Source organism: Thioalkalivibrio sp. ALJ16, assembly GCF_000377345.1.
Lineage (GTDB): Bacteria > Pseudomonadota > Gammaproteobacteria > Ectothiorhodospirales > Ectothiorhodospiraceae > Thioalkalivibrio.
Genome location: NZ_KB898037.1, coordinates 167,421 through 279,307, shown reverse-complemented (window position 1 = coordinate 279,307; position 111,887 = coordinate 167,421). Strand labels below are relative to the sequence as shown.

The window sequence follows — 111,887 nt, the reverse complement described above, 5'->3', positions numbered from 1 at the left end:
GCTCCGCGAGGAGCTGGCGGATCATGCGCTCGGCCTGAGCACCGTAGCCGCCGCCGAACAGGTGGTCGTGATTGAGGATGTGATAGAGGTTGTAGAGCGTGCGCCGTACCCCGAAGCCGGGGTCGATCGGGAGGATCGCATCGTAGGCCGCGACGAAGTCCTGCCCCGGGTGTCCGAACAGCTCCATCATCGCAAGATCGGCCTCGCGGTCCCCGTAGTACACGGCGGGGTCGAAGATGGTGGCACGCCCGTCCGCCAGGAATCCCCAGTTGCCGCTCCAAAGGTCGCCATGCAGCAGCGACGGCTGTGGCCGGTAGTCGCTGAAGAATCCGCCCAGCGCGGACTCCAGCTCCTCCAGCGCCCCCAGCAGGGACGCGGCCGCCCCGCGCTCGCGCGCCAGTCGGCGCTGGAAGCCCAGGCGCTCGTCCCGATAGAACGACACCCAGTCATCGTGCTCGGTATTCGACTGCGGCGTGGTGCCGATGTAGTTGTCGTGGTCCAGCCCGAAGCGGGGTCGGGTCTTCCGGTGCATGTCGGCGATACCCCGCGCCAGGGCCTCGCCGTCCCGCGGCCCGCCCAGGGCCAGATACTCCAGCACCAGGAAGTGGGTGCCCCCCGCCGCGCCGGTACCGATCACCGCCGGGATCGTGAGCCGCTCGCAGCGCGCCAGTTCCTCCAGCCCGCGCGCCTCGGCCGCAAACATCGCGGCGCCGCCCGCGCCACTCAGCTTCACGAAGAATTCGCGGCCGTCGGTCCCGGTCAGGCGCTGCGCCTGGTTGATGGAGCCCCCGGAACAGGCCTGGCTTCCTGTCGGCTCGAACGGCGTTCCGGTATGGTCGGCAATGCACTGGGCCACCGCCGCCGCCACGGCATCGGGGCCCGCTGAATCGAATCGGTTCATCCTCGGTATCCGGTTGCGCTCCTGGGTGCAGGGTAGCGGCTGCCGCAGGATTCGTCAGGAGACCCTCATGGCCTTTCGCAAGCTGGAACCCCTTTGCGACAAGATCGGCGCCGAGCGCATCCGCACGGTGATCGACGACTTCTACCGCCGCCTCTCGGACGACCCCGAGATCGGTCATCACTTCGAGCGCATCCAGGACTTCCCGGATCACGTGCGGCGCATCACCGACTTCTGGTGCATGAACCTGGGGGGCCGCCTGGAGCAGCCACCGACCATCGACATGGTGGGCAAGCACGCGCCCCTGCAGCTGACCGAGGCCGACCTGGCGGTCTGGATGCGCCACTTCAAGGCCACCACCGAGGAACACCTGGAAGCCCCCCTGGCGGCCGAGTGGCAGCAACTGGCCAACGGCATCGCCAGCCGCATGCGCGAGGACATCATCCGCGGCTGACCGGCCCTTGTGTGCGCCACGAAGCGCACGCAGAAGGGCCGGGGCAAAAGCGATTCACAGGAAGGCGGGAAGAGAAGAAGGATTCCTCTGGTGATGCGGCGCCCAGGGGGAGCGCTCACGGAGACCGCCTGGCCCTGAGCGTCGTACCCCGCCCCCGAGCCATGCGTCTGCTTTCCTTCTGATCTTCGAACCTTCCTGTAAACCGCCCTTGACCTTCTTCGTGCATCCGTGATGCTGCGCGATAAAAATCCGGCGCACACGCGCGGGGCGGTTAGCAGGGGGTGTCGGTGTAGCCCGGGGCATCGCAGAAGGCGCGGCTGAGGACAATGCCCTGCGGCCCCTGCAGGCTGGCCAGGTGTTGTTCGCGGCTCGAGGCCAGGCGGTCCTGCGGCGTCACCGGGTACATCAGGGTCGACAGCGACGGCGGCTCCTGCCCCAGGCGCACCGCATACAGGATGCGGTAGGCAAACACCCGACGCACGTAGTCACGGGTCTCGGAGAAGGGGATCAGCTCCGCCCAGATGTCCGGGTCCAACGCCCGATCCTCGGGCAGCCAGGAACGTACCCGGTGGGCCCCGGCATTGTAGGCGGCCGTGGACAGCATGCTGTGCCCGCCAAACCGGTCCAGGTTGCGTCGCAGGTAGTAGGTCCCGAGGCGGGCATTGGTCGCCGGGTCGAGGATGTCCCAGTCGGAGGCCACCCGCACCCCGGCCGCCGAGGCGATGGAACGCCCGGTCGCCGGCATGACCTGCATGACCCCCAGGGCACCGGCGCCGGAACGCACGTCATGGAGGAAGGCACTCTCCTGACGCGCGATCGCCATCGCCCAGGCCGGGTCGATGGCCTGTTCGCGGGCCCCGCCGACGATCAGGTCCTGGAAGGCCAGCGGAAAACGCAGCTCGATGTCGTCCCAGGCGCGCGCCCGCGCGGCCGTGAAGATCGCGCGGTCATGCCAGCCCCAGTCGGCAAAGCTGCGCGCGGCCGCCGCGAGCTCGTCCGCATCCATGCGGCCCACCGCATGGGTCCACTCGCGGCGCGCCTCGGCGTAGCGATCCAGACGCACCAGCTCGTGCATGCGCTGCATGCCGGCATGCTGCCGGGTCGCCGTGCGCCGCTCGTCGTCGATCGCCAGCGCCTCATGACCGATCCGGTAGGGCTGATCCAGGCGGTCGGCGGCGAGGAAGCCGTAAAAATTGCGTTCACGCGCGGCGCGTTCGTAGAAGCCGCGCGCCGCCTCCAGGGATTCGGTCTGCTCCAGGGCGCGGGCAAACCAGTACTGCCAGGCCGCCTCGCTGCGCACCTCGCGATCCATCGCGCGGATCGCATCCATCACCGTCTCCCAGTCGCCCTCGTAGAGTGCGGAGCGCACCTGCCACTGACGCAGCTGGGTGTCGAAGACGTCCGCATCCAGCTGCGCCATGAAGCCCAGCGCCTCCGGGCGGTAGCGCAGCGCCAGCCGCAGGGCCAGCGCATGCTGCACGCGGCCGGCCGCTTCGGACCCGAGTCCCAGCGCCTCGCCAACCTGCTCCCAGGCCTCCAGCGCGGCATCCAGATCCTGGCGAACCCAGCGGGTAAAGGCCTGCTCCAGCATCGCCTCGGCGGCACGGTGGTCCTCGCCACCGAAATCGACCTCCGCCACCCGCGCCGGCTGACTGGCCAGCCGCAGCCAGTGCTCCGCCCAGGGGCGGTCGTCCGCCGCCAGGTAGCGACGCAGGTAGCTCGCCAGACCGTTCTGCCCGGCCTCCATCGCCAGGGCGAAGCGATCCCACGCCAGGGCGTCGGTCAGGCGGTCGGCATCACGCCAGGCCTTGAGCGCGGCGTCGCAGGCAGACGGCCGGGACTGCCCGTGCAGCCAGATCGACTCCATATCCTCGAGGGCGGCGTCGCGCTCGCCGGTCTCCAGCAGGGCCTGGCGCCGGTGACAGTCCTGGGTTACCGAGAGGGAGCGATCATCGTCGATGAAATCGAGATACCGCGACCACTGCTTCTCGTCTGCGAGGTAGTTCAGGTAGCTGCTGTACAGGCGCCCGGACAGCGGGGTATCCGGGTGCTCGCGCACGAACTCGCGCACCGCACCGGGATCGGCGCGCCCGAGGTTGCGCGCCAGCTCGCGGTAGTCCAGGTAGGGGGTCAGCGGGTAGCCGATCAGCGTACTGCGGGCGGCGCGGTAGGCCGTCATGTCACCGCGGTTGAGCGCGCGCTCGGCAAGCAGGAACAGGCTGCGCTCGAACACGTAGCGGTCGTCCTCGGCGGCGACCACCGGCGGTGCCAGCCACACGGCCAGCAGCAGGGCCGCCAGCGCGAAGAATCGATTCCCGGAAAGGCGCATGCCCAACCCTCGCATCAATGGTTCTCCATCATCGGCCAGGTGCCTGCACTGCGCAACGGAAACCCGCCGGTTTCGCCCGCCTGCCGCGGCAATTCTCGTGTCCCTCAGGCGGTTTCGAGCACGCGCACCTCGCCGCGCGGCAGCCCGTCCAGGGTCCAGGAGCCGACGCGGTAGCGCACCAGGCGCAGGGTCGGGTGGCCGACCGCCGCGGTCATGCGGCGGACCTGCCGGTTGCGTCCCTCGCGCAGGGTGATCGCCAGCCAGCAGGTCGGGATATGGCGGCGGAAGCGCACCGGCGGGTCCCGCTCCGGGAGATCCGGCGGTGCCATGCGCTCCACCCGGGCCGGCCGCGTCAGGCCGTCCTTCAGCTCCACGCCACGGCGCAGGGCCTCCAGCGCGGCGGCATCCGGCTCGCCCTCGACCTGGACCCAGTAGGTCTTGCTGGTCTTGTGCCGCGGCTGGGTCAGACGCGCATTCAGACGCCCGTCGTCGGTCAGCACCATCAGGCCCTCGCTGTCGCGGTCGAGACGCCCAGCCGGATAGACGCCCGGGATCGCGATGTAGTCCGCCAGGGTCGGACGTCCCTCCGGATCGGTGAACTGCGGCAATACGCCCCAGGGCTTGTGAAACAGGACAATGCGCGCCATGGGCCTTACTCGCAGCGCACGGTCACACGTTCAGCGAAATGCTGACCGAGGTCGTAGTCCACGCTGGCGCCATAATCGAGGGCCAGCGCCCGCGCCACCAGCGCCGGGTCCGGGCGCGGCCGCACGAGCTCCGCGCGGCAGGTGGCATCCGCCAGGCCGGAGGCCGACAGGATCCGCGTGCCGTGCGGCTCCTGATGCAGGATCTCGATGAAGTAGGTCGGATCGTAGATCCGGTATTCCAGCGGAGTCGCGGCCGGGTCCACCGGCCGCTCCAGCTCCAGGCGGAAGCGAAAGTGCAGCAGCCCGGCGTCCATCTCCATGGACGGGTCCGACGCGGCCGCGATCGCCAAAGACTCGTCCGCCACGCGCAGATGGGTATACCAGGCGTACTCGTCCAGGTTATCGAGGATCTCGTCCGCCAGCCCCTGCAGGCGTGCCTCCGGGGTGTCACCGGACTGGTGCTGCTGGGCGTCGTCGTAGAGGTACTGCCCGTACGTCGGGTCGAAGCGCCAATGGTGAAGCATGTGGGTGATCTGGCCATCGGCATCGCGCTGAAAGTCGATGCGCAGATCGATCCAGGCGTGCGGGTGGGCCTGAGTGATCGCCGGCAGCAGCAGTGCCGTCAGGGTCAGGATCGCAAAAACGGTCCGGTTTCGGATCATGCGGACTGTCTCGTTTCGGCGCGCGGCCAGACACTGGCGGCGGCCAGCAGCGGCGCATGGTAATCGGGGGCGACGCCCAGCTCCCGCAGCCAGATGGACGCATCCGGTTCCGGGCCCCGGGGGCGCAACTGTCCGACCGTCGGCAGGCCCGGGATACGGTCGGCAAGACCGGTCAGCCGGCGCGACATCCGCAGGCGATCGGCCGCCCCGGCAATGGCCGTGGCCACCGCCGGGGCGCGGCGGATATTGCAGCGGGCGACCGCCGCCGGGTCCGCCAGCACGGTGTCGAGGTCGCGCAGCCGGCACAGGATGCGCGAGGCGGTTTTCGGGCCGACCCCATCGATCCCCGGAATGTTGTCGCTGGCGTCCCCGGCCAGCGCCAGCATGTCCGCGACCTGTTCCGGCCGAATGCGGAAGCGCTTCTCGATCGCGCGGCGATCCAGGTCGGTGCCGCGTTCCGGGTCATGCAGCCGGTCCACCTCACCCAGAATGACCTGGGTCAGATCCTTGTCGGCACTCTTCACATCGATGCGATAACCGGCCGCGCGGCCGGAGCGGGCCAGACTGGCGATCAGGTCGTCGGCCTCGTATTCCGGGTCCGCCAGGGTCGCGAAGCCGAGCCGGTCGAGAAGCTCGCGGATGCGCAGAAACTGCGCGCGCAGCGCCGGCGGGGCGGGCGGCCGGTGGGCCTTGTAGGCAGGGTCGATCCGGTGGCGAAACCCCTGGCGCAGGCCGGTATCGAGACAGAAGGCAATCGGCCCAGGCGCGCAGGTCGGCAGCCACTGGCACAGCGAGTGCACCAGGCCGTGCAGGGCACCGCCGGGACGCCCCTGCGGGTCGGGATCCAGGCCGCGGGCGAACCAGGCGCGGAACACGAAGATGCTGCTGTCGACCAGGGTCAGGGTCGGCAGGCGGGATTCAGGCGAGGCGTTCAAGGTCCTTCCGCACGCCGGCGATGGACTGGTCAAAGGCAGCACGCTCGGCAGCATTCAGGTCGAGTTCGATGGCGCGCTCCATGCCACCCTTGCCGAGGATGCAGGGCACCCCCATGGCCACGTCGCGCTCGCCGTACTCGCCCTCCAGCAGGGCGACCGTGGGCAGTACCCGGCGCCGGTCCAGGGCAATCGCCTCGACCATCTCGGCGATGGCCGCGGCCGGCGCACCGTAGGCGCTGGAGGTCTGCTTGAGCGCGAGGATCTCGGCCCCGCCGTGGCGGGTTCGCTCGACAATATGGTCCAGCGTCTCCTGATCCATGAAGTGCTCCAGCGGCACGCCGTTGACCGACGAATAGCGCAGCATCGGGACCATCGCATCGCCATGCCCGCCCAGGACCAGCGCCTGGATGTCATGGGTGGACAACCCGGTCTCCAGCGCGATGAAGGCGGCCATGCGCGAGGTATCCAGTACCCCGGCCTGACCGAAGATGCGATCCCGGCTCCAGCCGGTCTTCTTCCAGGCGCGGTAGGTCAGCACGTCCACCGGGTTGGACACCACCAGGATGCGGCTTTGCGGGGCATGCACCAGGATGTCGCTGAGGATGTTGTCGAGGATCTCGACGTTCTTGTCCAGCACGTCGGAACGGGACATGCCGGGCTTGCGCGGCAGCCCCGCGGTGACGATCACGAGGTCGGCGCCGGCAATGACTGCAGGTTCGTGACTGCCGGTCAGGCGGGTATCGAAACGCAGCAGCGGTGCAGTCTCCTGGATATCGAGCGCAGCACCGGCCGCCGCCCCCTCGCGCACGTCCAGCAACGCGATCTCGCGGGCCACGTCACGACGGGCCAGGAACTGGGCGGTGGATTCGCCGACGCGCCCGGCGCCGATGATAGCGATCTTCTGCATGGATGCTCCCGATCAGGCGTGTAGTGGATTACAGGCGTGCGACCCCGCTGTCGCGCGCGGCCTGGCTGATGGCCGGCGGGACGGTGTCGATCAAGCGCGGATCGAACGGGGTCGGCAGGATGTAGTTGGGCCCGAACTCGAGCGTCTCCAGGCCGTAGGCGTCCAGTACGACCTGCGGCACCGGCTCGCGGGCCAGACCGGCGAGCGCATGCACCGCGGCGACCAGCATCTCGTCATTGATGCGCCGCGCACGCACATCCAGCGCACCGCGGAAGATGAACGGGAAGCCGAGCACGTTGTTCACCTGATTCGGGTAGTCCGAACGCCCGGTGGCCATGATCAGGTCATCGCGGGTCTCGAGGGCGAGCTCCGGACGGATCTCCGGGTCCGGGTTCGACAGCGCGAACACGACCGGTTTCGGCGCCATGCTGCGCAGCATCTCGGGCGTCAGCAGGTCCGGCCCGGACAGGCCAATAAAGACATCAGCCCCGGCACAGGCATCGGCGAGGGTGCGCGCGTCGGTGTCCACCGCGAAGATCTGCTTGTATTCGTTGAGGTCGTCACGCTGGCTGTGGATCAGGCCTTTGCGGTCCACCATGAACAGGTTCTTCTTGGCCGCCCCCAGGCGCACCAGCAATTGCATGGACGCGATGCCCGCCGCACCGGCGCCAACGCAGACGATCTTCGCCTCGCTGAGCTTCTTGCCCTGGATCTCCAGCGCATTCACCAGCCCGGCGGCCGTGATGATCGCGGTCCCGTGCTGGTCGTCATGGAACACCGGGATGTCCAGGCGTTCCGACAGACGGCGCTCGATCTCGAAGCAGTGCGGGGCCGCGATATCCTCGAGGTTAATGCCGCCGAAGCCCCCGGCAATACGCGCGACCGTGTTGATGAAATCCTCCGGCTGTGGGGCATCCACCTCGATATCGAAGACATCGATGTTGGCAAAGGCCTTGAACAGCACGCCCTTGCCCTCCATCACCGGCTTGGACGCCAGCGCACCCACGTTGCCCAGGCCCAGCACCGCGGTACCGTCGGTAATCACCGCCACCAAGTTGCCCTTGCCGGTATAGCGATAGGCCAGCTCCGGGTCGCTGGCGATGGCACGGACCGGGGCCGCCACCCCTGGCGAATAGGCCAGGGAGAGGTCTTCCTGGGTGGCGGTGGGCTTGGTCACGTGAATCGCCAGCTTTCCGGCCGGCTGCTGCTCGTGGTACTCCAGCGCGCGCTGGTTGAAATCCTTGGACATGGTGTAGCGGGGCCTTTTGTCGGACGGTTGCGTTGTGTTCGGTGCGAGCGCCGACGCATGGGCGCGCCGGCCGGAATTCAGTTGACCGGGTGCGTGGGCACGGAGCCGCGCCGCGCCTCGTCGTAGAGCGGGCGGAATCGGTCGGCCATACGGGTCAGATCTCGCTGACGTGATTCAGGCGCCGGGTGCGTGCTCAGAAAGACGGGATGTCGCCCGTTGGCCTGTGCGGCCATCTTGCGCCAAAGGCTGGCCGCAGCATCCGGGTTGTAGCCCGCGCGTGCCGCCAGCTCCATACCAATCTCGTCGGCCTCAGCCTCCATCGCTCGACTATGCGGCAGCTGGACGGCCAGTGCCGCGCCCAGCGCGGCCCCGGTCAGGGCAATCTGCGAACGCTCCCCGGTCATGGCATACCCGACGACCGCCATGTTACTGGCCAGTGCCACCGACATCTTCTCGGCGGTATGGGCCGACAGCGCATGCGCGATTTCGTGCCCGATGATCTGCGCGAGCTCGTCGTCGGTCAGCTCGAGCTGTTCGATGATGCCGGAGTAGATGGCCATCTTGCCGCCCGCCATCGCAAACGCGTTGACGGTGTCGGGCGCTTCGATCACGGCAATCTCCCAGTCCCAGTCAGCGGTCTCCGGTCGATAGCGCACGGCCTGGGCGACCAGCTTTTCGGCAATGCCCTGCACCCGGGCGGTCATCTCGGGATCGGCATTGATGCGGCCCTCGTCGCGCGCCGGCGCAAGCATCTCGACGTAGGCTGTGCGCGAGGCGTTGATCGCCTGATTCTCGGACACCAGCATCAGCTGCGAACGCCCCGTCACCGGATTGGTCGTGCAGCCGGGAATGGCCACAGTCAGACCGGCCGCAAGCAGGAGCACCAGCAGCAGGGACAGCGGACGCCCGCCCGTCCGCCAGGGCTTGGAAAACAGACGCATTATTCAACTACCTCGAGATCAAGTGGATGCCGGACGCGCATCCGGAGCCGGTCCCTCCAAGGATACACCTGACCACGCAGAATGACCGCCTCGCCGACCAGCCCCACGGGCTCGAGATCAGGCCAGGGCGCGGGCCAGTGTTCGCGGTCGACCGCCTGGATGAGAACGTCCAGCGGCCCGTCCAGTTCCAGCACCCAGTGCCGCGACGTGGTGCGCACCGACACGACCTCGCCCTGCAGGCGCAACCGACCCGCCGGCCGGGTACGCTCGCGCAGCTCCAGGGCCGCCACCGGCAGGGCCGCCGGGCGCTCCAGCCAGAGCCCCCGGGGGGCGCTGCGCGCCGCGGCCTCGGCGGCATCGAAACAGTCGTCCAGCGGGCCAAGCTCCGGGCCGGGACGGGCCATCGCCGCGCCGGCGGCTATCAGGTCGGCCGCCAGCAGCGGGCCGTCAGGCAGCCACGCATGCATGCGCAGGCGACCCGCCGCATCCCGGGCCGGCTGCCCCGGGCGCAGCATCAGGCGCCGGTCGGCCGCATCCAGCCGCTGCTCCAGCGCGGCCCGCAGGCCCTCGTGCAACCGCAGCGGGCGCACCACGGTCGCCGTCTCCGGGAGCGGCGCGGCCGCGGCCAGCCCCAGCAGACGGATGTGCCGCCCGTCGTGCAGCTGCAGGAGGTCCACGCCGCGAACGGCTTCGACCCGCACCTCCTGCAGGTCGCGCGCATCCTGGTCCTCCAGCGCGCACTCGCCATGCGCGGCCGTGGCCACCAACGCCAGACACACCCCCAGAACGCAGACGAGGGCGCCCCGCAGGGCGCCCTCGTCGGGTCGGACACCGCCCGCCGCAGCGGTCACGCGTCCGGTCGCATCGCGCGCCGTGCGGCGCGCCGCGGCTTCAGAATGCGAAGCGGCGGTTGAACTTGTCGACCTGGCCAGCGGTGTCAACGATCTTCTGCTTGCCGGTGTAGAACGGGTGGCACTGCGAGCATACGTCCAGGTGCATCTCCTCGCCGGAGAGCGTGGAACGGGTCTGGAACTGCGTACCACAGCTGCAGATGACCTTGACTTCGTGATAGTTCGGATGGATGTCGGCTTTCATGATCGGCTCACGCAGGTTCTGGCGAAAAGTTCGCTAGCATAGCCCCAGCACACCATTCGGCGCAAGGACCTGTTAGCGGCCATTGTGCACAAGCCCTTTCAGGACTGCGCGGCAACTGCCTGAATACGAGAGGGGTTTTGCCCGCCCCGAAAACCTGTGGATAACTTTGTGGACGAATTGTCCACTGCCGTTCAAACCAGGGCGCCGGGGTCAAGGGCCTGCCGCCCGAAACCGAGGGCACACCTGCGCAATCCTTTGTTTTTATTGCGCAAATATTTTTTACACAGGCCGCCTTCGGACACCACAGCGACCCCGACCACGACGCCCCTGCGGCCACCGGCGCTGTGCATAAAGGGCTCGCACCAACGCATACATGAATCAACGCTTCCCCGGGGGCTCCGGGGCAATCGCGGTATACAAGGCCGAGTAGTCCGCATCGGCCAGCCCCGCTTCAGCGGCCTGCTCCAACAATCCCGCCACTAGCGGCAGCCAGGGCGCCGTCAGGCCAGCATCCTCGACCGCGCGCTCGGTCAGACGCACATCCTTGAGCAGGTGCTTGACCGGAAAGTTGGCCGTACCGAAGTCGCCGGAGACCATCTTGCCCAGCTTCTTGTCGAAGGTCGGGGCGTACAGGGCGCTGTCGCGCAGGATGTCCATGAAGGTATCCACCTCCACGCCCTCGCGCCGCACCAGCCCCAGGCTGAGGGAAAATGCGGCGGTCAGGCTCGCGATCAGCTGGTTGAAGGCGAGCTTAAGGGCCGCCCCTTGCCCGACGGCTCCGACATGCCGGGGCGTCTCGCCCAGGGCCGCCAGCACCGGCCGCGCCCGGACAAAGTCCGCCTCGCGGTCGGCACCCGCCATGATCAGCAGCCGCCCATCGCGCGCCTCCGGGATAGAGCCCAGCACCGGGGCCTCCAGGTAGCAGGCCCCGGCGGCGCGGACCCGCTGTGCCAGGGCTCGGCTTTCAGCCGGCAGGATGGTCGCCATCTGGATCACGCAGCGCCCGTCCAGCGCCCCGTCCGGCAGCTCGTCGAGCACCGCTTCGATGGCGCCGGCATCGCTGAGCATCAGCACCAGCACGTCGGCCTCCGCAACGGCCGCGGCGGGGGCGTTGTGGACGGTGACCCCCTCGGCCGCCAAATCGCTCGCGCGGGCGACCGTGCGGTTGTAGGCCACCACAGAAAACCCGGCCTGCAAAAGACGCAGGCCCATGGGTTGCCCCATGAGCCCGCATCCCAGCAGCGCCACTCGGGACGCAGCCATGCTTACCCCCTACTTGATCTTGTCGTCCAGATCGTCCGTATACCCGTACAGGGTATGTGGCGGCGCGGCCTCCTTCTGGTACTTGGTCGGCGTGATCGCCTCGGTCTGGTGCAGGCTTCGCCACAGGCCGACCACCATGATCAGCATGATGACCGAGAACGGCAGCCCGACACTGATCGCGGCCGCCTGCAGCGCGGCCAGGCCGCCCGCCAGCAGCAGGATGGAGGCGACCACCCCTTCGAGGATGGCCCAGTACACGCGCTGGGTGACGGTCGGGTTGCGCACGTCGCCGGAGGCCAGGGTGTCGATGACCAGCGAACCGGAATCCGAGGAGGTCACGAAGAAGGTGACGATCAGCAAGGTCGCCGCTGCCATCACCACAAGCGCCAGCCAATCCCATAGCGGCAGGGCCTGGAGGGTCACGAACAACGCGGTGGACACGTTTTCCGAAACGGCGCCGGCCAGGTCCGCAACGCCGTCGAGCTCGTAGCTCATCGCGGTACCCCCGAACACGGCCAGCCAGACGAAGGCCGCGGCGGTCGGGGCCAGCAGTACCCCGGCAACAAACTCGCGAATCGTGCGCCCGCGCGAGACCCGCGCGATGAACATGCCGACGTACGGGGCCCAGGAGATCCACCAGCCCCAGTAGAAGATGGTCCAGGAGGTGGCCCAGCCGGAGTCCTCGATGGTGTCGGCCCACAGGCTCATCGCGGGCAGTGACTGCACATAGACACCGGTGCTTTCCACCAGCAGACGCAGGATGAACAGGGTCGGCCCCATCACCAGCAGCAAGGCGATCAGGATCGCCGCCAGTCCAATATTGAAGTTGGACAGACGCTTGATGCCCTTGTCGACGCCCAGCGCCACCGAGACGACGGCGATCAGGGTGATGATCGCGACCAGGACGATCTGCATGTAGGTGGATTCCTCGATCCCGAACACGAAGTTCAGGCCCGCGTTGATCTGCATGACCCCAAGGCCCAGCGAGGTGGCCACCCCGAACATGGTGCCGAACAGCGCCACCACGTCGACGAGGTGCCCCCACGGGCCATAGATCCGATCACCGATGAACGGGTACAGCGACGAGCGGATCAGCAGCGGGAGGTTGTGGCGGTAGGCGTAGTACGCCAGCGACAGGCCGACGACGATGTAGATCGCCCAGGCATGCAGCCCCCAGTGGAAGAAGGTGTAGCGCATGGCCTCGGTGGCCGCCTCGGCGCTCTCGCCCTCCGCATGCGGCGGACTGAGGTAGTGGAACATCGGCTCGGCGATACTCCAGAACAGCAGCCCGATCCCCATGCCCGCGGAGAACAGCATCGCGAACCACGCGGTGTAGCTGAAACGCGGAGCCTCGAACTGGTCGCCCAGGCGCACGTCGCCGTAGCGGCTGAACATCAGGTACAGGGAGAAGACCAGGAAGATCGTCACGACCAGCATGTAATACCAGCCGAGATACTCCCCGATCCCGCTTTGCAGCTGGTTAAAGACCACCTCGGCGCGATCCGGAAAAACCGCCCCGAACAGCACGAAGGCCGCGATTACGAGGCTGGAGGTATAGAACACCGGGCTGCAGATCACGCCGAACCCGCCGAGGCGGGTTTGCGTCAGACCAGGAGTGGACGGCTCTTCCATTCGTTTCCCCTTATATTTTTGTGGCAAGCGCAAGACCGAGCGATCTGACTCCGGAGTGATCCGAAAGCCGCGCGGGGGGGCGCCCGTCGGGCGATTTCGCACTGGGCAGGACGCTGATACCGTAACCAATGACGCCCGCCGCTGCAAAGGAACGGTCGCGCGCAGCGTGCCCTGTGGCGTCAGTCGGTGGCGTCGGGTTCGGCCTGCGCCAGCAACAGGGCGCGGGCCTGCCCGCCCTGGCGTTCGCGCTCGACCCGCCAACCGTCCGCGGCCAGGAAGCCGAGATCAGCCTCGGCCTCGATCTCTACGTACACGCAACTGTCGGGATGCAGCCAGCCCGACGCACGCAGGGCCGCCAGCACCGGCGCCACCAGCCCCTTGTGAAACGGCGGGTCCACCAGCACCAGGTCGTACGGCCGACCCTCCGGCGGCGGGTCCGCCAGCACGCGCAGGGCATCGTCCCGGCGCACGCGGACCTGGCCGGCGCCAAGGGTGTCGCAGTTGGCCTCGAGCTGCGCCGCCGCCCGGGCGTCGCGCTCGACCAGCAGCACCGTATCCGCCCCGCGCGAGGCCGCCTCCAGGCCCAGCGCCCCGGTACCGGCGAACAGATCAAGGACCCGGGCACCCGGCAGCCGTGGCTGCAGCCAGTTGAAAAGCGTCTCGCGCAGGGCATCGGCCGTGGGCCGCAGCCCGCCAACCGCCGGCACCGGCAGCCAGCGCCGGCGCCAGGCCCCGCCGATGATGCGAATGCGGGACGGCCGACCGGCGGGGGCGCGCCTACTCCTGCCCACCCACGATCACCGTAACCATCGCATCCGGATGGATGCGCGCGCGCAGGCGCTCGTTCAGGTCCTCCAGCTCCACCGCCTGTATGCGTTCGATGTAGCGTTCCAGATAGTCCAGCGGCAGGTCGTAGAAGGCCATCATGCCCAGCAGGCCGACGATATCGCTGTTCGAGGCCAGCGACAGCGGGAAGCTGTTGACCACGTTCTCGCGCGAGGCATCGAGCTCGTCGGCATCCACCCCGTCGGCATGCCAGCGCACGAGCTGCTCGCGCAGCGCCGCCACGGCGTCGTCGGCCTGATCCACGCCGGTCTGCATCCCGATGCGGAACGGGCCCTCCACCGCCATCGGCTGCAGGCGGCTGCTGACCGAGTAGGCCAGACCGCGCTGACTGCGGATCTCCTGGAACAACCGCGAGGTAAACCCGCCACCGCCGAACACATGATTGGCCAACGTCAGCGCGTAGTGGTCCTCGTCCCCGCGTCGCAGGGTCGGGGTACCGATCAGGATATGCGCCTGCTCGGAGGGGAACGCGATACGCTCCTCCACCGGCTCGTCGCGCACCGGCACCGGCGGCAGCGGATCGACCGCCGAACCCTGCGGCAGGGCCGCGGAGATGCGCGCGGCAATGGTCTCGGCGGTGGCCCGGTCAACGCCCCCGGTAATCGCCAGCGCCCCGTTGCCGGAGGTGTAGTGGCGCCGATAGAAGTCGTGCGCATCCCCGGGCTGCAGGGCCTCCAGGGTCTCGCGCTCGCCGCGGGGCCAGTTGGCGTAGGGGTGATCGCCGTACATCAGCTCGTAGAACCGCCGGCTGGCGACACTGCCCGGATCCTGGCGCTCGCGCTGCAGGCCCTGCAGGGCCTGGCGCCGCGCGCGCTCGAAATCCGACTCCGGAAAGGCCGGTTCGGCCAGCACCGAGGCCAGGGTGTCCAGTGCGGTCTCCATCCAGTCCGGCTCGGTCAGACTGCGCAGACTGACGATCGCCATGTCGCGCAGCGAGCTGGTGCCGAATTCCGCCCCGACGGACTCGAAACGCTCGGCCAGGGCGTCGGCGTCGAGATCCGCAGTCCCGTGCCGCAGCGCCGCGCTGGTCAGGGAGGCCAGCCCGCTCTGGTCGCCATCACGGGAGGCCCCGCCGTCAAAGGTCAGACGCAGGTCCACCATTGGCAGGTCGGGGGCCGCAACATAGAGGACACGCAGGCCTTCGTCGGTCTCCCACTCCTCGATTTCCACCGCCTGGGCGGGGATCGCCAGCATCAGCAGCAGTCCCAGGACCGCGAGCAGTCCGCCACGCATCATGTTTCCTCCGGTCATTACAGAGCCCCCCATTACAGATCCCCCATGCCGTCGCCATAGGGCTGAGCCGCCGGGTCCGGTGCATCCGCACCGTCCAGGGGCTGCGGGTCGAGGACCCCCACGGTGCGCCGCTCGGACACCAGGTATTCGCGGGCCACGCGCTGCACGTCCTCGGGGGTCACCGCGCGCACACGCTCGACAAAGCGGTCACCCTCCTGCCAGCCGACGCCAACCGTCTCCAGCATGCCCAGCTGAAAGGCCTGGGAGCGCACCGAGTCGCGCTGATAGATCTCGGACGCGATCACCCGGGCCTGCACCCGCTCCAGCTCGCCGGCGCCGACCGGCTCGTCCTTGAGGCGTTCGACCTGGTCCAGCAGCGCCGCCTCCAGCGTCTCCACATCGGTGGCGGCGGTCGGTACCGCGGCGATCAGGAACAGATCGTCCAGACGGCTGAACGGGCTGTAACGCGCCGAGGTCGCACCGGCCAGTTCCTCGCCGCGCACGATCTCGCGGGCGAAGCGAGAGGCCTCGCCCGAGTCCAGCACCCCGGCCGCCACCAGCAGGGCATAGGCGTCCGCAGGGTCGTCCAGGGTGTTCAGGACCGGCGCCTTCCAGCCCATCATCAGGTAGGGCAGTTCCGCGGGGGCCTCCACGGTAATCCGGCGCTCACCCCTCTGCGGAGTCTCGGTACGCGGCTTGAGTTCAGGCAGGTCCCCGGCCGGTATCTCGCCAAAGTGTTCCCGCGCCGCGGCGATCACCCGCTCGGCATCCACGTCGCCCACGACCACGACCACCGCATTGTTTGGGTGGTAGAAGCGGTCATACCACACCTGGTTGTCCTCCACGGTGTAGGCCTGGATGTCGGTCATCCAGCCCACCACCGGCTGGCCATAGGGGTGATTGAGGAAAGCGGTCGCCATGAACTGTTCGCGCAGCAGCGAGTTGGGCTGGTCCTCGACCCGCAGACGGCGCTCCTCGGCCACCACGTCGCGCTCCGGCTGGAACTCGTCCTCCTGCAGGCGCAGATGCCGCATGCGTTCGGCCTCCATCGCCATCACCGTCTCCCAGTGGTCGCGCCCGATGACCTGGAAATAACCGGTGTAGTCGCGCCCGGTAAAGGCGTTCTCGCGCCCGCCCAGGCGCGACACGATGCGCGAGAACTCGCCCGGCTCGTATTGCTCGGAGCCGCGGAACATCATGTGCTCCAGCATGTGCGAAATGCCGGTGATGCCGCTGTGCTCGTCAGCGGACCCGACGCGGTACCAGACCATATTGGCCACGACAGGCGCGCGCCGGTCCTCCAGCACCAGGACCGTCAGGCCGTTGTCGAGCGTGGCCTCGACCACGTCCGATTCGATCTCCGCCATCGTCGCCGACGCCGCCAGGGGCCAGGCGAACGCGAGCGCCGCGAACAGTGCTGGAATCAGATTTCTACCGCGCATGATTCATGAATCCTCGTGCTAGCATTGGCGAACTCTCTACTTGACCACATCGAGCATGTTCGGTTTCCGCAAGAAGAACTCCGAAGAACCCGCCCAGCCCGCCGCGGAGACCTCCGGCCCCGAGCGGGAGAAGCCCGCCCGCGGGGGCTGGTTCCAGCGCCTGCGCCAGGGGCTGGCCAAGACCGGGCAAGCCCTGGGTGGTGACCTGGGGTCTCTGTTCCGGCGCAAGATCGACGACGAACTGTTCGAGGAGCTCGAAGAGCGCCTGCTTCTCGCGGACGTGGGCCTGGATGCGACCCAGCAGATCATGGATCGTATCACCCGCGAGGTGAAACGCGGTCAGCTGAACGACGCCGACGCCCTGATGGACGCCCTCGAGGCGGCCATGGTGGAGATCCTGGAGCCGGTCTCGCGCCCGCTCGAGATCCCGGCGGCCGAGCGCCCGTTCTCGATCCTGGTCGTGGGCATCAACGGGGCCGGCAAGACCACCACCATCGGCAAGCTGGCGCATCACCTGAAGCTCGACGGGCGCTCGGTCCTGCTGGCCGCCGGCGATACCTTCCGGGCCGCGGCGGTGGAACAGCTGCAGACCTGGGGCGAGCGCAACCAGGTCCCGGTGATCGCCCAGGGCACCGGGGCGGATTCCGCATCCGTTGTCTATGACGGCCTGCAGGCCGCCCAGGCGCGGGAGATCGACGTGATGATTGCCGACACCGCCGGGCGCCTGCACACCCAGACCAACCTGATGGAAGAGGTGCGCAAAGTGAAGCGGGTCATGGGCCGGCTGGACGAACACGCACCGGACGAGGTCCTGCTGGTGGTGGATGGCGGCACCGGCCAGAACGCGCTGAACCAGGCCCGCCAGTTCCACGAAGCGCTGGGCCTGACCGGGATCGTGGTCACCAAGCTCGACGGCACGGCCAAGGGCGGTGTGCTGTTCGCGCTGGCCGAGCAACTCGGTGTGCCGGTGCGGTTCATCGGGGTCGGGGAGAGCGCCGAGGACCTGCAGGTATTCGACGCCCGTGCCTTCGTGCGCGCCCTCCTCGGCCGCGACAGCGACTGACGAGCTGGCCGCATGATCCGTCTGCAACGCGTCACCAAGCGGTTCGGCAGCGCGGCGGAGGCGCTCAGCAATGTCAGCCTGCGCGTGGACCCAGGGGCGATGGCCTTTATCACCGGGCCGTCCGGCGCCGGCAAGAGCACCCTGCTGCGCCTGATTGCCGGACTGGAGCGGCCGACGCGCGGGCGCATCCAGGTCAACGGACACGACCTCGACCGACTCTCGCCGCGCGCGATCCCGGGGTTTCGCCGCAGCATCGGCCTGGTGTTCCAGGATCACCGCCTGCTGTTTGACCGTCCGGTGTTCGATAACGTTGCCCTGCCGCTGGAGATCCTGGCCTACCGCCGCCCGGAGATGCGCAAGCGGGTGCGGGCGGCACTCGACAAGGTCGGCCTGCTGCACAAGGAGGCCGCCAACCCCCGCACCCTGTCGGCGGGGGAACAGCAGCGCGTGGGCATTGCGCGCGCGATCGTGCACCGCCCGGTCCTGCTGCTGGCGGACGAACCGACCGGCAACCTCGACCCGGCCCTGTCGCGCGAGATCCTGCGGCTGTTCGATGACTTCAACGGGGTGGGCATGACCGCGCTGATCGCCAGCCACGACGTCGGCCTGGTGGAAAGCATGGGCAAGCCAATCCTGCACCTCGAGGACGGCCGCATCGAGGCCCGCGCCACGACGGGGCAACCCGCATGAGACCCGGCCGGCGCCTGCTGGATACGGTCCCGGCCTGGATGGAGGCGCACCGTGATGCGGCCCGGCGGAGCCTCCAGCGCCGGCTGCAGGCACCGATTCTGAGCCTGATCAGCATTGCCGTACTCGGCTTCATCCTGGCGCTTCCTGCCTACCTCTGGGTCCTGCTGGACAACGCCCGGGCCCTGTCCGCGCACATCGACCACGACCCGCGAATCGCGCTTTACCTGGACGCGGTGGAACCCGACACCGTCGCCGAGCTGGAGCACCACCTGGAGTCCGATGCCCGTGTGGAACGCTGGGACTGGATCGACGCCGACGAGGCCCTGGCACAGTACCGCGAGAGGCTGGCGGATCCAGGCCTGCTGGACTGGCTGGACGAGAACCCGCTGCCGGATGTGATCGATGTCGTGCCCGCCACCACCGACCCCGCCGCGCTCGGCGCGCTGCGCGACGCGCTCGCGGCCATCGCGCCGGGGGCCGGCGTGGTCAGCGACGATGACTGGGTCCGCCAGCTAAACAGCCTGCACCAGCTGGGGCTGCGCATCCTCGCCGTGGTGGGCGCCCTGCTGGGGCTGGGTGCAGTGCTGATTCTGGCCCTGGCGACCGCCTCGGAACTGCGCGAGCGCCAGGAGGAGATCGCAATCTCGCGGATCAGCGGGGCCACCCACTGCTTCCTGCGGCGGCCATCGCTGTACGGCGGACTGATCACCGGCCTTGGGGGCGGGGTCTTCGCCGGCATGCTGCTGCTGACCGGGATCGCCCTCAGCCGGGCACCACTGGAACAGGCGGCCGCGGCATTCGACCTCCCGTTCCGGCTCGCACTCCCGGGGGCCAGCCATCTGCTCACCCTGCTGCTGGCCGGGCTGCTCCTGGGCTGGCTGGGGGCCCGACTTGGCAGCGGCCACGCGTTGCGGGACGCGCCGTAACGCGGTCGGCTACCCCGGGAAACGTCCGGAACTTTTTCAGGGTTTAGCACTCTTATCCGCAGACTGCTAATCTAGATTCATGAAGCAGGAGGAATCCGAACGCATGACTCACGCCCTGAGCACCCCGCGCATCGACATCCCCGCCCCGGTGGGCGATCTCGGCCATTACATGCAGGCTGTCGGCCGCATCGAGGTCCTGGATACCGAACAGGAGCGCGAACTGGCGGTGGCACTGCACGAGCGCCAGGACCTGGATGCTGCGCGGCAGCTGATCCTGCACAACCTGCGCTTCGTGGTCCATGTCGCCCGCGGGTATCAGGGCTACGGACTGCCGCTGGGCGATCTGATCCAGGAAGGCAACGTCGGTCTGATGAAGGCGGTACGCCGCTTCGACCCGAACCAGGGTGTGCGCCTGGTCTCCTTCGCGGTGCACTGGATCCGCGCGGAGATCCACGAGTTCATCCTGCGCAACTGGCGCATCGTCAAGGTGGCCACGACCAAGGCGCAGCGCAAGCTGTTCTTCAACCTGCGCAGCGCAAAGCAGCGGCTGGGCTGGCTGTCCAACGACGAGGTCGCGGCCGTCGCACGCGATCTCGGGGTCTCCGAGAAGGACGTCTGGGAGATGGAGCGACGCCTGTCGAGCCAGGATGCGAGCTTCGACCCCGGCCCCGAGGCGGATGACGACCATGCCTTCCAGGCGCCGGCCGAGCGCCTGAGCCTGGAAGACCTGAGCGACGATCCGGCCAGCGTCACCGAGGAGGAGGACTGGGACCGCCACTATCAGGAACGTCTTGGCCAGACCCTGGCGGAGCTCGACGAGCGCGCGCGAACCATCCTGATGCGGCGCTACATGAGCGAACAGAAGGCCACCCTGCACGAGCTGGCCGCGGAATACGGCGTGTCGGCGGAGCGCATCCGCCAGATCGAGAACAACGCGATCAAGCGGATCCGGGCGGCCTTCGACGAGTAGCCGTAGCGCCCTTCGCGGTCGACGACAAGCCCCACGAAAAAGGCCCCGGCGACTGCCGGGGCCTTTTTGCTGCCAGGCGCAGATGAACCGCGCAAGGCCGGGTTTCGCGCGATCAGCCGCCGAACAGGATCACGGAGAAGAAGCTGATCCAGGACCAGATGATCAGACCCGCCGTGAAGGTCAGCGGGAAGTTTTCAAAGGTGAACCAGTCACGCATCTCGTAATCCTCGAAATTTTCCGTCCAGATTGGCGCAAGAGTAAGCCGGCGCGAGGGCTGACGCAAGTTCGGCCGGGCCCAGCCCGAGGGAGCACGGGCCGAAGCGGGCGCTTCAGTCGGCGTCTCGCCGCTGCCTTTCCGGCTCGTGGCCGGCATCGTCACGCTCGTGGGCATCCTGCCCGCTGCCCGTGGGGATGCGCGGATCATCGTCATCCATCAGGATCCGGTGGGCCGGCCCCTGGAGGTCTTCGTACTGGCCGGATCGGATCGCCCAGAACAGCACGAGCCCCACCACGAGGGCAAACAGCATGGCCAGCGGGATCAGCAGATACAGGATCGACATACGGTCAGTGTAACGACCGCCCGCCTGCGATCAAGCCGGGGGCGAATCGGAACGGGCGGCGCCCAGCGCGGGTGGCGCGTCGGGCACGGCCGGGAGCTCCCGCCCCGGCCGCAGGCGAAGCGCATTGCCGACCACCAGCAGGGAGCTGAGGGACATGCCGAGCGCGGCCAGCCACGGGGTCAGCAGCCCGGACGCCGCCACCGGCAGCGCCACGACGTTGTATCCGATCGCCCAGGCGATGTTCTGGCGGATGACGCGACGGGTGTGGCGCGCCTGCTCCAGGGCCTGGGGCAGGTGCTCGAGACGGTCCGACAGCAGGACCAGGTCGGCCTGGGTCTGGGCCAGATGGGTGCCGCCACCCATCGCCAGAGACACATCGGCGCCGGCCAGCACCGGGGCATCATTGATGCCCTCGCCCACCATCAGCACCACACGGCCCTCGGCCTGGCGGGCACGCACGTAGCCGAGCTTGTCCTCCGGGGTCAGGCCACCGGCGGCGGTCGCGATGCCCATCTGGGCCGCGAACGCGCGCGCGGCCTCGGGCCGGTCGCCGGTGAGCAGGGCCACCTGCAACCCGCGCCCCTGCAGGTCCGCGATCACGTCCCGGGCGTCGGGACGCGGCGCATCCGCCAGCCAGAACAGGGCAACCGGGCGGTCATCGACCACCAGCCAGACCGGGGTAGCCAGCGGAAACTCGGGTGGCGGCGCCGGGGTGGCCGCCGCGTCATCGGGCAGCATGGAGGCACCGCCAATGGCCACGCGCTGGCCGCGGATAGTGCCCGAGACTCCGCGCCCCGGGAGATTGCGGACATCGGTTGCGACAACCGGCCCGCTGTCGGATGGGGCAGCCAGCGCCCGCGCCAGGGGGTGCTCGGAATGCGCCTCGAGCGCCGCGGCCCAGGCGTGCCAGGACGTATCCGCCGGGGGCGGCTGAAGGTCCGTAGCCGCCATCAGCCGGGGCATGCCGACCGTGAGGGTCCCGGTTTTGTCGAAGCAGATCGTATCGACCCGCGGCAGGGTCTCCAGGGCGCTACCCCGGGTGACCAGCACGCCGAGCCGGGACAGCGCGCCCGTCGTCGCCGTCAGGGCCACCGGCGTGGCCAGGGCAAGCGCACACGGGCAGGTGGCCACCAGCATCGCGACCATCACCCAGAGTGCGCGCTCGGGGTCGATCCAGGCGTACCAGACCAGGCCAGCCACGGCGGTGAGCACCAGAACCGCGCCCACGAACCAGCCGGTACCGGCCTCTGCAATGCGCGCCATACGCGGTTTTTCGGTTTGCGCCCGATCCAGCAGACGCTGGATCGCCGCAAGGGTGGTCTCGGCGCCGACTCGCTGGACCTCGATGGTGAGCGGGCCATCGACGTTGACGGTACCGCCGGTCACGTGATCACCCGGCCGGGCCGGATGCGGTTCGGGTTCACCGGTCAGCAGGGAGCGGTTGACCGTGGATTCGCCGGCCCGCACCACCCCGTCGGTCGGGATGGTCTCGCCGGGGCGAACGCGGACGCGGTCCCCGGGCACCAGCTCGCCCACCGGTACGACAGCGATCTGACCGTCGGGAGCCTCGCGGTTGGCGATGGCCGGCACCAGGCGGTCGAGGCGGTCGATGGCGTGGCTGGCGCGCTGGCGCGCGATTAGTTCGAGATAGCGGCTGGTCAGGAGGAAAAACACGAACATGACCACCGACTCGAAATAGACATGCTCGCCGCTACCCAGCACCACGGCATACAGACTGGCGACATAGGTGGCAATGATCGCGAGGCTGACCGGGACATCCATGCCCAGCTGGCGGTGACGCAGGTCGCGCCAGGCACTCTGGTAGAACGGGATGGCCGAGTACAGTACCACCGGGGTGGTCAGCACGGCGGCCACCCAGCGCATGAACTGGAGCAGGTCTTCGTGCTCGGTGTCCTCCGCGCCGAGCCACAGGGCGACAGCCAGCATCATCACCTGCATCATCCCCAGCGCGGCGACCGCGATCCGACGCAGTGCCAGGCTGCGTTCGCGTGCGATGGCCTGCTCGCGGGTACCCGGGTCGTAGGGGTGCGCGTGGTAGCCGATATCGCGGATCGCCTTGAGGATGTCCGACAGGGCGATGCGCTCGGGATCCCACTCGACCTGGGCGCGATGAGTGGAGTAATTGACCCGGAAGCGCACGACACCGGGCAGCGCCTGCACGTGGCGCTCATTGAGCCAGACACAGGCGGCGCAGGTGATGCCCTCGAGCATCAGGGCGGCCTCGCGGCGCGCCCCGCCGGCGCCGGCGGGAGTCACGAACTGCTGCTGGACCCCAGGATGGTCGAACAGCTCGAGCTCGCGCAGCTCGTCCGGGACCAGCGGGCTCCCGGTCTCGGCAGGGGGTGCGTCGCGGTGGTGATAGTAGGCGCCGAGGCCACGCTCGATGATGGCCCCGGCGACCGCCTGGCAGCCGGGGCAGCAGGTGGGGTGTGCGATGCCCTCGAACTCCACCGGGTACAGGGCACCGGCGGGCACGGGCAGACCACAATGAAAGCAGCGCTCATCCGCCTCCGCCGAGGGCGGGGCGTGCGAGCCGGAGACGGACGCCACGGAGGTCGCGGTGGCGGTCAGCCGGACTGGGCGCTACGCACCCGGGTCCGCGCCTGCTGCTCCAGTAACTGGCCGTCGTGGCTCACCTGAAAGCGCAGATCCCAGCGGCCCGGTGCCGGCAGGGCGATCTCGACCTGGTACAGGCCCTCGCCCATCGGCTGCATCTCGAAACCCTGGTCCCGGCGCTCATCGGCCAGCCACATGAACAGGCCGGCGATACGCGCATCGTTAATCGGCTCGCCGGCGGCATCGCGGACCTCGATCTGCAGAGTTGCGGCCTCGCCCTCGGTGGGACGCTCGACCCAGCCCTGGCGGACCTGCCAGCCAATCTGGCGCTGCGCCTGCAGCTCCGAGACCCGATGTACCGCAAGGGCCTGATCGCGACTCTCCATACCCGCGACGGTGCCGGGGAACCCGGAGGTCACCCGCTCGGCACGATTCTCCGGCTCCGGCAGGATGGAACCGATGAACTGCTGCGGCATACCGTTATGCGCCAGCGTGATCAGGACTGCCTGGACCGAAGCCACGATGGTGAAGAAGCCCACCAGCACCAGCGGCGCCCAGTGCAGTCGACCCATCTTGGCCTTCGCGCCGCTCTCCGCTTCGGCCTCTTTCTGGGTGAAGACGATTCCCAGGCCGTAGGGCACGATGATGTACAGCGCGAGGTGGATCGCAAAGACATCCGCACCCTGCCAGGTCAGGATCGAGTACGGGATAAAGACAAACAGCATCAGGGCGACCACAACCGCCGCAGTGCTATAGGCCTTCAGGCGAGTAAAGCGATAGATCAGCATGAACAGCATGGCCAGAAGAGCCGTGCCGACGCCGAGGGATATAACCAGATTGCTCATGTTGGTGTCTTCGATTCTGCGTGTTGGCAAGCTAAGCACAAGCCGTGCGAAGCGCGATTTCCGTTAGCCGCATTGATGTTTCTCCGGCCACCGGGGCAATGGATCTCTAGCGGTGGCTGAACTGGCTTGAAACCTCAAGCGGTTCGATATGACCATCGCGGTCGGTGATCACGAAGCGGAACGGCGTCGGTGACGAGGTGCCGGCCGGCACCTCGTGACGCACGCGCGCGACGACGGTCAGCCGCTCGCCGGGCTCGAGACGGATTCGGTCCAGCTGCCCTAGATCCAGCTCGGCGCCCTCCAGTCCTGCGAGACCGATCTCGAAGTCGAGCTCGCGATCGGCCGTATTGTTCAGACGAATCTCGTAGCCATTCTGGATGCGCCCGTCGGACATCTGCACGTACAGCGGCTGGCGAACCTGGTTCACGCTGGCGTCGACGGGTGGGCGCCCGAGGATGCTGCCCACCAGCGCCACGATCACGATCAGGACTGCGGCGCCGTAGCCGATGCTCTTGCCCTTCAGGAAATGTGTCTTGCCGCCCTCCTGCTCGCGCTCGGAGGTGTAGGCGATCAGGCCGCGCGGCCAGCCCTGCTTGTCCATGATCGTGTCGCAGGCATCGATGCACAGCGCACAGTGGATGCACTGGAACTGGAGTCCGTCCCGGATATCGATCCCGGTAGGGCAGACCTGGACACAGTAACCGCAGTCGATGCAGTCGCCGACACCTGCGGCCTGGCGTTCTTCCCGGGTCTTCAGACCCGCCTTGACCTTGGCCCGGCCGGCCGATCCCTCGCCGCGCGTCTCATCGTAGGAGACGATCATGGTGTCGCGGTCGAACATCACGCTCTGGAAGCGCGCGTAGGGACACATGAAGGTGCACACCTGCTCGCGCGCAAGCCCGGCGAAGGTGTACGTCGTCGCAGTGAGGATCCCCGTGGTGATGTACGCCGCCTGGACCGCCTGGCCGGTAAAAAACGCCGCCACGATATCCGGCGCGTTGCCCCAGTAGAGTACGAAGCCCAGACCGGTGGAGAAGGCCACCAGTAGCCAAGACAGATGGGTGGCCCCGTACTTCAGGGCCTTCTCCGCATTCCAGGGCTGGCGCGCGAGCCGCAGGCGCGCCGGGCGCTCGCCCTGAATCTTCCGCTCCAGCCACATGAAGACATCGGTCCACAACGTCTGGAAGCAGAAATACCCGCAAAACACGCGTCCGGCGACGCCGGTCACGAAGAACAGCAGTAATGCCGCCAGCACCAGGAAGCCCGCAAGCCAGAAGATGTCCTGCGGATAGACCACCAGATCGAAGATGTGGAACTGGCGCCCCGGAATGTCGAACAGCACCGCTTGGTTGGGTCCGTATTCCCGTTCCCAGCGAATCCAGGGCAACCCGAAAAACACCCCGTAGGCCAGCAGCAGGATGCCGGTCTTCAGGTTGCGGAAGCGCCCCTTGACCGATCGCGGATGGATCGGGATGCGCGCCTCGTACAGGGGCTGGGACTGGGACATAAAACCTCCCGGGGGTCGCCCGGCAGCAGGGCTGTCGGCGCCTGCGCGCCAGCCCGGCACAATGTGCCGTTTACATAAAAAAACAGGGGCGCCGACGGGCGTCAAAAAACCCGGCGGGCACCCCTGTAGCGAAGCGTGCCTGGCAGACTGCCCGCCCGGGCAGTCGCCAGCGCCTCCATCCCTGGTCTACTGCCCCCCGCCGAGCGAGTGCACGTAGGCGGTCAGCATCTTGATCTCCGCATCCGACAGGCGATCGCCAAAGGCCGGCATCTCGCGCTGGACGCCGTCACGCACGAAATTTGCGACGAGACGCTGGCGCTCGGAGTCGCTGTCGGCGCCTCGCACATCGATCAGACCCCAAAGGTCGTTGGTCAGATTCGGCGCGCCCTGCGAGGTCAGGCCCTGCGCGTCCATGCCGTGGCACTGGAAGCAGCCGCCGTCGGTACCGGTAAAGATCCGCGCGCCGGCGTCAGCGGCGTCCGTGTCCACCTCGTAGCCGTTCAGCGAGAGGACATAGGCGGCCACCTGGTTCAACTGATCGCCATCGAGGGTATCGCGGTAACCCGGCATGTAGCCCAGGCGCCCCTTGTGCAGGGTTTCCTCGATCTGTTCGACGGTACCACCCCACTTCCAATGGTCATTGCGCAGGTTCGGGTACTGACCGACGACGCCGGCGCCACCGACCTGGTGGCATGCCGCACACCAGGTCCCGAAGGAGCCCTGCGCATAGGCGTTCACGAAGCTCATGCTTTCGGCATCCTGCAGGATGGTTTCGTAGTCCTGCGCCGCGACCTGCTCGAGCATTTCACGCTGACGCACCGCGTAGGTGCCGGTCTGCATGTCCCGCGCCAGCAGCGCACGGGTGTTCCAGTGCATGGTCCGCTCTTCACCGTTCTGTTCGAAGGTGATGGTATTGAAGCCCTTGGTGAAACTGTCACCAATCGGCCAGGCCGGGTAGAGCAGCCAGTAGACCAGGGCAAACACGATCGTGGCGTAGAAGCCCCACAGCCACCAGCGCGGCAGCGGATTGTTGTATTCCTGAAGGTTATCGTCCCAGACGTGCCCAGTGGTCTCGACCTGGTTCGGGTCCTTTTCACGGTTGTCCTGTGTGCTCATTGCTCGTCACTCTTGGTTTTGTCGCGCCGGGCCACGGGCTCCCGATGCGAATCATCATCGTCCAGAGGAATGTAGCGATACGTCTCGAACTTCTGGGCGCGTCGACGATTGGAAAACAGGAAGATCACGACCCCGATAAAGGTGCTCATGAAGAGGATCAAGGCCAACATCTTGCTGTTGCCCAGGTCCGTGATCCATTCCCACAGTCCCGTCATTTTGGCACCCGCGCTCCCTTACCGGAATTCGGCAAAGTGGCCGTCGTCGTATTCGCTGAAGTCGACCATGGTCCCGAGTACCTGCAGATAGGCCACGAGGGCATCCATCTCGGTAATCACGTCGGGATTGCCGTCGAAGTTCTCGGCCTGCGCCTGAGCGACCAGGTTGTCCTCGGCGTCGCGGATGTCGAACATCCGCGCGTGCTGCTCGCCGAACCTCTCGACGTTGGCCTGGTATTCCTCGTCGGTGAGCGAGTACGGCACGCCCACACGCTTCAGCGCCATCATGCGACGATCGATATCGGAGTAGTCCAGCGGGGTCGTCGCCAGCCAGGGGTAACCCGGCATGATCGATTCCGGCACCAGCGACTGCGGGTCGATCATGTGCTGAACCTGCCACTCGTTAGAGTACTTGCCCCCCACACGCGCCAGGTCCGGGCCGGTACGCTTCGAGCCCCACTGGAACGGATGGTCGTACTGCGACTCCGCCGCCAGCGAGTAGTGACCATAACGCAGCATCTCGTCGCGGAAGGGGCGCACCATCTGCGAATGGCAGGCGTAGCAGCCCTCACGAATGTAGATGTCGCGCCCACGCTGTTCCAGCGGGGTATACGGGCGAACGCCGTCCACTTCCTCGATCGTGTCGTCGATGTAGAACAGCGGCACGATCTCGACCAGGCCACCGACGCTGATCACCGCGAGGGTAAGGATGATCAGCAGGCCGGCATTAGTTTCAACGCTTTCATGCTTCATGGATCTAGTCTCTCCCTAATCAGGCCGTGCGGGCTTCGGCGGACGCGGCCTGGGCCTCGCGGGCCTCGGCCTTGATGCCCGAGCGAACGGTCATCGCGATGTTGAACGCCATGATCAGCATGCCGACCAGGAAGAACCCGCCACCAATGGCACGTACCACGTACGGCTTGTGCAGGAACACCACCGACTCGGTGAAGGTGTAGGCCAGGTTCCCGTACTGGTCAAAGGCGCGCAGCATCAGGCCCTGACCGATACCGGCCACCCACATCGCGGTGATGTACAGCACGATCCCGATGGTCGCCAGGAAGAAGTGCACGTACACCAGCTTCAGGCTGTACAGATTCACGTTCCACAGCCGCGGGATCAGGTGATACAGCGAGCCGAAGGAGATCATCGCCACCCAGCCGAGGGCACCGGAGTGCACGTGACCCACGGTCCAGTCGGTGTAGTGCGACAGCGCGTTTACGCTCTTCAGGGACATCATCGGGCCCTCGAAGGTCGACATGCCGTAGAACGCCAGCGCGGTGATCAGGAACAGCATGATCGGGTCGGTACGCAGCTTATCCCAGGCGCCCGACAGGGTCATGATGCCGTTGATCATGCCGCCCCAGGAGGGCAGCAGCAGCAGGATGGAGAAGGTCGCCGCCAGGGTGGAGACCCAGTCCGGCAGGGCGGTCCAGTGCAGGTGGTGCGCACCCACCCACATGTACAGGAACACCAGCGCCCAGAAGTGGATGATCGACAGCTTGTACGAGTAGATCGGTCGACCGGCCTGCTTGGGCACGAAGTAGTACATCATCCCGAGGAACGCGGCCGTCAGGAAGAAGCCCACCGCGTTATGGCCGTACCACCACTGGCGCATCGCATCCTGCACCCCGGAGAACAGAGGGTAGGAGTGCGGGTGGAAGAGGCCGACCGGGACTTCAAGGTTGTTGAAGATGTGCAGCAGGGCGGTCGCCAGGATGAAGGCCATGAAGAACCAGTTCGCCACATAGATGTGCGGCTGGGTCCGGCGCAGCAGGGTCATCAGGTAGACCACGAAGTAGGCCACCCAGACGACCAGGATGATGATGTCGATCTGCCAGTTGAACTCCGCGTACTCGCGGCCCTGGGTGATACCCATGGTGTAGCTGAGCACCCCGAGGATCAGTGCCAGGTTCCACCCGTAGAAGGTGAAGCTGGCCAGAGAGTCGCTGAACAGGCGCGCCTGACAGGTGCGCTGCACGACGTAATAGGACGTCGCAAACAGGGCGTTACCACCAAAACCGAAGATCACCGCCGTCGTGTGCACCGGCCGGAAGCGGCCAAAGGTGATCTGGGCGATGTCGAAATTCAGGAACGGAAATGCCAGCTGCGAGGCAATCCAGACCCCCGCGGCCATGCCAAACACGCCCCAGAGGACGGCGGCAATCGCGAAACGCTTGATGATCGCGTAGTTGTACTGCTCGGTTGAAGCGACTGACGCTGCGGGTGCGGCGCCCGCCGTAGTGGCTGCTTGTGACATGACTTTTCCACCTTGCTGCGGGGAACACGGATGTCCCGATGGTTCGGGGGCGTGAACTCTACCCCATTCTGGGCCCACAAAAAACCAATACCGCCTGTGTCACTCGGATATTGAGCGTCGCCGGCGGAACTTTTCCTGAGCCGGAGGATACATCTTTTACCCGGGTCCGAGCGAGGGCTTTACGGCCGGAATCGTTGATCTGGATCAACGAACCGGCTGCACCGGGATCACCCGGCCCTCCGGCCGCGACGGCGGCGGCGCGTCCGGCACCCAGGCATGGCCGTACACCACCTCCCAGCTCGCCGGCAGGCGCCCGTTGTGCCCGAATTCGCGAGCGTAGGCCTCGGCCACCGCGATCAGGCGTCGCGGCCCGAACAGGCCCGACGGGCGCCCCACGAGGGCGTTGCGCACGCCGATGCCGCGCAGATCCCGGATCAGCCCGGTCAGATCCGCATAGGTCAGGGTCACGGTTTCCTGATCCATCACCGGGTCGGCGAAGCCGGCGCGGACCAGGGCATCACCAATGTCGTGCATGTCGATGAAGGCGTTCACGTGCACACCGCCACCGTCCACCGCGGCGAAGGCCGCGCGCAACTCGCGCAGGGTATCCGGGCCGAAGGTGGTGAACATCCACAAGGCGCCAGGCCGCAGGATGCGACGGACCTCGGAAAAGGCCTGGTCCAGGTCGCTGCACCACTGCAGGGCGGAGCTGGAGACGGCCAGGTCGAACACGGCGTCCGCCAGCGGCAAAGCCTCCAGATCGCCACAGACTGCCAGCGGGCGGCGTAACCAGCGGCCCCGGCGACGCGCCCGCGCGACCATCTCCGGAGCAAAGTCCACGCCGGCCAGGCGCGCGCCGCGATAGCGCCGGCCCAGGTGATCCAGGGCCTCGCCGGTGCCGCAGCCAAGATCGACGATGCGCTCTGGCTGCAGGCGGATCCAGTCGAGCCGGCCCAGCATGCGCTCCTGCACCTCGCGCTGGAGGACGGCGTGTTCCTCGTAGGTGGCGGCCGCCCGCGCGAAGGCCTCGCGGACCCGCGCCTTGTCGAGATCGAAGCTGTCGGGTCGGCTCATGCCTGTTCCCCTGCGCTGCACTGGTTAAGGAATGCACCGGCAAAGTCGGCCAGCGCCTGCGGGTGGGCGATCCAGTCGGCGTGGCCACCCGGCCCGCCGCCGATGTAGCTGTCGGGTCGCAACGCCCGCAGGTGCGTCGCGACCGCCGCCGGCACCAGCGCGTCATCGGCCGCCAGCCAGGCCGCCACCGGGGCCGGCACCCGCTCCCAGGCGGGGCGCAGATCGGCCGTCGCCAAAAGGTCCAGTCCGGCCCGCAGCCCCTCCGGCGTGGCGGGCGCCGTATGCAACCGGCTGCCCAGATCGCGGGCGAGCGTGGCGGCATCGGCGCTGCCACGCGCGCAGAGCATGGCCAGTCGCCGCTCCAGACGCCGGCGATCACCGCCCAGGGCCAGACGGAAGTCGTCCAGCTCGGCCACGGGTAGCGCGGCCGGCCAGTCGTCCGCCTGCACGAAGCGCGGGCTGGCACCGATCAGCATCAGCCCCTGCGGGCCCGCCCACTGGCGCGCGGCCGCCAGGGCCACCAGCCCGCCGAGGGACCAGCCGGCCCAGACCGGACACTCCACCCCCTGCGGCAGTCCGGCGATCACCGCCGCGGCCGCCGCTTCCGGGTCCGCGAGGCACGCCCCGCCCCGCCTGGCGCCGTGCCCGGGCAGATCCGGAGCGAGCACCCGGACCGACGGCGGCAGGGCTGCCCGCAGTGGCGCCCACACGGCGCCGGAGAACCCCCAGCCATGCAGCAGCACCAGCGTCGGGGCCGGCTCCGGTGAGCCTGCGCGAGTCACGTCAGCACCCTGACCGGCCGGCGGCAGCTTGCGTATCATGTGCGACCGAATCCTCTCGCCAACACGCGCAGGCAGGCTGACCGTCCATGGGCATTACAATCGGCATCATCATCGCGTATCTGCTGGGATCGCTCTCCACCGCCATTCTGGTCAGCAAGCTGCTGCGCCTGCCGGACCCGCGCACGACCGGCTCGGGCAATCCCGGCGCCACCAACGTGCTGCGCTCGGGGGGCAAGAAGGCGGCCATCATCACGCTGATCGGGGATGTCGGCAAGGGCTGGCTGCCCGTGTTCATCGCCCTGCAACTGGACCTGTTTCCCGACTGGGCCATCGGCCTGATCGGACTTGCCGCCTTCCTCGGCCATGTCTTCCCGGTGTACTACCGCCTGCGCGGCGGCAAGGGCGTGGCCACCGCCCTCGGGGTCATCCTCGCCATCAGCCCGCTGGTGGGCGGGCTGGTCCTGCTCACCTGGCTGCTGGTGGCCGCCATCTGGCGGTACTCGTCACTGGCGGCACTGGTCGCCGCCGGCATGGCCCCGGTGTACATGGTGCTGCTGGGCATGGATCACTGGATCAGCGCCATCGTGGCCCTGATGAGCGTGGTCCTGTTCATTCGCCACGATGGCAACATCCGCCGTCTGATGCGCGGCGAGGAGTCACGCATCGGTCAGAAGAGCAAGCCTTCCGGAGACGCCTCCCCCACCGATCAGGGGCCTGCCAGACGCAGGTGACGGTCGCACACCCCGACAGCCCGCCCCGGGTCGGACAGGCTATCCGGCAGACAGGTGTGCAAATGTGTGCCCCTGCCTGCCGAAACGCTCAGGCCGGCACGGGCGCATCCAGCTCCGCCAGCGGCCAGCGCGCACGCGCCGCCACCACCGGCGCCCCGCGGTCCACGGGGGCGCCGGCCTGCAGCCGCCGCAGCCCGGCCAGCGCGATCATCGCGCCGTTGTCGGTACAGAACTCCGGGCGCGGGAAGTAGACCGGGACCCCCTGGCGCCGGCCCATGGCCTGCAGCCCGGCGCGCAGGGTCACATTGGCCGCGACGCCTCCGGCCACCACCAGCGTGGGCGCACCGGTGTGCTCCAGCCCGCGCCGGGTCTTTTCCACCAGGGTATCGGTCACCGCCTCCTCGAAGGCGCGGGCGACATCCTGTGGCCGATAGGCCTGCTTCTTCAGCGCGGTGAGCACCGCCGTCTTGAGACCGGAAAAACTCATGTCCAGCCCGGGGCGGTCCAGCATCGGACGCGGCAGGCGCAGCACGCCGGACTCGCCCTGCTCGGCCAGACGGGCCAGCGCGGGCCCGCCCGGATACCCGAGCCCCAGCAGCTTGGCGGTCTTGTCGAAGGCCTCGCCCGCGGCATCGTCGATACTCTCGCCGACCAGTTCGTAGTCCCCCAGCGCCCGCGCGTGGATCAACTGGGTATGCCCACCGGAGACCTGCAGCACCAGAAAGGGAAACTCCAACCCTGCGTCGTCCAGAAACGGCGCCAGCAGGTGCCCCTCCAGATGATGGACCGCCAGTGCCGGGACGCCCCAGCCCCAGGCAAGCGCGCGCGCGACGGAGGCACCGGTCAGCAGCGCCCCCAGCAGGCCCGGGCCGCCGGTGTAGGCCACCGCATCCAGCTCGCGCCCGTCCACACCGGCGGCATCAAGCACCGCGCGCACCAGCGGCAACAGGCGGCGGATGTGGTCACGCGAGGCCAGCTCCGGCACCACGCCGCCGTAGATCGCATGCAGATCGGTCTGGCTGTACAGGCGATGCGCCAGCAGGCCCTGCTCGGAATCAATCAGGGCCACGCCCGTCTCGTCGCAGGAGGTCTCGATACCCAGTACTTTCATGGCGTCAGCATGCCCCCGGAACCGATTACGGGGAAGGATCCCGCGACGGGGCGCGGGGTATGCAGCGCCCTCACAGACGCCCCCGGCGGTCGGGAATGCCATCCAGCGGCAAATGGCTGCAGCCGCGCCCCAGGGCCATCACCTGGAAGCGCTCCCCCATCTCGCCCGGCAGGGTCAGCATGCGCACGGCCTGCGCCGCCTGCAGCGTCTGCCGCGCGTCCTCGCCACTGCCCACCCGTGCCTCGAAACGCTGCGGCAGCCCGGCCCCAAGCAGGAACTCGCCCTGGCCAGCATAGGCCAGCACCTCAAGCCCGACCGCGGTCGCGGCCTCGGCCACGCCGGTAAAGTCCACGCTCGCGGTCAGGTCCATCAGGCCGGGGCGGGCCAGCGGATCCAGGATCATCTGCTGACGGTAGTAGCCCACCAGGGTGCCCTCGCGGCGTTCCGGCGCGTAATAGGCGCTACGCGGGAACCCGTAGTCGACGATCACGGCCACACCCTGACGGAGGCAATCGGAGACGCCCTTGACCCAGGCCGCCTGGGCCGGGCGCCATTCGGACAGATACCCCTCGGGCCAGGGGCCATGGGCATCCTGCAGCCGGGCCACCGGCTCCGCCAGGGTCGGCGGGGCCGGACGCTCGGCCAGTGTCAGCGTCCCGTCCGCCCCGACGCCGACCCCGACCTGCCAGACCCGCCCCTCGCGCCAGCGAAACAGCTCTACCGGCAGCGCATCGAGCACCTCGTTGGCCAGGACCACAGCGCGCAGCGGCGCCCGCGGCAGGTGATCCAGCCACGCCACGCGCGCGTACTCGTCGGCGGCAAGGGTAGCCTCGAGGTGCGCCTGCTGCCGCGCGCGCAGATCCGGGCTGACCTCGACAATCCAGTAGCGCTGCCAGGGCACGCGCAGTTCGCGCAGCGTGGCGATCACGTCGCCGGCCAGGCGCCCGCTGCCCGCACCGAATTCCAGCAGCGTCGCACCCCCGCCCAGATCATCGCGCAGCACCGGTGCGAGCCAGGTCGCAAGGGTCTCGCCGAACAACGGGCTCAGCTCCGGCGCGGTGACGAAATCGCCACCGTGACCCAGCTTGTGCGCGCCATTTACGTAGTAGCCGAGGCCCGGGGCATACAGCGCCGCCTGCATGTAGTCGACAAACGGGAGGAACCCGCCTGCGGCGGCGACACTCTGTACAAGGGAGGCATGCAGACGCTCGGCCACCGCGGCGGCGACCGGATCGTCGGGGACGTTTGTGCTAGGTTTCGGCGGCATCATGGCGCTGCAATGGTATCAACCCGGAGGCAAAGGTGGCGCAGGCACAGCCCGACCAGGCAAACGACAACGTGGACCACGACGATACGGCAGGGCCGGTGGCGCTGCTCACCGGTGCGGCGCGGCGCGTCGGCGCCGCGATTGCGCGCGACCTGCACGCCGCGGGGCTGCGGGTGCTGATCCACTACCGTGGCTCGCGGGCCGACGCGGATGCGCTGGTGGACGAACTCGAACGCCAGCGCCCCGACAGCGCGCGCGCACTCCAGGCGGACCTGCTGGACCCGGAGGCTATCAATCGCCTGGCGCGGGAAGCGGAGGCAGCCTGGGGGCGGCTGGACTTTCTGGTGAACAATGCCTCCACCTTCTACGCCACGCCGGTCGGCGCAATCGACGCCGCCGCCTGGGATGATCTGCTGGGCTCCAACCTGAAGGCCCCGACGTTTCTCACCCAGGCCTGCGCCCCGGCCCTGCAGCGGGCGCACGGCGCAGTCGTCAACATTGTCGATATCCACGCCCTCAGGCCGCTGAAGGGCTATCCGGTCTATTCCGCAGCCAAGGCCGGACTCTGGGCGCTGACTCAGGCCTACGCACGCGAACTGGGACCCGGGGTACGGGTCAACGGCGTGGCGCCCGGGGCGATCCTGTCTCCGGAAGACCCGGCGAACGCCGGGACGCACGAGGCCATGGTCGAACGCACCGCCCTCAAGCGCGAGGGCAGCCCGCAGGACATCGCCCGCACCGTGCGCTTTCTGCTGCTGGATGCCCCCTACATCACGGGTCAGGTCATCCCGGTGGATGGCGGTCGCTCGGCCTCGCAGTAGAACACGCTAAACTGACTGGACAACGCACGCGCCAGGAGACTGCAGCATGATCGATTCCAAACACCTCGACGACATTGCCCGCCGGATCAGCGACAGCCTCCCGGAGTCGGTCCGGCACATGCAGGAGGACATCCAGCGCCAGGTGCGGTCATCGCTCCAGAGCGGATTCGAACGCATGGATCTGGTGACCCGTGAGGATTTCGATGTCCAGGTGGCGCTGCTGGAACGTACCCGGGAACGTCTCGCCGAACTCGAGGCACGCATTGCCGTGCTGGAAGGCCAGGCCGCCGCGACCGGCGAACGCTAACACCACTGCAATTACCCGCCAGGCACGGACGCCCGGCGCTCGAACGGAGGGGCACGGATGCCCGTCACCATTGCCTACGCGCGCGCCATTGATGGCATCCAGGCCCCGCTGGTCACCATCGAGACCCACCTCGCCAACGGCTTGCCGGCCTTCCAGATCGTCGGGCTGCCCGAGGCCGCGGTACGCGAAAGTCGTGACCGTGTGCGCGCCGCGATCCAGACCAGCGGGTTCGAGTTTCCGCGCCGTCGCATCACGGTCAACCTGGCCCCCGCCGATCTGCCCAAGGACGGGGGCCGCTTCGACCTCGGCATCGCACTGGGCATCCTCGCGGCCAGCCAGCAGATCCCCGCCGCCGCACTGGCGCAGCACGAATTCCTCGGCGAGCTGGGGCTGGACGGACAGTTGCGGCCGGTGGGCGGAACCCTGACCGCCGGGCTCGCGGCGGCGGACGCCGAGCGCAGCCTGGTAGTGAATCCGGAGGACGGCGCCGAGGCCGCGCTCGCCGGGCGCGCGCGCATCCGTGTGGCCGCCCACCTCGCGACGGTATGTGCCGCCCTGGCCGGACGGGAGCCCCTGTCCGCGGCCACGCCGCCGGCGCCAGCGCCGCCGACGCACCCGGACCTCGCGGACGTACGCGGCCAACACCAGGCGCGGCGGGCCCTGGAGATCGCAGCAGCCGGGGGTCACCACCTGCTGATGGTGGGGCCGCCGGGCAGCGGGAAATCCATGCTGGCCGCCCGCATCCCCGGCATCCTGCCGCCGATGGACGAGGACGAGGCCCTGGCGACAGCCGCCATCCACAGCCTCCGCGGCTGTCAGCATCTGCGTGGCGACTGGCGCGCGCGGCCGTTCCGTTCGCCCCACCACACCGCATCGGGCGTCGCCCTGGTCGGCGGTGGCAGCACGCCTCGACCGGGCGAGGTCTCGCTGGCCCATCAGGGTGTGCTGTTTCTCGACGAACTCACGGAATTCGACCGCTCCGTACTGGATGTACTGCGCGAGCCGCTGGAAACCGGGGTGATCCACATTTCACGGGCCGCGCGCCAGGCAGAATTTCCGGCACACTTCCAGCTCGTCGGGGCGATGAACCCCTGCCCCCAGGGGTTCGACTGCAACCTGGCGGAGCGCTGCGAATGCACCCCGGAACAACGCGCCCGGCACCGCAGACGCCTGTCGGCGCCCCTGCTCGACCGGATCGACCTGGCCATCGAGGTGCCGCGCATCCCGCCGGCGGACCTCGCCGCGGATGCAGCGCCCGCGGAGGACTCGGCCACCGTGGCGGCCCGCGTTGCGCGGGCCCGTGACGTGCAGAAGGAGCGCCAGGGGGCCCTGAACCGCGCGCTTCAGGGCAAGGACCTGGAACAGCACGCGGCACTGGGCCCACGCGACCGCGAGTTGCTTGATCGCGCGGCCGAACGGTTCCGGCTCTCGGCCCGGTCCTACCACCGCGTGTTGCGAGTGGCGCGCTCCATCGCGGACCTCGGAGGCGCGCAGACGATCACGACCGCGCACCTCACCGAGGCACTGAGCTATCGCGCTCTGGATCACTGGCGCACCCAGTAACGCACCGGGGCATGCCGGACACACAAAAAACCCCGCCCGGGCGAGCCGGGCGGGGTTCTGGAGGGCGGCCGGTTTAGCGGTGCCCTAGTCTTCGAAGCTCGCCACGTAGACGGCCAGGTCGGCGATGTCCTGATCCGACAGATTGGCGGCATTCGGCGCCATCAGGGCCGTCTGGTCACCCACCGTCTCGCCGGCACGGTAGCGCACCAGCTTGTCGGCGATGTATTCGGCATCACGGCCGGCCAGCGCCGGGAACACCGGGGTGCCCTGCCCCTGGGCACCATGGCAGGCTACGCAAGTGTTGTAGCGGGACTGACCGCGCTCCGCATCCCCTTCGTCAACCGCGATCGCAGCCACGGCCTCGGCCTCCTCTTCGGCAGCCGCCTCGCCGGTCTCGGTGGTCGCAACCGGCTCTTCGCCCTCGGCGGCCTCGTCGTTGCCGTTGCTGTCGCCGCTACCTTCGTAGTCGTGGTCGACGCCCGCCTGGTCGAGCATGTAAGCAACAACTTCCTGCACCTGCTCGTCGGTCAGGCTCGAATCGCCACCGCGGGCCGGCATGGCGCCGATCCCGCTGATGGAGTTCTCGAACAGGCCCTCGAGGCCCTTGTCATTCAGGCGGTTGCTCCACTCGTCGGTGTCGTCCGTGATCGGGGCACCGGAGGCACCGCTGTCATGGCACGCCGCGCACACGTTGGAGTAGATGTCCCCGGGACTCAGATCCGCAGCTTCTTCCACAGCATCCACCTGGCCCGACACGACCTGGCCGATTGGCGCGATGCGCTGAGCAATGCGCTCTTCGCTGACGGTATCGGGCTGGGAGACCTGCATGCCGGCCAGCCAGGTGGCCAGCTGCGACACCAGGAAAAGGACCGTGGCCAGCAGGGCCAGGGACGCGATAAACAGCAACACCTTGTTCCCGGTGTCTATCTTGATCGGTTGATTTCCCACTTCTCTCCCTCCGAGATCCTGGCCTTGCATGGCCATGGGGTGTGCCTAGCCAAACGCGCTCGCGCAGCAAACGCAAATCGGGCGCAGAGTATAGGGCATCATGCTGGGCACGACCACAAACCAAGCGCCGCGGTCAAATATGGCTGGACGCGCCGCCGCGCGCGCCCGTATCATTGCAGCGCTTGCGCCCGTAGCTCAGCTGGATAGAGCGCTGCCCTCCGGAGGCAGAGGTCAGAGGTTCGAATCCTCTCGGGCGCGCCATAACGCAGAAAGGGGCCCTCGTGGCCCCTTTCTGCGTTATGGGCTGCCTGAGAGCCCGATTCGAACCTCCGTTCAAGCCGAGGCCCGCAAAGCACGGCGGACGCGCGCACCGACGCGCTCCTTGCTGCACCACGCACTCCGGCAGGGCTGAGCCAGCGCGCAGTTCCCCCGAAAGCCGCGGATCAGACGGCAAAGCCCTCAGTCCTGGTCGCAACCAGCGCGAATCGGCGCGGACCGCTCGCGGAATTGACGCAGATCAACTATTTAGGAGAGGCAGGGCGCTAGCTTTGTAGATGACACTCAGGCAAGGGAGGAGCTGTCATGCTGACCGAGATCATGTTCCAGAGCCCCATCGGCATCCTGACCATTGTGACCCTGCTGGGGATCGTGGCCTTCTTCGGATACATGGGCTATTTCATCCTGCACGGCATGCGCGAGCAGGACGAGCACAAGCACTAAAAAAACGCCCGCGCAATGCGGGCGTTTCTTCACGGCATAGCGGAAAGGCCTGCCGGGGCTCAGGTGTGCTGGGCCCCGTGGTACAGGCGCACGACGTGCTTCGCCTCGGCGAAGAACAGCCAGCGCTCCATCACCACCCCCGTGAGGGCCGCGACCAGCCCCAGCCAGGCGACGATGGCCGGCACGCCGGACAGGATCGCGGCGAACACCAGGATCGGAGTCCCAAACGCGAGCAGGAACACGCCCATCTTCAGGGTGTCGGTGGTATTCTTGCTCGGGTCGTAGCCGAACTCGTCGGTGAGGAAGGTACCGGCGGTATGGCCCGTATCCAGCAGCCGTACGGTCGCGCGGTTGAAGGTGGTGGCAGTGTTGATGGTGGGGCCGGTCACGCGCGAGATCCAGAAGTAGTAGATCCCCTTCAGGATCCCGGCGATCAGCAGCAGCGCAATGGCCACGCCCGCGTGCATCGGGGTGGCGTTACCGAACAGGCTGGCGATGGCGGCGAAGGCAACCGACCCGGTGGCCACACCCAGCAGGATGTAGTTGGCCGGGGTCAGGGCCGTGTTCCACTGGCGGATGGTCTTCAGGCAGCCGTAGATCATACCGGTCGAGAACAGCGTGACCAGCGCCAGCACGGCGGCGATGGCGCCCGCCACGGCGGCCAGCGGGCCAATCTCGCTGCCTTGCAGCAGGACGCCGAGGCCGTAGATCGCGGCGAACGGATAGAACAGGACGGCAAACACCGCCTCGCGCGACAGCCACGAGGTCTTGAAGCGCATGAACGAACGCCAGGCGTTCTTCTTGTTCGCCAGGTGCCCGGTGGACAGCATCAGCCCGACGGTGATCAGGCCGAGCGCCGCCACACCGTGGGCGATCAGCTCGCCATGGCTCATGGCCGGGCCGATGCCCGCGAGATGGAAGGCCGCCAGCAGGATGAACAGGCCGTAGCCTGCCCCGGAGATGACGGTAAACAGAATGACGGAAAACGCCGGATGCATGGTTCTCTCTCCCCGATCGGGCGCGCTTAGCGCGCCACCATCTTGTTGACCCAGTCCTTCACCGAGCTGATCAGCGTATTGGCACGCACATCGTCGGTGGGGATGGGGCGGGTGACCCGCGGCGGCAGGTAGGTGTTGACCGGCTTGTAGCCAAGCTCGGGCATCTGCTTCACCCCGCCCCGCTCGCGCACCAGGCGGCTGACCTCGGAGCTCGTGTCGTCGAAATCACCGAAGAAGCGCGCGTGGGCCGGGCAGGTGATCACGCAGGCCGGCTGACGCTCTTCCGGCGGCAGGGTCTCGTCGTAGATGCGGTCCACGCACAGGGTGCACTTCTTCATCACGCCGTCCTCGCGATCCAGCTCGCGGGCGCCGTAGGGGCAAGCCCAGGCGCAGTAGTTGCAGCCCATGCACTTGTCCTGGTCGACCAGCACGATGCCGTCTTCCGGGCGCTTGTAGGAGGCGCCGGTGGGGCAGACGTTCACGCAGTCGGCATGCTCGCAGTGCATGCAGGACATCGGGATGTTGACGGTCTTGTTGTCCGGATAGTCGCCGACCTCGTAATGGCGGATGCGGTTGAACCACACGCCGCTCGGGTCCTCGCCATAGGGACGATAGTCGCTCAGCGGACCGGTGGTGCCGCTGGTGTTCCACTGCTTGCAGGCCACCGCGCAGGCGTGGCAGCCCACACAGGTGTCCATGTCGATTACGAGTCCAAGTCGCATGGTTGGTACTCCCTCAAATCAGTCGTACGGGCAGCCCCGTGCCGGCTCCCGGCCGGCACGGGGCGGGCCGGATCAGTTCTTGTCGTCGTCCAGCGAACCGCGGGTCAGCACGTCGCGGATATCGCGGTTCAGGTGTACCGGCTGGTGCGCGGCGTAGCGCCCGGTGTCCGGCGATGCCGACATGCCCGGGGTGGCCTTGACCTCGTCGAACTGCGGCCAGGAACCCTCTTCGCCCGGGGCGGCCGGAGTGATCTTGACCTTCAGGTCGTACCAAGCCGCCTGCCCGGTGACCGGGTCGGAGTTGGTGATGTTGTCGATCGGGTCGCCCTTCTTCGGCAGCAGCTCGCTGATCAGATGATTCATCAGGAAGCCCTTCTGCGACTCGTTCGCCTCCGGCTTCAGGCCCCAGGCACCCTTCTGCTTGCCGATCGCGTTCCAGGTCCAGACGGTGCTGGGCTCGCACCCCTCGATCAGCTTGACCTGCACGCGGATCTTGCCGTTGTGGGATTCCACCCACACCCAGGACAGGTCCTCGATGCCCATGGACTCGGCCTTGCCGCGGTTCATGTACAGGTAGTTCTGGGCACAGATCTGGCGCAGCCAGGCATTCTGCGAATCCCAGGAGTGGTACATGAACATCGGACGCTGGTTGACCGCGTAGAACGGGTACTCGTCCTCGTCAATGCGGGTCTGCTCCAGCGGCTTGTGCCAGATCGGCAGCGGATCGAAGTACTGGGTCAGGCGATCCTTGTGCTCCTGCTTGGTCGGCTGCGGGCCGTCGTACAGGCCCTGGCCGGCCAGCTTGAAGCGCTGCTGGGTCTCGGAGTAGAGCTCGATCGTGATCGGATCGGTCTTGCCCACCCAGCCGGCGTGCTTGGCCAGTTCGAGGTAGTCCTTGTTGGCATAGCGGTAGAACTGCTCGTTCGGCGCCAGGTGGTACATGAAGAACCCCTGGTTCTCGATGTACGCCTCCCACTGCTTCGGGTTCGGCTCGCCGCGCAGATGGCTCTGGCCATCCTTGCCGCGATAGCCGGACAGAAAGCCGATGCCCGGCTCCTTCTCGAAGTTGACGATGAAGTCCTTGTAGTCCGCGAACTTGCGGCTGCCGTCGTCCTTGGTGAACGCCGGGAACTTCAGGCGACCGGCCAGCTCGACCATCACCTCCTGCCACGGGCGCACGTCGCGATCAGCCTCGAGGATCGGGTGGCGGATGGAATCCGCCGCCGCGGCCGGCTCGGAGATCGGGCGGTCCAGCATGGAGATGGTGTCGTAGCGCTCCAGATAGGTGGTATCCGGCAGCACCAGGTCGGCAAAGCTGACCATCTCGGAATTGAACGCGTCCGAGACCACCAGGAACGGGATCTTGTACTCGCCGTTGTCGTCCTTCGCCCGCAGCATGTCCATCACTTCGGTGGTGTTCATCGTGGAGTTCCACGACATGTTCGCCATGAAGAAGATGAGCGTGTCGATCGGGTAGGGGTCGCCCTTGACCGCATTGGTCACGACCATGTGCATCAGGCCGTGGTTGGACACCGGCGCATCCCAGGAAAAGGCCTTGTCGATACGCAACGGGTTGCCGTCGTCGTCGATCACCAGGTCTTCCGGCGCAGTCGGGAACCCGAGCGGCGGGCTCTTCAGCGGGGTGTTTGGCGCGCATTCCTTGGCCGGCTTGATGCCCGGCGGGATGTGCTTCGGATACGGCGGCTTGGCCAGGTGGCCGCCGGGGCAGTCCACCGAACCCAGCATGATCTGCAGGAAGTGGATCGCGCGGCAGGTCTGGAATCCGTTGGAGTGCGCGGAGATGCCACGCATCGCGTGCATGGACACCGGGCGTCCGAACACCTTGTCGTGCTTGCGGCCCCAGGAGTCGGTCCACTCGATGTCGAGTTCGATCGTTTCCTTGAACGCAACGTGCGCCATCTCCAGCGCCAGGCGCTCGGTCTGCTCGGCCGGCACGCCCGTGATCTCGGCGGTGTTCTCCGGGGAGTACTCGTCGCTCAGGTAGCGCTCGGCCAGCAGGGTCATCACGGTCTTGACCGGGCGGCCGTCCGGCGCGGTGTACTCGCCGAACAGGGCCGGCTTGATGTCCACCTGGCTGCCGTCGACGAAGGCCTCCTTCTCCAGCTCCCAGACCAGCGGGTTGCCGGCCTCGTCACGCAGGATCAGGCCATCGCCCTTCTGCCCCGGGGTCTGTACCACCAGCTGGGTGGCGTTGGTGTAGCGCACCAGGAAGTCCCAGTCGAACTGGTCGTTCTTCAGCAGCACGTGCAGCATCGACAGCGCGAACAGACCGTCGGTACCGGGCTTGATACCCACCCACTCGTCGGCGATCGCCTGGTAGCCGGTGCGCACCGGGTTGATCGCAACGAACTTGCCGCCGCGACGCTTGAGCTTTTCCAGCCCGATTTTGATCGGGTTGGAGGCATGGTCTTCCGCCACGCCCCACAGCATGTGGTACTTGGTGCGGTCCCAGTCCGGGTCGCCGAACTCCCAGAAGGCGAAGCCGGTGGTGTACAGGCCGCCGGCGGCCATGTTCACCGAGCAGAAGCCGCCGTGGGCCGCCCAGTTGTAGGTGCCGAACTGGGTCGCCCACAGACCGGTCAGGGCCTGCATCTGGTCACGCCCGGTGAAAAACGCCAGCTTGCGCGGGTCGGTCTCGCGGATCTTCTGCAGACGCGCGGACAGGGTGTCGATCGCCTCGTCCCAGGAGATCGGCTCGAACTCGCCGGCACCGCGCTCGGTGCCCGGCTTGCGGCGCATCGGCTGGTGCAGGCGCGCCGGGGACTGCTGCTTCATGATGCCGGCATTGCCCTTGGCGCAGAGCACGCCCTTGTTGATCGGGTGGTGCCGGTTCCCCTGGATGTAGCGGACCTTGTTGTCCTCCACGGTAACCTTGATGCCACAGCGGCAGGCACACATATAGCAGGTGGAGTACTTGATCTCCTGCTTGCCGTGGTTCTCGAATTCGGGCAACGCGCTCATGGGGCGACCTCGTGATCTCGATTCAGTTGTGCATCGCGTATTGTGGACGGCACACGCCTTTTGTGCCAACGAGTCTTTTCTATTCGCTTATAAGCCCGCCTAATCTATTAAAGATTTTATTTATTGTCTGGTTAATCGACGCACGCGGGCTCGCGGGGGTGGCAATTCCGCGACAATGATCTACGATGTGTACGACTGAACATATCGCCCCGCACAGACACGAGCCGGAACGCCATGGAACACGCCACCCCCACGGATGAAAACGCCCTCGTTGACGCCTTTGGCCGCCGCATCGAATACGTCCGCCTCTCGGTCACCGACCGCTGCGACCTGCGCTGCTTCTACTGCATGCCCAAGGGCTTTCGGGATTTCGAGGAACCGGAGCACTGGCTCAGCTTCGACGAGATCGAGCGCGTAATGGGGGCCTTCGGGCGGCTGGGCACCCGCCGCGTGCGTCTGACCGGCGGCGAGCCGCTGGTCCGCAAGAACCTCCCGGACCTGGCCGCGCGCCTGAACGCCCTGCCCGGCATCGACGACATCTCGCTGTCCACCAATGCCACGCGCATGGCGCGCCACGCCCAGGAGCTGAAGGATGCCGGGGTCGCCCGCATCAACGTCAGCCTGGACTCGCTCAAACCCGAGGTCTTCAAGGAGATCACCGGCGGCAAGCTGGAGAAGGTGCTGGACGGGCTGATGGCCTCCAAGGCCGCCGGCCTGAACCCGGTCAAGATCAACATGGTGGTAATGGGCGGGATCAACGAGCCGGAGGTCGAGGACATGGTCGACTTCTGCATCGAGCACGGCTTCACCCTGCGCTTCATCGAGACCATGCCGATGGGCGATACCGGGCGCGTGGCGAAGGAGGGGCACTACGTGAACCTGCAGGATGTGCGCGCCCGTCTGGAGCAGCGCTACAACCTCGTCCCCGGCGTGATGCCCGGCGGCGGCCCGGCACGCTACATGAAGATCCCGGATACCGACGTGCGCATCGGCTTCATCACCCCGATCTCCCAGCACTTCTGCGACACCTGCAACCGCGTGCGCCTGTCGGTGGACGGCACCATCTACACCTGCCTGGGCAACGAGCACAGCCTGAACCTGCGCCCCTACCTGCGCGAGGGCTGCAGCGACGCGGAACTGGAAGAACTGGTGATCAAGGCGATCAACCTGAAGCCGGAGCGCCACGAGTTCTCCGAGCGCCCGGAAAAGGTCATGCGCTTCATGTCCATGACCGGCGGTTGACGACTCCCGCACTGCCCACCCACCGGCCCCGTCATCGCGAGGCGCGCAGCGCCGTGGCGATCTCCAGCCCCTGCCCGTCTATTCGCAGGGGCCCAGCCGCCCCTTGAGCGATCGGCGCCGGACACGCCCCATCGGCCAGAGGGCTGGCCTCCTACAGAACCGTGGGCTCGAAACCGTCGGGCTCAGTCGACGGCCTGTTCCGGGGGCAGTTTCTCCTTCATGGCGTCGGATAGCGGGACGTCGTGCACCACCAGCACCGGCAGGCGCGCATTGCGCACCAGCCACTCGGTCGCGGACCCGGAGAGCATGCTGGCGATCTGGCTGCGGCCGCGCGTGCCCATCACGATCATGTCCGCGCCCCATTCCTCGGCATGGCGGGAGATCTCCTCCGGCGCACTGCCGATAGCCACGGCGACCTCGTCGTCCGCCTCGGCCCACGCCTCGAGCTGTATGCGGACCCGGTCTTCCGCCGAGTGACGCATGTCCTTCGCGTTCAGCGGCGAGGTGCCGGCGCCACTGAAGGCGCCGGCCGCGCTGGGCCCCGCCACGTCCGAGGGCTTCATCACGTAGAGCAGGCGCTTTTTCGCCCCCGGGCAGTGCTGCCGCGCGACGGCCAGGGCCGCGGCGGAGGCAGGCGAGAAGTCGACGGCGATGATGACGCGCTGCAGCATGGGGATCCTCGGACTGGTCGTGGTCGGGCTGGTCGTGGGAAGGGCCTCGGCGAGACCCCACAGGGGGCGCGCGGTTCAGCGTCGTGGTGCGAGGTGCTAGACTTCGCCCCCTTTCGGCGGTTTCAGTCTGTACTGGCACCAGACCGCTTGCAACCGCGCCCGCCAGGGGTGTCACACGGGCGAGTTCCCCCCGGCACCTGTTCGCTCAACCGTCAGTTCGGCCCCCGGTCGATACAGCGGCGCGCATCCGTATTGGGGATTCCCACGTGCAGCAAACCCTACAAGACTTCCTGGCCCGCCAGCGCAAAGTCTGGTTCTTCAACGTCCGCGCTGACCTGATCGCCGGGATCGTGGTCGCGCTGGCGCTGATCCCCGAGGCGATCGCGTTCTCCATCATTGCCGGGGTGGACCCCAGCGTGGGCCTGTACGCCTCGTTCACCATGGCGGTGGTGATCGCCTTCGCCGGCGGACGCCCCGGCATGATCTCGGCCGCGACCGGGGCCATGGCGCTGCTGATGGTGACGCTGGTGGCGGAACACGGGCTGCAGTACCTGCTGGCCGCGACCATCCTGACCGGGATCATCCAGATCCTGTTCGCCTGGGCCAAGCTCGCGCGCTACATGATGTTCATCCCGCGCACGGTGCTGGTCGGCTTCGTGAATGCGCTGGCGATCCTGATCTTCCTGTCGCAGGTGCCCTACCTGGTGGACGGCGACACCACCATGTGGGCGCTGGTCACCGCCGGCCTGCTCATCCTCTACGGCCTGCCGATGATCCCGGGCTACCCGAAGCTGCTGCCGCCGCCGCTGGTCGCGATCGTTGCGCTCAGCGTCCTGGTCTACTTCATGGGCCTGCCGACCCTGGAGGTCGGCGACATGGGCGAGCTGCCGGACGGCCTGCCGGTGTTCCTGTTCCCGGACATCCCGCTGAACTGGGAGACCCTGCAGATCATCTTCCCGACCGCATTCGCGTTGGCGATCGTCGGCCTGCTGGAGTCGCTGCTGACCGCCTCCATCCTCGACGACCTGACCGACACCCCGTCGGGCAAGAACCGCGAGGCCCAGGGCCAGGGCATCGCCAACGTCGTCACCGGCTGCTTCGGCGGCATGGCGGGCTGCGCGATGATTGGCCAGTCGGTGATCAACATCAAGTCCGGGGGGTTGGGGCGGTTGTCCACGCTGTCGGCGGGGATCTTCCTGCTGATCTTCATCGTGTTCCTGGGCGACCTGGTCTCGATGATCCCGATGGCCGCGCTGGTGGCGGTGATGATCATGGTCTCCATCGCCACCTTCGACTGGGGCTCGCTGACCACGCTGCACAAGCTGCCGCGCACCGACGCCACCGTGCTGATCGTGACCGTCGGCACCACCGTGATCACCCACGACCTGTCGCTGGGCGTGTTCGCCGGCGTGCTGCTCTCCGCGATCTTCTTCGCGCGCAAGATGGTCAAGGCGGTCGAGGTCACCAGTGCCTTGTCCGAGGACGGCCGGACGCGCATCTACACCGTGCGCGGCCAGCTGTTCTTCGTAGCCGTGGACAAGTTCATCGACAGCTTCGACTACCGCGAGGGCATCCACCACATCGAGATCGACCTGACCCGCGCCTCTTTGTGGGACAGCTCGGCGGTGGCCGCCATCGACAAGGTCGTCGGCAAGTTTCGTCGCAACGGCATGGAAGTCGAGGTGAAGGCCCCGCGCGGCGAGAGCGGCGAACTCCATGACAAGCTCGCGCAGCACGACAAGGGCGCCGACCTGGGGCCGGGCGGGCACTAACGCCCGACTTCCGGAGAAATTGGAGCTCGCGCCGGGGCATGGCAGGCTAGGCGCATGATGAATCTTCGCCGGCCGGCACCCCCGGCCGACCCCCGGGCCGAGCAGGAGCGGATACGGCGAGCGCTGCTCTGGCCCATGCTGGGGGCCGCCGCCCTGATCGCGATCCACGCCCTGCACGAACTGTTCGGCGGGGACTGGTCGCGGCTGGGCATCATCCCGCGCGACGCGGTCGGGGCGCTGGGCATCATCACCTCGCCGCTGATTCACGGTTCCTGGGGCCACCTGCTCGCCAATGTGCCGACCCTGTGGGTGCTCGGCATGCTCACGCTGTACGGCTTTCCACGCGCCACCCGCACCGCCCTCCCGCTGATCTGGCTGATGGGCGGGCTGGGGGTCTGGCTGTTCGCGCGCGAGGGTTCGCACATCGGCGCCTCGGGCCTGACCCACGGGCTGATGTTCTTTGCCGTGGTCATCGGGATCCGCCGCCGCGATGCGCTGTCCATCGCGGTGGCCATCATCATCCTGTTCCTCTACGGCAGCATGCTCTGGGGCGTGTTCCCCAGCGGCCCCCGGGTCTCGTTCGAGGCCCACCTGTTCGGCGCGGTCGTGGGTGCGGTCTGTGGCTGGTTCCTCTATCGCCGCGACCCGTTCCCGGTCTACCGCCGGCACGCCTGGGAGGACGACGACCCCACCGACGCCGAGACCCTGCGCAAGATCGAACAGGGGCGGCTCGACGAGATCGAGCCGAAAGAACCGCCCGAGGGGCCCGGGCGCCGCGACTAGCCGGGCCTGTCTTGATGCGCTTCGCGGAGATCTGCCAGTGAAGACGCGAGACCCGGCTGGGTAGCAGGCGCTAGCGCCCGAAGGTCATGCGCATGCCGGCCATCAGGGTCAGGCCGGGGGCCGGCTCGTAGTAGCGGCGGTTGCCGTCGTTGATGCGGATGTTGTCGACGTGGTCCGCGTCCAGCAGGTTGTTCGCGGCCACGAAGGCCTCGATATGGGCGTTGCCGTCCTGCCAGTGGCGGCCCGCGCGCAGGTTCAGCGTGGTCTGTCCGCCCACCCGTTCGTCGTTGGCGTCGTTCACATAGCGCCCGCCGGTGTACAGCGCATCGACGGTGAAAAAGTAAGGCCCCTGGCGCCAGTCGGCCTCCACGAACAACTGCTCGCGCGGCAGCCCGGGCAGCCGATTACCGTCCTGCCGCTCGCCCTGCTGGTCCACGAAATCCCGATAGCGGAAATCGTTCAGGCTGAGCGCGCTGGACAGCGTCCACTGCTCGGTTGCGGACCAGTCGACCGCCAGCTCGAAGCCGTTGCGCGCGGTGCGCCCGGCGTTGGTGTAGAAGGTGCGCCCGTCCACGTTGGGCGCCTCGAACGGGGCGATCTCGTCACGCACGCGGGTCGCGTATACCGAGGCATCCCAAGCCAGGCGACCGGTCTCGCGGCGGATCCCGAGCTCGATGCTGCGCGCCCGCTGGGGGTCGAGATCGGTGTTGAATCCACCCCCGCCAGCGGGGTTTGCGAATTCGGTGAAGGTCGGCGTCTCGAAGTTGGTGGCCACGTTGACGTAGGCGCGATAGTCCGGCTGGAAGTGCCAGATCAGCCCCGCCATCGCGCTGGTCTCGCGGAAGGTCCGCGCATCCGAGCGGTCCGGTTCGCCCACCTGCTCGGAGAAATGGTCATCGATGGACATGCGGATACGGTCGTGGCGCGCGCCGAGCACCATGTTCCAGTCCGACCCCAGCGCGGTGTCGGTTTGCACAAACACCCCACGCGATCGCGCCCGCTCGCGCTGGTCCAGCGCAAGGTCGTCGATCGAAGGGGTGCCGCCCGGACAGTTCGCCTGACCCTGGATATCGGCGCAGCGCCGGGTGCGATCGTCACGCTGCTCTTCCAGGTCGATCCCGGTCAGCACCCGGGTCGGCCCGATGTCCTGTTCGTACAGGGCGTTGAGGCCGTAGAAGTCCCGCTCGTAGGCCACCCGCGAGTCGCCGGGGAATGGCAGTTGCTGTGCGTAGTCGCGCTGGGTCCAGAACCCGCCGAGGCGCAGTTCGCCGGGCCCGAGCGGCTGCTCCCACTGCAGCCCCGTGGTCAGCTGGTCGGCCTCCTGGGTGCTGTCCAGCGCCGTGGCCAGGGGCGCGGCGGCGCGCCGGTTCTGGCGCATCTCCTCGCGCGTGAGCCCGCCGGGGTCGTCGGTGCGCGGGGCATCGAGGTAGCGCAGGTGGAAGTTCAGCGTCCCGGCCTCCAGCTCCGAGGCGGTGTGCAGGCGCAGATAGCGCTTCTCGGCGGTGGACTGGTCGCGATAGCCGTCGATCGCGAAGTCGTGGGCGGTCAGGGAGTAACGATGGATCCCGTGATCCTGCTCGGCGATGGCCTCGGCGCGCCGATAGCCATAGCTGCCCAGCAGCACCCCGCCGCCAAAGCCACTCGGGTCGCGCCCGTCGCGGGTGCGCGCCGAGATCACGCCACCGGAGGCATTGCCGTACAGCGCGGCGCTGGGCCCGCGCAGCACCTCGATGTCGCGCAGGTTCAGCAGGTCGATGGCGTCCACCTGTGACTGGCCGTCGGGGGTGGTCTCGGGGATGCCGTCCTGCAGGATGCGCAGCCCGCGCACCCCGAACGGCGCCCGCGACCCGAAGCCGCGGATGGAGATGCGCGCGTCCTGCGCGAAGTTGTAGCGGTTCTGGGCGAACAGTCCGGGCACGCGGTTCAGCGACTCGTCCAGCTGCAGGCCCTGGCGCCCCTCGGTGGCCTGGCGTTCGTCCACGCGCGATACCGCCGCCGGCAGGTCCGCCAGCGGCGTGGCCAGCCTGGGTGCGGTCACCGTGATCTCCACCGGGTCCAGCACGGGCACATCGTCCGCGCCCAGGGCCGGGGCTGCCGTCAGCCACAGCAGTGGCACGGCAAAGGCAGGGGCGCGATGCCCCACCGCCAGCGGCCACGCCCACATCCGCAGCCCGGTCGCCCACCGCCGGTGGATCACGATCAGTCGCGCAGGATCAGCGAGCCGGTCAGCAGTTCCCCGTGGTCGAGGAAGGCGTCGTACAGGGCCCGGCTGCGCGCGGCCAGGTCGTCGTCATCCTCCCAGGCCCCGGGGCGGTCAAAGGCGGAACCGGCGCGGTAGCCATTCGCCACCGCCATCATGAAGGCGGAGACCGCACGGGTGGTCACGCGCGGGTCGCTCACGCGGCCATCGGCGTAGTCCAGCCGGGCCGGCACGGTGCCGCTGGCCAGCTGATAATCGAGCGCCCCCTGCAGCAGCCGGTCGATGGCGGTGCCGATCCGGCCTTCCAGTTCCGGGGCACGCTCGGTGAGCAGTCGGGACGTACCCTCGCGCTCGCGCAGCGGCGAGAAGCCGCCGGTCAGCTGGTGCACGAAGCGCCACTGCGCGGCCACGTCGACGTAGTCGGCGGCGGCATGGGCCTGTCCGTCGCGGAACTCGAGGCGTGCGGGCAGGCCCCAGTCGCGCAGGGGGCCATGCCCGTCGACCACCGCCGCGGCAATGGCGGCCGCCCGATCGGCCAGGGTCTCGGCCCGGGCCTGGTCGTCCGAGTCGCCGTAGAGATAGAGCATCTCGTACAGGGCCTTGTGCCCGCGCAGCATTGCGCCGATCTGGTCCAGCGACCACTCGGTGCCCTGGTCGAACACGTAGATGCCGGCGTCATCGTCCCAGGCCGCATCGGCCGACTGCGCGAGGTCGCGCGCGACCTCCACCAGGTCCTCGCGCGAGTGCCCGAGCCAGGCCTCCAGTACCGGTCGATCCAGCTGCCCCATATCGTCTTCACCGCCCGGCTTGTCCTGCCGCACCCAGGCATAGGCCGGGCCATGCAGAGCATCCAGGCCATAGGCAAAGCCGTCCGCGTCGGAGCCGTTGGCGGCATGCACCGCGCCATCACTGTAACGCTCGTTGACAAGGTGCCTGGCGAGCATAGCCATCACCGCGGTCGGCCGGTGGGTCAGGTCGTCGTACAGACCCAAGTGCTCGAAGCGGCCACCACTGTGATGCATGTGATACATGTACGCCGCATCGGCATAGGCCGAGGGTTCGGCTTCCGCCGAGCGGTGCACGTAGGCCTGCATGCGGCCGTCCTCCACCAGTTGCCCGTGGACCACGTCGAGCAGGCCCAGCCAGGTCTCTCCGACCTTCTGCATCGGCTCCTCGCTCAGCTCCGGGCGGTAGCCTTCGTGGCCCAGCTCGCTGGCGCGCATCAGGCGCCCCTTCACGGTCAGCGCGCCCAGCGCCATGAAGGCATCACGCGCGGCCATGCCATCGGCGTACACCAGCACCTCACCATCGGCATCCAGCCCCTGTGCCACCCCGGCCGGCACGGCTTGCGCCTGCCCCATACCGGTCAGGCCCAGGACCGCCAGCGCGGTCAGCGTCTTTGCAAATCGGCTCATCGTTCCCCCCTGAGGGTGCATAGAAAAGGTTTCCGGGGCTCGCCCCCACAAAGAAGGTGACCCCGGACGCGCCCGACGGGTTCCGCAAATAGCCGTTGCGCACGCGCAACAGTGTGGCCTTTTAACGCGATCTTCATCGTGCCTTAACCGCGGCGTCACGCCCGCTCCCCAAGCTTGCGCCCCGTCGAGAGGTCACCGTCTCTCGCGCAATTCGCACTGCGTCACCGCACTTCAATTAGGGGAGAAACCCATGAACCGCAAGCACCTGCTCACCAGCCTGATCGCCGCCGGACTGGTTGTCCCGGCCCTGGCCACCGCCGACTGGACCCTGTACGGCCGCGCCCACCTGTCCGCCGATGTCCTCGACGACGGCGCCGACTACAACGAATTCAATGTGTCGAGCAATTCCAGCCGCCTCGGCTTTCGCGGCGAGCGCGAGTTCCGCGAGCAGCTGATCGCGGTGTTCCAGATCGAGCAGCAGATCGATTTCGATACCGAAGGCACGGAGTTCGCTACCCGCGACACCTTCGCCGGCCTGAAGGGCTCCGACTGGGGCATGCTCCGCATCGGCAAATTCGACACCCCGTTCAAGCGCGCCCGCGGCCCGGCCAACTTCTTCGGCGACCAGGTCGGCGACATGCGCAATCTGACGCGTTCCGCCGATCAGACCGGCCGTTTCGACGAGCGCTTCCGCAACAGCATCCACTACCAGACCCCGAGCTTCGGCGGCCTGACCTGGAACATCCAGTATTCCAATGAAACCAGTGGTGCGACGACCGGGGACGGTGCCGACAACAAGGCCTACTCCACCTCGCTGAACCTGAGCATGGGCGACCTGACGGGCGCACTGGCCTACGAGAAGCAGGAGGACGGCGACGTGAACCCGGATGCCTGGCGCCTGGCCGTCGGCTATCGCATCACCCCGGCCTTGCGCATGGGGGCCTTCTACCAGAACTCGGAAACCACGAATGGCGACGATGCGGACATCTACGGCCTCGGCGGCCAGTTCCGTCTGACCCCGAGCATGTACCTGAACGGTCACGTCTTCCACCTCGACTCCGACCTGGCCGATGCCGACGCAACGATGTACGCCCTGGGCCTGGAATACCGCCTCGACAGTGACCTGCGCTTCTACGGCAACATCGCCACCGTCAGCAACGATGACAACTCGGCCCTGACCCCGTGGAGTGCCGCCCGCACCTCCGGCCCGGGTGGCACCGCTGGCGAGAACGCATCCGCCTTCTCGATCGGCATGCGCTACGACTTCTGACGCCGTAGCGCGAACACCCCGGCAGCCAGGACTGCCGGGGTGTGCACAAAAAACCCCGCCGGACTACGCCCCGGCGGGGTTTTCTTTTGGGTCGAACCTTCTGACGGGCGCCGCTAGAAAGCGGGCTCCCAGCCACTGGAACCCTCGACCAGCCGAAGGCGATCGGTGAGATCCTCCGAGTACCCGCCGGCGGATACCGTGGCATCCACCTGACAGTCAAAGACGCCCCCGTCCACCTCGCTGCAGTCGCTGCTGTGGATATCGACCGAGACGCCCTGGGCGCCGAGGCCACTGGCCGCGACCATCTGGGCCATCACCGCCTCGATGTCGGCGGTCGACGGGCCACCACCGGAACACCCCGCCAGTACAAACGCGACGCCCGCCGCAGCCAGTCCTTTCTTGATCGTCATTGCACTCCTCCTTGAGTCATTACTGGAAACATGTCATGTCCAAACCCGGGCGCTTCCCTAACGGGTCAGCTCCCGCGCCAGGGCCAGATAGACGCGCCGGTTTGCCTCGTCCCGAGTCGCCTCGCCGCGGAAGCGGGCAAAGGCCATGTTGTCGCGCTCGGCGTGTATCGGCACGCGGTCATAGTCGGCATAGGCATCGTCGAGCTCCAGCCGGAACAGCGTGAGGACCGTATCCATGCCTCTGCGCAGGCCGCGCTCGCGGGTCTGGATCACGAGGATGGCGGTACTATCGCGCGACCCGAGCGGGAATACGTGGTCGGCGGTCATGTCGCCCACCGGCTGCACATGCGCCGCCACCGTCTGCGCCAGCAACGCCTGACCGTAGGCCTGTTCGGCGGACCGCAGCGCCGAGCGCTCGTCCGAATACTCGAAGCTGCGCACGCTCTGGTTTTCCAGTTGCTGCTGCTGACGGTCCAGCGACGTGGCGCGGCGGTTCAGGAGGGTCTCCTCGCGGCCGAGGTCGCGCCGGGTACCAAAGCGGTTTTCCGCCACGATCAGACGATCGTCCAGAACCTCGCGGGCATCGGCCAGATCGGCCCGCAGGGTGCCTTCGGGGGCGCGCCGCCGGAACCCGCCCGTCACGCCAATCGTTTCATCCAGTTCGTAGTAGTCGAGCAGACCGGAGGCCAGGATCGGGTCCAGTTGCGCGTTCACGGCTTCGCCGCCGCGATACGGGCGGCTGGACACCATCACGCATACCCCGTGGGTAGCACGCGCATCGATCTGCAAAGGGCTGTCGGCACTGGGGCAGGAGCGACTGGCGTCCACCTCCCAGGAGCGCCACGAATAGCCGTCGAACCGCGCCACCGGGCGCACCGGCAGCTCGTGCTCCATGATGGCCTCGTTCAGTGCGGCGAGGACGGAGTCGGCAATCTCGGCCTGCTTCGCTTCCAGGGCCTCGATCTCGGCCTCGACCGCTTCCACCGCCTCGCGCTCATCCTCGACAAAGGCGTCGATGGCCGCGAGGTTCTCCTCCAGCTCGCTGCGTTCGGCCGCCAGCTCCTCGCGCGCCTGTTCCAGTTCCGCGCGCGCCTCGGCCTGCTCGCGCTCGAAGTTCTCGTGGACTTCGCGGCGCTTGTCGGTGAAGGCGGCATAGGCCGCCCGCAGCTGGTCGGCCGCCTCGCCTTCCACCATCAGGGTCAGATCGGAGACCGACTCTGCGGCCAGCTGTTCGGAGAGCGCCTCGAGATGGGCCGCCGCCGGCTCCAGGTCCGCCACGGCAGCCGCGACGGATACGGTCAGCGACCAGCCAGCCTCGACCTCGTCGAGAAGCCCGCGCGCCGCGGCCTGATCGGCCATGGACAGCTCGCCGAAGTCGAATTCGGCCTGGTCGGGGTAGGAGGAACTGCAGCCTGCGGCAAACAGCAGGGTGGCGGCGGGCAGGACACCCGCTAAAAGAGCGTGCTTCATGGACACAATCCTTTGTTGAGACCCCGGCCTCCTTGCCGGGGGTTTGGCGCAGACTAGCCGCCGCGACGGCGGGGGGTCAATGCAACCCCGGCGCGCCGGCTAACAGGCGGGAAACAGCGGTTCAGTCGCGCAGGTGCTGGTTGGCGAAGCGGGTGACGCGGATCATTGCGTCGCGCGAGGCCAGGTCGTCGGCAAAGGTGCGGTTGTTGCCGTTACGGAAATCGAACCCACGACCGACGCCGGGGTACTCGATCCAGGTGACGTCTCCGCCCCGACTTTCGAGGCCATCGGCGGCCATGCGCGCGGTGCGGTGGCGCTGGTACTGCTCCTGGTCGCCGATCAGGATCATCATCGGGATCTGAAGCTGATTGACCTCATTGGCGTAGCGGTACACCTGATGTGGCTCGCCAAGGTTCGGGTCCTGCAGGTGCGGGTAGTAGCCGGCCCAGCAGGCGACATCCTCGACCTGACGCTCGAAGGTGACGGCGACCTTCAGGGTCTTGTAGCCGCCACGGGTGATGGAGACCAGGCAGGCGCGGTCGCCCACGATGTCGTCACGTGCCAGCAGGACGTCCAGTCCGCTGTTCAGATCACCTTCCAGCTCGTAGTCATGATCCAGCGGGTGGCTCTCCATGAAGCGACCGGTGTACAGGTCCGGCGCCAGCACCACGAAGCCGCGGGCGGCCAGGCGCTTCACATGCAGTTCGGCCAGGTCGTCGAGTCCGCGCCGACCGTGGGCCCAGAGGATCGCCGGGTAGGCCTCGCCATCGGCCGGCCGCGCCACCATCCCCGGGATGTCGATGCCGTCGCGTTCGTATTCGATGCGTTCGATGGTGACCTCGTGGTTCTCCAGGTCGGCATACATCACGCCGTCTTCCCACCAGTCGTCATCCCACCACCAGTTGTCGGAACCGGTGGGCTCGTCGGCCGCCAGCGGCGCTGCAAACAGGCTGGCAGCCGCCAGGAACAGGAGGGGACGCAGTGCAGAAACCATCGGGTACCTCGCGTAGATCAACGTGGACAGGATCGGTCAGAAGGAGACGGGCCGCTCGAGGGCTTTCTTCCGAGGGTAGTACAAATGGCAGGGCCCTGCCGGGGCGAACAGCTAGTCCCCGCCGGCGAAATCGAGCTGGCGCCAGGCCTCGTAGATGACCACGGCCGCTGCGTTGGAGAGATTCAGACTGCGGCTGCCGGGCTGCATGGGCAGGCGCAAACGCTGCCCGGGAGGCAGGGCTTCGAGCACCGACTCGGGAAGACCGCGGGTCTCGGGCCCAAACAACAGGGCATCACCGGGCTGGAACCCTGCCTGATCGTAGCGGGCGTGGCCGCGCGTGGTAATGGCGAAGACCCGGTCGGGCCGCACCGATTCCCGCCACTGTTCGAGGCTGTCATACTCTTGCACCCGAGCCAGCTCGTGATAATCGAGCCCGGCGCGGCGCGCCCGCGCGCTGTCCAGCTCGAAGCCGAGCGGATGGATCAGGTGCAGCGCAGCGCCGGTATTGGCTGCCAGACGAATGATGTTCCCGGTGTTCGGCGGGATCTCCGGTTGAAAGAGGACGATGTGAAGCATGAGTGATTCGCGCACCGATCCGCGGCTGGCCCTGGAGTTCTGCGGGCTGCATTTGAACACGCCGCTGGTGCTGCTGTCCGGCTGCGTCGGCTTCGGCGAGGAGTACACCCGGGTGGCCGGCTTCTCCAATCGCGATGCCGGGGCAATCTGCCTGAAAGGCACCACCGGCCAGGCCCGTCTGGGCAACGCGCCGCACCGGGTCTACGAGACCCCGGACGGCATGCTCAACGCCATCGGCCTGCAGAACCCTGGCGTGGACCACGTGGTGGACCACACCCTGCCGCAGCTGGACTTCGAGGAGACCCGCTTCTTTGCCAATGTCTCCGGCTCCACCATCGAGGAGTACATCGAGGTCACCCGCCGCTTCGACGACTCGCCCATCGACGCCATCGAGATCAACATCTCCTGCCCTAACGTGAAAGAAGGCGGGGTCGCCTTCGGCAATGACCCGGACATGTCCGCGCGGGTGGTCGAGGCCTGTCGCAAGGTCACCTCCAAGCCGCTGATCACCAAGCTCTCGCCCAACCAGACCGACATCGCCGAAAACGCCCGCCGCTGCATCGAGGCCGGCACCGACGCTTTCGCGGTGATCAACACGCTGATGGGCATGGCCGTGGACGTCGAGAATCGGCGCGCGGTGATTGGCAACAACCAGGGCGGACTCTCGGGACCCGCGATCAAGCCGATTGCGCTGCTGAAGGTCCAGCAGGTCTACCAGGTGGCCGCACCGCACAACGTGCCGATCATCGGCCAGGGCGGCGTGATGAACGCGACCGACGCGCTGGAGTTCCTGATCGCCGGCGCCAGCACCGTCGGCGTGGGCACCGGGCTGTTCTACGACCCGCTGTGCCTGCCCAAGATCCTGCACGGCATCAGCGACTACATGGACCGCCACGGCTACACCCACGTACGTGACCTGACCGGCACCCTGCAACTCAACGGCGCCGTCTCCGCCTGCGCCCCGCCCGCACCGCAAGATCCGGCCACCTGAAGGGCCTGTTTACCACAGAGTGCACAGAGGCCACGGAGCAGGGCCAGGTCAAAACCGGTAAAGCATTAACAGGAAGACGGGAAGGACGGAAGAACACAGGAATGTGGACCCGGGCCTGATCAACCCGCCGGGCAGGCCCCGGGGCACGGTGCCAGCGGCCTTTACCCAAAAACCCTTCCCAGCTTCCCTTCTTCCTGTGAACCGCTTTTGACCTGGCCCTACTCCGTGGCCTCTGTGCACTCTGTGGCAGGTCAGTCCTAGTCGTCGTCGAGGCCGAGTTCCTGGATCTTGCGGGTGAGGGTGTTGCGCCCCCAGCCGAGCAGGGCCGCCGCCTGCTGGCGGTGGCCGCCGGTCGCGTTCAGGGCCTCGCGGATGACCGTGCGCTCCAGTTGCGGCAGCACCGATCCCAGCAGGTCCTGATCCCCACGCTGCCAGTGCTGGCGCGCGACCTGGGCCAGCTCGGCGGTCCAGTCGCGCGGGCCGGCCGCGGCGCCAGCCTGGGCGGCACCCATTTCCGCACCGGTCTCGCTTGGCTGGTGCAGCTCGGCGGGCAGATCATCCAGGTGCACCTCGCGCCCGGAGGCCATCACCGTGAGCCAACGACAGGTGTTCTCCAGCTGCCGGACATTGCCCGGCCAGCGCAGACGCTGCAGTTCCGCAACCACCTCCGGACGCATGGTCTTGGCCTCCACCCCCAGCTCCTGCGCCACCTCGGCCATGAAGTGGTGGACCAGCAGCGGGATGTCCTCCGGGCGCTCGCGCAGAGACGGTACGTGGATGCGGATCACGTTCAAACGGTGGAACAGGTCCTCGCGGAACAGGCCGGCGCGCACGCGCTCTTCCAGGTCCTGGTGGGTGGCAGCAATGATGCGCACGTCCACACGGATCGGGGTGTGGCCACCCACACGATAGAAGGTGCCGTCCGAGAGTACGCGCAGCAGCCGCGTCTGCAGGTCGAACGGCATGTCGCCGATCTCGTCGAGGAACAGCGTGCCACCATCGGCCTGCTCGAAGCGGCCCTTGCGGCTCTGGTTTGCGCCGGTAAAGGCCCCGCGTTCGTGACCGAACAGCTCGCTCTCGAGCAGGTCCTTGGGGATGGCCGCGGTGTTGAGGGCGATCAGCGGCTGATCCGCCCGCGGACTGTGCTGGTGCAGGGCCCGCGCAACCAGTTCCTTGCCGGTACCGGACTCGCCGTTGATCAGTACGGTGATGTTGCTGCGCGAAAGGCGGCCAATCGCACGGAACATCTCCTGCATGGCCGGCGCCTCGCCAATGATCGGGGTCTCCTCGATGCCCTGCGAGGCAGCACCAAGGTCCTGACCGGCCTTGCGCGCCTCGAGGGCGCGCTGCACCAGGGCCGCCGCCTCATCCACATCGAAGGGCTTGGGCAGGTACTCGAATGCACCGGTCTGATACGCGCCGACCGCGCTCTCCAGGTCCGAGAACGCGGTCATGATAATCACCGGCGGCGGGTCCGGGCGCGTCTGCATACGGGCGAGAAAATCCAGCCCGTTCAGACCGGGCATGCGGATGTCGGCCACAATGGTGTCCGGCACCGGGTCCCGATCCAGCGCCGCCCAGGCGGCATTGGCGGTCTCGAAGCCGCGCACCGCGATGCCCTGACGCTGCAGGGCACGCTCCAGCACCCAGCGAATCGAGTCGTCGTCATCGATAATCCAGACGGTGGGCTCCATCAGTGCGTACCCTCCCGGGCCTTCGGTGGTTCGATCGGAAGCAGGATGTCAAACGAGGTCGCGCCGGGCCGGGAGCGGCATTCAATCAAGCCATCGTGCAGCTGGATCAGGCTCTGGGCGATGGGCAGGCCGAGCCCGGTGCCTGCCGCGCGCCCGGTCACCATCGGGAAGAAGATCCGCTCGCGGATGTCTTCCGGGATCCCCGGGCCGTTGTCGCGCACACTCAGCTTGGCCACCAGGCGATGGCGGTGGCCGGATATGGTGTACTGACGCAGGATGCGGGAGCTCAGGACGATCTCGCCCCCGTCCTCCAGCGCGTGCACCGCGTTCTGCACCAGATTCAGGATCGCCTGCACCAGCATGTCGCGATCCGCATACACGTCCGGGATGCTGGGATCGTAATCGCCGCGGACCTTCAGGCCCAGCGGCAGCTGCACACTGACCAGGCCGCGCACATGCTCCAGCACCTCGTGCAGGTTGACGGCCTCGCGGCGCGGCAGGTTGTTCGGGCCCAGCATGCGATCCACCAGGCTGCGGAGCCGGTCGGCCTCGCGGATGATGATCTGGGTGTATTCCTTCAGACCCGAATCATCCAGCTCACTGGCCAGCAGCTGGGCCGCCCCGCGCAACCCGCCCAGCGGATTCTTGATCTCGTGCGCCAGGCCACGAGTGACGGCACGCGTGATCGCCTGCTGTTTCTGCAACTGTTCCTCGCGGCTGATGCGCTCGTGGCGGTCGATCGCATTCAGCTCGAACAGCAACTGCCCCGGTCGTCCTCCGTCGCCATGCAGCGGCGTGATAATCATGTCAGCCAGGAAGCTGTCCGCCCGCAGAGGCTCCAGCTGCCGCGCCCTCAGGGTGATCGGCTGATCCAGACTGAGCGCCGAACGCAGCCGACTGGACAGGCTGCGGTCCAGCTTGAGCCACTGCCCCAGCCCGTGTCCGAGGATGCGCTCGCGGCTCAGACCCAGCAGGACTTCGGCGGCACTATTCAGGCTCAACAGGCACAGATCCGCATCCGTGACCAGCACAGCCGTGGAGAGGTCGTCCCACCACGGCGGGGTAGCCGGGCCGGGGTTGGCAGGGGGCGTGTTCATTGCAAGGCCTCAAGCAGGAATCGCGCCAAGCAAAAGCTGGCGGGCGAGGCGCCGAGGCCGGGGGACTGCGTCACAAAACCGCATGAACGACCGCCCCCCGCAATGCCAGGAGCCCCAAACTGGTGCAATTGTAGCACTATTTTGGGGCAACAAACGCACTATATCGGTGCGGCCGGCGCACGGAAGAACACGGCTGGATGGAGCCGATCGCGCGCCAGGCGCTGCGGTCTGGCACCGGGCAGCGTGCGCTCTTCAGGGGAACCGCAGCGTTGTCATGTGCCCGCGCTGCCTCCGGGCGGCACGGACCAACGCGTCATAGGAGCCTGTCGGATCTGGGCGGATTTGGGACATCGTCGCGAGCGGGCGGGGGCGCGAGGCCCTTGCTCCGCTCTCACGAGGCGCATGGCGGGGGCCTGGTCACGAGATAGAGCGGGAACCGGCAGCGCTCTGCCCCGGATCTGCCGGTCCTCTAGCTCGGGCCCGACGGGGTAACCGGCTGCGGCGCGCGCGGGGCTTGCGGCGCCGAGGGCGCGCCACCGGGCGGGAACTGCTGGGGCCGCTGCTGCTGTTGCTGTTCCCGCGGGATGGCCGTGCGCAGCACGATGAACTCGATCGTGTCGCTGACACCCAGCTCCTCACCGGCCTCGTTGACCACACGCGCCTGCAGGGTGTGCGCGCCGCGATCCAGCCCCTCGAACGTGGCACTCGCCGAGGCGCCCTCGCCCGCGATCTCGCCGTCCAGCAGCCAGACCACGCGATGCCCGGCCTCGGCGTCCAGCTCCGGATCCATATCCAGCGTCGCGGTCACATTGCCGTCGTTGGCACGCACGCCATCGCCATCGCCGGGACTGGCGATCGCCACTCGATAGGCCCCGGCCGCCTCGGAAGCAGGCTGTCCGCGCGGACGCACCGGACGCTCGAGGATCTCGCGCGCACCCTCCAGGGGCACTGCGCGCATCGGCTCGCGCACATCGACCGACTCGCTGGTGCGCCCCTCCGGAGGGCGATCGCCAAAATGGACGTTGCCCTGATCGTCGGTCCAGCGGTAGACGTCGGCGCTCGCGAAGGCCGGGGCAAGAAGCGCGGCCAGTGGCCATGCCAGCCAGGTAACGGTGCGGATCATGGGCTTTCCTCCTGGGAGAGACGTTCCGGTGCGGGGCACTGTGGATGCGTGTACTCGCTCGCCGCTGACGTCAGGCCGCAGCCCGAACCCATACGCCCTGCAGTCGTGCAGCCTCGGCCTGCAGGGCTGCAAGCCGCTGGCGTTCCGTGGCCCCGTCCGCGCCGTTCTCCAGCGCAGACAGCCAGTCGTCCAGCGCCGCCAGGCGCAGCAGGGTCGGGGCCGCGCCGCGCTCGATCGCGCTCAGCGGGCGGCGGGCGTTGTATCCGGCCAGCAAGGCACGGTAGCGCGCCACATCCGGCTGGCCATCCGCATCCACCACCACCGCCAGCGCAATGCGCGCGAGCTGCCAGAAGGCCGGCACCGGCGCGGGCGGGACGACGAGATCCGCAAGCCCTGCGCCCTCGGGATACAGCCGCACCGAACGCCAGTAGCTGCCCGCCAGCGGAAGGTCCTCGAAGCGGTAGAGCCCTTGATGCTGTAATTCGGCATCCAGGACTGTACGCGCCGCGATATCCAGCTGCTCGGCGACCGCATCGGCACGCTCGCGCATCTGCTGCTGGAGCACGCCCCGGCGATAGCCGTCGCTGACCGGGAGCTGGCTGGCCGGGTGCCGACCCTGCCAGTCGGCAGCCCGCTCGCCCAGCGCCTCCAGGCTGCCGGGGCCTTCGGCGGCCACCGGCCCCCGCAGGGCCTGCCCACGCTCCAGCACCAGGATCACGGAATCCGCATCCGGGTCCACACCACGCCCGAGGCTGCGCGCGCAGCCCGCCGGTGCCTGCTGCAGCGCATGCTCCAGCGCCGGCGCCACCGCGGACACCACACGCAGGCACTGCACCGGAAGTCCCTCGTGAACGGCGCCCTCGGGGCCGGCCGTCAGGTCCAGACCCGTGGCCGCAGCGGCATGTTCGGATTCGACTGTCACCATCGGAAAATTACCCAGGAAGGGGGAACAAAATTCGGGTCCAGTTCGTTGCGGCGCCCGTCCAGGGTGCCGTCACCGGTCGTGTCGATCAGGTAGTAGGTCGGGCCCACGGCCGGGGTGACCTCGACCATCACCAGGACGCCGTCCATACGGTATTCCCGTCGTGTCTCGCCATCCCGCTCGATAATCAGGATGTCGGCGTCCTCCAGGGACTGCTGCTCGCGGGCCCGCTCGTCCAGCACCGGGGGCGGCGGGTCAACACCCTCCTCCAGCTCCGGCGGTGGCGGGGCATCGTTCCAGTCGCGATCCGTCTGGGCCAGCGCCGGGACGGGCAGCAACAACAGCGCCGCGAACAGCGACAGCGGTAGATGCAGGCGGGAAAGCGGCATCATCACAGCTCCATCAGTCGTTTCTTTTCTTCTGCCGACGGCTCGAAGCTGCGGGCCTCGTAGTACTCGAAGATGACGTCCACCACGGCCTCCGGCGAATCTACCAGTGAGTATAGCTGGAGGTCGTCCTGGTCGATGGTGCCCTGCTCCACCAGCGTATCCTGGAACCAGTCCAGCAGGCCCTTCCAGAAGTCGCTGCCCACCAGCACGATCGGGATGCGCCGGGTCTTGCCGGTCTGCACCAGGGTCAAGATCTCGGCCAGCTCGTCGAGCGTGCCAAAACCACCCGGGAGCACCACGTACGCGGAGGCGTACTTCACGAACATCACCTTGCGCGAGAAGAAGTGGCGAAACCCGAGCCCGATATCCTGGTAGGGGTTCGCGTGCTGCTCGTGCGGCAGCTGGATGTTGAGCCCAATGCTGGGCGAGCGCCCGCCAAAGGCGCCCTTGTTGGCGGCCTCCATGATCCCCGGCCCGCCACCGCTGACCACCGCGAACCCCGCATCCGAAAGCTGGCGCGCGATCTCCTCGCCCAGCCGGTAATACGGATGCTCCGGCGGAAAGCGGGCGGAGCCGAAGATGCTCACGGAGGGCTTGATGTGCGCCAGGCGCTCGAAGCCCTCCACGAACTCCGCCATGATCTGGAAAATCTTCCAGCTCTCGCGGGTCAGGGCGGAGTCGTCAATCGGGCGCAGTCCGGGGTGTTCGGCGCGTTCGCGGTCGTTCATCGGGGTTTCCTGTGGGCGATTGCGTGTAGCGTAACGGTGGCCCCGGGTCCGTACAAATGGCGGGCGTCGATGGCCGCACCGCGCCGCGGCCCTGTAGAATGGCGCGCGTTCCCCAGCCCGGTCCCGCCTCCATGTCGCAAGCCCCCCTCGTCCTGGTCGACGGTTCGTCGTATCTGTTTCGGGCCTTCCATGCCCTGCCGCCGCTGACCGCGCCGGATGGCGCCCCGACCGGGGCGATGATTGGCGTGGCCAACATGCTGCGCAAGCTGCGCGCGGACTACGGCCCGGAGCACATGGCGGTAGTGTTCGATGCCAAGGGCAAGACCTTCCGCGACGACATCTACCCGGAATACAAGGCCACCCGCCCGCCGATGCCGGAAGAGCTGGCCGCCCAGATCGAGCCGCTGCATGAGCTGGTGCGGGCGATGGGCCTGCCGCTGTTGTGCGTCGAGGGGGTGGAGGCCGATGATGTGATCGCGACCCTCGCCGACCAGTCCGCCGCAGCCGGGCACGATGTGGTGATCTCCACCGGCGACAAGGACCTCGCGCAGCTGGTGAATGACCGCATCACGCTGGTCAACACCATGAGCGGGATCACGCTGGATCGCGAGGGCGTGCAGGAGAAGTTCGGCGTCGCCCCGGAGCAGATCGTCGACTACCTCGCGCTGATGGGCGACAGCGTCGACAACATCCCGGGCGTGGACAAGGTCGGCCCCAAGACCGCGGCCAAGTGGATCGCGAAGTACGGCGACCTCGACACCATCCTGGAACAGGCCGACGACATCGGCGGCAAGATCGGCGAGAACCTGCGCGCTGCGGCCGAGCGCCTGCCCACCTCGCGCGAGCTGATCACGGTCAAGCGCGATGTCGAGCTGGAGGTCGGCCCCGACGACCTGAACATCCGCGAGCCGGATCACGAGCGCCTGCTGGAGATGGTGCGCCGCTACGGCTTCACCCGCTGGCGCGCGGAGCTGGAGGGCAGCGAGGACGAGGCCGCTGGCGGCAACCCGGGTCCGTCGCAGGCAAGGGGCAACTACCGGACGCTGCGCGAGGCGGCCGAACTGGCCGAGCTGCTGGAGCGTCTGGACCAGGCCGAGCGGGTCGCCTTCGATACCGAGACCACCAGCCTGGACGCCATGCGCGCGGAGATCGTCGGCATGTCCTTCGCCTTCGAGCCGGGCACCGCGTACTACCTGCCACTGGCCCACACCGGGCCGGATGCCGACCCGCAGCTGCCGCGCGAGCAGACGCTCGAGCGCCTGAGGCCGTGGCTGGAGTCGGAGCGCCACGGCAAGCTCGGCCACCACCTGAAGTACGACCGCAACGTGCTGGGCAATCACGGCATCAGCCTGCGCGGCATCGTCGACGACACCCTGCTAGAGTCGTTCTGTCTGGATGCCGGGGCCAACCGCCACGACCTGGACTCCCTGGCTGAGCGTCACCTGGACTACCAGACCACGCACTACGAGGACGTGGCCGGCAAGGGTGCCAAGCAGATCCCGTTCGCCGAGGTGGATATCGGCATCGCCACCGATTACGCCGGCGAGGATGCCGACATCTGCCTGCAGCTGGATGCGGTGTTCCAGCCACGCCTGCAGGAGGCTGAAGGCCCGGCGTTCGTCTATCGCGAGATCGAGATGCCGCTGGTCCCGGTGCTGGCGGATATCGAACGCGTCGGCGTGAAGGTGGACCCGGATCGGCTCGGCGAGCAGAGCCAGGAATTGCTGAGCGAGATGGAACGCATCGAGAAACAGGCGTTCGAGGAGGCCGGCGGCGAGTTCAACCTCGGCTCGCCCAAGCAGATCCAGGAGATCCTGTTCGAGCGCCTGGGCCTGCCGGTGCTGCGGCGCACGCCCAAGGGCCAGCCCTCCACCGCTGAAGACGTGCTGGAGCAAATGGCGGACGACTACCCCCTGCCACGCCTGATCCTCGAGCATCGCGGCCTGTCCAAGTTGCGCAGCACCTACACCGAGACCCTGCCCCGGCGCATCCATCCGGAGACCGGACGGGTGCACACCTCCTATCACCAGGCCGGCGCGGCCACCGGGCGGCTGTCGTCCTCGGAGCCGAACCTGCAGAACATCCCGGTGCGCACCGAGGCCGGCCGGCGCATCCGCCGCGCGTTCATCGCGGATGAGGGCCACCAGCTGCTGGCGGCGGACTACTCGCAGATCGAGCTGCGCATCATGGCCCACCTGTCGCAGGACGCGGGCTTGCTGAAGGCCTTCGCCGAGGGCCAGGACATCCACCGCGCGACCGCCGCCGAGGTCTTCGGGCTGGAGCCGGAGCAGGTCTCCGGCGATCAACGTCGCGCGGCCAAGGCGATCAACTTCGGCCTGATCTATGGCATGTCCGCCTGGGGGCTGGCGCGCAACCTCGGCATCGAGCAGGGCGAGGCGCGCGAGTACATCGACCGCTACTTCAATCGCTATCCCGGCGTGCACGACTATATGGAACGCGCGCGCGCCTCCGGGCGCGAGAACGGCTATGTCGAGACCCTGTTCGGCCGCCGCCTGTACCTGCCGGAGATCAACAGCCGCAACGGGGCGCGACGCCAGCAGTCCGAGCGTGTCGCCATCAACGCCCCGATGCAGGGCACCGCCGCCGACATCATCAAGCGCGCGATGGTGCGGGTCGCGAACGACCTCGAAGCGGTAAAGATCGATGCCCGCATGATCATGCAGGTGCACGACGAACTGGTATTCGAGGTGGCCGACGCGGCGGTGGAGGACCTGACCACGCTTGTGCGCCAGGCCATGAGCGGGGCCGCCGATCTGGACGTCGAGCTGGTGGTGGACGTCGGCACCGGCGCCAACTGGGACGACGCCCACTAGGGGCCCCATGTTCGCCCGCCGCTTTAACCGTATAGCCGCCTGGCTGGTCGCACTGCTGCTGCTCGCGACCGCCTGGGTGCTGGCCGAACGCTACCTGGACATCGGGTATGCCGCCGACCTGCCGGTGGTCCAGCCGGAGGCCTGCGACCTGAATACCGGCCCCTGCAGCACCGCGCTGCCACAGGGCGGCGAGGTGCGGCTGGAGATCGCGCCGCGCCCGATCCCGATGCTGCGCGAGCTGACGCTGGATCTGCAGCTGGATGCCGCGGCACAGTCCGCGCTGGGCAGCCCGGAGACCCTGGAGCTGGACCTGGCCGGGGTCGAGATGTACATGGGCTACCAGCGCCCGCGCCTGGAACACACTGGCGCGGGCCGCTACCGCGGCACGACCACGCTGCCGATCTGCACCACCGAATCCATGACCTGGGCCGCCACCGCCATGCCGGCGGGCGAACCCAAGGCCGCTTTCGCACAATTCCGCTTCGTTACCGCACGCGACCACTGATCATGCAGCGCATCCCCGTCAGCAGCCTGTTCTGGGGCCTGGCCGTCCTTGCGGCCGGGGCCCTCCTGGTATTCGTCACCCTGAACCCGGGCGAGCCACCGGTGGCCGAACCCGGCCATGCCCAGCTGCCCGTAGCCGACGAGGTCCGCGGCGGCCCCATCGAGCTGCCGGTGGCCACCCATGCCGAGCATTTCGATCTGGGCGACTATGCGGGGCAGTACGTATGGCTGTACTTCGGCTACACCTATTGCCCCGACGCCTGCCCCACCAGCCTCGGCTGGATCAGCGGGGCGCTGGACCGGCTGCCGGAGGCCCTGCAGGGGCAAGTCAGCGGGGTCTTCATCAGCGTCGATCCCGAGCGTGACACCCCGGAACACCTGGCGGACTACGTGGGCTACTTTCATGACAACATCCACGCCGCCACCGGGCCGGAAGCGGCGCTGCGCGCCGCCGCCCGGGACTACGGCGTGTTCTTCGAGCGCGCCGAGACCGACTCGGCGATGGGCTACGTCATCGACCACAGCTCCTCGACCTATCTGATCGGCCCGGATGGCGAACTGCTGGAGATCCACCCGCACGGCACCCCGGCCGCGGACCTCGTGGCCGCGCTCAGGGCGCACGCCGAATAGGTCCCGAAACAACGCCGTGCCCGTACTGTGAAAAATTTCACAACCGGGCCCCCGCCCCGGGGGAACTTCCACGGCGACAGGCATTCTTACAGGACAAGCGCTCTAGCCCAGCGCGGCCCGCTTTTCTCCCTGAGCGGGCACCGGCCTCTCTCCCCCCTGTAGAGGCCGAAATTTGCCCCGGTCCCTCCCCAAGGCCGGGGCATTTTTTTGCCCGCTCCAAAGGTGGGTGGGCACCAGGCGGATGGGCACCGCTCCAGCGGGCGCGCCCGGACGCCCTCCTGCGAGGGGCGCTATAGTCGAAAGAGTCCGATCCGCTCGGGTAGGCTGTACCGCCCGACTGCACTGACCCTAGGGGGCCTGTATGCGGGCACAGCCTCGTCTGCGCAATACCTGGCCGGTTTACGCACGCTACATCGCGATGGCTGTGGCCATCGTGGCCGCCCTGGCCCTGGTCCAGTTTCTGTTTGTGTACGGGGCCGACCAGATTCAGCCCCGTCTGCTGATCATCCCGGTCACCGTTGGCGTACTGTTTGGTTTCATGCTTGCGCGCATGCGTCTGCTGCGTTCGCAGACCGACCTGCTAAATACCTTTGTAGAGGCAACCCAGGCGCGCAGCGACCATGGCGAGGCCATTACCCACCTGCTCCGGGTCATGGCCGAGCAGCTGCGGTCAGACACCGTAGCGCTGTACGAAAAGCCCGGCGACGATGCCGCCCCGCGGCGCCTGTGGGTCCATCCACAGGTGCCGCCGCTGGCACTGGATGACTCGACCCTGCTCAAGCTGTTCACGCGCGCCGCACAGACCCGGGACGGCGGCATCTGCCGGGAGCACCTGCTACCCGGCGGCAAAAACCGGCCGGGCATGGTCGAAGCCATCGGACTCGCGCTGCCCGACGACCGGCAGGGCCTGCTGGTGCTGCATCGAATCGGCCCTCAGCGCGATCACTCCAGTGTGCTGGAGCAGCGGTTCCTCCAGTTATGTGCCGACTGGCTCGGCATGACCCTGATCCAGATGCACCAGCAGGAGGTGATCGCGCGCGAACGCGAGCAGAGCCGGCGCGAGAAGGAACGCGCTCAGACCACCCTGGAGTCGATTGGCGATGCAGTTGTCACCACCGACCGCGAGGGCAACATCGACTATGCCAATCCGGTGGTCACCCAGCTGCTGGGTCAGCGCCCCATCGAACTGACCGGGCAGCCCCTGTCGGCAGCACTGCGACTGGAAGACGAAGCCAGCGGCACCCCGCACCCGGCCCTTCTTGCCGCGGACGCACCCCGCGACCCGGAAGCGATGCGTCATCTGCCGCTGCAGCTGCGCACGCGCGCCAATCATGTGCGACCGGTTCAGCTCTCGTTGACCCCGATCCTGAACCGCCCGCCCGGCAGCCTGGAGAGCGTGCTGGTCATGCGTGACATCAGCGAGCTGCGGGAGGCCCTGCATCGCCTGGACTATCAGGCCACGCACGATGCCCTGACCGGACTGCTCAACCGGGCGGCCTTTGAAAAGCGCCTGGAAGATCATCTTCGGGCGGCCCACGCGCACGGAACCCGCCATACCCTGTGCTACCTCGACCTGGACCAGTTCAAGGTCATCAACGACACCCGCGGCCACGCCGTTGGCGACGAGCTCCTGCGCCAGATTGCGCGTCTGCTCCAGAGCTGGGTCGGAGAGCACGACACCCTGGCCCGCCTGGGCGGCGACGAGTTCGGCATCCTGCTCGCCGACCGCGGCATTGAGGCGGGCCAGCTGTTGGCCGAAGAGATCGCGCGGGCGCTGGCAGACTTCCGCTTTGCGTGGGAGGGGGCAACGTACTCGCTGTCGGCCAGCATCGGCCTGGTCGAGGTCAGCGCGGCCAGTGAATCGACCCGGGTGATCCTGCAGCAGGCCGACACCGCGTGTTACGCGGTGAAAGACGCCGGCCGTAATCAGGTTCGGGTGTTCCACGAAGAAGACGTCGAATTGCGCGACCGCACGGGCGAGCTGCACTGGGTCAGCGGCATCCCGGAGGCCATCGAGCAGGACCGCTTCGAGCTGTGGGCACAGCCGGTGCGCAATCTGACGGACGACTCCGACACCTATCTCGAGATCCTGCTGCGTCTGCGCGACCCCGACGGCGGGCTGGTGACACCGGGAGCCTTCATTCCGGCCGCCGAACGCTACGACCTGATGGTGCAGATCGACCACTGGGTGGTCTCGCGCGCGCTGGCCTACATGCAGGGCCTGCAGGCCGGCGGCACGCCCCTGCCGGTGCTGGGCATCAACCTCTCCGGGTCTTCGCTCAACAACGATGCCTTTGTGGACTTCCTGCAGGGGGGCATTGCGAATGCAGGGATTCCGGGCGACCGCCTGTGTTTCGAGATCACGGAAACCGCAGCGGTGCACCACCTGGAGCGCACGGCCCGGCTGATGACCCGGCTGCGCACATCCGGCTGTCGCTTTGCGCTGGATGACTTCGGCAGCGGACTGTCATCGTTTGCCTATCTCAAGCACCTGCCGGTGGATTATCTGAAGATCGACGGCCACTTTGTCCGCGACATCAACCGCGATCCGATCGATCTGGCCATGGTGCGCGCCATCCACGAAGTCGCCCAGATCCTCGGCCTTGAGACCATCGCCGAGCATGTGGAGGACGCGAGCATTCGTGAACGCCTCGAGGGGATCGGCATCCGGCACGGTCAGGGCTATGGACTGGCGCGGCCGGCGCCACTCGACGGGCAACCTCAGGCGGGGGCGTTCAGCCAGTCCGCGAGCAGTCCACGCAGGTCCTCGACCCCCTGATTTTTCAGCGAGGAGAAGGTCTGCAGCGTGGCTTCAACCCCCATCGCCTCCAGCTCGCGCTGGGCGCCATGCAACTGACGATCAGCCTGTTGCCGCGACAGCTTGTCGGCCTTGGTCAGCACGCAGTGCAGGTGGCAGCGATCCAGTGGCACCCAGTCCAGCAGCTGGCGATCGAGTTCGGTCAGGGGACGCCGAATGTCCATGATCAGCACCAGCCCGCGCAGACACCGGCGGGCCTGGAGATAATCACCGAGTAGCTGATCCCAGTGCTCGCGCTGGCCCGCCGAGACCTTGGCATAGCCGTAGCCGGGGAGGTCCACCAGGCGCCAGTCCTCGGCCGGGGGCAGGGCGAACAGGTTGATCTCCTGGGTACGCCCCGGGGTACGACCGACGCGCGCCAGCGCCTTGCGGCCACAGAGGCTGTTCAGCGCGCTGGACTTGCCCGCGTTAGAGCGTCCGGCGAAGGCGATCTCGATGCCTTCGTCCAGCGGCAGCTGTGCGACCTGGGCAACGCCCTTGATAAAGGCGGTCTCGCGAAAACGGGGTTCCATAGGCTGGGGGGGACATCCTTGGCCGAGTACGGGGCTCGGGATATTTTTGAGCGCAATTTAGCATTGTGCTATAAACTGCGCCCCTTATGTTGATCGCCCTACGATGGGGCACAAGGAACGGGTCGCGACCCGGCACGCATTTACAAGCAGGAGATTCTCCGTCATGAACAATAAGCTTTCCGCTCTCTTTGCTGCCCTGTCCGTATCCCTGCTGCTCCCGCTGTCGGCGGCCCAGGCGGGCGATCCCCAGCGCGGCCAGGAACTGTCTCAGGCCTGCGCGGCCTGCCACCAGGCCGACGGCAACAGCGTCAACCCGGAATGGCCCAAGCTTGCTGGCCAGCACGCCAAGTACACCGTCAAGCAGCTGCAGGACTACAAGTCCGAGCGCCGCGAGAACAGCCTGATGCTGGGCCAGGTCGCCAACCTGGACGAGCAGGACATGCGTGACCTGGCGGCCTACTTTGCCGAGCAGGAAATCACCGGCGAGACCGCCGACGAGGACGTCGTCGAGCGTGGCGAGCGCATCTATCGCGGCGGCATCCCGTCGCAGAACGTCGCCGCCTGCATCGCCTGCCATGGTCCGAACGGCAACGGCAACCCGGAAGCCATGTTCCCCGCGGTCGCCGGCCAGCACGCGCAATACAGCGCCGACCAGCTGCGCTACTTCCGCAGCGGCGATCGCGCCAACGACAACGGCCGCATGATGCGCAATGTTGCGCGCAACATGTCCGATGCCGACATCGAGGCCGTTTCGCAGTACATGGCCGGCCTGCGCAGCAGCGACTGAGTCCGGCTGCAGGACGCCGCGCAGGATCGGCGGCGCGAATAGCCAGGGATGGGGGCGGCCATGGCCGCCCCTTTTCTTTGGATCGAAAAAATGCGCTCCGGGAATGCACACGCGACCGGCTGCGTCTTGGTGGGGCAAGGCCGAACTCCCCGGCTCGCCGCCGGTCCATTTGATGTCCGGGAAACGCCCGTGCTGTTTGTCTTGGAAATTGAACCCCCGACGGGTTGCTTCGCATAGTCGCGAGGGTTAAAGCAGGTTCTAGAATGTCGAATAACGATCAGACCGCAGCCGCCGGCGCGCCCCCCGCATCCCGCCCGAAGGCCGCCCGCCAGCCACGACGCAGCCGCATCATCGTCGATTTCATGGGCTCGATGAGCCTTGCGATCACGCTGCTGGTGGCCCTTGCGATTGCCTCGGTCATCGGCACCGTGCTGGTGCAGAACGAGCCCTACATCGAATATCTGATGGATTACGGCCCGTTCTGGCACGAGATCTTCGCCGGCATGGGGCTGTATCAGGTCTACTCGGCCACCTGGTTCCTGCTGGTGGTGGCATTCCTGGTGATCTCGACCTCGTTCTGCGTGTATCGCCAGACCCCCGGGCTGCTGAAGGACCTGCGCCGCTACAACACGCAGGTCAAGGAAAAGTCGCTGCGCGCGTTCAACTCCTCTGCCACGGCGGAGTTGGACCAGTCGCAGGACGAGTTCCTGAAGCATGCGCACCGGGTGCTCAAGGCGCAGGGCTTCCGCGCCCGCGAGAAGACCCACGATGGACACACGGTGATCGCCGCCATGCGCGGGCGCTGGAACCGCATGGGCTACCTGCTGACCCATGTCGGCATCGTGGTGATCTGTGTCGGTGCCCTGGCCGACGGCACGACCCTGCTGAAGATCAACGAGTGGCTCGGAAACCTCGAGATCGAGACGCGCAGCGTGCCGGTCTCCGAGGTCCCGCGTTCGGCCTGGGTGCCGGCGTGGAACCCGTCCTTCCGCGGCTCGGTGGAGATCCCCGAAGGCGCGTCGGCGAACGTGGTGTTCCTGCCGATGCGCGAGGGCTACTTCGTTCAGGAGCTGCCGTTCCGTATCGAGCTGGAGGAATTCCGCATCGAGCGCTTCTCCACCGGCGCCGAGAGCTCGTACGAATCCGACCTGATCATCCACGACCCGAACCGGGACGAGCCGCTGCGGCACACCATCTCGGTCAACCACCCGCTGATCTACAACGGCTACGCGATCTATCAGGCCAGCTTTGCCGACGGCGGCACCCGGCTGGATATCGACGCGATCCCGCTGGGCGCCGAGGCCCTGCGTGAACTCGAGGTCCCGGGGCGCGTGTTCCAGGAGATGGAGGTCCCGACCCCCGATGGCGACACCCGCATCATCGAGTTCATCAATTTCCGCCTGGAGAACGTCATCCAGCTGCTGGACGAGGACGGCGTACGCGAGAACCGGCACATGGGGCCGAGCTTCGATTTCCGCCTGATGGACCGTACCGGGCACGGGCTGTACTACCGCAATTATCAGCGCCCGGCCCTGCAGGAAGGCGCGATGTACTTCCTCAGCGGCGTGCGCGAAAGCCCGGCGGACGAATTCCACTACCTGTTCCTGCCGGCGGACGCCGACGACTCGCTGGAACGCTTCCGCACCTACCTGGCCATGCTGCATAACGCAGACGTGCGCAATGCGATCGCACGCCAGGTCGCGCGTGACGATGACACGGTCCCGGACGAACAGAACCAGGCCATCGCCACCACCACCGCCGAGCTAATGGGCCTGTTTGCCCGTGGCGGCTACATGGCCGTGCACGAAGAAATCGAACGCCGGGTACCGCCGGAGCGCCTGGACGCAATGCGTGACCTGATGATCCGTATCCTGCACGCGGGGCTGCAAGGCCTGTACATGGAAGTCCTGCAAGATGAAGGCGTGGTCTCGATCCAGGAGGAGGAACAGCGCTTCCTGGAAGACACGATCTCGGCGATCAACGCGATCAGCCTCTACCAGTCGCCGTTCTTCTTCCACCTGAAGGACTTCGAGCACCGCGAGGCCTCGGGCCTGCAGATTGCCCGCGCGCCCGGTCAGAGCACGGTCTATACCGGCAGCGTGATGCTGATTGTCGGAATCTTCCTACTGTTCTACGTGTCCTACCAGCGCCTGTGGATCATGGCGCGGCGGCGCGAGGACGGCACGGGCACCCACGTGGTGATGGCGGGCACCAGTAATCGTCATCAGGTGGAATTCGAGGATCGTTTCGCGCATCTTAAGCGGTGGATCATCGATCAGAAGCCGGTCGATGCGAACAACAGCGGCAGCACCCATCAGTCCAACAACAAGAACGACTAGAAGCTAAGCAGTCGGAGGAGCACCCCATGTCAGTCCCTCACGAGGCCCTGGATTTCGAACGCCCCGGCATCTTCCGGCGCATCCAGCCGCGAGACTGGGCATACATCGCCCTGACGATCGCCGTTGGCGTGATCGCCTTCTGGCAATACGGCCACATGATGGACCGCTACGACACCGGCGGGTTGATCCTCGCGGTCGCTCTCAGCGCCTGGGTGGGCTGGTTCTGGCGGCCCTGGCAGGCCTTCTCGATCATCGTCGGGGCCCTCGCACTGTTTGGCGTCTGGCTGTACGGCGATGACCTCGCCCGCGGCAGCACCAACTTCTGGCTGAATTACGTGGGTTCGGGTCAGGCCGGCGTAATGTGGATGAGCGTGTTCCTGTACCTCTCCACCGTCGCGTACGTCACCGGGCTGTTCAGCCGCTCCGATTTCCCCACCCGCGTCGGCGGCGCCTTCGCCTGGATTGGCGCCGGCGCCGGCTTCATGGCTCTGCTGGTGCGCTGGCGCGAGATCTACCTGACCGATCCGACCTGGGGCTATATCCCGGTCGCCAACCTGTACGAGGTGTTCATCCTGCTGGCCGCCCTGACCACGCTGATGTACTTGTACTACGAGAGCCGCACAGGCCAGCGCACCATGGGTGCGTTCGTGATGCTGGTCATCGCGGCCTCGGTCACCTTCCTGCTGTGGTACATGTTCACCCGCGACGCCCACATCGTCGAGCCGCTGGTACCGGCCCTGAACAGCTGGTGGATGAAGATCCACGTGCCGACCAACTTCGTCGGTTACGGTGGCTTTGCCATCGCCGCCATGCTGGGTGTGGCCTACCTGATCAAGCACCGCCTTGAACGCACCCGTCCCGATGCCGCCATTACCCAGCGCATCCCCAGCAAGGAAGCGCTGGACAGCGTGATGTACAAGGCAATCGCGATCGGCTTTGCCTTCTTCACCATCGCCACCGTGCTCGGCGCGATGTGGGCCGCCGAGGCCTGGGGCGGCTACTGGACCTGGGATCCGAAGGAGACCTGGAGCCTGATCCTGTGGCTGACCTACGCCGCCTGGCTGCACATGCGCTTCACCAAGGGCTGGCGCGGGCCGGTCATGGCCTGGTGGGCGATCATCGGGCTGTTCGTCACCACCTTCACCTTCCTGGGCGTGAACATGTTCCTGTCCGGTCTGCACTCCTACGGAGAGCTGTAAATGAAGCGTCGTGAATTCATGGGCGCCGTAGGCGGCGCCGGCCTTCTCCTGGCAACCGGAACGGCCCTCGCGGCCGAGTTCCGCGAGGGCCAGCACTATCGCGCCATCCAGCCCGCGCTGGATACCGGCCTGGAAGACGGCAAGATCCAGGTGGTCGAGGTGTTCTGGTACGGCTGCCCGCACTGCTACTCCTTCGAGCCCAAGGTCCAGGCCTGGAAGCCCAGCCTGGCGGATGACGTCCAGTTCGAGTACCTCCCGGCCCCGATGAACGACGTCTGGGCGCTGCATGCCCGCGTGTTCTACGCGGCGGAGAAGCTGGGCGTGCTGGATGAAGTCCACCAGCCGTTCTATGACGCCATCCACGACCAGGGCCGCCAGCTGCGTTCGGAGAGCGCGATCCTGCGCTTCATCAACCAGCGCGGTCTGGATGCGGACGAGTTCCGGGAGACGATGCGCTCCGACGCGGTTCGCCGCCGGATCGTCGCTGCCACCGAGGCCGTGCAGGACTACGGCGTCGGCGGCGTACCCACGCTGGTCATCAACGGCGAGGCCATCGTCTCCGCCAGCATGGCCGGTGGCCACGACGAGATGCTGGAAGTCGCTGATTTCCTGATCGAACGTGCCCGCGGTTAGCGCGCAGCACATGCCCCGGTTCGCCGGGGCATCTTCAGCATGAGCACCCCGACCACCGCCCAGCGCCTGGTCGAGTGCCTGGAGCAGGAGGGCGTGGACCGCATCTTCGGCCTCCCCGGCGAGGAGAACATGGCGGTTCTCGATGCCCTCGCCGACTCCTCCATCGAGTTCGTCACCACCCGCCACGAACAGGGTGCCGCCTTCATGGCCGACGTCCATGGGCGTCTGTCGGGCAAGGCAGGCGTGTGCCTGGCAACCCTGGGTCCCGGGGCCACCAACCTGATCACCGGTGTCGCCGACGCCAACATGGATCACGCACCCCTCGTGGCGATTGCCGGCCAGGCCAGCACCCACCGCCTGCACAAGGAATCGCACCAGGTCCTCGACCTGAAGGGCCTGTTCCAGCCGATCACCAAGTACAGCTCCAGCGTGGTCGAGCCCGAGATCCTTCCGGAGGTGGTGCGCAAGGCCTTCAAGTGGGCGGAAGGCGGCAAGCCCGGCGCCAGCTTCTTCGAGCTGCCGGAGAACATCGCCTCGCAGCCGTGCCCCAACCCGCCCCTTCCCGTGCATACCGGCGCGGCGGCGGTGCCGGCCGATGCCTCGCTGGAGGCCGCGGCGCGGTTGCTGAACGAGGCCCACCATCCGCTGATCCTCGCCGGGAACGGTGTCATCCGGTCCGGCGCCAGCGGGGCCCTCGCCCACCTCGCCAATGCGCTGAACATCCCGGTCGCCAATACCTTCATGGCCAAGGGCGTACTGCCCTTCCGGCATCCGCTGGCACTGGGCTCGGTCGGCCTGCAGAGCCAGGATTTCGTGAACTTCGGGTTCCACAAGGCCGATGTGATCGTCTGCATCGGCTACGACCTGGTCGAGTATCCGCCGAGCTTCTGGCACCCTGATGGCGACCGCACCCTGATCCACATCGACTCGGCGCCGGCCGAGATCGACGGCCATTACAACGTGACCGCCGAGGTGCTGGGCGACCTCACCACCTGCCTGCTGCGCCTGGCCGAACAGGTCACCCCGCGGGAAGAGACCATCCTGCGGCCGCTGCGCCAGAGCCTGATCGACGACATGAACGAGCACCGCGCCGACACCCAGGTGCCGCTCAAGCCGCAGAAGCTGATCTGGGACCTGCGCACGGCCGCCGATCTCGACGCGATCATGATTACCGATGTCGGTGCCCACAAGCTCTGGATGGCGCGCATGTTCCGCTGCGAGCTGCCCAACACCTGCCTGATCTCCAACGGCTTCGCCAGCATGGGCATTGCCCTGCCTGGCGCGATTGCCGCCACCAAGCTGCACCCGGAACGCCAGGTCGTCGCCGTGACCGGCGATGCCGGGTTCCTGATGAATGTGCAGGAACTGGAGACGGCGGTCCGCCTGGGGCTGAACTTTGTCGTCCTGATCTGGAACGACAATGCCTACGGGCTGATCGAGTGGAAACAGGTGCGCGAATACGGGCGCAAGGCCTTCGTGGAGTTCGGGAACCCCGATTTCGTCCAGCTGGCGCAATCCTTCGGCGCCCGGGGCGTACGCATCGAACCCGGTGACAGCCTGGAGCAGGCCCTGCGCGAGGCCCTGGCCCAACCCGGGGTTACCGTGATCGACTGCCCGGTGGATTACAGCGAGAACCTGAAGCTGACGGAACGTTTGGGCGAGCTGGTTTGTCCATTCTAGGAACACGGACTTTCCCTCCAGCAGGAGACCACCCGCGATGAATTCAGTCGCGACCCGTCGGGAACCTGGCGCACCCGCGCCAACCTCAAGATCCGAGGACGACGCCCCGCGTCAGCTTGCCCACCAGCACGAACCGGACAGCCAGCGCCTGCGGCTGCTCAGCTTCAATGCCCAGGTCGGCATCCATTCCTCGCGGCTGCACCACTACGTGACCAACAGCTGGAAGCACGTGCTGCCGTATGGCGGGCGCATGGATAACCTCGACCGCGTGGCCCGATTCATCTCCGAATTCGATATCGTCGGCGTCCAGGAACTGGACGGCGGCAGCATCCGCAGCAATTTCGTCGACCTCGCGTCGTATCTCTCCGAGCGCGCCCGGTTCCCGTACACCTACAACCGCATCAACCGCGACCTCGGGCAGTTCGCCAAGCATTCCCTTGCCCTGTTCTCGCGGCTGGAGCCCGACCGGGTCGAGATGCACCGACTCCCCGGTGCCCTGCCCGGGCGCGGTGCGATCGAGGCCCACTATGCGATGGGCGATGGCGAGGAGCTGGTGCTTTTCCTGCTGCACCTGGCCCTGGGCAAGCGCACCCGCAAATCCCAGCTGGCGTACGTCGCGGAGCATATCCAGGACCTGCCGCATGCAGTGGTCATGGGCGACCTGAACTGCCAGCAGGACAGCGAGGAACTGCGTCATCTGGTCGCCCGCACCGGCCTGATGGAACCGATGGCCTGTCCCGCGACCTACCCCGCCTGGGACCCGCGCCTGGTGTTCGACCACATCCTGCTTACCCCGAGCCTGCATGTCAGTGACGTGCGCGTCTATAACGTGGCCCTGTCCGATCACCTGCCGGTCGGCATCGAGATCGAACTGCCCCAGCGCCAGGCCCTGCACGAATCGCACACAGCAAGCGTCGGCGGCTAGGGCAACACCGATTCAGCGGCCGCCCGGTGGCATCCAGCGCCCATCCACGTTTAAATTAGGTGTTTCACACCCCGGGAATCCACCCGATGTCCGAGAGCGACCTGCGCAGGACCATCATCGAGCTCGAGCGCTCGCTGGACCGAGAACGGGTCCTGCAGGACGCGATCCGCCGTGTGGCACTGCGCGCCCTCGCCGTGGTGTCGGCCCGAGTACCCGCCCTGGAGGGTGCGGTGCGCGACCTCACCCGCGCCATCGAGTCGGACCCCGGCGATACCGCCTGGCTGGATCGCCTGAGCGGCCAGCTCGCCGATGCCGTGCGCTCCAGCGACCAGCGCCAGGACCTCGCCGAGGGCATCCTCGAGGTCGTGCGCCGTGGCCTGCATGGCTTCGAATTTCTCGACTCCGAGCTCGATGCCCTGAACCGGGCCAGCGACCGCCGCGACAAGACCGAAATCGAACGCACCCTCGGCCGCCTGTTTCTGGTGCTGCACGACAAGTGCCAGAAGGCCATGACCGAACGCGAGGAGCTGACCGAAGTGGTTGGCGAAATCTGGCACCGGCTGGAGGATGTCGACACCGCACTGTCGGAAGACGCCGCACGCGGCCAGCGTGCCCGCAAGTCGGTCTCCGAGCTGCACGCCGGGATCGCCGGGGACGCCGAGCACATCCGTGACCGGGTGCTGCATGGCAACGATCTCCCCACCCTGCGCGACGAGGTCTCGCGCGGTCTCGACCGCATGATCGAGCGCGTCACCCACTTTCGTGACGCCCAGGAAACGGAACTGCGCGTCGCCGAGGAACGCAACCGCGCCCTGCGCTCCAAGGGCCGCAGCCTGGAAGGCCAGGTGCAGGCCCTGCGCAACCGTCTGGAACAGGCCCGCGCCGAGGCCTCCCGCGACGGCCTGACCGGCCTGCCCAACCGCAATGCTTTCGAGCAGCGTCTCCGGGCACTGCCCGGAGAACTGATATCAGCCGGCTCCGCTTCCCTCCTGGTCTGGGACATCGACCACTTCAAGGCGATCAACGACCAGTACGGCCACTCCGCGGGCGACAAGGTCCTGCGCGCGGTCGCCGAGATCCTCGCCGAGGGCGTACAGACGCCTGACTTCGTCGCACGCTACGGCGGCGAGGAGTTCGTGATGATCATCCATCGCGAACCGGACGCGGCTCATGCGCACGCCGACACCATCCGCCAGGCCGTGGACCGCCTGGTGGTACGGGCGGGCAATACCCGGCTCAAGGTGACCATTTCCGCCGGCCTTGTCGGGGTCGACCCCACCGTCACGCCCGAGGCGATCTTCGACGCCGCCGACCACGCGCTCCTGCAGGCCAAGAAGCACGGCCGCGACCGCATCGAACGGGCCGGGTCGTGAGCGCGGCGCCGCATCTGATCCTGGGCGAGGCCCTGTTCGACGTCTTTCCCGATGGCGGCCGCGTACTCGGCGGCGCCCCGTTCAACGTCGCCTGGAACCTGCACCAGCTGGGCGAGACCGTGTGCTTCGTCGGAGGCATCGGGCGCGATGCCGAGGGCGAGGACGTACAGGCCCGCATGACCGGAATCGGCATGGACACCCGCGGCCTCTACCGTCACCCCAGTGCCCCGACCGGTCAGGTCCGGGTGACACTGAAAGACGGCGAACCGGCCTACAGCATCGTGCCCGACCAGGCATACGACGCCGTCCCCGCCGAGTGGGCCGAACAGCTCCCGCCGACCAGCCCGCTCCTCTACCACGGCACGCTCGCGCTGCGCGCGGGCAATCACGACCTTCTGGAACGCCTGCGGGCGCGCGCGCAGCAGCGCTTTGTGGATGTGAACCTGCGCGCGCCCTGGTATGCGCCAGACGACGTGCTGGCGCTGATCCACGGGGCGGACGTGGTCAAGCTGAACACCGACGAGGCCGCCATCCTGGCACCCGACCTCCCGGCGGACCAGCGCGCCGGCGCCCTGCTGCAGCGCGCCGCCATCGGCTCCGCACTGATCGTGACCCACGGCGCCGACGGGGCCGCCATTCATGCCGCCGACGGTGGCCACTGGCACGCCCCGGCCCCGGTGGTCAGCCACCTTCGCGACGCGGTGGGCGCCGGAGATGCCTTTGCCAGTGTCGCCATCATCGGCCTGCACCGCGGCTGGCCCTGGCCCACCACGCTCCAGCGCGCCCTGCAGTTCGCGGCCGCGGTCTGCACCCTGCAGGGCGCCACCAGCGCCGACCCCGCGTTCTACCGCCCGTTCGCAGCCACCTGGGCCGCGGGCTGACCCGGGCCGGACGCAGGCGCATACAGCCGGGGCCTTCAGGCCTGCGATGCGCGGGGAGATGCCACGCTGATCTGCAGGGCTGGTATCCTCGCAGCCTGTTGACGGTGGCCGCTTTGCGCGGCCGCGCGAGATCTGTCCGGGCCCGCCCCGACCGAGGATTCTGGAGGCCGCATGAGCAGTACGCACCGACCCACCGATATCCAGTTGCATCAGAAGTCGCGCATCCTGGAGCTGACCTACTCCGATGGCTCGCATTTCGAGCTGCCCTGCGAGTTCCTGCGCGTGTATTCGCCCTCGGCCGAGGTGCGCGGGCACGGCAAGGGCCAGGAGGTGCTGCAGGTGGGCAAGGAGGACGTGAACATCACCGCGATCGAGCCGGTCGGCAACTATGCGGTGAAGCTCGTGTTCTCCGACGCGCACGACACCGGCATCTACGACTGGGACTACCTGCACGAGCTCGGCACCAACCAGGAGCGTCTGTGGCAGGATTACCTGGATCGGCTGAAGGCGGCCGGCCACGAGCGCAAGACGCACTGACAACGGCACATCGATGAAAGAAGAACCCGGCAAGACCCACTTCGGCTACCAGAGCGTCCCCGAATCCGAGAAAGCCTCGCGGGTCGGCGAGGTGTTCCACTCGGTCGCCTCGCGCTACGACGTGATGAACGACCTGATGTCGATGGGTATCCACCGCGTCTGGAAGCGCTACACCCTGGAGCGCACCGGCGTGCGCGCGGGCATGAAGATCCTGGATCTGGCCGGGGGCACCGGGGACCTGGCCGGGGCGTTTGCCCCGCGCGTCGGGCCGAAGGGACAGATCGTGGTCTGCGACATCAATGCCTCGATGCTGGAGGCCGGGCGTGACCGCATGCTGGACGAGGGCCATGTGGGCAACCTCGACTTCGTGCAGGCGGACGCCGAGCAGCTGCCGTATCCGGATGACTACTTCGACCGCGTGACCATCGCCTTCGGCCTGCGCAATGTGACCCGCAAGGAACGCGCGCTGGCCGAGATGCGCCGGGTGATCAAGCCCGGCGGGCGCGTGCTGGTGCTGGAGTTCTCGCAGCCGATGGCACCGCTGCGCCCGATCTACGATGTCTATTCATTCAAGATGCTGCCGCTGATGGGCAAGCTGGTCGCCAACGATGCCGACAGCTACCGCTACCTGGCCGAATCCATCCGCATGCATCCGGATCAGGAGACCCTGGCCGGGATGATGCGCGATGCCGGGCTGGAACGGGTCGAGTACGACAACCTGACCGGCGGCATTGTCGCCCTGCACCGCGGCACGAAACTGTAACGTTTTCATGGCCGAACCCTTCGCCCTGCCCAGTCCATTCACGGCCCTGATTGAGGCCGCGCTGAACGAGCACCTGGCGAGCGCGCCGGAGAAGGACCGCGCACGCCTGGCCGGGCGTGCAATCGCCATCGTGATCGAGCCGCCGGGGCTGGCCTTCTCGCTGGTCGGGGCCGCCGACCGGTTGCAGGTCATCGGCGGTGTCGAGGAACCGATGGATGTGCAGCTGGCGGGCTCGCCGCTGTCGCTGGCCGCGGCGCTGGGCCGCGACGACCGCTCCGGGTTGACCATCACCGGTGACGCGACCGTGCTCTCCGATCTGCAGCATGCGCTGCGCGACTCCGGAGTCGACTGGGAGGGACTGTTCGAGCGCTTTGCCGGCGCCGGGGCCGCCGGGCCGCTGCGCCACCTGCTGGATCAGGCTCGCAGCAGCCTGCGCCACCTGGGCCGACGCTCCGCCGAGGACACCGCCGACTATCTGCGCGACGAACTCGAGTGGCTCCCGGCGGGCGGGGCCTTCGAGGCCTTTGCCGAGGACGTCGCCGACCTGCGCGATGGCGTTGCCCGCCTGGATGCCCGGCTGCGTCATCTGGAGGCACAGTCCTCCGCTCCCGACGACCGGCAGGCCTGATGCGCCGCGCGCTGTACCGGGGCCTGCGGCTGTGGACCATTGCGCGGGTCCTGGTGCGCTATCGCCTGGACGTCATCCTGTTCACCCTGAAGCCGCTGCGCCCGCTCAGCTTCCTGCTCTACCTCGCGCCCTGGAACTGGTTTCGCCGTACTGAAGGAACACGCGGCGAGCGTATCCGCCGCGCGCTGGAGGATCTGGGGCCGATCTTCATCAAGTTCGGGCAGATGCTGTCCACCCGGCGTGACCTGCTGCCGGACGACATCGCGGTGGAACTGGCCCGGCTGCAGGACCGCGTACCCCCGTTCCCGTTCGAGCAGGCGCGCGCCCTGATCGAGTCCGAGCTGGAGCGCCCGATCGAGATCGCCTTTGCCCGCTTCGAGGACACCCCGATCGCCTCGGCCTCCATCGCCCAGGTGCACGCGGCCACACTGCAGGACGGGCGCGAGGTGGTGGTCAAGGTGGTGCGCCCCGGCATCCTCAAGACCATCCGCGCGGATCTCGAGGTGATGCACCTGATCGCGGACCTGGCCGATCGCTACTGGTCCGAGGCCAAGCGCCTGCGCCCGCGCGAGGTGGTGGACGAATACGAAAAGACCGTCACCGACGAGCTGGACCTGATCCGCGAGGGCGCGAACGCCGCCGCGATCCACCGCAACTTCGAGGAAAGCCACCTGCTGTACATCCCGGAGATCATCTGGGACTACACGCGCCGTAGCGTGCTGGTGATGGAGCGCATCGGCGGCATCCCGGTGGCCGACATCGCCGCGCTGCGCGAGCGCAATGTGGACCTGAAGCTGCTGGCCGAGCGCGGGGTGGAGATCTTCTTCACCCAGGTGTTCCGGCACAACTTCTTCCACGCCGACATGCACCCGGGCAACATCTTCGTCGATGCCACCCACCCGGACGACCCGACCTACCTGGCGGTGGACTTCGGCATCGTCGGCTCGTTGCTGGACTCCGACCAGCGCTACCTGGCGGAGAACTTCCACGCCTTCTTCAACCGCGATTACCGCCGCGTGGCCGAGCTGCACGTGGAGTCCGGTTGGGTGCCGAAGGACACGCGCGTGGACGAGTTTGAGGCGGCCATCCGCACCGTCTGCGAGCCAATCTTCCAGCGCCCGCTGGACGAGATCTCCTTCGGCCAGGTCCTGCTGCGCCTGTTCCAGACTGCGCGGCGCTTCAACATGGAGGTCCAGCCGCAACTGGTGCTGCTGCAAAAGACCCTGCTGAACATCGAGGGCCTGGGCCGCCAGCTCTATCCACAGCTGGACCTGTGGACCACCGCCAAGCCATTCATCGAGGACTGGATGCACGAGCGCATGGGCGTGCGGGCCTTCATCCGCAATGCGCAGCAGCACCTGCCGCGCCTGCTCGCGCACCTGCCCGAGATCCCGATGCACCTGGAGAAGGCCCTGACGGTGGAGGAGCAGCGCGCCGAGCGCGACGCCGCCCTGCGCCAGCAGATCCGGCAGCTGGAAGAAGGTCTGGCCCGGCAGGCGCGGCGCCGCAACGAGGGCTGGGGCGGGATCGCGCTGCTGGCACTGGCGGGGCTGGCTACGCAGCTGGATACCGCAGCCTGGCTGGGGCTCGCCTGGCCCGCCTGGCCACTGGCACTGGCCGGCGCCGGGATACTGCTGTTTAGCCTGCGTCCCGGCCCGCGCCGGCGCAGGCGTTCGGACGCCTAGTTCTCTCCAGGGAGCGGCCCACAGCCGGCACGCGACCGGGGTTCGGCGCGGCGCGCGGGCATCTGGGCCGGCGCACCTCCGGCCCTCTGGGGCCGTCTGGCAATCCGATCCGACCGCTCATGGGTATGTTGCCGCTTTATTACCGAACGCTGTTTGTTAGCGAACGCACGTCTTTTTAGGCTGACACGAATTCCCTTGCATGGACGCTGGGGCGCCCTGCCCTGACTACGTGAGGACTGCATGCCCCGCAGGCGCCGCCTTTTCCGACTCGGCATCCGTCAGAAGGTAGTTCTCGCCCTGCTGACCGTCCTGCTGACCGCGCTGTCGATCAGCGGGTACCTTGTGCTGCGCGATGTCGAGCAGAACGTGCTCAGCGAAACCGATCGCCGCGGCGGCGAGGTTGCGGATTCGCTTGCGCGCTCGCTTTCCTACAGCGTGGTCGGCTACGACTACCACACCATCCAGCTGCTGCTGGACCAGTCCGTCGACTCCGGGGGGCTGGTCCACGCGCGCGTGCTCAGCGATCGCGGCAATACCATGGCCGAGGCGCAGTACCCGGGCCGGGCCGAACTGGAACGCGTGCAATTCGAGCGGCCGATCGAGCTGGGCGGCCGCGAGGTCGGCTACCTGGAGATCGAACTCAGCATGGAGCCCATCCTGGCCCAGCTGGAACAGCAGAAGACGGCCCTGATCCGCCGCGAGATCGCGGTAATCGCCATGATTGCGCTCGGCGAGTTCATCGCCCTGTCCTGGATCATCATCGCTCCGCTGACGCGCGTCTCGCGCGCACTGGAGTCGAACGTCGACCAGAATGGCGTGATCGTGCGCGATATCGACGTACACTCCAACGACGAGATTGGCGACCTGGCGGCCCGCTTCAACCAGATGCGCGCACAGCTGAACGCCGCCAACGAACAGCTGCGCGGGCGGGTGGAGTCTGCGGATCGCGAGCTGCGCGAGGCCTACGAACGCCTGATCCAGCAACAGAAGGAACTGGAAAACTCCAACGCCGAACTGGAGGCCCTGTCACGGACCGACCCGCTGACGGGCCTGGGCAATCGCCGCGCCTTTCACGAAGCGATGGAACAGGACATCGCGATGTTCCGCCGCCACGGCGATCCGGCCAGCCTGCTGATCCTGGATCTGGACAACTTCAAGGCCGTCAACGACACCTGGGGCCACGACACCGGTGATCGCATCCTGAAGGCCTTCGCGAATGAGGTCAGCGCGCTTTGTCGCGAGACCGACACGACCTGCCGCATGGGCGGCGAGGAGTTCGCGGTGTTCCTGCGCCGCTGCGATGCCGAGGGCGCACGCACGTTCTCGGAAAAACTGCGCCAGGCGGTCGAGCACATGGAGGTGGCCACCGAGGACGGGAAACCCCTGCGGGTGACCGTCAGCATCGGCGCGTCCACGCTTTCCCTGGAGGAAGGCGTGACCTCGTCCAAGGGACTTTGTCGGGCCGCCGACCAGGCCATGTATGCAAGCAAACGGCGCGGGCGCAACCGCGTGACCCACTACACCACGCTGCTCAGTGAAGACCCGCTGTCGGTCAATTTTCAGGGAGAAGATGCATGAAGCACTGGATGACCGTGGCCCTGCTGGGGCTGCTGACCCTGCCCGCCCACGCGGCGGACACCACCGACAACGGCGAACTCGTGTTCGGCTCGGTGGCAATGGATATCCCCGCGCGCATGATGACGCGGCTGGAGCCGTTTACCGAGTACCTGGCAGACACCCTGGAACGCGACGTCAACCTGCGCCTCTCGTCGAGCATGCCCGACGCGATCCGCGAGGTGGCGGAAGGCCGCTCGGATATCGCCTACCTGACCCCGGTGGCCTACATCCGCGCGCGCCAGCGCGGCAATGCGGAGCCGCTGGCGCGGACCATCACCAAGGGCGAGGACAGCTTTCGGCTGATGATCGTGGTCGCCGAGGACAGCCCCCTGGAGGGACCAGAGGAGCTGGCCGGCAAGCGCTTCGCCTTCGGCGACGAAGCGGCGCTGCTGCAGCGCGCCACCGTGGTGGATGCGGGGGTGGAACTGGCGGACCTCGCGGACTACCGCTTCCTCGGGCATTACGACAACATCGTGCGCGGCGTGATCAGCGGCGACTTCGACGCCGGCATCCTGAAGGACACCACGGCCTACCACTGGGAGGGCAACGGCATCCGCATCCTGCATGCCTCGCCCGCCCTGCCACCCTACGTGATCGCGGCCCGCGATGGACTGGACCCGGAACTGCGGGACCGGATCCGCGAGGCCCTGCTGGCGGCCAGCCCGGACGACCCGCGCTCGGGACCGGCCATGCGGGCCCTGGACGAGAGCTATGACGGCTTTGCCCCGGTCAGCGACGGTGACTACGACGTGGTGCGAGGCCTGATCGCCCCCTTCGACTGACGGTGCGCCTGCTCCGCCTTCGGCCTTGGCGGCTGTAGGAGGGGCGGCCCGAGGCCGACCCGGGATCAGACGTCGAGGAGCAGGCGCGCCGGGTCCTCGATCGCTTCCTTGATCGCGACCAGGAACTGCACCGCATCGGCACCATCGACCAGGCGGTGATCGTAGGACAGGGCCACGTACATCATCGGCCGGATCACCACCTCGCCGTCCACCGCGACCGGACGCTCCTTGATGGCATGCATGCCGAGGATGGCGCTCTGTGGCGGGTTCAGGATGGGCGTGGAGAACAGCGATCCGAAGACCCCGCCGTTGGTGATGGTGAAGGTGCCCCCGCGCAGCTCGTCGATCTCCAGCTTGCCGTCGCGGGCGCGCTCGGCGAAATCGCGGATGCGCCGCTCGATCTCGGCAATCGAGGCATGCCCGGTATCGCGCAGCACCGGCACGACCAGCCCGCGCGGAGAAGACACCGCAATGCCGATATCGCTGTAGCGGTGATAGACGATCTCCTCGCCGTCCAGCGCTGCATTCAGCACCGGGAAGCGTTCCAGGGCCCGGGTCGCGGCCGCCACGAACAGGCCCATGAAGCCGAGCTTGATGGAATGGCGCTTCTCGAAGGTCTCCTTGTAGCGGGCGCGCAGCGCCATGGCGGCCGACATGTCGATCTCGTTGAAGGTGGTCAGCATCGCCGTGGACTGCTTGGCCTCCAGCAGGCGTTCGGCAATGCGCGCGCGCAGGCGGGTCATGGGCACCCGCTCGATACGCTCGCCGGGGGCCGCGGCGCGCGCAGGTTCGCGTGCGGTTTCGTGCGCCGCCGCGCCGGTGTCCGGCTCCGGCGCGCGCGTATCACCGGCCGAGCGTTCCCGCAGGATACGTTCCACATCCTCGCGCTGGATGCGGCCGGCCTCGCCGCTGCCGGGTACGTCCTCCGCCTGCAGCCCGGCCTCCTGCAGCAGGCGCCGCACCGCCGGGGTAGGCGGCGGCGGGCTGGCGGAGGCCTCGGTTGCGGTCGCCGCAGGCGTATCGGTCGCGGCGGCGGACCCGGCATCGGCACCCGGGCTGCCGGCGGCGGCAGGTTCCGACGCCTGGCGCGGGGCGGCGGCCTCGTCATCGTCATCGTCATCGTCATCGTCATCGTCATCGGCCGGGGCGTCCGCGGCCTCGGCGGTGCCGGCCGGGCCAAGGTAGCCAAGCACCGCATCGGCCTGGACCACGTCACCCTCGCTGGCGGACAGCTCCACCAGGGTGCCGGCGCGCGGCGCCGAGACCTCCAGCACCACCTTGTCCGTCTCCAGTTCGGCGATCAATTCGTCGCGCTGGACAGGGTCGCCCACGCCCTTGTGCAGGGCGATCACGGTGGCGTCGGCGACCGACTCGGGGAGTTCAGGGACCTGGATCGGGGTGCGATCGGATGCCATTTCGCTTCCTTGTGCTGTTCTGCGGGTTACGCGGATTCGGGGTCAGAGGGTCGGGTGCGGGGTATCGCGCGAGGTCAGCGGACCAAACGCGCGCTCCAGCAGATCGCGCTGCTGGGCCTTGTGCACCTCGGGGTAGCCGACAGCCGGCGCCGCGGCCGGCGGCCGCGCCACGGCATGCAGGGTCTGACCGCGCACGGCCAGAAGCGGATTGATGCGCGGCGCGACGAAGGCAAGATAGCCCTGGTTCTCCGGCTCGTCCTGGACCCAGACAAACTCGTCCGCCTGCGGATAGCGGCCCAGCAGCTCGGTGAGCCGGGCCTCCGGGAACGGGTAGCACTGCTCCAGGCGCAGGATCGCGGTGTCGAGGTGCTCGCCCTCCGCCTGCGCCGCGGCCAGATCGTAGTAGATGCGGCCGCTGGTCAGCAGCACGCGTCGTACCTTGTCCGGCTCGCTGACCGCGGTGTCGTCGATGACCGTCTGGTACTGACCGGAGGCCAGCGCGTCGAGGTCGGAGACGGCCGCCTTGTGCCGCAGCAGGCTTTTCGGTGTCATCACGATCAGCGGCTTGCGATAGGGCCGCAGCATCTGCCGCCGCAGCAGGTGGAACATCTGCGCCGGCGTGGTCGGCACGCAGACCTGCATGTTCTCCTGCGCCGCCAGCTGCAGGAAGCGCTCCGGACGTGCGGAGGAGTGCTCCGGCCCCTGCCCCTCGTAGCCGTGCGGCAGCAGCAGCGTCAGCCCGCTGAGGCGCCCCCACTTCTGCTCGCCGGAGGAGATGAACTGGTCGATCACCACCTGGGCGCCGTTCACGAAGTCGCCGAACTGCGCCTCCCAGATCACCAGGGCCTCCGGGGCGGCGGTGGCGTAGCCGTATTCGAAGGCCAGCACGCCCTCCTCGGAGAGCAGCGAGTCGATTACCAGGAAGCGCGGATGGTCCGGGTCCAGGCGCCGCAGCGGCACCAGCGCCTCGCCGGTCTCCTGGTCATGCAGGACCGCGTGGCGGTGGAAGAAGGTCCCGCGACCGGAATCCTGTCCCGACAGGCGAATGCGGTAGCCGTCCTGGACCAGCGTACCGTAGGCCAGCGTCTCGGCCGCGCCCCAGTCCAGGGGCTGATCGCCGCGCGCCATGGCCTGACGCGCCTCGAGGATCTTGCGCACCCGGTCATGCGGGCGGAAGCCGTCCGGGGGCGTCGACAGCTGCTCGAGGGTCCGGCCCAGGCGCTCGACCGCGGCCCCGGTGGCAACGTCCTGGTCCCAGGTCTGGTTGATGTAGGGCCCCCAGTTGGTCGCGGAACCGGTATGGCCGTTGCGCTCGCGCAGCAGCGACAGGGCCACCGGCTTGCCGGCGTCGAGGCGCTCGCGGTAGGTGTCCACGGCCTGTTCCTGGGCCTCCGCGCGGGTCAGGCCGTCCTGAATCAGGCGCTCCGCATAGCGTTCGCGGGTGGTCGGCAAATCGCGGATGCGGTGGTACATGCGCGGCTGTGTGGCGGCCGGTTCGTCGGCCTCATTGTGCCCCTGGCGGCGATAGCAGACCAGATCGATCACCACGTCCTTGCCGAAGCGCATGCGGTAGTCCAGCGCGACCTGGGTGACAAATACCACCGCCTCGGGATCGTCGCCATTCACGTGCAGAATGGGCGCATTCACCATCTTGGCGACATCGGTCGCGTAATGGGTCGAACGTGCGTCTTTCAGGGTCGAAGTCGTGAACCCGATCTGGTTGTTCACCACCACGTGCACGGTGCCCTTGGTGGAGAACCCCCGGGTCTGGGACATGTTCAGGGTCTCCATGACCACGCCCTGTCCTGCGAACGCGGCATCGCCATGAATCACCACCGGCATCACGCGGTTGCCCTTGCGATCGCCGACGCGGACCTGGCGCGCGCGCACCGAGCCCTCGACCACCGGCGTGACGATCTCCAGATGCGAGGGGTTGAAGGCAAGCGCCAGATGCAGCGCGCCGCCGGGCGTCTCGATATCCGACGAGAAGCCCATGTGGTACTTCACGTCGCCGGTGCCGCGATCGTCGCGCGGCCGGCCCTCGAATTCGTCCGCCAGCTCCTGCGGAGACTTGCCGAACAGGTTGACCAGCACGTTCAGACGCCCGCGATGGGCCATGCCGACGACGATCTCCTGCAGCCCCCGGGCGCCGCCGCGCTGGACCAGCGCATTCAGCAGCGGGATCAGGCTCTCCGCCCCCTCCAGCGAAAAGCGCTTCTGACCGACATAGCGCCGGTGCAGGTAGCGCTCCAGGCCCTCGGCAGCGGTCAGCCGTTCGAGGATGGCCAGGCGCGTATCACTGTCGAAACCGAAGTGCCCGTGCGCTGATTCCAGACGCTCCTGCAGCCAGCGCTTTTCGTCGGTGGCGGTCAGGTGCATGTACTCGGCACCTACACTGGCGCAGTAGGTCTCGCGCAGCACCCGCTCGATGGTATCCAGCGAGACCCGGCCCTCGATGAACAGGGAACCGGGATCAAAGGTGACATCCGCTCCGACCCGATCCAGGCCATGATGCTCGCGGCTCAGCTCGCGCGGGGGCTCTGGCGCCTCGCGCTCCAGCGGATCCAGACGGGCACCAAAGTGACCGAGATAGCGGTAGGCATTGATGAACTGGAGCACGCGGATCTGCAGCTGCTCGTGCGCCAGGTCCGGGCGGTCGGTGGAACGCCGGCGCCGTTCCGGGCGCGGCGTGCCCTCGAGCGAACGAAAGTAGTCGGCCCAGGCCGGCGGGATGGAATCGGGGTCCGCATGGAAGCGCTCCAGCAGACCCTCGGCAAACGCAAGGTTGTCGGGGTGCAACTCCTGTCCGGAGACCGGGGTATCCAGCCGGTGCCGGGATGGCAGCTCGTTCATTCGCGGTCGTCCCATTCCTGATGCGCCTACCTTTGGGACCTCGTCAGCGCCCGAGGTTCCCGTGCAGGCCGTCTACCCCCGAGGGTATCGCGTTTGCGCGGCGGAAGGCACACGCCCCGCGTGCACAACGTGCGATTCCGGCCGGGTTTCCCTACCATTCGCGCATGGATGTCTCCCCCCTGCTCGATTCCCTGAACCCGGCCCAGCGCGAGGCCGTGGCCGCCCCGCCGCAGCCGTTGCTGGTGCTGGCCGGTGCCGGCTCCGGGAAGACCCGCGTGCTGGTGCACCGCATCGCCTGGCTGATCGGTGTTGAGGGCGTGGCCCCGCACAGCCTGCTGGCGGTTACCTTCACCAACAAGGCGGCGGCCGAGATGCGCGGGCGCATCGAGGCGCTGCTGGGGCACCCGGCGACCGGGCTGTGGGTCGGCACCTTCCACGGGCTGGCCCACCGTCTGCTGCGCCAGCACTGGCAGGACGCGCGGCTGCCGCAGGGCTTCCAGATCCTCGACTCCGACGACCAGCTGCGCATGGTCAAGCGCGTGCTGCGCGGCCTGGAGCTGGACGAGGCGCGCTGGCCGCCGAAACAGGCGCAGTGGTACATCAATGCGCGCAAGGACGAGGGCTCGCGCCCGGAACACCTGCCGGATACCGGCGACCCGGTCGCCCGCCAGTGGGTGCGCATCTACACCACCTACCAGCAGGCCTGCGAGCGTGCCGGGGTGGTGGATTTCGCCGAACTAATGCTGCGCTCGCTGGAGTTGCTGCGCGACAACAAGGCGCTGCTGGAGCACTACCGCACGCGCTTTCGCCATGTGCTGGTCGACGAGTTCCAGGACACCAACGACATCCAGTACGCCTGGCTGCGCCTGCTGGCCGGCGACAGCCCCGTGTTCGCGGTCGGCGACGACGACCAGTCCATCTACGGCTGGCGTGGCGCGAAGATCGAGAACATCCAGCACTTCCAGCAGGACTACCCGGGCACCCAGGTCGTGCGCCTGGAGCAGAACTACCGCTCCAGCGCCAACATCCTGAACGCTGCCAACGCGCTGATCCGCCACAACTCCGGCCGTCTCGGCAAGGAACTGTGGACCGAGGACAAGGAGGGCGCCCCGGTGCGCCTGTACACCGCGCTGAACGAGCAGGAAGAGGCGCGCTTCGTCGCCGAGACCATCGCCCGCCACGTGGACCAGGGCGGGCTGTACCGCGAGTGCGCGGTGCTGTATCGCTCCAACGCCCAGTCGCGCGTGCTGGAGGAGACCTTCATCGGCCGGCGCATGCCCTATCGCGTCTACGGAGGCCTGCGCTTCTTCGAGCGCCAGGAGATCCGCGACGCCCTGGCCTACCTGCGCCTGGCCGGCAACGGCGATGACGACGCCGCCTTCCTGCGCGTGGTCAACCAGCCGCCGCGCGGGATCGGCGAAAAGACCCTGGAGGGCCTGCGCCAGGCGGCCCTGGCGGCGGACACCAGCCTGCTGAAGGCGGCTGTCCATGCGGTCGACTCCGACGCCCTGCCCGGGCGCGCGCGCAACGCGGTCGCCGGGTTCGTGCAGCTGATCCACACCCTGCAGCAGGAGCTGCCGCGCCAGCCGCTGGCCGATCAGGTGGAACAGGCGATCGAGCGCGCCCAGCTGCGCGAGCACTACAAGAAGGAGAAGGGCGAGCGCGGCGAGGCGCGCCTGGAGAACCTGGACGAACTGGTGGGCGCGGCGCGCGCCTTCGACATGGAGCCCACGGCCGAGAGCGAGGAAGGTGAAGGCAACCGCCTGACCGAATTCCTCGCCCACGCCGCGCTGGAGGCCGGCGAGGGCGCGGCCGACCCGCACGAGGATGCGGTGCAGATGATGACCCTGCACTCGGCCAAGGGGCTGGAGTTCCCGCTGGTCTTCCTGACCGGCCTGGAGGAGGGCCTGTTTCCGAACTCGCGCTCGCTGGAGGAGCCGGGGCGGCTGGAGGAGGAGCGCCGCCTGGCCTACGTCGGCATGACCCGCGCAGAACAGGAGCTGTACCTGATCCACGCCGAGACCCGGCGCCTGTACGGCCGCGAGTCCTACAACGTCGCCTCGCGCTTCATCAACGAGATCCCGGAGGGCGCGCTGGAGGTGCTGCGCCCGCAGGCCTCGCCGTTTGGTGCGGGGCGCTTCGCGGCGGCCCGCCAGAAGACCGCGGGATTCGGGTCCATGGATGCGCAGGCCGCCGAGGCCTCCGCGGCGGGTCTAGCCATCGGCGCGCGTGTGCATCACGCGAAGTTCGGCGAGGGCCTGATCACCCAGTTCGAGGGGTCCGGCAACTCGGCGCGGGTGCAGGTGAACTTCGCCAATGCCGGTTCCAAGTGGCTGGTGCTCAGCTTCGCCAAGCTGGAGGTCCTGGGTTAGGCGGAATGCCACTTATTGCACCACGGAGAACACAGGGGGCACGGAGAAGGGCCAGGACGATTTACAGGAAGGTGAGGAGCCGGGAAGAGAAGGGCTGGATTAACAGGACTGGCGTTATGAGCAAGCAGGATGTGATGAGCGCTGCGAATCGCATCGTGTCGCGGCCCGGTGCCGCCCGGTTTCCGGATGGATGCGCTTCGCTGCGCTCAACCGCATCCTGCGTTTTCCCGCTTTCTCCGTGTCCTCTGTGCCCTCTGTGGTGCAAAACGCGCTTGCGCCCCTTCGTGTCTTCGTGCGCTTCGTGGTGCAACAAAAAGCCCCGCCGAGGCGGGGCTTGAGGCTGCCGGCAGCGGCGCCGTTTACTCGATCTTGATGTAGGCGAACCCCTTCTCGTTCTGCAGTTCGGCGATGCGCACCACGCCCGACGGCACGAACTCGACGTGGTTGTAGACCTGGTCCTGGTCCAGGCCAATCTGAGAACGGGTGATCTCGCACAGCTCCAGCTTGACGCCATGGGTGCTGGCCAGGCTCATCAGACGCCCGCGCAGGGTGTCGCGCTCTTCCTTGAGCGCCTCGTCGGCCTCGAAGGGCGTATCGGCGAGGTTGTCATCGGTCAGGAAGCGGATGCCGTGCGCGACGAACACGATGCGCACATCCACGTCCATGAACTCGTTCTGGTAGTGCGTCATCATGTTGTTGATGCTGGTGAGCATCGCGGAGAAACGCCGGGGATCGGCAAAATCGGCGTGGTACACCACCTTGGCCTCCGGCTCGAAGGCCTTGGCCTGCGGCGCGAAGGCCAGGCTGGCCACCAGCGCCAGCAACAACAGGGCCAGGCCGAAACCGACGGCGTGAACACGGGTGCGTGCGGGGTATCGGGTGGTCATGACGAATCTCCTTTGGCAGACAGGGCTCTCCCTGTAACAGTAGACGGATCGGCGCACGCATACCATCCGGGCTCCCGTCACGAAAAACGCCCGGGACTTGACCTGCAGCCGCCCGATTGGGTATGCTCGCCGCCTTTTCCGGAACCTAGCGATTCAACGCGAGGGAAGTATTTTGGCGAATATTGCTTCTGCCCGTAAGCGGGCCCGTCAGGCGGTCAAGAACCGCGCTCACAACATGGGGCTGCGCTCCCGTTTCCGCACCGCCCTGAAAGCCGTGCTGAAGCCGCTGCACCAGGGCGATGCCCAGGCGGCCACCGAGGCCTTCAAGCAGGCCGTCCCGGTGATCGACAAGACCGTGAGCAAGGGCCTGATCCACAAGAACAAGGCGGCCCGCCACAAGAGCCGTCTGAACGCCCGCATCCGCGACCTCGCCCAGGGCTGAGCCCTGCGGTGTTCCGGGCCGTTTATGCGGCCCGGGTCCGGATGAATCGCAAAGCCGCATCCCGGCGATCCCGGGGTGCGGCTTTTTGCGTGGGCGCGACGATGCCGGCGGCGCTGACGAAGGCGCCCCGGGGCAACACTGAAAGCCGTGTTTTCCTAGTCGGAGGCGCCCCGGAACACGCGCGCCTCGCCCTCGCCTCGCGGGTCGGAGGCCGCCTCCAGGCGGTTCGAGTCGCGCTCCCAGAGCACTGCGTGCATGTCGCCGAATGGGCGCACCTGAGGCACCAGCTGGTGCCCGCGCGCGACCAGCTGGCCACGCAGCTCGGCACCGAAGGCCCCGGTCTCGTGTTCCACCCGATCCGGCAGGTACTGGTGGTGGTAGCGCGGCGCGGCGACCACGTCAGCCGCAGACTCCCCCTCGATCACTCCCAGCAGGCCGTGCAGCACCATGGTGATGATGCGGCTGCCCCCCGGCGTACCCAGGATGGCGACCCGGTCCCCGGTCTCGACGAAGGTCGGGCTCATGCTCGACAGTGGCCGCCGCTGCGGGGCGATGGCATTGGCCTCGAAGCCGATCAGGCCGTAGGCATTCGGCGCCCCCGGCTTGGCGGAAAAATCATCCATCTCGTTGTTCAGGAGCACCCCCGTGCCCGGCACCACGTAGCCGGCACCGAAGGGGTAATTCAGGGTGAGCGTGGCCGCCACCCGGTTGCCCTCGGCATCGATCACGGAAAAATGGGTGGTCTCGCGGCTCTCGCGTCGCGGGGTGCCCGGCAGCTCGGCCTGCGGATCCACCGACAGCGGCAGATAGCGGCTGGGGGTCGCGGTATCGGGATGGATGGTGGCACGCAGCCCGGCGGCGTACTCGCGGGACAGCAGCCGCTCCAGCGGCATGTCGACGTGGTCCGGATCACCGAGGTACTCGGCGCGATCGCGGTAGGCGCGCCGCATCGCCTCGATGATCAGGTGGACACGCATGTCCGGCGCCAGGGCATCCAGGTCGTAGAACGCCAGGATGTTCAGGATCTGGCCGAGCGCGACCCCGCCGGAGGAAGGCGGCGAGGCGGTGATGATCTGCGCATCGCGGTACTCGAGGCGAATGGGCTCGCGCTCGACCACCGTGTATCCGGCCAGGTCCTCCAGCGTCCAGATGCCACCGGCCTCGCGCACCCCGGAGACCAGGCGCTCGGCGAGCTCGCCGGTGTAGAAGCCGTCCCGTCCGGCGTCCGCGAGCCGCCGCAGGGTCGCGGCCAGGTCGGGCTGACGCAACGTGGCGCCCGGCTCCGGAACCTGACCAGCCTCCAGGAAAATGGTGCGCGCGTCGGCACCATCGCGCAGGGCCTGATGGCGAAAGCCCGCCATCTGCTGGTAGCGCGGCCCGAGGGCCACACCCTCCTCGGCCAGCCGGATGGCAGGCGCGAGGCTGTCCGCCAGGGACAGCTGCCCGTACTCGCGGGCGATATGATCCATGCCGGCCGGCATGCCGGGAATCCCGGCCGCCAGGGCGCCATCCAGCGACAGCCCGTCGATGACCTCGCCTTCGGCATCCAGGTACATGTCGCGATCGGCGGCGGCGGGCGCGGTCTCGCGCGCATCCACCATGGTGCTGCGGCCGCTCGCGGCCTGGTGCAGCAGAAAGAACCCGCCACCCCCCAGCCCGGAGCCGTAGGGCTCTGCCACCCCCAGGGCCGCGGTGATCGCCACCGCGGCGTCGAAGGCATTGCCGCCCTGCCGCAGCACCTCTTCGCCGGCGGCAGTCGCCGCCGGGTGGGCGGTGGCGACCGCGTGCTGACCGGGGCCGGCCAGCGCCAGAGGCGCCGCCAGCAGCAGGGTCACGACAACCGCACAGTGAGACAGGGAGCGCGTCCAGGCCATGGGGCGGGCTCCTACTTCGCGGCCATCAGGGCTTCGTACTTCGCCATCAACTGATCGCGGGATTCCTTGTGATCCGGGTCCAGCGGGATGCAGTCCACCGGGCAGACCTGCTGGCACTGCGGCTCGTCAAAGTGGCCGACGCATTCGGTGCACAGGTTGGGGTCGATCTCGTAGATCTCGTCCCCCGGGTAAATGGCCTCGTTCGGGCACTCGGGCTCGCACACATCACAGTTGATGCATTCATCGGTGATCATCAGGGCCATGGGCCGTTCCTCGTATGCAGTGGCGGGGCCGGTCAGCGTGCCGCGCCGTTCTGTTCGGCCAGCATGCGCGCCACACCGGGGCTAACGAATTTTGAGACGTCTCCGCCCAGGCGGGCGATTTCCCGTACCAGACTGGAGGAGACGAAGCTGTATTCCTCCGCCGGGGTCAGGAACAGCGTTTCGACCTCCGGCGCGAGCTGCCGGTTCATCGCGGCCAGCTGGAACTCGTGCTCGAAGTCGGAGACCGCGCGCAGGCCGCGCAGGATCACGTTGGCCTTCTGCGCGTGCACGAAATGCGCCAGCAGCACGTCGAAGCCCTGCACCTCGACACCCGGGATATCCCGCACCGCCTCGCGCGCCAGTTCGACCCGGGTCGGCAGCGGGAAGGCCGGCCCCTTGTTCGGGTTCGCGGCCACCGCGATCACCACCCGGTCGAAAAGGCGCGCCGCGCGGCGCACGATATCGGTATGACCGTGGGTAATCGGATCGAAGGTACCGGGATAGATGGCGGTAACGGACATGGGCGAAAGGCCGGCCGGGAAAGCCCCCATTAGACCGCATGCACCGCAACCAGACAAAATGCGCCCCTTCCGCAGCCTGACCAAGGACCGCCCGATGAGTGACGACTATCGCCCCCCGCTCGCCGACTACTGGGACCAGCTCGAGGCCCGCTACGGCGGCGGCTTCAACTTCCACCAGATCTCGCGCGACGAGCTCGCGCAACTGGTCACGCACCTGCGCCACGCCGTAAAGGAAGACCCGCAGGTCACCGACGTGGAGAAGCAGAACCTCGGCCTGGTGCTGAAACACGCCGAGCAGACCCTGGAGAAGCGCAAGGCCTGACACCGCGTGGCGGGCCGCGGCTTCTAGTCGGCGCGCGCCTCCAGGGGCGAGGCGCAGGGTGGCAGTGGGCGGCACTCGTCACCACCTGCGGGGACATCCGCCACGGCCCCAAGCGTGCGCGCATAGGCGCCCGGACCCGCCAGAGCGGCGGCGCAGCTCGCGGCTTCGCGCGCCTGCTCGCCGCACTGACGGGCCACCATCACGTGCGCCAGGTTGTTCCAGCCTTCGTGCCGCGCGGGATCACGCTCCACCAGGGCGCGCAGGGCATCCTCCGCGGTCGGCAGGTCGCCCTGGGCAAACGCCACATTGGCGCGGCCCACGTAGGGGATGGGCTCATCCGGCCAGCGCTCCATGGCGGTGGCATAGCCCGTGGCCGCGGCCGCCAGACGGCCGGTCTGCTCGAGCTCGTTCACCGCCCGCAGCCAGCGCAGCGGGGTCGCGGTCGCCGGCAGCTGATCCGGCGCCATGACCAGGAATGCCCAGCGCTCGCCGCGCGCCCAGGTGCGCTCGAAACGGGCAAAGGAATTGACGTGACGCTGGATCGGGCCGCTGCGCAGGAAGACCTCGCGGTCCTCGAGGTCGTAGCCGATCACCACGGCAAAGTGCCACTCGGGGATCAGCGCGACGCCGAGGTTCTGAAACACGACCACCGGATTGCCTGCCGCCACCTCGCGCAGCACGGTCTCCAGCTGCGGCTCGATGCGGTAGGCGACCTGGTCGCGGGCGCGCACGGCCGCGCGCATCTCGGCCTGCAGACTGCCCTGGCGGGCGGGGATGTAGACCTCGTCGATCAGCTCATCGAGCGCGGCATCGATACCGCGGGCATTGAGTGCCGTGGCCAGCGCCGCCGGTCCGCACTGGTAGTCCTCCTGGGGGAAGAACGGGGTATCCACCAGCTCTACCCGGGTCGGCAGATCCGACGGCGGCGCGCTGGCCAGACCTGCGCTCTGCGGCGCGGTGGCGCAACCGCTCAGCCACGCCAGGGCGGCGAGCGCGAGTAGCCCCGCGGCCCGCCGCGTGGAACGGAACAGCATTCGGGACGGCTTAGCGGGCGCGGGCCGGACCGACGAAGGAGAAGATGTCGGTCACGCCCACCGCATCCAGGATCACGAACACCACGAACACAATGGCAACCACGCCCAGGGCGCTGGCCGCGCCGGCCGGGTCGGTCTCCATGTGCGCCTCGAGGTAGGCCAGCTCTTCGTCGGTCAGACGCGCGACGCGCTCCTGGGCGCGCTCGGGGTCGACACCCATGTCGATCAGCCGGGCTTGCACCTCGGCATCGTCGAGCTGCTTGAGCAGCTGGGCGCGGGTATCTTCGGCGCTGGCCTGCTGGATCATACTGCCGGTATCGAGCATGCCGACGCCGGCAAAGGCCGGGGTCGCGGGCAGCAGGGTCAGACACAGGGCGACCAGGAAGGCCGCGGGGGCGGACAGGACTCGACGAAACGAACAAGCGCGCATGGAAGGCTCCTCAGTTCGATGGGCAGACGGGTGTAGTGTATCCCGCCCGCGCCGCGGTGGAACCGGAGAAGCGAAAAATCGCCGCCGGCATCACACCGCCATCAGCCCTCGTCAGGCGCATCGATCACGTTGATCTCGTACTCCAGCACCTCGACCCCGCGCGCCCAGGCCCCACCACACACCGAGTTGTCACGCGTGCGTTCCTGGGTCTCGCCCGGACCGAGGGTGCGCCACAGGCGGGTCGTCGTGCGGACATCGTCCTCCAGCTCGCCGGGGCAGTTGTACGCGGTCTTGGTGACGCGCACCTCCAGCCAGTCGTCGGTGTTGTTGGTCGCCCGCCACTGGCCGCGCACGTTGGCACAGCCGTATTCGCGCATGCGGTACTCGAAGGTGACCTCGTCCGGCGAGCCATCGGCCGGCGCGAAATAGGCGCCCTGCGCGGCGACCTGGCCTGGCGCCAGGAATGCGGCAGCCAGGACGCTGGCGGCCGACAGGGCAAGCGTGCGGTTCAGGATTCGCGTGTACATCGTTTCCTCCATCCGGTATCCGGTTTTGGCGCCCGTCTTGCGCGGGCTTGCAATGCTGTAGACTCCGGAACCGCCCATTTTGTGCCGATCCCGGTAGTCCGGCGGGGTTTTTCGTCTGCCCGCCCGGACCTTGCACCCAATCCTCGCAAACCGACCTGAAACGCATATGAACGAGATCATCCCCGAGTCGACCCTGACCTGCCCGGAGTGCGGCCATCAGAAGACCGAGACGATGCCCACCGATGCCTGCCAGTGGTTCTACGAGTGCACCGGCTGCGGCCGCCTGCTGAGGCCGTTGCCGGGGGATTGCTGCGTCTTCTGTTCCTACGGGACCGTGCCCTGTCCACCTGTCCAGCAGGAGGGACCGGGGGGCTGCTGCTCGTCTTCGTGAATCCGGTGCGCATGGCGGAAGCCCTGGGACGCCTGCGGGGCGATTTCCCCCTGGAACAGCGCCTGCGGGGTGAGCCCAAGACCGTGCGCGACACCTACCTCGAAGTACTGGAGCACTGGCGCCGGCACGGACGGCCACCGGAGATCCACGCGCTGGATGGCGACGCGCTCGAGCAACTGGCGGCACTGGATGCAGTGGCGTACCAGAGCCACGGATTGGGCTGCTACCCGTACAGCGCCACACCCGGCGGCATTACGGTCACCACTGGCGATGGCGGTCCGGTCGCGGCGATGTGCGCCATCGATGCCCTGGCCATCCCGATGCTGAGTAACGCGGACAGCCGGATCGAGGCCACCTGCAGCCACTGTGGCAAACCCCTGGCGCTGGAGTCCTCGCCTGGCGGTGTCGCGAATACCGATGCGATCGCCGTGCATTACCGGCCATACCGAACCAGCAGCCTGCCGTGCTGCAGCAGTCTCTGTGACGGCATCACCTTCGTCTGCGCGGGATGCGCACCCGTCGCGCATGCGGACTACCTGCGCCTCGCCGAGGCAGATGCCGTCGCCCGCCAATTCTTCGCGTTTCAGCACGCCTGGCTGAACGTCGGTCCCAGTGCGCCCGGAAAACCCTAGTCAGTCTTCACCTCGAACGGCGGGCAGCGTTTTGGCAAGAGTTCGCCACGAATGCGCGGGTAGCAGGGCAGCCCCTGGTCGAACGGCGGGGCGTCCTCGCCCTGTATCAGCGGCCGCAGGTAATCGCGGGCGGCCTGGGTAATGCCGTAGCCGTCCGGCGTGATGTAGTCGCGCGGCATGCCCTGCTCGATGTCGGCGACGGTCTCCAGTGGGGTAAAACCGATGCTCCAGCGATAGGGCCGGTCGGAGTCGCGCCGGATGATCGGCATGAAGGCGTCCTCGCCGGCCACCACGCCCTCGACCGCCGCGCGGCCGCAGGCATAGGCCTGTTCCACGTCCACCTTCGAGGCGATATGGCGGGCGGCGCGCTGGATGTAGTCCACCACGGCCCAGTGCAGCTTGTGCCCGGTCTTTTCGCGGATCAGTTCGGCCAGGCGCGGGGCCGCGCCGCCGAGCTGGGTGTAGGCGAACACATCGTGGCTCTGGGCAACCGAAAACAGGGTTCCGTCGGGATTCTTGAGGCCCTCGGAGACCACCACCACGCAGTAGCCATGCCGCTCGATGGTGCGGTTCAGGTGCTCCAGGAAGTCGTCCTGGTCGAACGCGACCTCGGCGAACAGAATCAGCATCGGCGGCTGGCCGTCGAACTCCTGCGCCAGCGCCGCGGCGGCGGCCAGCCAGCCGGCATGCCGCCCCATCACCTCCATCACGAACACCTTGGTCGAGCTGGTGTGCATGGATTCAACGTCCAGGCTCGCCTCGCGCACCGTGGTCGCGATGAACTTGGCCGCGGAACCGAACCCGGGGCTGGAATCCGTGATCGCCAGGTCGTTGTCGATGGTCTTGGGCACGCCGATGGCCTTGATCGGAAACCCCATGCGCTCGCCCATCTTCGCGATCTTGAGCGCGGTATCCATGGAGCCGCCGCCGCCGTTGTAGAAGAAGGTGCCGATGTCGTGGGCACGGAAGACCTCGACCAGGCGCTGGTACTGCCCCGGGTCCTGGTCCGGGTCGCCGAGGTCGAAGCGGCAGGAGCCAAAGGCCCCGCCCGGGGTGTGCCGGAGGGCTGCCAGGGTCAGCGGGTCTTCGTGATCCAGGTCAATGATCTCCTCGCGCAGCACGCCAAGGATGCCGTCGCGCGCAGCATAGATCTTGCCGAAGTGGGCCGGGTGATTGCGCACCGCCTCGATCACCCCCCAGGCACTGGCGTTGATGACGGCGGTGACCCCGCCGGACTGGGCATACAGCGCGTTCTGCGGCATGCGGAACTCCCTCCTTAGTGATGGGCTCCCGGATATCATGCAGGCGCGATGCCAGCCGCGCCGCACCGGGGAAGGTCGCCGGATCGGCCCGCCCGGGTGCTTTTGCTACACTATGCCGGTTCTGACACCCGACGCGCCGGGGCCGTTCGCCCCGCGATGGTGCCGCTGCACCCCGATGGCGCGGTGTCACCCCGATTCACAACACCATCAGGACCGCATCATGCATATCGGAACGACTCTGACCAACTACATCATCGAGACCCAGCGCGGCATCCAGGGCGCGACCGGCGAATTCACCGGCCTGCTCAACGATATCGCCACGGCCTGCAAGAAGATCTCGGCCCTGGTCGACAAGGGCGACCTGGTCGGCGTCCTCGGCTCGGCCGGGTCCGAGAACGTGCAGGGCGAGACCCAGAAGAAGCTCGACATCATCACCAACGAGGTCTTCATCGAGGCGCTGGGCTACAACGGCCACGCCGCCGGTCTGGCCTCCGAGGAGATGGACGAGATCTGCGAAATGCCGAAGGACGCCCCGCGCGGCCACTATCTGGTCCTGTTCGATCCGCTGGACGGCTCCTCCAACATCGACGTGAACGTCTCCGTCGGCACCATCTTCTCCATCCTCAAGGCCCCCGAGGGCGTCAAGGATCCGAAGACCGAGGACTTCCTGCAGCCGGGCACCAAGCAGGTCGCCGCCGGCTACTGCCTGTACGGGCCGTCCACCATGATGGTGATGACCACCGGCAAGGGCGTGCAGATGTTCACCCTGGACAAGGACTTCGGTGAGTTCCTGCTGACCAAGAACAGCGTGCAGATCCCGGAAGAGACCCAGGAATTCGCGATCAACATGTCCAACAGCCGCTTCTGGGAAGGCCCGATGAAGCGCTACATCGACGAATGCCTGGCCGGCAAGGAAGGTCCGCGCGGCAAGGACTTCAACATGCGCTGGGTGGCCTCCATGGTCGCCGAGGTGCACCGCATCCTGTCGCGTGGCGGCGTGTTCATGTACCCGATGGACTCGAAGATGCAGGCCAAGGGCACGGCCGGCAAGCTGCGCCTGATGTACGAGGCCAACCCGATGAGCTTCATCATCGAGCAGGCCGGCGGGGCCTCCACCACCGGGCGCGAGCGCATCATGGACATCAGCCCCGAAGGCATCCACCAGCGCGTGCCGGTGGTGCTGGGTGCTAAGAACGAAGTGGAGCTGATCACCCGCTACCACAACGAGGGCTGATCCAGCCCTCCCCGCGCGGCGGCCCGCCGCGCGTCTGCAGAAGGCCCGGCCCCGCAAGGCGCCGGGCCTTTTTGATCGTGGCGACAACCACCGGTGGCACCCGTGACTCAGGAACGCGAACCGCAGCACCACAGCAGCGCGCCACCGCCCGCCCCGGGCCGGGCCGAGGCCTTTCGCTACTGGCTGAAACTGGGCCTGGTCTCGTTTGGCGGTGCCGCCGGACAGATCGGGATGATGCACGACGAGCTGGTGGAACGCCGGCACTGGGTATCGGAAAAGCGCTTCCTGCACGCGCTGAACTACTCCATGGTGCTGCCAGGCCCTGAGGCCCAGCAGCTGGCCACCTATCTGGGCTGGCTGCTGCACGGCACCCTGGGCGGTCTGATGGCCGGGCTGCTGTTCATCCTGCCGTCACTGCTGCTGATCACCGGGCTGTCCTGGGTCTACCTGTCCTTCGGCGACGTGGCCGCGGTGGAGGCGGTGTTCTACGGCATCAAACCCGCCGTGGTCGCCATCATCGTTTACGCCGGCTGGCGCATCGGCGGGCGGGTGCTCAACAACGGCCTGCTGTGGATCATGGCGATTGCGGCCTTCCTGGCGATCTTCGCGCTCAATATCCCGTTCCCGTACATCATCATCGCGGCCGGGATGCTCGGCTGGCTGGGCAGCCGTATCTGGCCGCAGCGCTTCCAGACTGGTACCGCGCCTGCGGCCGACGAGGATCGCCCCCGGCATCCGGCCGTGGTGGACGACGACACGCCACCCGCCCCCTGGATGCAGTTTCGCTGGTCGCGGGTGGTCCGCTTTCTGGTGGTTGGCCTGGGCCTTTGGGCTGCCGTGTTCGGGGCCCTGCTCTTGGTATTCGGCTGGGACGCGACCCTGACCCGCATGGGGCAGTTCTTCACCCAGACCGCGCTGGTCACCTTTGGCGGGGCGTATGCGGTCCTGCCCTACGTGTACCAGGGCGGTGTCGAGACCTATGGCTGGCTGAGCCCGGCGCAGATGATCGACGGGATCGCGCTGGGCGAGGCCACGCCCGGCCCGCTGATCATGGTCGTCACCTTCGTCGGCTTCATCGGTGGCTGGACGCAGGCCTTCCTCGGGCCGGATCAGGTGCTGCTGGCCGCCCTGCTCGGGGCCCTGGTGGCGACCTTCTTCACCTTCCTGCCGTCGTTCCTGTTCATCCTGGCCGGGGCGCCCCTGGTCGAGCGGACTCGCGGCGATCTGCACTTCACCGGGCCGCTGACCGGCATCACCGCGGCGGTAGTCGGGGTGATCGCGAACCTGGCGGTCTTTTTTGCCTGGCATGTGCTGTGGCCGCAGGGGTTCGAGGCGGCCCCGGACGTGTTTTCCGCTCTGCTGGGGATCGCCGCCTTCATCGCCCTCGCGCGCTTCCGCGTCGGGATCATCCCGCTGATCCTGGCCTGCGCGGCCCTGGGGGCGGGATTCCGGCTGGCACTTTGATTCGGCCACCGGCTGGGCACAGGGCCACGCCGCCAGTCGGTCCGTAAGCCAGGGAAACACTAATTAAAAATCAGTGCTTCCCTAGCTGTTGTCGAGGGCGTCCAGCCGCCGCTGCAGCTCCTGTGCGCGCAGCCGGTAACCACGCGCGGCCTCGAACTCGGGGTCGATCTTCAGCGCCTGGTCCCACAGCGCGATGGCCTTATCCAGATCCTGGTTGCGGTAGCGCACGATCGCCTCCTTGTGCAGCGCCTCCTTCTGCGCGACACGCAGACGCTCCTGCGCCTCCAGGACGCTCGCACGCTCGGGATCGGACTGCAGGGCGCGGGCATAGGCCTCCAGGGCATCCTCGTAGGCGCCCTCGGCGCGCGCGCGGTCGCCGGTCTGCTCCCAGTAGCCGGCCTCGGCCTCGCGCTCCAGCCGCTCCAGCCACCCGCCGGCGGCCGCGCCCCCGGGGGCCTCGGCACGCGCCCGGGCGGTGAGGGTCAGCGCCTGTTCGTAGTGCCCGGCATCCAGCGCCTCCTCGATGGCCTCGCGATAGGCCATGGCCGGGGACTCGCCAGGGTCCGGCTGGACCGGTTCGACGCCCGGACCCGGGGTGTCCATCTTGCGCTCGGGGATCCTCAGCGCCTGCCCCACCAGCAGGTGCGCCGGGCGCTCCAGGTCGTTGTAGCGCGCGAGAATCACGAATTGCGAGGCATCGCCCAGGTGTTCACGCGCCAGCTGGGCCAGGGTCTCGCCGGCCGCGACATGGTGGGTCGAATAGGCGCTGCCCAGGGCCTGCCGGGGGTCGACCGTCAGCTGTCGATGCAGACTGCGGGCGGCGGGGTGGTCGGGCTGCGCCTCCAGGAGCCGGTCCAGCGCCTGCTCGGCGTCGGCGTACGCCCCGGCCTGAAGGTCTTCGATAATGTCCTCGATCACGGGGACCGGGGCGCTGGGTTCCGGTGCGGCACGGGCGGCGGCAGGCGCCGCGTCTACCTCATCGGTCTGCGCCTCGGCATCGCCGTCCGGGTCCAGCATGCCCTGCAACTGGGCGCAGCCGGTCACCAGACCCGCCAGCAGGACGAGGACCATGGCACGCAGGATGGAGGGCGTCAGGAACATGGAGGGCGGCAGCAACTTCCGTGTGGCAAGGGGCATCGAGTATACGGTGCCGATCAATCCAGCGGCCAGAACAGGATGGCCAGCGCCACGAGCAGCACCAGCCCCAGCAGCATCGGCCGCCGGTAGGCACGGCCGCTGGATGCGCCCTCCGGCCACAGGATCGCGGCCGCTACGTTGTCGCCCCGGGGCCCGCCGCGCCGGGCCGCCTCGGCCACCAGCCGCGGGAGGTGCCGCCCCGGATCGGGGGCCTCCAGCAGCGTGGCCATCTCCACCGGCAATATCTGGGACCAGAAGCCGTCGGAACAGAGCAGGAAGCGGCTGGCGCGGGTCAGGACTGCGCTCCCGTATTCCACCCGGATGGCATCCATCGCGCCCAGAGCCTGCATCAGCCGGTTCTGGTCCGGGTGGGTGGCGGCGTCTTCTTCCCGGATCATGCCGGCGTCCACCAGCTGCTGGACCCGGGTGTGGTCGCGGGTGCGCTGCCGAAGCGTATCGCCTTCGAAGTGATACAGGCGGCTGTCGCCGCAATGGGCCCACCAGGCGCGCTCGCCATCGCTGTACAGGGCCACCAGGGTCGTACCGGGGCGCCGCTCGGGGGCGGCATCCGGGTCCCACAGCGCGGACTGGGTCTGATGAAACAGCTGCTTGAGGAAATCCTGAGGGTGCGATGGTCGGCCATCGCACCCCCGCCACAGCCGCTCGGCGGTGCGCAAGGCCTCGGCCGCGGCCGCCGCACCCCCCTGATGCCCGCCCATGCCGTCCGCGACCAGCAGCAACCAGCCGCTGCCGTCAGGGGCCGCGAACGTGGCGGCCTGATCCTGCTGCTCGGCGCGTCCGCCGACATCCCTGGCGTGTGCGGTTTTCATGGCCATTCCCGGTTGGCAGTCCCGCCATGATCGCGCAGTCGGCATACGCCTGTCAGGCTCTGCAGCCGATGGCTGGCCGGCCCCGCAGCGGCCGGATAGCGACAGTAGGCGCAATAAATGAAAAGCACCCTCCTGGGCACTCTGCGTGGCTGAGTTCTCAGCACCCGATGAGCGGCCTCAGAACCACTCACTCACCGGGCGGGAATTTGCCGATCGTCACCGTAGGACGAACCCGGGCGACGGCCGGGCGCTTGCTATGAAATAGCGTTTTTCTTCATGCGATACAGCAGGGTGTCGCGCGTGATACCCAGCAGCCGGGCCGCACGGGAGCGATTGCCGGCCGTGCGCTCCAGGGCCTGACGGATCAAGTCGATCTCGAGGCGTTCCAGGCTCAGACCGTCGGGCGGCAGTACCCACGGCCCCTGCTGTCCGTCCCGCGGTGACTGCAACCAGGAATCCGGCAGATCCTGCGGGCGGATGGCCTGACCGGCCATGAAAATGACACAACGCTCGACCAGATTCTTCAGCTCGCGCACATTGCCCGGCCATGGCCAGCGCTCAAACCAGCGCAGGAGCTCAGGCGTAAAAATGGGCGGTTCGAGATCGTGTGCGGCCGCCAGCTCCATGCGGAAATATTCGACCAGACGCCGTACATCCCCCTGCCGCTGCCGCAGTGGTGGCATCTCCAGCGGGACCACGAACAGCCGGTAGAACAAGTCGGGGCGGAAGCGGCCCTCGGCTACATGCTGGTTTAGCTCCTGATGGGTCGCGGCGATGATACGGACATCCACCTTCTCGGGACGGGCTGCTCCCAGCGGCTGGCATTCGCCGCTTTCCAGAAAGCGCAGCAGCTTGGCCTGTGCCCCGGCAGGCAGTTCGGCAATCTCGTCCAGCAGCAGGGTGCCGCCATGCGCCTGACGAATCAGGCCCTGTTGGGCCTCGCGTGCCCCGGTAAAAGCCCCGCGACGATGGCCGAACAGCTCCGACTCGACCAGATCGACCGGCAGAGACGCACAGTTCACGCTGATCATGGGTGCCGCACTGCGCCGGCTGTGCGCATGGATACAGTGCGCCAGGCGCTCCTTGCCGGTTCCGCTCTCGCCCTGAATCAGCACGGTCGCATCGGTTCGCGCAACCAGGTTGGTCTGCCGCAGCAGTGCCTGCAGTTCGGGGGAATCCCCAATCAGCTCGGGAGTCACATCCATGAAACGACGGTTTTCCTGTATGAATGCCGCCAAAGCCTGCCCGGACCCGGCCCGTCTGGCAAGCCATACTAGGCGTCGCGAGAGACAAAGCGCGGCATTTAGCGCCATGGATGTGGCATTTGCCACACCCATGGCGTGGGCCCTAGCGGGCGTCCGCGCGCGAAACACCCGTCCGTCCACTGCGTTCAGGGGGGGCACGCGGGCTGGCACGGGGTTTGCCATTGTCCAGGCTCCTGATGAACAACGGAGCAGGACGCAATGAAAAGCCGTTACACCTTGCCGGGCTGTCTGGTGGGCGCGGGCCTGATGCTTGCCGTGACGCCCCTGGCAGCCGATGAACCATCACGCCTGAGCCCGGTGGTCATCACGGCTTCGCCCATGACCGGCCCAGGCGTGGTGACCACCGACCCGCGCCAACCTCGCCTGCCACTGCCCGCCCATGACGGTGGCGCCTATCTCGGCTCCGTCCCGGGGTTCACGGTCAGCCGCAAGGGCGGCACCAGTGGAGACCCGGAGCTGCGTGGGCTGGGCGGCTCGCGCCTAGCGATCCTGCTGGACAACGCCCCGATCCTCGGCGGCTGTGAAGGGCGGATGGACCCGCCAACCGCCTATGTCTACCCCCAGGCCTACGAGCACATCGAGGTCACCAAGGGGCCGCAGAGCGTCCGCTATGGTGCCAGTCCCGCCGGCGTGGTGCACTTCGAGCGCGAGGCCCCGCGGTTCGAAACCGCCGGAGAGGTCCGGGGCTTTACGGGGATCACCGTGGGTCGCTTCGACCGCTTCGATCTGGTCACGGATATCGCGACCGGGAACGAGCACGGCTACATCCGCGGGATCGGCACCCTGTCCGACCAGTCCGACTATCGCGATGGTGACGGCAATACCGTGCACTCGCAGTACTCGCGCTGGAGTGGCACCGGCATTGTCGGATGGCGCCCGGATGACGACACTCTGGTCGAGTTCACCCTGGACCGCTCGAATGCCGAAGCGGCCTATGACGATCGGGGCATGGACGGCACGCAATTCGAGCGTACAGGCTACAGCCTGGCCGTGACCCGAGAGCGCCTCGCACCCTGGCTGGACCAGATCGAGGCCCGGGTCTTCTACAACGAAATCGACCACGTGATGGACAACTTCACGCTGCGCGAGCCACCGGGCATGCCGATGGTCCGCTACCCCGACCGTGTAACGACCGGGGCGCGCCTCGCCGCTGATTTCGTGCTGCCGGGCGAGGCCCTGCTGCACGCGGGGGCCGAATATCAGCGCAACCGGCACCGCGACAACCGCCTGATGGGCATGGCGGCGCTCGGCTGGCGTGACGTGCCACGCAACGGCACCGCCCGGTTCCGCGATATCGGAGGCTTTGCGGAGCTGGAGTATCCGCTGACGGACGCCCGCCGCCTGGTCACGGGGCTGCGCGTGGATCGCTCGCGGGCCGAGGCCCAGGCCGAGGACGGGTTCGGCGGGGCCGCGGCCGGGAGCGTCGACAGCAACAACCAGACGAGCGGCTTCCTGCGGGTCGAACAGGATTTCGCGGCCTGGCCGGCTACCGGGTATGTGGGCATCGGGCGGGCCGAACGCGCCGCCGACTTCTGGGAGCGCCGTCGCGTGTTCGAGCTAGAGACCGAGACGCTCACCCAGCTCGATCTGGGCGTACAGGTGCATCATGGCGATCTGACCGGATCCGTGGCCGTCTTCTACGGTCAGTTCGATGACTACATCCTGATCGCCCGCGACGCCCCCGAGGCGCGCAACGTCGATGCCACCGCCTATGGCGCCGAGCTGGACCTGGCCTGGGCGCTGCACCCAAGCTGGACCGCCCGCGCCAGTGCCGCCTGGGTACGTGCCCGGAATGACAGTGATGGCGTGCCCCTGGCGCAGACGCCCCCTGCCGAGCTGACCCTGGGCCTGGAGTACGCGGCCGGGAACCGCTTTGCCGGGGCGCAGGTGCGTGGCGTCGCGCGCCAGGACCGCATCCACCTCGATCACGGCACCATCTACAGCTTTGATACCGAGGAAACGCCCGGATTTGCCACCGCCGCGGTCTATGCCGGGATGGAGGCCTTCGGAAACTCGCGGGTCACCTTCGGTATCGACAACCTGTTCGACCGCAGCTACCGCGAACATATCCAGCGCGGTCAGTCCGAGCTCGGCACCGCGACACGCTCCATCAACGAACCGGGGCGCACGCTTTGGGCCAACTGGACCATGGAATTCTGATCTGATATCCGGCGTACAAATTTCGCCGGCGCCCCACTACGAGGAAGCAAGAAATGAACACATCCATTCGCACGCTTTGCGCACTCGCGCTGGTCGGTCTGTTCGCCACATCCGGTGCACATGCCCATCATGTTGAGGGCCACAAAGAGCCGGGGTTCTGTGACTGCATGGAGGGCGTCGAGATCGATGACCGGCCCTGGGTGCGCCTGATGCCCCCCGGAATGCCCAGCACTGCGGGTTACATGACCTTGCTCAACACGACGGAAGAAGACATCGAGATCGTGTCCGGGTCGTCGCCGGTGGCGGCGGTCACCGAGCTTCATGATCATGTGGAAGACGACGCGGGCGTGATGCGCATGCGCGAGGTGGAAGCCATTACCATTCCGGCCGGCGGCGAAGTTGCGCTGCAGCCCGGCGGCCTGCACGTGATGCTGATCGACCTCCACGAGCCCCTGCAGAAGGGCCAGGAAGTCTCTATCGAGCTGCATACCCGCTCGGGCGAGCTGTTCACCGTGGAGGCCGAAGTCCGGCGTGCCAAGGGAGAGATGATGGGTCATGGTCACGAACACGACCATGGTCATGGGACCGATGACCATCACCATCACTGACCCGTTAGGCACGGGGGTACCCGCGGGTGCCCCCGTGCCGCCCTGGTTTCTACCCGGTGGCGCCGATCCAGAACTCGATGGAGCGGCCGAGGAACTCGTCCCAGGTCATGTAGTGCGAGCCGTCACAGGAGAATGTCAGGCTGACCATGCCGTTGAACAGGTTCACCGAGGCCGAGCGCAGGTAGATGGTCTCGTCGGCAAAGCGCAGGGCCTTGAGCCCTTCGAGCACGCGGCCCACGGCATCCTTCGGGAGCAGCGCATCCCCCGGGTAGGGCTCGTGGGGAAAGGCGAGGCAGACATCGGGATCGGCGAGCGATTCGTGGGTCAGGATGCGGTAGCGGTAGGGGTCCTCGGTGGTCCACAGCGTGGCCCTCGAACTGGAAAAGTGGAACACGCCCTGGAACACCCCGCGCTCGGTGAACAGCTCCTCCAGGATGGCGAGCGCGGTGTCCATGTTCTGGTCCATCAGGCTCTCGGTACGGCTCTGCAGGAACAGCGTGCCGCGGATGGACGGGTCGCCCTTGATCTGGCGCCACTCGCTGGGCTCCTCGTACAGGTCCTCCGACAGATCCGGCAGGTTGCGCAGGTCGAAGTCGGCCCCGAGAAAGCCGAGGGCATTGCCCTCCTCGTCGCGTACCAGCTGCAGGGCCGTCAGGGAGGGGCGCCGCCCGAGCAGGCTGATGTAGGCATCCGACAGCAGGAAACCGTCGGCCGGCACGGCCTCCTTCATGTAGGGGCGCTGCGAGCGGTCGCGCCCGAAGTGCTCCGGCAGCACGCCACTGCGCGAGATGTTGTCGGAAAGCTGGATGCCTTCGGTGTTCAGCGCATACACGAAGGTCGCTTCCGGGATCTGCCGGATCGCCTCCTCCAGGATCGAATCCAGTGCCTCGCGCCGCGGCCAGGCGGCAGACAGACGCCCGGCGATCTCCGCCAGGGGGTCGTGCAGCTTGTCTTCCAGGTATTCGCGCTGGTGTTCGATCGCCTTCTTCAGTTCCGTCATGGTGCGCTGGTCGTCTCCTTGTAGTGCGGCGGGATTATCTCCGATCCGGCATGTCGCTGTCGTGAAGCCGATTCACGCGCAACTCCCCGCCCCCTTGCGGGGTCCCAGCAGGAAGCGTGCCGAAAAAGGAGTGCCGCATGAACGCCACTGCCGTCCGGGGTACAGGCCTGCGCCCCGCCGTTCGCGAGGACCTGGAGGCGATCAATCGACTGGTCGCCGCGGCGATCGAGGACTGGCCCTTGCCGGAGCGGGTACGCCGACTGGCACTGCCGGCCTATCGCTACACCGAGGCCGACCTGATGTTCCTGGACGCCGTCGTGCGGGAGGACGCCGGACAGGTGGTCGGCGTGGCAACCTGGGAGTCCGCCGAGGCGCGGGAGCTGCCGGAGGGGGCGGCGACGGGCCTGCTGCTGCACGGCCTGTACGTGGCGCGCTCCGCCCGTGGTACGGGTGTCGGGCGGCAACTGGTGGCGGCCTGCCAGGAGGCCGCCCGCGCCGCGGGTGTCGACGGGGTGCTGGTCAAGGCGCAGACCTCGGCGGCCGGCTTTTTCGCCCGGGTCGGCTTCCAGTCGGTGCCGGTGCGCGATCGGGACCGGGACTTCGAGCAGCGCTACTGGTGGCCGGTCGCGGCCGGCGTATGAGTGCGCGGGGCGCCCGGATCAGTCCCGGCGGTCGTCACGGCGTCGGCGGCGCAGCCACCAGCCGGCAATCCCCCCGCCGACCACGGCGAGCAGCACCAGTCCTGCCACGTGTTCCGGGGCGCTCAGGTAGTGCAGCAGAGAGAAGCCGTCGCCATGGCCGTGCC

General features: G+C 67.7%; 103 protein-coding genes and 1 tRNA gene (2 of these 104 cut by a window edge). 44 read left to right on the top strand and 60 right to left on the bottom strand.

Annotated elements, in window-relative coordinates; translation table 11 throughout:
- On the bottom strand, nt 1-901 hold the 5' portion of the coding sequence (locus D000_RS0101410) for a fructosamine kinase family protein (protein WP_018871765.1). 8 nt of this gene lie to the left of the window's left edge; 901 of the gene's 909 nt are visible here — the first part of the coding sequence; it begins with the start codon at nt 899-901; the stop codon falls past the left edge of the window.
- Nucleotides 902-968: 67 nt separating this feature from the next.
- On the opposite strand from D000_RS0101410, the gene D000_RS0101405 reads away from it, so the two are divergent.
- On the top strand, nt 969-1,352 hold the full coding sequence (locus tag D000_RS0101405; RefSeq protein ID WP_018871764.1) for a group III truncated hemoglobin: 384 nt from the start codon (nt 969-971) through the stop codon (nt 1,350-1,352).
- A gap of 271 nt (nt 1,353-1,623) precedes the next feature.
- On the opposite strand, the gene D000_RS0101400 is transcribed toward D000_RS0101405, so the two are convergent.
- The 14 genes from D000_RS0101400 to D000_RS0101335 form a co-directional block, all read right to left on the bottom strand.
- Nucleotides 1,624-3,681 (bottom strand): transglycosylase SLT domain-containing protein, encoded by a 2,058-nt coding sequence (locus D000_RS0101400; protein WP_018871763.1) that lies wholly within the window; start codon nt 3,679-3,681, stop codon nt 1,624-1,626.
- A gap of 104 nt (nt 3,682-3,785) precedes the next feature.
- Nucleotides 3,786-4,328: a pseudouridine synthase gene (locus tag D000_RS0101395; RefSeq protein WP_018871762.1), complete on the bottom strand. Its 543-nt coding sequence runs from the start codon at nt 4,326-4,328 to the stop codon at nt 3,786-3,788.
- Between the two features lie 5 nt (nt 4,329-4,333).
- Nucleotides 4,334-4,990 carry a DUF1007 family protein gene (locus D000_RS0101390; RefSeq protein ID WP_018871761.1) on the bottom strand — a complete coding sequence of 219 codons (657 nt, stop codon included), beginning with the start codon at nt 4,988-4,990 and terminating at the stop codon, nt 4,334-4,336.
- Nucleotides 4,987-5,925, bottom strand: coding sequence for a 5'-3' exonuclease H3TH domain-containing protein (locus D000_RS0101385; RefSeq protein ID WP_018871760.1), 939 nt, complete (start codon nt 5,923-5,925; stop codon nt 4,987-4,989). The genes D000_RS0101390 and D000_RS0101385 overlap by 4 nt, the downstream gene beginning before the upstream one ends.
- The gene (gene mdh, locus D000_RS0101380) at nt 5,909-6,832 is read right to left on the bottom strand and encodes a malate dehydrogenase (protein WP_018871759.1); all 924 of its coding nucleotides are present in this window, start codon (nt 6,830-6,832) and stop codon (nt 5,909-5,911) included. The genes D000_RS0101385 and mdh overlap by 17 nt, the downstream gene beginning before the upstream one ends.
- Before the next feature lie 28 nt (nt 6,833-6,860).
- A complete protein-coding gene (locus D000_RS0101375) occupies nt 6,861-8,081 on the bottom strand; it encodes a malic enzyme-like NAD(P)-binding protein (protein WP_018871758.1) in 1,221 nt (406 codons plus the stop codon).
- A 77-nt stretch (nt 8,082-8,158) separates the two neighbouring features.
- Nucleotides 8,159-9,022 carry a M48 family metallopeptidase gene (locus D000_RS0101370; RefSeq protein WP_018871757.1) on the bottom strand — a complete coding sequence of 288 codons (864 nt, stop codon included), beginning with the start codon at nt 9,020-9,022 and terminating at the stop codon, nt 8,159-8,161.
- The gene (locus D000_RS0101365; RefSeq protein WP_018871756.1) at nt 9,022-9,873 is read right to left on the bottom strand and encodes a hypothetical protein; all 852 of its coding nucleotides are present in this window, start codon (nt 9,871-9,873) and stop codon (nt 9,022-9,024) included. Before D000_RS0101365 ends, D000_RS0101370 begins: the two co-directional genes overlap by 1 nt.
- A gap of 40 nt (nt 9,874-9,913) precedes the next feature.
- Nucleotides 9,914-10,117, bottom strand: a complete 204-nt coding sequence (gene rpmE, locus D000_RS0101360; RefSeq protein WP_018871755.1) for a 50S ribosomal protein L31 — start codon at nt 10,115-10,117, stop codon at nt 9,914-9,916.
- A gap of 378 nt (nt 10,118-10,495) precedes the next feature.
- On the bottom strand, nt 10,496-11,380 hold the full coding sequence (locus D000_RS0101355; RefSeq protein ID WP_081616619.1) for an NAD(P)-dependent oxidoreductase: 885 nt from the start codon (nt 11,378-11,380) through the stop codon (nt 10,496-10,498).
- 9 nt (nt 11,381-11,389) lie between these two features.
- The gene (locus D000_RS0101350) at nt 11,390-13,012 is read right to left on the bottom strand and encodes a BCCT family transporter (protein WP_018871753.1); all 1,623 of its coding nucleotides are present in this window, start codon (nt 13,010-13,012) and stop codon (nt 11,390-11,392) included.
- A gap of 179 nt (nt 13,013-13,191) precedes the next feature.
- Nucleotides 13,192-13,803: a 16S rRNA (guanine(966)-N(2))-methyltransferase RsmD gene (gene rsmD / locus D000_RS0101345; RefSeq protein WP_018871752.1), complete on the bottom strand. Its 612-nt coding sequence runs from the start codon at nt 13,801-13,803 to the stop codon at nt 13,192-13,194.
- Entirely contained in the window at nt 13,790-15,094 is a 1,305-nt protein-coding gene (locus tag D000_RS0101340) for a pitrilysin family protein (protein ID WP_018871751.1), read from the bottom strand. The genes rsmD and D000_RS0101340 overlap by 14 nt, the downstream gene beginning before the upstream one ends.
- A 29-nt stretch (nt 15,095-15,123) precedes the next feature.
- Nucleotides 15,124-16,533: a pitrilysin family protein gene (locus D000_RS0101335; RefSeq protein WP_018871750.1), complete on the bottom strand. Its 1,410-nt coding sequence runs from the start codon at nt 16,531-16,533 to the stop codon at nt 15,124-15,126.
- Nucleotides 16,534-16,588: 55 nt separating this feature from the next.
- Here D000_RS0101335 and ftsY point away from each other — a divergent pair, with 55 nt between their 5' ends.
- The 4 genes from ftsY to rpoH all read left to right on the top strand — a co-directional run bounded on the left by ftsY (nt 16,589) and on the right by rpoH (nt 20,182).
- A complete protein-coding gene (gene ftsY, locus D000_RS0101330; RefSeq protein ID WP_018871749.1) occupies nt 16,589-17,596 on the top strand; it encodes a signal recognition particle-docking protein FtsY in 1,008 nt (335 codons plus the stop codon).
- A 12-nt stretch (nt 17,597-17,608) separates the two neighbouring features.
- Nucleotides 17,609-18,286, top strand: a complete 678-nt coding sequence (ftsE, locus tag D000_RS0101325) for a cell division ATP-binding protein FtsE (protein ID WP_018871748.1) — start codon at nt 17,609-17,611, stop codon at nt 18,284-18,286.
- Nucleotides 18,283-19,212, top strand: a complete 930-nt coding sequence (locus D000_RS0101320) for an ABC transporter permease (RefSeq protein WP_018871747.1) — start codon at nt 18,283-18,285, stop codon at nt 19,210-19,212. The genes ftsE and D000_RS0101320 overlap by 4 nt, the downstream gene beginning before the upstream one ends.
- 103 nt (nt 19,213-19,315) lie before the next feature.
- The gene (gene rpoH, locus D000_RS0101315; RefSeq protein WP_026279673.1) at nt 19,316-20,182 is read left to right on the top strand and encodes an RNA polymerase sigma factor RpoH; all 867 of its coding nucleotides are present in this window, start codon (nt 19,316-19,318) and stop codon (nt 20,180-20,182) included.
- A 329-nt stretch (nt 20,183-20,511) separates the two neighbouring features.
- Here the strand turns inward: rpoH and ccoS are convergent, their stop codons facing one another.
- From ccoS to D000_RS0101260, 10 genes are all read right to left on the bottom strand, one after another.
- Nucleotides 20,512-20,742 carry a cbb3-type cytochrome oxidase assembly protein CcoS gene (gene ccoS, locus D000_RS0101305; RefSeq protein ID WP_018871744.1) on the bottom strand — a complete coding sequence of 77 codons (231 nt, stop codon included), beginning with the start codon at nt 20,740-20,742 and terminating at the stop codon, nt 20,512-20,514.
- Nucleotides 20,743-20,772: 30 nt separating this feature from the next.
- The gene (locus D000_RS0101300; RefSeq protein ID WP_026279672.1) at nt 20,773-23,313 is read right to left on the bottom strand and encodes a heavy metal translocating P-type ATPase; all 2,541 of its coding nucleotides are present in this window, start codon (nt 23,311-23,313) and stop codon (nt 20,773-20,775) included.
- Between the two features lie 17 nt (nt 23,314-23,330).
- On the bottom strand, nt 23,331-24,164 hold the full coding sequence (locus tag D000_RS0101295) for a FixH family protein (RefSeq protein ID WP_018871742.1): 834 nt from the start codon (nt 24,162-24,164) through the stop codon (nt 23,331-23,333).
- A gap of 106 nt (nt 24,165-24,270) precedes the next feature.
- A complete protein-coding gene (gene ccoG, locus D000_RS0101290; RefSeq protein WP_018871741.1) occupies nt 24,271-25,671 on the bottom strand; it encodes a cytochrome c oxidase accessory protein CcoG in 1,401 nt (466 codons plus the stop codon).
- A 186-nt stretch (nt 25,672-25,857) separates the two neighbouring features.
- The gene (gene ccoP, locus D000_RS0101285) at nt 25,858-26,787 is read right to left on the bottom strand and encodes a cytochrome-c oxidase, cbb3-type subunit III (RefSeq protein ID WP_018871740.1); all 930 of its coding nucleotides are present in this window, start codon (nt 26,785-26,787) and stop codon (nt 25,858-25,860) included.
- Entirely contained in the window at nt 26,784-27,002 is a 219-nt protein-coding gene (locus tag D000_RS0101280; RefSeq protein WP_018871739.1) for a cbb3-type cytochrome c oxidase subunit 3, read from the bottom strand. Before D000_RS0101280 ends, ccoP begins: the two co-directional genes overlap by 4 nt.
- Nucleotides 27,003-27,020: 18 nt before the next feature.
- A complete protein-coding gene (ccoO, locus tag D000_RS0101275) occupies nt 27,021-27,755 on the bottom strand; it encodes a cytochrome-c oxidase, cbb3-type subunit II (protein ID WP_018871738.1) in 735 nt (244 codons plus the stop codon).
- A 19-nt stretch (nt 27,756-27,774) separates the two neighbouring features.
- Nucleotides 27,775-29,259, bottom strand: coding sequence for a cytochrome-c oxidase, cbb3-type subunit I (gene ccoN / locus D000_RS0101270; protein WP_026279671.1), 1,485 nt, complete (start codon nt 29,257-29,259; stop codon nt 27,775-27,777).
- A 204-nt stretch (nt 29,260-29,463) separates the two neighbouring features.
- Complete coding sequence (bioC, locus tag D000_RS0101265) at nt 29,464-30,333, bottom strand: malonyl-ACP O-methyltransferase BioC (protein ID WP_018871736.1); 870 nt, start codon at nt 30,331-30,333, stop codon at nt 29,464-29,466.
- On the bottom strand, nt 30,330-31,154 hold the full coding sequence (locus D000_RS0101260; RefSeq protein WP_018871735.1) for an alpha/beta fold hydrolase: 825 nt from the start codon (nt 31,152-31,154) through the stop codon (nt 30,330-30,332). Before D000_RS0101260 ends, bioC begins: the two co-directional genes overlap by 4 nt.
- A gap of 47 nt (nt 31,155-31,201) precedes the next feature.
- On the opposite strand from D000_RS0101260, the gene plsY reads away from it, so the two are divergent.
- Entirely contained in the window at nt 31,202-31,846 is a 645-nt protein-coding gene (plsY, locus tag D000_RS0101255) for a glycerol-3-phosphate 1-O-acyltransferase PlsY (RefSeq protein WP_018871734.1), read from the top strand.
- An 88-nt stretch (nt 31,847-31,934) separates the two neighbouring features.
- Here plsY and tsaD read toward each other — a convergent pair whose 3' ends face one another.
- Nucleotides 31,935-32,957 carry a tRNA (adenosine(37)-N6)-threonylcarbamoyltransferase complex transferase subunit TsaD gene (gene tsaD, locus D000_RS0101250; RefSeq protein WP_018871733.1) on the bottom strand — a complete coding sequence of 341 codons (1,023 nt, stop codon included), beginning with the start codon at nt 32,955-32,957 and terminating at the stop codon, nt 31,935-31,937.
- 70 nt (nt 32,958-33,027) lie between these two features.
- On the bottom strand, nt 33,028-34,227 hold the full coding sequence (locus D000_RS0101245) for a class I SAM-dependent methyltransferase (protein ID WP_018871732.1): 1,200 nt from the start codon (nt 34,225-34,227) through the stop codon (nt 33,028-33,030).
- Nucleotides 34,228-34,322: 95 nt separating this feature from the next.
- Between D000_RS0101245 and D000_RS0101240 the strand changes: the two genes are divergently transcribed.
- Genes D000_RS0101240 through D000_RS0101230 form a run of 3 tightly spaced genes read left to right on the top strand, consistent with a single transcriptional unit; the run spans nt 34,323 to nt 36,915 of the window.
- Nucleotides 34,323-35,045, top strand: coding sequence for a pteridine reductase (locus tag D000_RS0101240; RefSeq protein ID WP_026279669.1), 723 nt, complete (start codon nt 34,323-34,325; stop codon nt 35,043-35,045).
- Nucleotides 35,046-35,091: 46 nt separating this feature from the next.
- On the top strand, nt 35,092-35,352 hold the full coding sequence (locus tag D000_RS0101235) for an accessory factor UbiK family protein (protein WP_018871730.1): 261 nt from the start codon (nt 35,092-35,094) through the stop codon (nt 35,350-35,352).
- A 57-nt stretch (nt 35,353-35,409) separates the two neighbouring features.
- Complete coding sequence (locus tag D000_RS0101230; protein ID WP_018871729.1) at nt 35,410-36,915, top strand: YifB family Mg chelatase-like AAA ATPase; 1,506 nt, start codon at nt 35,410-35,412, stop codon at nt 36,913-36,915.
- Nucleotides 36,916-36,999: 84 nt separating this feature from the next.
- On the opposite strand, the gene D000_RS0101225 is transcribed toward D000_RS0101230, so the two are convergent.
- A complete protein-coding gene (locus tag D000_RS0101225; RefSeq protein ID WP_018871728.1) occupies nt 37,000-37,863 on the bottom strand; it encodes a c-type cytochrome in 864 nt (287 codons plus the stop codon).
- A 184-nt stretch (nt 37,864-38,047) separates the two neighbouring features.
- Between D000_RS0101225 and D000_RS0101220 the strand changes: the two genes are divergently transcribed.
- Together D000_RS0101220 and D000_RS14260 are read left to right on the top strand one after the other, a co-directional pair.
- Nucleotides 38,048-38,124: transfer RNA gene (locus D000_RS0101220), tRNA-Arg, on the top strand.
- A 321-nt stretch (nt 38,125-38,445) separates the two neighbouring features.
- Complete coding sequence (locus D000_RS14260; RefSeq protein WP_018871727.1) at nt 38,446-38,583, top strand: hypothetical protein; 138 nt, start codon at nt 38,446-38,448, stop codon at nt 38,581-38,583.
- Between the two features lie 59 nt (nt 38,584-38,642).
- Here D000_RS14260 and D000_RS0101210 read toward each other — a convergent pair whose 3' ends face one another.
- From D000_RS0101210 to D000_RS0101200, 3 genes are all read right to left on the bottom strand, one after another.
- Nucleotides 38,643-39,581, bottom strand: a complete 939-nt coding sequence (locus D000_RS0101210; protein ID WP_018871726.1) for a DmsC/YnfH family molybdoenzyme membrane anchor subunit — start codon at nt 39,579-39,581, stop codon at nt 38,643-38,645.
- Between the two features lie 26 nt (nt 39,582-39,607).
- The gene (locus D000_RS0101205) at nt 39,608-40,303 is read right to left on the bottom strand and encodes a 4Fe-4S dicluster domain-containing protein (RefSeq protein ID WP_038047405.1); all 696 of its coding nucleotides are present in this window, start codon (nt 40,301-40,303) and stop codon (nt 39,608-39,610) included.
- A 72-nt stretch (nt 40,304-40,375) separates the two neighbouring features.
- Nucleotides 40,376-43,285 (bottom strand): molybdopterin oxidoreductase family protein, encoded by a 2,910-nt coding sequence (locus tag D000_RS0101200; RefSeq protein WP_018871724.1) that lies wholly within the window; start codon nt 43,283-43,285, stop codon nt 40,376-40,378.
- A gap of 234 nt (nt 43,286-43,519) precedes the next feature.
- Between D000_RS0101200 and moaA the strand changes: the two genes are divergently transcribed.
- Nucleotides 43,520-44,527, top strand: coding sequence for a GTP 3',8-cyclase MoaA (gene moaA / locus D000_RS0101195; protein WP_018871723.1), 1,008 nt, complete (start codon nt 43,520-43,522; stop codon nt 44,525-44,527).
- A 182-nt stretch (nt 44,528-44,709) separates the two neighbouring features.
- Here the strand turns inward: moaA and D000_RS0101190 are convergent, their stop codons facing one another.
- Entirely contained in the window at nt 44,710-45,198 is a 489-nt protein-coding gene (locus D000_RS0101190) for a universal stress protein (RefSeq protein ID WP_018871722.1), read from the bottom strand.
- A 266-nt stretch (nt 45,199-45,464) separates the two neighbouring features.
- Between D000_RS0101190 and D000_RS0101185 the strand changes: the two genes are divergently transcribed.
- Both D000_RS0101185 and D000_RS0101180 read left to right on the top strand, forming a co-directional pair.
- Nucleotides 45,465-46,970 carry a SulP family inorganic anion transporter gene (locus D000_RS0101185; protein ID WP_018871721.1) on the top strand — a complete coding sequence of 502 codons (1,506 nt, stop codon included), beginning with the start codon at nt 45,465-45,467 and terminating at the stop codon, nt 46,968-46,970.
- A gap of 54 nt (nt 46,971-47,024) precedes the next feature.
- Complete coding sequence (locus D000_RS0101180) at nt 47,025-47,753, top strand: rhomboid family intramembrane serine protease (protein WP_026279668.1); 729 nt, start codon at nt 47,025-47,027, stop codon at nt 47,751-47,753.
- Nucleotides 47,754-47,823: 70 nt separating this feature from the next.
- Here the strand turns inward: D000_RS0101180 and D000_RS0101175 are convergent, their stop codons facing one another.
- Both D000_RS0101175 and D000_RS0101170 read right to left on the bottom strand, forming a co-directional pair.
- Complete coding sequence (locus D000_RS0101175) at nt 47,824-49,917, bottom strand: TonB-dependent receptor (protein WP_018871719.1); 2,094 nt, start codon at nt 49,915-49,917, stop codon at nt 47,824-47,826.
- A 35-nt stretch (nt 49,918-49,952) separates the two neighbouring features.
- Nucleotides 49,953-51,368, bottom strand: coding sequence for a hypothetical protein (locus tag D000_RS0101170; protein WP_018871718.1), 1,416 nt, complete (start codon nt 51,366-51,368; stop codon nt 49,953-49,955).
- 250 nt (nt 51,369-51,618) lie between these two features.
- Here D000_RS0101170 and D000_RS0101165 point away from each other — a divergent pair, with 250 nt between their 5' ends.
- Nucleotides 51,619-52,638 (top strand): porin, encoded by a 1,020-nt coding sequence (locus tag D000_RS0101165; RefSeq protein ID WP_018871717.1) that lies wholly within the window; start codon nt 51,619-51,621, stop codon nt 52,636-52,638.
- Nucleotides 52,639-52,751: 113 nt separating this feature from the next.
- On the opposite strand, the gene D000_RS0101160 is transcribed toward D000_RS0101165, so the two are convergent.
- The 4 genes from D000_RS0101160 to D000_RS0101145 all read right to left on the bottom strand — a co-directional run bounded on the left by D000_RS0101160 (nt 52,752) and on the right by D000_RS0101145 (nt 56,088).
- Nucleotides 52,752-53,048 carry a hypothetical protein gene (locus D000_RS0101160; RefSeq protein ID WP_018871716.1) on the bottom strand — a complete coding sequence of 99 codons (297 nt, stop codon included), beginning with the start codon at nt 53,046-53,048 and terminating at the stop codon, nt 52,752-52,754.
- 57 nt (nt 53,049-53,105) lie between these two features.
- The gene (locus tag D000_RS0101155) at nt 53,106-54,518 is read right to left on the bottom strand and encodes a DUF4200 domain-containing protein (RefSeq protein ID WP_018871715.1); all 1,413 of its coding nucleotides are present in this window, start codon (nt 54,516-54,518) and stop codon (nt 53,106-53,108) included.
- 121 nt (nt 54,519-54,639) lie between these two features.
- Complete coding sequence (locus D000_RS0101150) at nt 54,640-55,512, bottom strand: dienelactone hydrolase family protein (RefSeq protein WP_018871714.1); 873 nt, start codon at nt 55,510-55,512, stop codon at nt 54,640-54,642.
- A gap of 111 nt (nt 55,513-55,623) precedes the next feature.
- Nucleotides 55,624-56,088, bottom strand: a complete 465-nt coding sequence (locus D000_RS0101145; protein ID WP_018871713.1) for a tRNA (cytidine(34)-2'-O)-methyltransferase — start codon at nt 56,086-56,088, stop codon at nt 55,624-55,626.
- Here D000_RS0101145 and D000_RS0101140 point away from each other — a divergent pair.
- Nucleotides 56,087-57,079 (top strand): dihydroorotate dehydrogenase, encoded by a 993-nt coding sequence (locus D000_RS0101140; RefSeq protein WP_018871712.1) that lies wholly within the window; start codon nt 56,087-56,089, stop codon nt 57,077-57,079. The two genes, D000_RS0101145 and D000_RS0101140, sit on opposite strands and share 2 nt — an antisense overlap.
- Before the next feature lie 257 nt (nt 57,080-57,336).
- Here D000_RS0101140 and ntrC read toward each other — a convergent pair whose 3' ends face one another.
- The 6 genes from ntrC to D000_RS0101110 all read right to left on the bottom strand — a co-directional run bounded on the left by ntrC (nt 57,337) and on the right by D000_RS0101110 (nt 63,032).
- The gene (ntrC, locus tag D000_RS0101135) at nt 57,337-58,773 is read right to left on the bottom strand and encodes a nitrogen regulation protein NR(I) (RefSeq protein ID WP_018871711.1); all 1,437 of its coding nucleotides are present in this window, start codon (nt 58,771-58,773) and stop codon (nt 57,337-57,339) included.
- Complete coding sequence (glnL, locus tag D000_RS0101130) at nt 58,773-59,870, bottom strand: nitrogen regulation protein NR(II) (protein WP_026279666.1); 1,098 nt, start codon at nt 59,868-59,870, stop codon at nt 58,773-58,775. The genes ntrC and glnL overlap by 1 nt, the downstream gene beginning before the upstream one ends.
- Nucleotides 59,871-60,339: 469 nt before the next feature.
- Complete coding sequence (locus D000_RS0101125) at nt 60,340-60,993, bottom strand: DUF4124 domain-containing protein (RefSeq protein WP_018871709.1); 654 nt, start codon at nt 60,991-60,993, stop codon at nt 60,340-60,342.
- Between the two features lie 70 nt (nt 60,994-61,063).
- Complete coding sequence (locus D000_RS0101120) at nt 61,064-61,918, bottom strand: hypothetical protein (protein ID WP_018871708.1); 855 nt, start codon at nt 61,916-61,918, stop codon at nt 61,064-61,066.
- Nucleotides 61,912-62,307, bottom strand: a complete 396-nt coding sequence (locus D000_RS0101115; protein WP_018871707.1) for a DUF2782 domain-containing protein — start codon at nt 62,305-62,307, stop codon at nt 61,912-61,914. Before D000_RS0101115 ends, D000_RS0101120 begins: the two co-directional genes overlap by 7 nt.
- Entirely contained in the window at nt 62,307-63,032 is a 726-nt protein-coding gene (locus tag D000_RS0101110; protein ID WP_018871706.1) for a TIGR00730 family Rossman fold protein, read from the bottom strand. Before D000_RS0101110 ends, D000_RS0101115 begins: the two co-directional genes overlap by 1 nt.
- Before the next feature lie 131 nt (nt 63,033-63,163).
- Between D000_RS0101110 and polA the strand changes: the two genes are divergently transcribed.
- From polA to D000_RS0101090, 4 genes are all read left to right on the top strand, one after another.
- On the top strand, nt 63,164-65,866 hold the full coding sequence (gene polA, locus D000_RS0101105) for a DNA polymerase I (protein ID WP_018871705.1): 2,703 nt from the start codon (nt 63,164-63,166) through the stop codon (nt 65,864-65,866).
- Between the two features lie 7 nt (nt 65,867-65,873).
- A complete protein-coding gene (locus D000_RS0101100; protein ID WP_018871704.1) occupies nt 65,874-66,371 on the top strand; it encodes a hypothetical protein in 498 nt (165 codons plus the stop codon).
- A gap of 2 nt (nt 66,372-66,373) precedes the next feature.
- Entirely contained in the window at nt 66,374-67,000 is a 627-nt protein-coding gene (locus D000_RS0101095) for an SCO family protein (RefSeq protein WP_018871703.1), read from the top strand.
- A gap of 361 nt (nt 67,001-67,361) precedes the next feature.
- Nucleotides 67,362-69,779: an EAL domain-containing protein gene (locus D000_RS0101090; RefSeq protein ID WP_018871702.1), complete on the top strand. Its 2,418-nt coding sequence runs from the start codon at nt 67,362-67,364 to the stop codon at nt 69,777-69,779.
- On the opposite strand, the gene yihA is transcribed toward D000_RS0101090, so the two are convergent.
- On the bottom strand, nt 69,722-70,330 hold the full coding sequence (gene yihA, locus D000_RS0101085; RefSeq protein ID WP_018871701.1) for a ribosome biogenesis GTP-binding protein YihA/YsxC: 609 nt from the start codon (nt 70,328-70,330) through the stop codon (nt 69,722-69,724). The genes D000_RS0101090 and yihA overlap by 58 nt on opposite strands.
- A 163-nt stretch (nt 70,331-70,493) precedes the next feature.
- Between yihA and D000_RS0101080 the strand changes: the two genes are divergently transcribed.
- The 14 genes from D000_RS0101080 to D000_RS0101015 all read left to right on the top strand — a co-directional run bounded on the left by D000_RS0101080 (nt 70,494) and on the right by D000_RS0101015 (nt 86,159).
- Complete coding sequence (locus D000_RS0101080; protein ID WP_018871700.1) at nt 70,494-71,117, top strand: cytochrome c; 624 nt, start codon at nt 70,494-70,496, stop codon at nt 71,115-71,117.
- A gap of 263 nt (nt 71,118-71,380) precedes the next feature.
- Nucleotides 71,381-73,456: a cytochrome c biogenesis protein ResB gene (locus D000_RS0101075; protein ID WP_018871699.1), complete on the top strand. Its 2,076-nt coding sequence runs from the start codon at nt 71,381-71,383 to the stop codon at nt 73,454-73,456.
- A 26-nt stretch (nt 73,457-73,482) separates the two neighbouring features.
- A complete protein-coding gene (gene ccsB, locus D000_RS0101070) occupies nt 73,483-74,655 on the top strand; it encodes a c-type cytochrome biogenesis protein CcsB (RefSeq protein WP_018871698.1) in 1,173 nt (390 codons plus the stop codon).
- Nucleotides 74,656-75,288 (top strand): thiol:disulfide interchange protein DsbA/DsbL, encoded by a 633-nt coding sequence (locus D000_RS0101065; protein WP_018871697.1) that lies wholly within the window; start codon nt 74,656-74,658, stop codon nt 75,286-75,288. It abuts the gene before it with no gap.
- A 39-nt stretch (nt 75,289-75,327) separates the two neighbouring features.
- Nucleotides 75,328-76,968: an acetolactate synthase large subunit gene (locus tag D000_RS0101060; protein ID WP_018871696.1), complete on the top strand. Its 1,641-nt coding sequence runs from the start codon at nt 75,328-75,330 to the stop codon at nt 76,966-76,968.
- Between the two features lie 37 nt (nt 76,969-77,005).
- On the top strand, nt 77,006-77,893 hold the full coding sequence (locus D000_RS0101055) for an endonuclease/exonuclease/phosphatase family protein (RefSeq protein ID WP_018871695.1): 888 nt from the start codon (nt 77,006-77,008) through the stop codon (nt 77,891-77,893).
- Nucleotides 77,894-77,979: 86 nt separating this feature from the next.
- Entirely contained in the window at nt 77,980-79,266 is a 1,287-nt protein-coding gene (locus D000_RS0101050) for a GGDEF domain-containing protein (RefSeq protein ID WP_018871694.1), read from the top strand.
- A complete protein-coding gene (locus D000_RS0101045; protein ID WP_018871693.1) occupies nt 79,263-80,147 on the top strand; it encodes a PfkB family carbohydrate kinase in 885 nt (294 codons plus the stop codon). Before D000_RS0101050 ends, D000_RS0101045 begins: the two co-directional genes overlap by 4 nt.
- A gap of 171 nt (nt 80,148-80,318) precedes the next feature.
- A complete protein-coding gene (locus tag D000_RS0101040; protein WP_018871692.1) occupies nt 80,319-80,684 on the top strand; it encodes a gamma-butyrobetaine hydroxylase-like domain-containing protein in 366 nt (121 codons plus the stop codon).
- A 13-nt stretch (nt 80,685-80,697) separates the two neighbouring features.
- Nucleotides 80,698-81,447, top strand: coding sequence for a bifunctional demethylmenaquinone methyltransferase/2-methoxy-6-polyprenyl-1,4-benzoquinol methylase UbiE (gene ubiE / locus D000_RS0101035; RefSeq protein ID WP_018871691.1), 750 nt, complete (start codon nt 80,698-80,700; stop codon nt 81,445-81,447).
- A 7-nt stretch (nt 81,448-81,454) separates the two neighbouring features.
- Nucleotides 81,455-82,075, top strand: a complete 621-nt coding sequence (locus D000_RS0101030; protein WP_018871690.1) for an SCP2 domain-containing protein — start codon at nt 81,455-81,457, stop codon at nt 82,073-82,075.
- On the top strand, nt 82,075-83,760 hold the full coding sequence (gene ubiB, locus D000_RS0101025) for a ubiquinone biosynthesis regulatory protein kinase UbiB (RefSeq protein ID WP_018871689.1): 1,686 nt from the start codon (nt 82,075-82,077) through the stop codon (nt 83,758-83,760). The genes D000_RS0101030 and ubiB overlap by 1 nt, the downstream gene beginning before the upstream one ends.
- 240 nt (nt 83,761-84,000) lie before the next feature.
- Nucleotides 84,001-85,338, top strand: coding sequence for a diguanylate cyclase (locus D000_RS0101020; RefSeq protein WP_018871688.1), 1,338 nt, complete (start codon nt 84,001-84,003; stop codon nt 85,336-85,338).
- Nucleotides 85,335-86,159 (top strand): PhnD/SsuA/transferrin family substrate-binding protein, encoded by an 825-nt coding sequence (locus D000_RS0101015; RefSeq protein ID WP_018871687.1) that lies wholly within the window; start codon nt 85,335-85,337, stop codon nt 86,157-86,159. Before D000_RS0101020 ends, D000_RS0101015 begins: the two co-directional genes overlap by 4 nt.
- Before the next feature lie 65 nt (nt 86,160-86,224).
- Here the strand turns inward: D000_RS0101015 and odhB are convergent, their stop codons facing one another.
- Both odhB and D000_RS0101005 read right to left on the bottom strand, forming a co-directional pair.
- The gene (gene odhB, locus D000_RS0101010) at nt 86,225-87,574 is read right to left on the bottom strand and encodes a 2-oxoglutarate dehydrogenase complex dihydrolipoyllysine-residue succinyltransferase (RefSeq protein ID WP_018871686.1); all 1,350 of its coding nucleotides are present in this window, start codon (nt 87,572-87,574) and stop codon (nt 86,225-86,227) included.
- 42 nt (nt 87,575-87,616) lie between these two features.
- Nucleotides 87,617-90,427 carry a 2-oxoglutarate dehydrogenase E1 component gene (locus tag D000_RS0101005; protein WP_018871685.1) on the bottom strand — a complete coding sequence of 937 codons (2,811 nt, stop codon included), beginning with the start codon at nt 90,425-90,427 and terminating at the stop codon, nt 87,617-87,619.
- 164 nt (nt 90,428-90,591) lie between these two features.
- On the opposite strand from D000_RS0101005, the gene uvrD reads away from it, so the two are divergent.
- Nucleotides 90,592-92,799: a DNA helicase II gene (gene uvrD, locus D000_RS0101000; protein ID WP_018871684.1), complete on the top strand. Its 2,208-nt coding sequence runs from the start codon at nt 90,592-90,594 to the stop codon at nt 92,797-92,799.
- Nucleotides 92,800-93,158: 359 nt separating this feature from the next.
- Here uvrD and D000_RS0100990 read toward each other — a convergent pair whose 3' ends face one another.
- Nucleotides 93,159-93,686, bottom strand: a complete 528-nt coding sequence (locus D000_RS0100990; RefSeq protein WP_018871683.1) for a DsrE family protein — start codon at nt 93,684-93,686, stop codon at nt 93,159-93,161.
- Nucleotides 93,687-93,858: 172 nt separating this feature from the next.
- Here D000_RS0100990 and rpsT point away from each other — a divergent pair, with 172 nt between their 5' ends.
- Nucleotides 93,859-94,128: a 30S ribosomal protein S20 gene (gene rpsT, locus D000_RS0100985; RefSeq protein WP_026279664.1), complete on the top strand. Its 270-nt coding sequence runs from the start codon at nt 93,859-93,861 to the stop codon at nt 94,126-94,128.
- Between the two features lie 155 nt (nt 94,129-94,283).
- Here the strand turns inward: rpsT and ggt are convergent, their stop codons facing one another.
- The 3 genes from ggt to coaD are packed head-to-tail and all read right to left on the bottom strand — an operon-like array spanning nt 94,284 to nt 96,786.
- On the bottom strand, nt 94,284-96,002 hold the full coding sequence (gene ggt / locus D000_RS0100980; RefSeq protein WP_018871681.1) for a gamma-glutamyltransferase: 1,719 nt from the start codon (nt 96,000-96,002) through the stop codon (nt 94,284-94,286).
- Nucleotides 96,003-96,013: 11 nt separating this feature from the next.
- Nucleotides 96,014-96,265 carry a YfhL family 4Fe-4S dicluster ferredoxin gene (locus D000_RS0100975; RefSeq protein ID WP_018871680.1) on the bottom strand — a complete coding sequence of 84 codons (252 nt, stop codon included), beginning with the start codon at nt 96,263-96,265 and terminating at the stop codon, nt 96,014-96,016.
- 32 nt (nt 96,266-96,297) lie between these two features.
- Nucleotides 96,298-96,786: a pantetheine-phosphate adenylyltransferase gene (gene coaD, locus D000_RS0100970; protein WP_018871679.1), complete on the bottom strand. Its 489-nt coding sequence runs from the start codon at nt 96,784-96,786 to the stop codon at nt 96,298-96,300.
- A gap of 94 nt (nt 96,787-96,880) precedes the next feature.
- Here coaD and D000_RS0100965 point away from each other — a divergent pair, with 94 nt between their 5' ends.
- Complete coding sequence (locus D000_RS0100965) at nt 96,881-97,108, top strand: hypothetical protein (RefSeq protein ID WP_026279663.1); 228 nt, start codon at nt 96,881-96,883, stop codon at nt 97,106-97,108.
- Between the two features lie 23 nt (nt 97,109-97,131).
- On the opposite strand, the gene D000_RS0100960 is transcribed toward D000_RS0100965, so the two are convergent.
- The 3 genes from D000_RS0100960 to D000_RS0100950 form a co-directional block, all read right to left on the bottom strand.
- Nucleotides 97,132-98,142, bottom strand: coding sequence for a PA2778 family cysteine peptidase (locus D000_RS0100960; RefSeq protein ID WP_018871677.1), 1,011 nt, complete (start codon nt 98,140-98,142; stop codon nt 97,132-97,134).
- A 10-nt stretch (nt 98,143-98,152) separates the two neighbouring features.
- Nucleotides 98,153-98,572 carry a PA2779 family protein gene (locus D000_RS0100955; RefSeq protein ID WP_018871676.1) on the bottom strand — a complete coding sequence of 140 codons (420 nt, stop codon included), beginning with the start codon at nt 98,570-98,572 and terminating at the stop codon, nt 98,153-98,155.
- 101 nt (nt 98,573-98,673) lie between these two features.
- Nucleotides 98,674-99,111: a hypothetical protein gene (locus D000_RS0100950; RefSeq protein WP_018871675.1), complete on the bottom strand. Its 438-nt coding sequence runs from the start codon at nt 99,109-99,111 to the stop codon at nt 98,674-98,676.
- 154 nt (nt 99,112-99,265) lie between these two features.
- Between D000_RS0100950 and D000_RS0100945 the strand changes: the two genes are divergently transcribed.
- Together D000_RS0100945 and merB are read left to right on the top strand one after the other, a co-directional pair.
- The gene (locus tag D000_RS0100945) at nt 99,266-99,490 is read left to right on the top strand and encodes a GDCCVxC domain-containing (seleno)protein (protein WP_018871674.1); all 225 of its coding nucleotides are present in this window, start codon (nt 99,266-99,268) and stop codon (nt 99,488-99,490) included.
- An 11-nt stretch (nt 99,491-99,501) separates the two neighbouring features.
- A complete protein-coding gene (gene merB, locus D000_RS0100940) occupies nt 99,502-100,122 on the top strand; it encodes an organomercurial lyase (protein WP_038047429.1) in 621 nt (206 codons plus the stop codon).
- On the opposite strand, the gene D000_RS0100935 is transcribed toward merB, so the two are convergent.
- Nucleotides 100,119-101,384 (bottom strand): 6-phosphofructokinase, encoded by a 1,266-nt coding sequence (locus D000_RS0100935; protein WP_018871672.1) that lies wholly within the window; start codon nt 101,382-101,384, stop codon nt 100,119-100,121. The two genes, merB and D000_RS0100935, sit on opposite strands and share 4 nt — an antisense overlap.
- A gap of 220 nt (nt 101,385-101,604) precedes the next feature.
- Between D000_RS0100935 and D000_RS0100930 the strand changes: the two genes are divergently transcribed.
- Both D000_RS0100930 and chrA read left to right on the top strand, forming a co-directional pair.
- Nucleotides 101,605-102,618, top strand: a complete 1,014-nt coding sequence (locus tag D000_RS0100930) for a class 1 fructose-bisphosphatase (protein ID WP_018871671.1) — start codon at nt 101,605-101,607, stop codon at nt 102,616-102,618.
- Nucleotides 102,619-102,720: 102 nt separating this feature from the next.
- Nucleotides 102,721-104,082, top strand: a complete 1,362-nt coding sequence (gene chrA / locus D000_RS0100925) for a chromate efflux transporter (RefSeq protein WP_018871670.1) — start codon at nt 102,721-102,723, stop codon at nt 104,080-104,082.
- 81 nt (nt 104,083-104,163) lie between these two features.
- Here the strand turns inward: chrA and D000_RS0100920 are convergent, their stop codons facing one another.
- The 3 genes from D000_RS0100920 to D000_RS0100910 form a co-directional block, all read right to left on the bottom strand.
- Nucleotides 104,164-105,183 carry a tetratricopeptide repeat protein gene (locus D000_RS0100920; RefSeq protein WP_018871669.1) on the bottom strand — a complete coding sequence of 340 codons (1,020 nt, stop codon included), beginning with the start codon at nt 105,181-105,183 and terminating at the stop codon, nt 104,164-104,166.
- A gap of 53 nt (nt 105,184-105,236) precedes the next feature.
- A complete protein-coding gene (locus D000_RS0100915; protein WP_018871668.1) occupies nt 105,237-106,049 on the bottom strand; it encodes a PP2C family serine/threonine-protein phosphatase in 813 nt (270 codons plus the stop codon).
- Nucleotides 106,050-106,303: 254 nt separating this feature from the next.
- Nucleotides 106,304-107,254 (bottom strand): sigma-54-dependent Fis family transcriptional regulator, encoded by a 951-nt coding sequence (locus tag D000_RS0100910; RefSeq protein ID WP_018871667.1) that lies wholly within the window; start codon nt 107,252-107,254, stop codon nt 106,304-106,306.
- Between the two features lie 306 nt (nt 107,255-107,560).
- Between D000_RS0100910 and D000_RS0100905 the strand changes: the two genes are divergently transcribed.
- Nucleotides 107,561-109,474 (top strand): TonB-dependent copper receptor, encoded by a 1,914-nt coding sequence (locus D000_RS0100905; protein WP_231370988.1) that lies wholly within the window; start codon nt 107,561-107,563, stop codon nt 109,472-109,474.
- Nucleotides 109,475-109,527: 53 nt separating this feature from the next.
- Nucleotides 109,528-110,082, top strand: coding sequence for a copper chaperone PCu(A)C (locus D000_RS0100900; RefSeq protein WP_026279661.1), 555 nt, complete (start codon nt 109,528-109,530; stop codon nt 110,080-110,082).
- Between the two features lie 49 nt (nt 110,083-110,131).
- Here the strand turns inward: D000_RS0100900 and D000_RS0100895 are convergent, their stop codons facing one another.
- A complete protein-coding gene (locus D000_RS0100895) occupies nt 110,132-111,082 on the bottom strand; it encodes a PDC sensor domain-containing protein (RefSeq protein ID WP_018871664.1) in 951 nt (316 codons plus the stop codon).
- A 137-nt stretch (nt 111,083-111,219) separates the two neighbouring features.
- On the opposite strand from D000_RS0100895, the gene D000_RS0100890 reads away from it, so the two are divergent.
- A complete protein-coding gene (locus D000_RS0100890) occupies nt 111,220-111,723 on the top strand; it encodes a GNAT family N-acetyltransferase (RefSeq protein WP_018871663.1) in 504 nt (167 codons plus the stop codon).
- Nucleotides 111,724-111,741: 18 nt separating this feature from the next.
- Here D000_RS0100890 and D000_RS0100885 read toward each other — a convergent pair whose 3' ends face one another.
- Nucleotides 111,742-111,887 carry the 3' portion of a hypothetical protein gene (locus D000_RS0100885; RefSeq protein WP_018871662.1) on the bottom strand. The gene runs 67 nt beyond the window's last position, so the window shows 146 of its 213 coding nt (coding positions 68-213); its start codon lies off the right edge, out of view; its stop codon occupies nt 111,742-111,744.

What these genes read in the sequence shown, in the direction of transcription:
- D000_RS0101405 (WP_018871764.1), top strand. Translation starts at nt 969, where the DNA reads ATGGCCTTTCGCAAGCTGGAACCCCTTTGCGACAAGATCGGCGCCGAG.
- D000_RS0101400 (WP_018871763.1), bottom strand. Translation starts at nt 3,681, where the DNA reads ATGCGCCTTTCCGGGAATCGATTCTTCGCGCTGGCGGCCCTGCTGCTG.
- D000_RS0101395 (WP_018871762.1), bottom strand. Translation starts at nt 4,328, where the DNA reads ATGGCGCGCATTGTCCTGTTTCACAAGCCCTGGGGCGTATTGCCGCAG.
- D000_RS0101390 (WP_018871761.1), bottom strand. Translation starts at nt 4,990, where the DNA reads ATGATCCGAAACCGGACCGTTTTTGCGATCCTGACCCTGACGGCACTG.
- mdh (WP_018871759.1), bottom strand. Translation starts at nt 6,832, where the DNA reads ATGCAGAAGATCGCTATCATCGGCGCCGGGCGCGTCGGCGAATCCACC.
- D000_RS0101375 (WP_018871758.1), bottom strand. Translation starts at nt 8,081, where the DNA reads ATGTCCAAGGATTTCAACCAGCGCGCGCTGGAGTACCACGAGCAGCAG.
- D000_RS0101370 (WP_018871757.1), bottom strand. Translation starts at nt 9,022, where the DNA reads ATGCGTCTGTTTTCCAAGCCCTGGCGGACGGGCGGGCGTCCGCTGTCC.
- rpmE (WP_018871755.1), bottom strand. Translation starts at nt 10,117, where the DNA reads ATGAAAGCCGACATCCATCCGAACTATCACGAAGTCAAGGTCATCTGC.
- D000_RS0101355 (WP_081616619.1), bottom strand. Translation starts at nt 11,380, where the DNA reads ATGGCTGCGTCCCGAGTGGCGCTGCTGGGATGCGGGCTCATGGGGCAA.
- D000_RS0101350 (WP_018871753.1), bottom strand. Translation starts at nt 13,012, where the DNA reads ATGGAAGAGCCGTCCACTCCTGGTCTGACGCAAACCCGCCTCGGCGGG.
- D000_RS0101340 (WP_018871751.1), bottom strand. Translation starts at nt 15,094, where the DNA reads ATGATGCGTGGCGGACTGCTCGCGGTCCTGGGACTGCTGCTGATGCTG.
- D000_RS0101335 (WP_018871750.1), bottom strand. Translation starts at nt 16,533, where the DNA reads ATGCGCGGTAGAAATCTGATTCCAGCACTGTTCGCGGCGCTCGCGTTC.
- ftsY (WP_018871749.1), top strand. Translation starts at nt 16,589, where the DNA reads ATGTTCGGTTTCCGCAAGAAGAACTCCGAAGAACCCGCCCAGCCCGCC.
- ftsE (WP_018871748.1), top strand. Translation starts at nt 17,609, where the DNA reads ATGATCCGTCTGCAACGCGTCACCAAGCGGTTCGGCAGCGCGGCGGAG.
- D000_RS0101320 (WP_018871747.1), top strand. Translation starts at nt 18,283, where the DNA reads ATGAGACCCGGCCGGCGCCTGCTGGATACGGTCCCGGCCTGGATGGAG.
- rpoH (WP_026279673.1), top strand. Translation starts at nt 19,316, where the DNA reads ATGACTCACGCCCTGAGCACCCCGCGCATCGACATCCCCGCCCCGGTG.
- ccoS (WP_018871744.1), bottom strand. Translation starts at nt 20,742, where the DNA reads ATGTCGATCCTGTATCTGCTGATCCCGCTGGCCATGCTGTTTGCCCTC.
- D000_RS0101295 (WP_018871742.1), bottom strand. Translation starts at nt 24,164, where the DNA reads ATGAGCAATCTGGTTATATCCCTCGGCGTCGGCACGGCTCTTCTGGCC.
- ccoG (WP_018871741.1), bottom strand. Translation starts at nt 25,671, where the DNA reads ATGTCCCAGTCCCAGCCCCTGTACGAGGCGCGCATCCCGATCCATCCG.
- ccoP (WP_018871740.1), bottom strand. Translation starts at nt 26,787, where the DNA reads ATGAGCACACAGGACAACCGTGAAAAGGACCCGAACCAGGTCGAGACC.
- D000_RS0101280 (WP_018871739.1), bottom strand. Translation starts at nt 27,002, where the DNA reads ATGACGGGACTGTGGGAATGGATCACGGACCTGGGCAACAGCAAGATG.
- ccoO (WP_018871738.1), bottom strand. Translation starts at nt 27,755, where the DNA reads ATGAAGCATGAAAGCGTTGAAACTAATGCCGGCCTGCTGATCATCCTT.
- ccoN (WP_026279671.1), bottom strand. Translation starts at nt 29,259, where the DNA reads ATGTCACAAGCAGCCACTACGGCGGGCGCCGCACCCGCAGCGTCAGTC.
- bioC (WP_018871736.1), bottom strand. Translation starts at nt 30,333, where the DNA reads ATGAGCCGACCCGACAGCTTCGATCTCGACAAGGCGCGGGTCCGCGAG.
- D000_RS0101260 (WP_018871735.1), bottom strand. Translation starts at nt 31,154, where the DNA reads ATGATACGCAAGCTGCCGCCGGCCGGTCAGGGTGCTGACGTGACTCGC.
- plsY (WP_018871734.1), top strand. Translation starts at nt 31,202, where the DNA reads ATGGGCATTACAATCGGCATCATCATCGCGTATCTGCTGGGATCGCTC.
- tsaD (WP_018871733.1), bottom strand. Translation starts at nt 32,957, where the DNA reads ATGAAAGTACTGGGTATCGAGACCTCCTGCGACGAGACGGGCGTGGCC.
- D000_RS0101245 (WP_018871732.1), bottom strand. Translation starts at nt 34,227, where the DNA reads ATGATGCCGCCGAAACCTAGCACAAACGTCCCCGACGATCCGGTCGCC.
- D000_RS0101235 (WP_018871730.1), top strand. Translation starts at nt 35,092, where the DNA reads ATGATCGATTCCAAACACCTCGACGACATTGCCCGCCGGATCAGCGAC.
- D000_RS0101230 (WP_018871729.1), top strand. Translation starts at nt 35,410, where the DNA reads ATGCCCGTCACCATTGCCTACGCGCGCGCCATTGATGGCATCCAGGCC.
- D000_RS14260 (WP_018871727.1), top strand. Translation starts at nt 38,446, where the DNA reads ATGCTGACCGAGATCATGTTCCAGAGCCCCATCGGCATCCTGACCATT.
- D000_RS0101210 (WP_018871726.1), bottom strand. Translation starts at nt 39,581, where the DNA reads ATGCATCCGGCGTTTTCCGTCATTCTGTTTACCGTCATCTCCGGGGCA.
- D000_RS0101205 (WP_038047405.1), bottom strand. Translation starts at nt 40,303, where the DNA reads ATGCGACTTGGACTCGTAATCGACATGGACACCTGTGTGGGCTGCCAC.
- D000_RS0101200 (WP_018871724.1), bottom strand. Translation starts at nt 43,285, where the DNA reads ATGAGCGCGTTGCCCGAATTCGAGAACCACGGCAAGCAGGAGATCAAG.
- moaA (WP_018871723.1), top strand. Translation starts at nt 43,520, where the DNA reads ATGGAACACGCCACCCCCACGGATGAAAACGCCCTCGTTGACGCCTTT.
- D000_RS0101190 (WP_018871722.1), bottom strand. Translation starts at nt 45,198, where the DNA reads ATGCTGCAGCGCGTCATCATCGCCGTCGACTTCTCGCCTGCCTCCGCC.
- D000_RS0101180 (WP_026279668.1), top strand. Translation starts at nt 47,025, where the DNA reads ATGATGAATCTTCGCCGGCCGGCACCCCCGGCCGACCCCCGGGCCGAG.
- D000_RS0101175 (WP_018871719.1), bottom strand. Translation starts at nt 49,917, where the DNA reads ATGTGGGCGTGGCCGCTGGCGGTGGGGCATCGCGCCCCTGCCTTTGCC.
- D000_RS0101170 (WP_018871718.1), bottom strand. Translation starts at nt 51,368, where the DNA reads ATGAGCCGATTTGCAAAGACGCTGACCGCGCTGGCGGTCCTGGGCCTG.
- D000_RS0101165 (WP_018871717.1), top strand. Translation starts at nt 51,619, where the DNA reads ATGAACCGCAAGCACCTGCTCACCAGCCTGATCGCCGCCGGACTGGTT.
- D000_RS0101160 (WP_018871716.1), bottom strand. Translation starts at nt 53,048, where the DNA reads ATGACGATCAAGAAAGGACTGGCTGCGGCGGGCGTCGCGTTTGTACTG.
- D000_RS0101155 (WP_018871715.1), bottom strand. Translation starts at nt 54,518, where the DNA reads ATGAAGCACGCTCTTTTAGCGGGTGTCCTGCCCGCCGCCACCCTGCTG.
- D000_RS0101150 (WP_018871714.1), bottom strand. Translation starts at nt 55,512, where the DNA reads ATGGTTTCTGCACTGCGTCCCCTCCTGTTCCTGGCGGCTGCCAGCCTG.
- D000_RS0101140 (WP_018871712.1), top strand. Translation starts at nt 56,087, where the DNA reads ATGAGTGATTCGCGCACCGATCCGCGGCTGGCCCTGGAGTTCTGCGGG.
- D000_RS0101145 (WP_018871713.1), bottom strand. Translation starts at nt 56,088, where the DNA reads ATGCTTCACATCGTCCTCTTTCAACCGGAGATCCCGCCGAACACCGGG.
- ntrC (WP_018871711.1), bottom strand. Translation starts at nt 58,773, where the DNA reads ATGGAGCCCACCGTCTGGATTATCGATGACGACGACTCGATTCGCTGG.
- glnL (WP_026279666.1), bottom strand. Translation starts at nt 59,870, where the DNA reads ATGAACACGCCCCCTGCCAACCCCGGCCCGGCTACCCCGCCGTGGTGG.
- D000_RS0101125 (WP_018871709.1), bottom strand. Translation starts at nt 60,993, where the DNA reads ATGATCCGCACCGTTACCTGGCTGGCATGGCCACTGGCCGCGCTTCTT.
- D000_RS0101120 (WP_018871708.1), bottom strand. Translation starts at nt 61,918, where the DNA reads ATGGTGACAGTCGAATCCGAACATGCCGCTGCGGCCACGGGTCTGGAC.
- D000_RS0101115 (WP_018871707.1), bottom strand. Translation starts at nt 62,307, where the DNA reads ATGATGCCGCTTTCCCGCCTGCATCTACCGCTGTCGCTGTTCGCGGCG.
- D000_RS0101110 (WP_018871706.1), bottom strand. Translation starts at nt 63,032, where the DNA reads ATGAACGACCGCGAACGCGCCGAACACCCCGGACTGCGCCCGATTGAC.
- polA (WP_018871705.1), top strand. Translation starts at nt 63,164, where the DNA reads ATGTCGCAAGCCCCCCTCGTCCTGGTCGACGGTTCGTCGTATCTGTTT.
- D000_RS0101100 (WP_018871704.1), top strand. Translation starts at nt 65,874, where the DNA reads ATGTTCGCCCGCCGCTTTAACCGTATAGCCGCCTGGCTGGTCGCACTG.
- D000_RS0101095 (WP_018871703.1), top strand. Translation starts at nt 66,374, where the DNA reads ATGCAGCGCATCCCCGTCAGCAGCCTGTTCTGGGGCCTGGCCGTCCTT.
- D000_RS0101090 (WP_018871702.1), top strand. Translation starts at nt 67,362, where the DNA reads ATGCGGGCACAGCCTCGTCTGCGCAATACCTGGCCGGTTTACGCACGC.
- yihA (WP_018871701.1), bottom strand. Translation starts at nt 70,330, where the DNA reads ATGGAACCCCGTTTTCGCGAGACCGCCTTTATCAAGGGCGTTGCCCAG.
- D000_RS0101080 (WP_018871700.1), top strand. Translation starts at nt 70,494, where the DNA reads ATGAACAATAAGCTTTCCGCTCTCTTTGCTGCCCTGTCCGTATCCCTG.
- D000_RS0101075 (WP_018871699.1), top strand. Translation starts at nt 71,381, where the DNA reads ATGTCGAATAACGATCAGACCGCAGCCGCCGGCGCGCCCCCCGCATCC.
- ccsB (WP_018871698.1), top strand. Translation starts at nt 73,483, where the DNA reads ATGTCAGTCCCTCACGAGGCCCTGGATTTCGAACGCCCCGGCATCTTC.
- D000_RS0101065 (WP_018871697.1), top strand. Translation starts at nt 74,656, where the DNA reads ATGAAGCGTCGTGAATTCATGGGCGCCGTAGGCGGCGCCGGCCTTCTC.
- D000_RS0101060 (WP_018871696.1), top strand. Translation starts at nt 75,328, where the DNA reads ATGAGCACCCCGACCACCGCCCAGCGCCTGGTCGAGTGCCTGGAGCAG.
- D000_RS0101055 (WP_018871695.1), top strand. Translation starts at nt 77,006, where the DNA reads ATGAATTCAGTCGCGACCCGTCGGGAACCTGGCGCACCCGCGCCAACC.
- D000_RS0101050 (WP_018871694.1), top strand. Translation starts at nt 77,980, where the DNA reads ATGTCCGAGAGCGACCTGCGCAGGACCATCATCGAGCTCGAGCGCTCG.
- D000_RS0101040 (WP_018871692.1), top strand. Translation starts at nt 80,319, where the DNA reads ATGAGCAGTACGCACCGACCCACCGATATCCAGTTGCATCAGAAGTCG.
- ubiE (WP_018871691.1), top strand. Translation starts at nt 80,698, where the DNA reads ATGAAAGAAGAACCCGGCAAGACCCACTTCGGCTACCAGAGCGTCCCC.
- D000_RS0101030 (WP_018871690.1), top strand. Translation starts at nt 81,455, where the DNA reads ATGGCCGAACCCTTCGCCCTGCCCAGTCCATTCACGGCCCTGATTGAG.
- ubiB (WP_018871689.1), top strand. Translation starts at nt 82,075, where the DNA reads ATGCGCCGCGCGCTGTACCGGGGCCTGCGGCTGTGGACCATTGCGCGG.
- D000_RS0101020 (WP_018871688.1), top strand. Translation starts at nt 84,001, where the DNA reads ATGCCCCGCAGGCGCCGCCTTTTCCGACTCGGCATCCGTCAGAAGGTA.
- D000_RS0101015 (WP_018871687.1), top strand. Translation starts at nt 85,335, where the DNA reads ATGAAGCACTGGATGACCGTGGCCCTGCTGGGGCTGCTGACCCTGCCC.
- odhB (WP_018871686.1), bottom strand. Translation starts at nt 87,574, where the DNA reads ATGGCATCCGATCGCACCCCGATCCAGGTCCCTGAACTCCCCGAGTCG.
- D000_RS0101005 (WP_018871685.1), bottom strand. Translation starts at nt 90,427, where the DNA reads ATGAACGAGCTGCCATCCCGGCACCGGCTGGATACCCCGGTCTCCGGA.
- uvrD (WP_018871684.1), top strand. Translation starts at nt 90,592, where the DNA reads ATGGATGTCTCCCCCCTGCTCGATTCCCTGAACCCGGCCCAGCGCGAG.
- D000_RS0100990 (WP_018871683.1), bottom strand. Translation starts at nt 93,686, where the DNA reads ATGACCACCCGATACCCCGCACGCACCCGTGTTCACGCCGTCGGTTTC.
- ggt (WP_018871681.1), bottom strand. Translation starts at nt 96,002, where the DNA reads ATGGCCTGGACGCGCTCCCTGTCTCACTGTGCGGTTGTCGTGACCCTG.
- D000_RS0100975 (WP_018871680.1), bottom strand. Translation starts at nt 96,265, where the DNA reads ATGGCCCTGATGATCACCGATGAATGCATCAACTGTGATGTGTGCGAG.
- coaD (WP_018871679.1), bottom strand. Translation starts at nt 96,786, where the DNA reads ATGTCCGTTACCGCCATCTATCCCGGTACCTTCGATCCGATTACCCAC.
- D000_RS0100965 (WP_026279663.1), top strand. Translation starts at nt 96,881, where the DNA reads ATGAGTGACGACTATCGCCCCCCGCTCGCCGACTACTGGGACCAGCTC.
- D000_RS0100960 (WP_018871677.1), bottom strand. Translation starts at nt 98,142, where the DNA reads ATGCTGTTCCGTTCCACGCGGCGGGCCGCGGGGCTACTCGCGCTCGCC.
- D000_RS0100955 (WP_018871676.1), bottom strand. Translation starts at nt 98,572, where the DNA reads ATGCGCGCTTGTTCGTTTCGTCGAGTCCTGTCCGCCCCCGCGGCCTTC.
- D000_RS0100950 (WP_018871675.1), bottom strand. Translation starts at nt 99,111, where the DNA reads ATGGAGGAAACGATGTACACGCGAATCCTGAACCGCACGCTTGCCCTG.
- D000_RS0100945 (WP_018871674.1), top strand. Translation starts at nt 99,266, where the DNA reads ATGAACGAGATCATCCCCGAGTCGACCCTGACCTGCCCGGAGTGCGGC.
- merB (WP_038047429.1), top strand. Translation starts at nt 99,502, where the DNA reads ATGGCGGAAGCCCTGGGACGCCTGCGGGGCGATTTCCCCCTGGAACAG.
- D000_RS0100935 (WP_018871672.1), bottom strand. Translation starts at nt 101,384, where the DNA reads ATGCCGCAGAACGCGCTGTATGCCCAGTCCGGCGGGGTCACCGCCGTC.
- D000_RS0100930 (WP_018871671.1), top strand. Translation starts at nt 101,605, where the DNA reads ATGCATATCGGAACGACTCTGACCAACTACATCATCGAGACCCAGCGC.
- D000_RS0100920 (WP_018871669.1), bottom strand. Translation starts at nt 105,183, where the DNA reads ATGTTCCTGACGCCCTCCATCCTGCGTGCCATGGTCCTCGTCCTGCTG.
- D000_RS0100915 (WP_018871668.1), bottom strand. Translation starts at nt 106,049, where the DNA reads ATGAAAACCGCACACGCCAGGGATGTCGGCGGACGCGCCGAGCAGCAG.
- D000_RS0100910 (WP_018871667.1), bottom strand. Translation starts at nt 107,254, where the DNA reads ATGGATGTGACTCCCGAGCTGATTGGGGATTCCCCCGAACTGCAGGCA.
- D000_RS0100905 (WP_231370988.1), top strand. Translation starts at nt 107,561, where the DNA reads ATGCTTGCCGTGACGCCCCTGGCAGCCGATGAACCATCACGCCTGAGC.
- D000_RS0100900 (WP_026279661.1), top strand. Translation starts at nt 109,528, where the DNA reads ATGAACACATCCATTCGCACGCTTTGCGCACTCGCGCTGGTCGGTCTG.
- D000_RS0100895 (WP_018871664.1), bottom strand. Translation starts at nt 111,082, where the DNA reads ATGACGGAACTGAAGAAGGCGATCGAACACCAGCGCGAATACCTGGAA.
- D000_RS0100890 (WP_018871663.1), top strand. Translation starts at nt 111,220, where the DNA reads ATGAACGCCACTGCCGTCCGGGGTACAGGCCTGCGCCCCGCCGTTCGC.